The sequence below is a fragment of the Streptomyces sp. NPDC004031 genome, assembly GCF_053604375.1.
The window spans coordinates 87,991-188,223 of record NZ_JBSGHL010000008.1 but is presented as its reverse complement, the minus strand read 5'-3'; the positions used below and the strand labels follow the sequence as shown (position 1 = coordinate 188,223).

General features: G+C 72.1%; 84 protein-coding genes, 4 tRNA genes and 4 pseudogenes (1 of these 92 only partly in view). 52 read left to right on the top strand and 40 right to left on the bottom strand.

Features of this window, described 5'->3' with window-relative positions:
• The 3 genes from ACWERV_RS07610 to ACWERV_RS07600 all read right to left on the bottom strand — a co-directional run.
• Positions 1 to 2,775 (bottom strand): choice-of-anchor D domain-containing protein (locus tag ACWERV_RS07610; protein WP_452930018.1); only part of this gene is annotated, 2,775 nt, incomplete at its 3' end.
• 214 nt (positions 2,776 to 2,989) lie between these two features.
• Positions 2,990 to 3,736, bottom strand: coding sequence for a hypothetical protein (locus ACWERV_RS07605; RefSeq protein WP_452930015.1), 747 nt, complete (start codon positions 3,734 to 3,736; stop codon positions 2,990 to 2,992).
• A gap of 70 nt (positions 3,737 to 3,806) precedes the next feature.
• A complete protein-coding gene (locus tag ACWERV_RS07600; RefSeq protein ID WP_452930012.1) occupies positions 3,807 to 4,271 on the bottom strand; it encodes a MarR family winged helix-turn-helix transcriptional regulator in 465 nt (154 codons plus the stop codon).
• 107 nt (positions 4,272 to 4,378) lie between these two features.
• Here ACWERV_RS07600 and ACWERV_RS07595 point away from each other — a divergent pair, with 107 nt between their 5' ends.
• Together ACWERV_RS07595 and ACWERV_RS07590 are read left to right on the top strand one after the other, a co-directional pair.
• The gene (locus ACWERV_RS07595; RefSeq protein WP_452930009.1) at positions 4,379 to 5,245 is read left to right on the top strand and encodes a haloalkane dehalogenase; all 867 of its coding nucleotides are present in this window, start codon (positions 4,379 to 4,381) and stop codon (positions 5,243 to 5,245) included.
• Positions 5,246 to 5,381: 136 nt separating this feature from the next.
• Complete coding sequence (locus ACWERV_RS07590; RefSeq protein ID WP_452930006.1) at positions 5,382 to 5,732, top strand: hypothetical protein; 351 nt, start codon at positions 5,382 to 5,384, stop codon at positions 5,730 to 5,732.
• 40 nt (positions 5,733 to 5,772) lie between these two features.
• Here ACWERV_RS07590 and ACWERV_RS07585 read toward each other — a convergent pair whose 3' ends face one another.
• On the bottom strand, positions 5,773 to 6,243 hold the full coding sequence (locus ACWERV_RS07585) for a hemerythrin domain-containing protein (RefSeq protein WP_452930003.1): 471 nt from the start codon (positions 6,241 to 6,243) through the stop codon (positions 5,773 to 5,775).
• A gap of 199 nt (positions 6,244 to 6,442) precedes the next feature.
• On the opposite strand from ACWERV_RS07585, the gene ACWERV_RS07580 reads away from it, so the two are divergent.
• The 4 genes from ACWERV_RS07580 (at position 6,443) to ACWERV_RS07565 (ending at position 10,693) form a co-directional block, all read left to right on the top strand.
• Positions 6,443 to 8,578, top strand: coding sequence for a hypothetical protein (locus ACWERV_RS07580; RefSeq protein WP_452930000.1), 2,136 nt, complete (start codon positions 6,443 to 6,445; stop codon positions 8,576 to 8,578).
• Between the two features lie 40 nt (positions 8,579 to 8,618).
• The gene (locus tag ACWERV_RS07575; RefSeq protein WP_452929997.1) at positions 8,619 to 9,182 is read left to right on the top strand and encodes a TetR/AcrR family transcriptional regulator; all 564 of its coding nucleotides are present in this window, start codon (positions 8,619 to 8,621) and stop codon (positions 9,180 to 9,182) included.
• Between the two features lie 235 nt (positions 9,183 to 9,417).
• Positions 9,418 to 10,350 carry an alpha/beta hydrolase gene (locus tag ACWERV_RS07570; RefSeq protein WP_452929995.1) on the top strand — a complete coding sequence of 311 codons (933 nt, stop codon included), beginning with the start codon at positions 9,418 to 9,420 and terminating at the stop codon, positions 10,348 to 10,350.
• Between the two features lie 10 nt (positions 10,351 to 10,360).
• Positions 10,361 to 10,693, top strand: a complete 333-nt coding sequence (locus ACWERV_RS07565; RefSeq protein ID WP_452929992.1) for an MmcQ/YjbR family DNA-binding protein — start codon at positions 10,361 to 10,363, stop codon at positions 10,691 to 10,693.
• Between the two features lie 8 nt (positions 10,694 to 10,701).
• Here ACWERV_RS07565 and ACWERV_RS07560 read toward each other — a convergent pair whose 3' ends face one another.
• The gene (locus ACWERV_RS07560; protein ID WP_452929989.1) at positions 10,702 to 11,367 is read right to left on the bottom strand and encodes a response regulator; all 666 of its coding nucleotides are present in this window, start codon (positions 11,365 to 11,367) and stop codon (positions 10,702 to 10,704) included.
• Positions 11,340 to 12,620, bottom strand: a complete 1,281-nt coding sequence (locus tag ACWERV_RS07555) for a sensor histidine kinase (RefSeq protein WP_452929987.1) — start codon at positions 12,618 to 12,620, stop codon at positions 11,340 to 11,342. The genes ACWERV_RS07560 and ACWERV_RS07555 overlap by 28 nt, the downstream gene beginning before the upstream one ends.
• Before the next feature lie 134 nt (positions 12,621 to 12,754).
• Here ACWERV_RS07555 and ACWERV_RS07550 point away from each other — a divergent pair, with 134 nt between their 5' ends.
• Positions 12,755 to 13,441, top strand: a complete 687-nt coding sequence (locus ACWERV_RS07550; RefSeq protein ID WP_452929984.1) for an ABC transporter ATP-binding protein — start codon at positions 12,755 to 12,757, stop codon at positions 13,439 to 13,441.
• Positions 13,442 to 13,891: 450 nt separating this feature from the next.
• Complete coding sequence (locus ACWERV_RS07545) at positions 13,892 to 16,285, top strand: FtsX-like permease family protein (RefSeq protein WP_452929982.1); 2,394 nt, start codon at positions 13,892 to 13,894, stop codon at positions 16,283 to 16,285.
• A gap of 94 nt (positions 16,286 to 16,379) precedes the next feature.
• Here the strand turns inward: ACWERV_RS07545 and ACWERV_RS07540 are convergent, their stop codons facing one another.
• The 6 genes from ACWERV_RS07540 to ACWERV_RS07515 all read right to left on the bottom strand — a co-directional run bounded on the left by ACWERV_RS07540 (position 16,380) and on the right by ACWERV_RS07515 (position 22,128).
• Positions 16,380 to 17,498, bottom strand: a complete 1,119-nt coding sequence (locus ACWERV_RS07540; protein WP_452929979.1) for a hypothetical protein — start codon at positions 17,496 to 17,498, stop codon at positions 16,380 to 16,382.
• 30 nt (positions 17,499 to 17,528) lie between these two features.
• Positions 17,529 to 17,819, bottom strand: coding sequence for a helix-turn-helix domain-containing protein (locus ACWERV_RS07535; RefSeq protein ID WP_452929976.1), 291 nt, complete (start codon positions 17,817 to 17,819; stop codon positions 17,529 to 17,531).
• The gene (locus ACWERV_RS07530; RefSeq protein WP_452929974.1) at positions 17,816 to 18,571 is read right to left on the bottom strand and encodes a hypothetical protein; all 756 of its coding nucleotides are present in this window, start codon (positions 18,569 to 18,571) and stop codon (positions 17,816 to 17,818) included. Before ACWERV_RS07530 ends, ACWERV_RS07535 begins: the two co-directional genes overlap by 4 nt.
• Positions 18,562 to 20,205, bottom strand: a complete 1,644-nt coding sequence (locus tag ACWERV_RS07525; RefSeq protein ID WP_452929971.1) for a hypothetical protein — start codon at positions 20,203 to 20,205, stop codon at positions 18,562 to 18,564. The genes ACWERV_RS07530 and ACWERV_RS07525 overlap by 10 nt, the downstream gene beginning before the upstream one ends.
• Before the next feature lie 272 nt (positions 20,206 to 20,477).
• A complete protein-coding gene (locus ACWERV_RS07520; RefSeq protein WP_452929968.1) occupies positions 20,478 to 21,323 on the bottom strand; it encodes a hypothetical protein in 846 nt (281 codons plus the stop codon).
• Between the two features lie 109 nt (positions 21,324 to 21,432).
• Positions 21,433 to 22,128: a Crp/Fnr family transcriptional regulator gene (locus tag ACWERV_RS07515; protein ID WP_452929965.1), complete on the bottom strand. Its 696-nt coding sequence runs from the start codon at positions 22,126 to 22,128 to the stop codon at positions 21,433 to 21,435.
• A 180-nt stretch (positions 22,129 to 22,308) separates the two neighbouring features.
• Between ACWERV_RS07515 and ACWERV_RS07510 the strand changes: the two are divergent.
• Positions 22,309 to 23,170 (top strand): annotated as a pseudogene (locus ACWERV_RS07510) (IS5 family transposase).
• 31 nt (positions 23,171 to 23,201) lie between these two features.
• On the top strand, positions 23,202 to 23,801 hold the full coding sequence (locus tag ACWERV_RS07505; protein ID WP_452929962.1) for a hypothetical protein: 600 nt from the start codon (positions 23,202 to 23,204) through the stop codon (positions 23,799 to 23,801).
• A gap of 220 nt (positions 23,802 to 24,021) precedes the next feature.
• On the opposite strand, the gene ACWERV_RS07500 is transcribed toward ACWERV_RS07505, so the two are convergent.
• Complete coding sequence (locus ACWERV_RS07500) at positions 24,022 to 25,221, bottom strand: L,D-transpeptidase (protein WP_452930043.1); 1,200 nt, start codon at positions 25,219 to 25,221, stop codon at positions 24,022 to 24,024.
• Positions 25,222 to 25,842: 621 nt separating this feature from the next.
• Here ACWERV_RS07500 and ACWERV_RS07495 point away from each other — a divergent pair.
• The gene (locus ACWERV_RS07495; protein WP_452929959.1) at positions 25,843 to 27,684 is read left to right on the top strand and encodes a discoidin domain-containing protein; all 1,842 of its coding nucleotides are present in this window, start codon (positions 25,843 to 25,845) and stop codon (positions 27,682 to 27,684) included.
• 138 nt (positions 27,685 to 27,822) lie between these two features.
• Here the strand turns inward: ACWERV_RS07495 and ACWERV_RS07490 are convergent, their stop codons facing one another.
• Entirely contained in the window at positions 27,823 to 29,460 is a 1,638-nt protein-coding gene (locus ACWERV_RS07490; protein WP_452929956.1) for a TROVE domain-containing protein, read from the bottom strand.
• A gap of 273 nt (positions 29,461 to 29,733) precedes the next feature.
• Here ACWERV_RS07490 and ACWERV_RS07485 point away from each other — a divergent pair, with 273 nt between their 5' ends.
• From ACWERV_RS07485 to ACWERV_RS07445, 9 genes are all read left to right on the top strand, one after another.
• A complete protein-coding gene (locus ACWERV_RS07485) occupies positions 29,734 to 30,675 on the top strand; it encodes a DUF5996 family protein (protein ID WP_452929953.1) in 942 nt (313 codons plus the stop codon).
• Between the two features lie 182 nt (positions 30,676 to 30,857).
• Complete coding sequence (gene htpG / locus ACWERV_RS07480; RefSeq protein WP_398175688.1) at positions 30,858 to 32,795, top strand: molecular chaperone HtpG; 1,938 nt, start codon at positions 30,858 to 30,860, stop codon at positions 32,793 to 32,795.
• Between the two features lie 170 nt (positions 32,796 to 32,965).
• Positions 32,966 to 33,448 (top strand): hypothetical protein, encoded by a 483-nt coding sequence (locus tag ACWERV_RS07475; protein ID WP_452929950.1) that lies wholly within the window; start codon positions 32,966 to 32,968, stop codon positions 33,446 to 33,448.
• Between the two features lie 92 nt (positions 33,449 to 33,540).
• Positions 33,541 to 35,895, top strand: coding sequence for a tetratricopeptide repeat protein (locus tag ACWERV_RS07470; protein WP_452929947.1), 2,355 nt, complete (start codon positions 33,541 to 33,543; stop codon positions 35,893 to 35,895).
• Positions 35,896 to 36,075: 180 nt separating this feature from the next.
• On the top strand, positions 36,076 to 37,482 hold the full coding sequence (locus ACWERV_RS07465) for a M20/M25/M40 family metallo-hydrolase (protein WP_452929944.1): 1,407 nt from the start codon (positions 36,076 to 36,078) through the stop codon (positions 37,480 to 37,482).
• 30 nt (positions 37,483 to 37,512) lie between these two features.
• Entirely contained in the window at positions 37,513 to 38,898 is a 1,386-nt protein-coding gene (locus ACWERV_RS07460) for a threonine/serine exporter family protein (protein WP_452929942.1), read from the top strand.
• 86 nt (positions 38,899 to 38,984) lie between these two features.
• On the top strand, positions 38,985 to 40,211 hold the full coding sequence (locus ACWERV_RS07455) for a low temperature requirement protein A (RefSeq protein WP_452930041.1): 1,227 nt from the start codon (positions 38,985 to 38,987) through the stop codon (positions 40,209 to 40,211).
• A gap of 138 nt (positions 40,212 to 40,349) precedes the next feature.
• On the top strand, positions 40,350 to 40,790 hold the full coding sequence (locus ACWERV_RS07450) for a peptidase inhibitor family I36 protein (protein WP_452929940.1): 441 nt from the start codon (positions 40,350 to 40,352) through the stop codon (positions 40,788 to 40,790).
• An 8-nt stretch (positions 40,791 to 40,798) separates the two neighbouring features.
• Complete coding sequence (locus ACWERV_RS07445; protein WP_452929937.1) at positions 40,799 to 41,854, top strand: hypothetical protein; 1,056 nt, start codon at positions 40,799 to 40,801, stop codon at positions 41,852 to 41,854.
• 14 nt (positions 41,855 to 41,868) lie between these two features.
• On the opposite strand, the gene ACWERV_RS07440 is transcribed toward ACWERV_RS07445, so the two are convergent.
• Positions 41,869 to 42,870, bottom strand: a complete 1,002-nt coding sequence (locus ACWERV_RS07440) for a hypothetical protein (RefSeq protein ID WP_452929934.1) — start codon at positions 42,868 to 42,870, stop codon at positions 41,869 to 41,871.
• 176 nt (positions 42,871 to 43,046) lie between these two features.
• Complete coding sequence (locus ACWERV_RS07435) at positions 43,047 to 44,252, bottom strand: damage-control phosphatase ARMT1 family protein (protein ID WP_452929932.1); 1,206 nt, start codon at positions 44,250 to 44,252, stop codon at positions 43,047 to 43,049.
• A 247-nt stretch (positions 44,253 to 44,499) separates the two neighbouring features.
• Here ACWERV_RS07435 and ACWERV_RS07430 point away from each other — a divergent pair, with 247 nt between their 5' ends.
• Entirely contained in the window at positions 44,500 to 45,048 is a 549-nt protein-coding gene (locus ACWERV_RS07430) for an EF-hand domain-containing protein (RefSeq protein ID WP_452929929.1), read from the top strand.
• Positions 45,049 to 45,133: 85 nt separating this feature from the next.
• On the opposite strand, the gene ACWERV_RS07425 is transcribed toward ACWERV_RS07430, so the two are convergent.
• Positions 45,134 to 45,496, bottom strand: a complete 363-nt coding sequence (locus ACWERV_RS07425) for a VOC family protein (RefSeq protein WP_452929926.1) — start codon at positions 45,494 to 45,496, stop codon at positions 45,134 to 45,136.
• A gap of 216 nt (positions 45,497 to 45,712) precedes the next feature.
• Between ACWERV_RS07425 and ACWERV_RS07420 the strand changes: the two genes are divergently transcribed.
• Both ACWERV_RS07420 and ACWERV_RS07415 read left to right on the top strand, forming a co-directional pair.
• Positions 45,713 to 46,600: a helix-turn-helix domain-containing protein gene (locus ACWERV_RS07420; protein ID WP_452929923.1), complete on the top strand. Its 888-nt coding sequence runs from the start codon at positions 45,713 to 45,715 to the stop codon at positions 46,598 to 46,600.
• 170 nt (positions 46,601 to 46,770) lie between these two features.
• On the top strand, positions 46,771 to 48,165 hold the full coding sequence (locus ACWERV_RS07415) for a hypothetical protein (protein ID WP_452929920.1): 1,395 nt from the start codon (positions 46,771 to 46,773) through the stop codon (positions 48,163 to 48,165).
• Positions 48,166 to 48,242: 77 nt separating this feature from the next.
• On the opposite strand, the gene ACWERV_RS07410 is transcribed toward ACWERV_RS07415, so the two are convergent.
• A complete protein-coding gene (locus ACWERV_RS07410) occupies positions 48,243 to 49,094 on the bottom strand; it encodes a TrmH family RNA methyltransferase (protein WP_452929917.1) in 852 nt (283 codons plus the stop codon).
• 36 nt (positions 49,095 to 49,130) lie between these two features.
• Between ACWERV_RS07410 and ACWERV_RS07405 the strand changes: the two genes are divergently transcribed.
• Positions 49,131 to 49,706, top strand: a complete 576-nt coding sequence (locus ACWERV_RS07405) for an N-acetyltransferase family protein (protein WP_452929915.1) — start codon at positions 49,131 to 49,133, stop codon at positions 49,704 to 49,706.
• A gap of 40 nt (positions 49,707 to 49,746) precedes the next feature.
• Here the strand turns inward: ACWERV_RS07405 and ACWERV_RS07400 are convergent, their stop codons facing one another.
• The gene (locus ACWERV_RS07400) at positions 49,747 to 50,373 is read right to left on the bottom strand and encodes a TetR/AcrR family transcriptional regulator (RefSeq protein WP_452929912.1); all 627 of its coding nucleotides are present in this window, start codon (positions 50,371 to 50,373) and stop codon (positions 49,747 to 49,749) included.
• Positions 50,374 to 50,502: 129 nt separating this feature from the next.
• On the opposite strand from ACWERV_RS07400, the gene ACWERV_RS07395 reads away from it, so the two are divergent.
• A complete protein-coding gene (locus ACWERV_RS07395; RefSeq protein ID WP_452929909.1) occupies positions 50,503 to 51,249 on the top strand; it encodes an SDR family NAD(P)-dependent oxidoreductase in 747 nt (248 codons plus the stop codon).
• A gap of 115 nt (positions 51,250 to 51,364) precedes the next feature.
• A complete protein-coding gene (locus ACWERV_RS07390) occupies positions 51,365 to 51,745 on the top strand; it encodes a nuclear transport factor 2 family protein (protein WP_452929906.1) in 381 nt (126 codons plus the stop codon).
• 104 nt (positions 51,746 to 51,849) lie between these two features.
• Here ACWERV_RS07390 and ACWERV_RS07385 read toward each other — a convergent pair whose 3' ends face one another.
• On the bottom strand, positions 51,850 to 52,860 hold the full coding sequence (locus tag ACWERV_RS07385) for an ADP-ribosylglycohydrolase family protein (protein ID WP_452929904.1): 1,011 nt from the start codon (positions 52,858 to 52,860) through the stop codon (positions 51,850 to 51,852).
• Between the two features lie 256 nt (positions 52,861 to 53,116).
• On the opposite strand from ACWERV_RS07385, the gene ACWERV_RS07380 reads away from it, so the two are divergent.
• Positions 53,117 to 54,361: a hypothetical protein gene (locus tag ACWERV_RS07380; RefSeq protein WP_452929902.1), complete on the top strand. Its 1,245-nt coding sequence runs from the start codon at positions 53,117 to 53,119 to the stop codon at positions 54,359 to 54,361.
• A 114-nt stretch (positions 54,362 to 54,475) separates the two neighbouring features.
• Here ACWERV_RS07380 and ACWERV_RS07375 read toward each other — a convergent pair whose 3' ends face one another.
• From ACWERV_RS07375 to ACWERV_RS07360, 4 genes and pseudogenes are all read right to left on the bottom strand, one after another.
• On the bottom strand, positions 54,476 to 57,115 hold the full coding sequence (locus tag ACWERV_RS07375) for a valine--tRNA ligase (protein WP_452929899.1): 2,640 nt from the start codon (positions 57,113 to 57,115) through the stop codon (positions 54,476 to 54,478).
• Between the two features lie 246 nt (positions 57,116 to 57,361).
• Positions 57,362 to 57,919, bottom strand: a complete 558-nt coding sequence (locus ACWERV_RS07370; RefSeq protein WP_452929896.1) for a hypothetical protein — start codon at positions 57,917 to 57,919, stop codon at positions 57,362 to 57,364.
• A 285-nt stretch (positions 57,920 to 58,204) separates the two neighbouring features.
• Positions 58,205 to 58,731: pseudogene (locus tag ACWERV_RS07365) on the bottom strand (hypothetical protein).
• Positions 58,732 to 59,149: 418 nt separating this feature from the next.
• Positions 59,150 to 59,806 (bottom strand): hypothetical protein, encoded by a 657-nt coding sequence (locus tag ACWERV_RS07360; protein ID WP_452929894.1) that lies wholly within the window; start codon positions 59,804 to 59,806, stop codon positions 59,150 to 59,152.
• Between the two features lie 973 nt (positions 59,807 to 60,779).
• Between ACWERV_RS07360 and ACWERV_RS07355 the strand changes: the two genes are divergently transcribed.
• Complete coding sequence (locus ACWERV_RS07355; protein WP_452929891.1) at positions 60,780 to 61,970, top strand: DNA cytosine methyltransferase; 1,191 nt, start codon at positions 60,780 to 60,782, stop codon at positions 61,968 to 61,970.
• Here ACWERV_RS07355 and ACWERV_RS07350 read toward each other — a convergent pair.
• A complete protein-coding gene (locus ACWERV_RS07350) occupies positions 61,957 to 62,772 on the bottom strand; it encodes a hypothetical protein (RefSeq protein WP_452929888.1) in 816 nt (271 codons plus the stop codon). The genes ACWERV_RS07355 and ACWERV_RS07350 overlap by 14 nt on opposite strands.
• Before the next feature lie 164 nt (positions 62,773 to 62,936).
• Here ACWERV_RS07350 and ACWERV_RS07345 point away from each other — a divergent pair, with 164 nt between their 5' ends.
• From ACWERV_RS07345 to ACWERV_RS07330, 4 genes and pseudogenes are all read left to right on the top strand, one after another.
• Positions 62,937 to 63,251 carry a hypothetical protein gene (locus ACWERV_RS07345; RefSeq protein WP_452929885.1) on the top strand — a complete coding sequence of 105 codons (315 nt, stop codon included), beginning with the start codon at positions 62,937 to 62,939 and terminating at the stop codon, positions 63,249 to 63,251.
• 85 nt (positions 63,252 to 63,336) lie between these two features.
• Positions 63,337 to 63,918, top strand: a pseudogene (locus ACWERV_RS07340) (helix-turn-helix domain-containing protein); the annotation flags it as partial.
• Positions 63,907 to 64,056 carry an excisionase family DNA-binding protein gene (locus ACWERV_RS07335; protein ID WP_452930038.1) on the top strand — a complete coding sequence of 50 codons (150 nt, stop codon included), beginning with the start codon at positions 63,907 to 63,909 and terminating at the stop codon, positions 64,054 to 64,056. The pseudogene ACWERV_RS07340 and the gene ACWERV_RS07335, both read left to right, overlap by 12 nt.
• Positions 64,053 to 65,220, top strand: a pseudogene (locus ACWERV_RS07330) (tyrosine-type recombinase/integrase). Before ACWERV_RS07335 ends, ACWERV_RS07330 begins: the two are co-directional and overlap by 4 nt.
• 76 nt (positions 65,221 to 65,296) lie before the next feature.
• On the opposite strand, the gene ACWERV_RS07325 reads toward ACWERV_RS07330, so the two are convergent.
• Positions 65,297 to 65,370: transfer RNA gene (locus ACWERV_RS07325), tRNA-Pro, on the bottom strand.
• Between the two features lie 17 nt (positions 65,371 to 65,387).
• Positions 65,388 to 66,353 (bottom strand): metallophosphoesterase, encoded by a 966-nt coding sequence (locus tag ACWERV_RS07320; protein ID WP_398175836.1) that lies wholly within the window; start codon positions 66,351 to 66,353, stop codon positions 65,388 to 65,390.
• A 74-nt stretch (positions 66,354 to 66,427) separates the two neighbouring features.
• Here ACWERV_RS07320 and ACWERV_RS07315 point away from each other — a divergent pair, with 74 nt between their 5' ends.
• Positions 66,428 to 66,889: a GatB/YqeY domain-containing protein gene (locus tag ACWERV_RS07315; protein WP_452929882.1), complete on the top strand. Its 462-nt coding sequence runs from the start codon at positions 66,428 to 66,430 to the stop codon at positions 66,887 to 66,889.
• An 81-nt stretch (positions 66,890 to 66,970) separates the two neighbouring features.
• Here ACWERV_RS07315 and ACWERV_RS07310 read toward each other — a convergent pair whose 3' ends face one another.
• Complete coding sequence (locus tag ACWERV_RS07310) at positions 66,971 to 69,253, bottom strand: transglycosylase domain-containing protein (RefSeq protein WP_452929879.1); 2,283 nt, start codon at positions 69,251 to 69,253, stop codon at positions 66,971 to 66,973.
• A 375-nt stretch (positions 69,254 to 69,628) separates the two neighbouring features.
• Between ACWERV_RS07310 and ACWERV_RS07305 the strand changes: the two genes are divergently transcribed.
• Positions 69,629 to 69,961, top strand: a complete 333-nt coding sequence (locus ACWERV_RS07305) for a WhiB family transcriptional regulator (RefSeq protein WP_398175842.1) — start codon at positions 69,629 to 69,631, stop codon at positions 69,959 to 69,961.
• Positions 69,962 to 70,064: 103 nt separating this feature from the next.
• On the opposite strand, the gene ACWERV_RS07300 is transcribed toward ACWERV_RS07305, so the two are convergent.
• Entirely contained in the window at positions 70,065 to 71,402 is a 1,338-nt protein-coding gene (locus tag ACWERV_RS07300) for an ArsA family ATPase (protein WP_452929876.1), read from the bottom strand.
• 13 nt (positions 71,403 to 71,415) lie between these two features.
• On the bottom strand, positions 71,416 to 72,546 hold the full coding sequence (locus ACWERV_RS07295) for an ArsA-related P-loop ATPase (protein ID WP_452929873.1): 1,131 nt from the start codon (positions 72,544 to 72,546) through the stop codon (positions 71,416 to 71,418).
• 174 nt (positions 72,547 to 72,720) lie between these two features.
• On the opposite strand from ACWERV_RS07295, the gene ACWERV_RS07290 reads away from it, so the two are divergent.
• From ACWERV_RS07290 to ACWERV_RS07270, 5 genes are all read left to right on the top strand, one after another.
• On the top strand, positions 72,721 to 72,885 hold the full coding sequence (locus tag ACWERV_RS07290) for a DUF4177 domain-containing protein (RefSeq protein ID WP_086020382.1): 165 nt from the start codon (positions 72,721 to 72,723) through the stop codon (positions 72,883 to 72,885).
• Positions 72,882 to 73,349, top strand: a complete 468-nt coding sequence (locus ACWERV_RS07285) for a RidA family protein (protein WP_452929870.1) — start codon at positions 72,882 to 72,884, stop codon at positions 73,347 to 73,349. Before ACWERV_RS07290 ends, ACWERV_RS07285 begins: the two co-directional genes overlap by 4 nt.
• 72 nt (positions 73,350 to 73,421) lie before the next feature.
• A complete protein-coding gene (locus ACWERV_RS07280) occupies positions 73,422 to 74,366 on the top strand; it encodes an NUDIX hydrolase (protein ID WP_452929866.1) in 945 nt (314 codons plus the stop codon).
• On the top strand, positions 74,363 to 75,196 hold the full coding sequence (locus tag ACWERV_RS07275; protein WP_452929863.1) for an MBL fold metallo-hydrolase: 834 nt from the start codon (positions 74,363 to 74,365) through the stop codon (positions 75,194 to 75,196). Before ACWERV_RS07280 ends, ACWERV_RS07275 begins: the two co-directional genes overlap by 4 nt.
• Positions 75,193 to 76,434: a cytochrome P450 gene (locus tag ACWERV_RS07270; RefSeq protein WP_452929860.1), complete on the top strand. Its 1,242-nt coding sequence runs from the start codon at positions 75,193 to 75,195 to the stop codon at positions 76,432 to 76,434. Before ACWERV_RS07275 ends, ACWERV_RS07270 begins: the two co-directional genes overlap by 4 nt.
• A 56-nt stretch (positions 76,435 to 76,490) precedes the next feature.
• Here the strand turns inward: ACWERV_RS07270 and ACWERV_RS07265 are convergent, their stop codons facing one another.
• Positions 76,491 to 78,029: an ABC transporter permease gene (locus ACWERV_RS07265; protein WP_452930035.1), complete on the bottom strand. Its 1,539-nt coding sequence runs from the start codon at positions 78,027 to 78,029 to the stop codon at positions 76,491 to 76,493.
• A gap of 62 nt (positions 78,030 to 78,091) precedes the next feature.
• Positions 78,092 to 79,018 (bottom strand): ATP-binding cassette domain-containing protein, encoded by a 927-nt coding sequence (locus tag ACWERV_RS07260; RefSeq protein WP_452929857.1) that lies wholly within the window; start codon positions 79,016 to 79,018, stop codon positions 78,092 to 78,094.
• A gap of 154 nt (positions 79,019 to 79,172) precedes the next feature.
• Between ACWERV_RS07260 and ACWERV_RS07255 the strand changes: the two genes are divergently transcribed.
• Positions 79,173 to 79,679: a GbsR/MarR family transcriptional regulator gene (locus ACWERV_RS07255; protein ID WP_452930033.1), complete on the top strand. Its 507-nt coding sequence runs from the start codon at positions 79,173 to 79,175 to the stop codon at positions 79,677 to 79,679.
• A gap of 12 nt (positions 79,680 to 79,691) precedes the next feature.
• Here the strand turns inward: ACWERV_RS07255 and ACWERV_RS07250 are convergent, their stop codons facing one another.
• A complete protein-coding gene (locus tag ACWERV_RS07250; protein WP_398176094.1) occupies positions 79,692 to 80,483 on the bottom strand; it encodes a diacylglycerol kinase family protein in 792 nt (263 codons plus the stop codon).
• A 193-nt stretch (positions 80,484 to 80,676) separates the two neighbouring features.
• Between ACWERV_RS07250 and ACWERV_RS07245 the strand changes: the two genes are divergently transcribed.
• Positions 80,677 to 81,960, top strand: coding sequence for an adenylosuccinate synthase (locus ACWERV_RS07245; protein WP_398175858.1), 1,284 nt, complete (start codon positions 80,677 to 80,679; stop codon positions 81,958 to 81,960).
• A gap of 65 nt (positions 81,961 to 82,025) precedes the next feature.
• Here ACWERV_RS07245 and ACWERV_RS07240 read toward each other — a convergent pair whose 3' ends face one another.
• Positions 82,026 to 83,735 (bottom strand): serine/threonine-protein kinase, encoded by a 1,710-nt coding sequence (locus tag ACWERV_RS07240; RefSeq protein WP_452929854.1) that lies wholly within the window; start codon positions 83,733 to 83,735, stop codon positions 82,026 to 82,028.
• 262 nt (positions 83,736 to 83,997) lie between these two features.
• Between ACWERV_RS07240 and ACWERV_RS07235 the strand changes: the two genes are divergently transcribed.
• Together ACWERV_RS07235 and ACWERV_RS07230 are read left to right on the top strand one after the other, a co-directional pair.
• The gene (locus ACWERV_RS07235) at positions 83,998 to 84,696 is read left to right on the top strand and encodes a GntR family transcriptional regulator (RefSeq protein ID WP_398175862.1); all 699 of its coding nucleotides are present in this window, start codon (positions 83,998 to 84,000) and stop codon (positions 84,694 to 84,696) included.
• 55 nt (positions 84,697 to 84,751) lie between these two features.
• The gene (locus tag ACWERV_RS07230) at positions 84,752 to 85,405 is read left to right on the top strand and encodes a hypothetical protein (protein WP_398175864.1); all 654 of its coding nucleotides are present in this window, start codon (positions 84,752 to 84,754) and stop codon (positions 85,403 to 85,405) included.
• Between the two features lie 39 nt (positions 85,406 to 85,444).
• On the opposite strand, the gene ACWERV_RS07225 is transcribed toward ACWERV_RS07230, so the two are convergent.
• Entirely contained in the window at positions 85,445 to 86,326 is an 882-nt protein-coding gene (locus ACWERV_RS07225; protein ID WP_452929850.1) for an SLATT domain-containing protein, read from the bottom strand.
• A 192-nt stretch (positions 86,327 to 86,518) separates the two neighbouring features.
• Here ACWERV_RS07225 and purD point away from each other — a divergent pair, with 192 nt between their 5' ends.
• Together purD and ACWERV_RS07215 are read left to right on the top strand one after the other, a co-directional pair.
• Positions 86,519 to 87,778, top strand: coding sequence for a phosphoribosylamine--glycine ligase (gene purD, locus ACWERV_RS07220; RefSeq protein WP_452929847.1), 1,260 nt, complete (start codon positions 86,519 to 86,521; stop codon positions 87,776 to 87,778).
• Between the two features lie 633 nt (positions 87,779 to 88,411).
• Entirely contained in the window at positions 88,412 to 90,043 is a 1,632-nt protein-coding gene (locus ACWERV_RS07215) for a hypothetical protein (protein ID WP_452930030.1), read from the top strand.
• Here ACWERV_RS07215 and ACWERV_RS07210 read toward each other — a convergent pair.
• Positions 90,036 to 90,653, bottom strand: coding sequence for a TetR/AcrR family transcriptional regulator (locus tag ACWERV_RS07210; RefSeq protein ID WP_452929844.1), 618 nt, complete (start codon positions 90,651 to 90,653; stop codon positions 90,036 to 90,038). The two genes, ACWERV_RS07215 and ACWERV_RS07210, sit on opposite strands and share 8 nt — an antisense overlap.
• A 148-nt stretch (positions 90,654 to 90,801) precedes the next feature.
• On the opposite strand from ACWERV_RS07210, the gene ACWERV_RS07205 reads away from it, so the two are divergent.
• The 3 genes from ACWERV_RS07205 (at position 90,802) to ACWERV_RS07195 (ending at position 95,074) form a co-directional block, all read left to right on the top strand.
• Positions 90,802 to 92,337: an MDR family MFS transporter gene (locus ACWERV_RS07205; protein WP_452929841.1), complete on the top strand. Its 1,536-nt coding sequence runs from the start codon at positions 90,802 to 90,804 to the stop codon at positions 92,335 to 92,337.
• Between the two features lie 240 nt (positions 92,338 to 92,577).
• On the top strand, positions 92,578 to 94,077 hold the full coding sequence (locus ACWERV_RS07200; RefSeq protein WP_398175872.1) for a N,N-dimethylformamidase beta subunit family domain-containing protein: 1,500 nt from the start codon (positions 92,578 to 92,580) through the stop codon (positions 94,075 to 94,077).
• 85 nt (positions 94,078 to 94,162) lie between these two features.
• The gene (locus tag ACWERV_RS07195) at positions 94,163 to 95,074 is read left to right on the top strand and encodes a phosphoribosylaminoimidazolesuccinocarboxamide synthase (protein WP_398175874.1); all 912 of its coding nucleotides are present in this window, start codon (positions 94,163 to 94,165) and stop codon (positions 95,072 to 95,074) included.
• 57 nt (positions 95,075 to 95,131) lie between these two features.
• Here the strand turns inward: ACWERV_RS07195 and ACWERV_RS07190 are convergent.
• From ACWERV_RS07190 to ACWERV_RS07175, 4 genes are all read right to left on the bottom strand, one after another.
• Positions 95,132 to 95,207: transfer RNA gene (locus tag ACWERV_RS07190), tRNA-Gly, on the bottom strand.
• A gap of 154 nt (positions 95,208 to 95,361) precedes the next feature.
• A tRNA-Gly gene (locus tag ACWERV_RS07185) sits at positions 95,362 to 95,437 on the bottom strand.
• Positions 95,438 to 95,520: 83 nt separating this feature from the next.
• Positions 95,521 to 95,592: transfer RNA gene (locus tag ACWERV_RS07180), tRNA-Gly, on the bottom strand.
• 141 nt (positions 95,593 to 95,733) lie between these two features.
• On the bottom strand, positions 95,734 to 96,051 hold the full coding sequence (locus ACWERV_RS07175; RefSeq protein ID WP_398175876.1) for a histone-like nucleoid-structuring protein Lsr2: 318 nt from the start codon (positions 96,049 to 96,051) through the stop codon (positions 95,734 to 95,736).
• A gap of 424 nt (positions 96,052 to 96,475) precedes the next feature.
• On the opposite strand from ACWERV_RS07175, the gene purS reads away from it, so the two are divergent.
• The 4 genes from purS to ACWERV_RS07155 form a co-directional block, all read left to right on the top strand.
• Entirely contained in the window at positions 96,476 to 96,721 is a 246-nt protein-coding gene (gene purS / locus ACWERV_RS07170) for a phosphoribosylformylglycinamidine synthase subunit PurS (RefSeq protein WP_031516589.1), read from the top strand.
• Positions 96,718 to 97,422 (top strand): phosphoribosylformylglycinamidine synthase subunit PurQ, encoded by a 705-nt coding sequence (purQ, locus tag ACWERV_RS07165; protein WP_452929837.1) that lies wholly within the window; start codon positions 96,718 to 96,720, stop codon positions 97,420 to 97,422. Before purS ends, purQ begins: the two co-directional genes overlap by 4 nt.
• Positions 97,419 to 99,677: a phosphoribosylformylglycinamidine synthase subunit PurL gene (purL, locus tag ACWERV_RS07160; protein ID WP_452929834.1), complete on the top strand. Its 2,259-nt coding sequence runs from the start codon at positions 97,419 to 97,421 to the stop codon at positions 99,675 to 99,677. The genes purQ and purL overlap by 4 nt, the downstream gene beginning before the upstream one ends.
• 330 nt (positions 99,678 to 100,007) lie before the next feature.
• Positions 100,008 to 100,233: the 5' portion of a Uma2 family endonuclease gene (locus tag ACWERV_RS07155; protein ID WP_452929831.1), read on the top strand. 443 nt of this gene lie beyond the right edge of the window; the window shows 226 of its 669 coding nt (coding positions 1-226); its start codon is at positions 100,008 to 100,010; its stop codon lies off the right edge, out of view.

The window sequence follows — 100,233 nt, the reverse complement described above, 5'->3', positions numbered from 1 at the left end:
GGGGAAGGTGATGTCCACCGTGTTGTTGTTCGCGCTCGGGTCGAACGTGCGCGCCGCGGAGGCCGACAGCGTGCTGAAGCTCGAACCGTCGGTGGAGCCCTGCACGGACAGCGTCTCGCTGCGGGTCGCCCACGCGGTGGACGGCGGCAGCTTCAGCGTGACCTTGCCGATGCTCGTGGCCTGGCCGAGGTCGACCTGCACCCACTGCGGGAAGGCGCCGTTGGCGCTCTCCCAGTAGGTGGAGGCGTCCGCGTCGGTGACGTTGCCCGCCGCGAAGGTGCCGTTGACGGAGCTGGCGGTGGCCGGGCGGCCGGCCGCGATGTCGGTGCTGCTGTCGATGCCCGCGCCGCTCAGCGCCACCGTGGTGGGGCTGTTGTTGGCGTTGCCGGTGAGCGTGAGCGTGCCGTTGCGGGTGCCGCCCGTGGTGGGCTTGAAGGCGACCGTCACGGTGCAGGACGCGCCCACCGCGAGCGAGGAGCAGGTGTTGGTCTGGGTGAAGTCACCGGTGGCCGCGACCGAGGAGACGGTCGCCGCGGTGGTGCCGGAGTTGGTGACCGTCACCGTCTGGGAGGCCGCGGTGGAGCCGACGACCGTGGCCGGGAAGGACAGGCTCGCCGGGTTGGTGTTCAGCACCGGGCCGGGCGCGGTGCCGGTGCCCGACAGCGCCACCGTGCTGGTGTTGCCGCCCGCGGTCACCGTGAGGGTGCCGCTGCGCGTCCCCGTCGCCGTCGGCTTGAAGGTGACGCTGACGGTGCACGAGCCGTTCGCCGGGACGGAGCTGCCGCACGTGTTGGTCTGCGCGAAGTCGCCGGAGGCGGACAGCGCGCTGACGGAGGCCGCCGAGCCGGTCGGGTTGGAGACGGTCACGGTCTGCGCGGCCGAGGTCGAACCCGTCGCCACCGAGCCGAAGTTGAGGGCGCCCGGGGACGCCGTCACACCGGTCACCGGGTAGGGCGGGAAGTTCGGCGCGGGGAAGCCGCCGCAGAAGGGGGTGCCGGAGATGCCGGAGTTGCCGCCGCCGTCGGTGACGGCGAAGTTGCCGCCCTCGCACGAGTAGACGGGGCTGGACGCGCCCACGCCGGTCGCGGTGACGTTGGTGAACTTCGCGGCGCCGCCGGTCTGCTCCTGGAGCGCGAAGGTGCCGGTGCCGGCGATGGTGACGTTGCTGAGGTTCACCCCGGAGACGGTGCCCTCGACCCACTGCACGGCCTCGTACGGGCTCTGCTGGATCAGCGCGTTGCTGACGTTGATCGGCCCGGTGATGGCGCCCTGCGAGCCGTCGAACCACAGCGCGCCCACGCCGAACTGCCAGTTCGGGTCGAGGCTGCCGGCCCGCACGATCGTGTTGTTGGTGATGTTGGTGGTGCCGACCGGTGTGGAGGTGAAGCGCTGGCCGACGTGGATGCCGCCGCCCTGCGCCAGACCGGTGTCCTGCACCAGGTTGCCGCTCACCGTGTTGTCGTGGCCGCCGTAGATCGCGATGCCGTTGGCGAGGATCTGCGTCGAGACGGTGTTGTTGGAGATCGTGTCGTTGGCGTCGGCGCCGAGCGCGGAGTCCGCCCAGGTGGCGATGCCGTCGTCACCGGTGTTGCGGATGTCGCTGTTGGTGACCGTCGAATTGGTCACGCCACCGTGGAAGTTGATGCCGTCCGCGGTGGTGTCCCGGATCCGCATGGCGCTGAAGGTCAGCTTGTCCATCGGCCCGTCCATCCAGGCGCCGACCTTCATGTGGTCGATCCACACCCGGTCGACGGTGGAGTTGCTGAGCGCGCCGCCGATGCCGTTGACCTGGTCGCCGTCGTTGCGCTCCTGGACGTCGCCGAAGATCGCGAAGTCCTTGAGGTGGACGTTGGCGCTCGGGTTGGGCTGGTAGCCGCCGTAGAAGCCGGGCGCGGCGCCCGTCACCGTCGAGTACCACATGCCCGCGCCGGCCACCGTCACGTTGTTGACGATGATGTGCCCGGGGATCTTGAAGGTGCCCGGCGGGATCCACACCGTGCCGCCCGAACCGGCTGCCGCGATGGCCGCGTTGAAGGCCGCGGTGGAGTCCGCGGCGCCCGTCGCGTCCGCGCCCTTGCTCGTCACCGACACCGAGCCGGACGGCTGCGCGAGCGCGGCGCCGACCTGCTCGAAGTCCGCGAAGTCGATCGTCGTCGCGGTGCCGCCGGAGGGCACCTGGAGGGTGAAGGTCGTACCCGCCTGGTACGTCTGCGGCAGCAGCCGGTGGACCTCGTCGTAGAAGTGGTGAGGATTGCTGCCCGGCGAGTTGGTGAACGGGTAGCTGCCGTAGTACCAGCTGTAGGCGTTGGTGAGGGTGAAGTCCGGCTGCGCGGCACCGTTGATCGCGAAGGAGAGCGGCGCGGTGTAGACGGAGCCGCCCGAGGTGTCCGGGATGCTGTAGCGGAAGTCGATCGAGTTGGTCGCGACCGGCGTGGTGAAGGTGACGTACTTGCCGCTGCCCGAGAGCGTCACGGCCTTGCGGTACGAGGCCTCGTCCGCGAGCTGGCCCGCGGCCCAACTGGGGCCGATCACCGTGCCGTTGGTGGCGGAACTCTCCGCCTGGACCTCGACGTAGGGCAGGCTCGCACCGCTGCCGCCGGTCGCGCCGGCGGCGTAGGCGGGCGCGCTGCCGAGGGCGAGCAGCCCGCCGCTGGTCAGCAGTGCGGTGCTGCCGGCGACCGCGACCGCCCGGCGCAGCCGCGGGCCGCCCGCGCTGCCGCCGCCCGGCGGGCCCTGCCTTCTGCGACGTGGGGGGAGGGGGGACATGCGGAACATCAGGTGCTCCTTTCGGGCACAGATCCCGATCTGCACCGGTGGGGGATGGAGCGTCGACGCAAGGGGCACCGTAATGTCGCGGATACCGCACCGCAATATCCGTGCTCAGCATTGATAGAAAGTAACTTTCTTGCGCAAGATTCTGCGCTGACTCGGACGAGGGCAGGACGGTCCCACGGCGGGGCTCCGGAAGGGAGGATTCCGCCGCTACGGGTCAACGAGCGGACTTCTGCTGGCCTTTCATGACATTGCGCATCGCCCCGACGAGCGCGGGCTCGAACTGCCCGACGTCCGAGGCGGCCGTCCGCGGCCCGCCGTGCAGCGCGCCGCGCGTGTCCTCCGAGACCGCCCCGCCCGCGTACCCGGTGAGCGTCAGGGTGAACACCGCGCCGCCGTGCAGGACCTGTATCTCCTCGCTGGCGTCCAGCGCCTGCGCCACCGCCTCGTCGCCGAGTCCGGGCACCCGGTGCACGTCCCTTCCGGGCGCGAGCGTCCGCGGGTCGACGCCCGCCAGGTCCTCGAACTCCCCGCGCGGATCGGTGCGCTTGTGCAGATCGACGGTGACCGCGAGCTGGAAGAGATCCACACCCCCGGAGCCGTCCGGCGCGTACAGCTCCATCGTGCAGCGCGCGGTGTCCACCGCCTTGCCCAGATGCGCGTCCGTGGGCGTGACGACCGCGCTCTCCGTCGCCCCCAGCGCCGTGAGCAGCGGCTGCATCGTCCCGCCCGTGCAGGGGCTCTCCCCGAGCGCGTAACCGTGCAGATCCGGCCGCCCGTCGTGCCGCGCCTGCCACACCCGTATCCCCACCCCCCACAGCGCGGACGCCACCAGCGCCCCGCACACCCCCCACACCCACACCCGCCGCCCCGCCGCCCCCGACCGCGGCGCGTCCTCCCCACCCCCGATGACCTCGGCCGGCTCGCCCTCCACCCCGCCCGTCAGCTCCGGTTCCGATATCACGCCCGCTCCCTCCCCACCCCCTGCGGAGTCCTCGCCACGACCGTACGCCGCGATTCCGCTTCCGCCCAGGTCACATCGCGTCGTCGTGGTGGGCGACCAGCAGGGCGAGCAGGCGGGTCAGTTCGGTGCGTTCGGCGGGGGTCAGGGGGGCGAGGACGTCGTCCTGGAGGTCGGTCAGCAGGGTGTCGATGCGGGCGAGGCGGCGGCGGCCGCGCGGGGTGAGCGTGATGACGTTGCGGCGCCGGTCGGAGGGGTCGGGGGCGCGGGCCACGTACTCCTCGGCGGCGAGTTCGTTGATCGCGGCGACCATGTCGGAGCGGTGGATGCCCGAGCGGTCGCTGAGCTGCGCCTGGCTCGCGGGGCCGTACTCGTGGAGGGCGGCGAGCACCGCGTAGTGCCACTTGTGCGCGCCGATCGCCGCGAGCCCGTCGGCGACCCGGCGGTCGCTCCACATCCCGGCGAGGCCGAGCAGCCGGCTGGGCAGCGTCCGCAGCCGGGTGGGGGTGCGGCGGTCGTCAGGGGTGGCCTCGGTCATGGGAGGAAGTGTACGCCGTTGCGTTAGGCGGACTAACGATGTACGTTCGTTCGTGTCATAAACGTTCGCCGCACCAACGGTTCGCTCCGACCCCGGGAAGGCGCCACATGCCCACCGTCACCGTCCTCGACTCGACCCTGCACTACGCGGAGTCCGACCCCACCGCGCCCGGCATCCCCTACGTCCTGCTGCACGGCAACCCCGGCAACGCGCACTCCTGGCGCAAGGTCGTCCCCGGCCTCGCCGGGCACCGCGTCCTCACCCCCGACCTCATCGGCATGGGCGGCTCCGGCAAGCCCGACATCCCGTACTCCCTCGCCGACCACGCCCGCTACCTCGACGCCTGGTTCGACGCGCTCGGCCTGGAGAAGGTCGTGCTCGTCGGCCACGACTGGGGCGGCGTCCTCGCCTTCGACCGGGCCGCCCGGCACCCCGAACGCGTCGCGGGCATCGCCTTCTTCGAGACCTTCCCGCGCCCCCTCACGAGCGCGGACCTCACCCCGCAGGCCGTCGAGCGCACCCGCACGCTGCGCACCCCGGGCGTCGGCGAGGCCATGGTCGCGGGCGACAACCAGCTCGTCCGCACCGCGCTCACCCGCGGCGTCCTGACCCCCCTCACCGAGCCCGAGCTCGACCTCTTCCTCGCCCCCTACCCGGCCGAGGCCGACCGGCGCCCCCTGCTGGCCTGGGCCCGGCAGATGCCCATCGACGGCGAGCCCGCGGACACCGTCGCCCGCATCGCCGCCTACGGCCCCTGGCTCGCCTCCTCCCACGACGTCCCCAAGCTGCTGCTGACCTTCACCGGCTCCCCGACCCTCGCGGTCACCGAGCGGACGGCGGCCTGGTGCGCGGCCAACATCGCCGCCCTGACCACGGTCCCGTGCGGCGAGGCGGGCCACCACGCGGCGGAGGACCGCCCGGCGGAGATCGCGTCGGCGGTCACGGCGTGGGCGGCGAAGGAAGGGCTGGGCTGAGGGCCGCGCGTGCGGCGGACGGGCCGGATCCCGGTACGCGTCCGCGGCGCGGCGCCCGAAGGGAACGTTTCGCCAACCGGTGCGGCTTCTATGGTGTGTGCGCTGATATCCACCGTTTCACCACAGAAGGTGTCGCATGTCGATTCGTATGCGCCAGGCCGCCGCCGCCGCTGCCGCCTCCCTCGCCCTGGCCGTCGCGCTGCCGACGTCCGCGGCGCACGCCGCCCAGGGCGAATTCCGCTACACGTACGACGACTTCGGCAACCGTGCCGCGGGCGTGCTGCTCGACCCCGACAGCCGCGTCTGCCTCACACTGCCCGAGGTGGCCGACCCCGCCACCACCGAACCGGCCTTCGCCCCGCAGAACTTCACCGGCAGCACCGTCACGATGTTCACCGGCCCGGACTGCGACGGCGACTACTACAGCCTTCGCCCGGGAGGCCGCGCGAGCGACCGGCTCAAGCTCCGCTCGGTCGTCTTCAGCTGAAACCGGCGCTGCGCCGCGGGGCGTCGGCCCCGCGGCCCCGTCACAGGGGACCCAGCACCTCGGCGGGGTCGGCCGGCAGGTCGAGCGCCTCCAGCACCGTGAGCAACTGCCGCTCCTCGTAACGGAAGTGGCTCTCCATGATCGCGGCGACGCCGTCGAGGTGGCGGGACAGCTCAGCCGGTGGGGCGGAACGGTCGGCGGCGGCGCGGAGGCTGCCGAGCAGCTGGGCGATCACCGTGTGGTCCTGTTCCAACGCGCGCAGCACCGGGCGGAGTTCGGGGTGCGCCTCCGCCACGGCCGGGAAGAGCGTGCGGTCCTCGCCCCGGTGGTGGCCGTCGAGGGCGGCGCAGAATCCATGGCAGTACAGCAGCAGTTCGCGGGTGGCGGCCGCGCCGGGAGTGCCCTCGGCGAGCGACGCGCGGGTCACGGCCAGCGCCTCCCGCAACCGGCCGTGCACACCGCGCAGTTCGTGGCTCCAGGCGACGAGCCTGGTCGTCTCGCGCTCAGTCACGCGCAAGCGAAGGGTGCGACGAGAGCATCGCCGGGCTCCTTCGGTCCGGCGCCTCCATGCCTGGCACGGTCTGCCACCGGCACGCGACGCTCCCGCCACCGTACCGCGCCTGCCGCACCGGCGCGCAAGGGACGGCCGGTGCGCGGGGGCGCCGCGAAAACGGCAGGTGGCGGCGGCCGGGCCGCGGCACGATGGGGGCATGCCCACCACGCCGCCCTCCGCCGCCGAGACCTACGACGTCCGCGTGGCGTTCGACCACGCCGTCACGCGGGCCGCGCAGCGCGGGCCCGACGCGGGGACGCGGCTCGCGGACGCCGTACGGGGGCTGGAGGCGGCCGGGCTCGCCGAGCACGGGCTGCGGGCCTTCGCCGGCACACCACGGGCCGTGCTCTTCCTCGACCGCGCACTGCGCAGCGGTCCCGCCCCGGGCGGCGGCACGTACAGCAGGGAGCACAACCCCCTCGCGTACGACGCCGGTCCGCTCACGATCGCCCTCGCCTCCTGCGACCGGAACGGCCGCACGAGGGAAGCGGCCGTCCGCCGCATCGTGGCGCGGCTCGCCGAACCGCAGGTGCCGCCCGCCCTCGCGGTCTTCCTGGCCCTGCGCACCGCCGACTGGGCCGGCCCGGTGCGCGACCGGGCGCGCGGCGCGCTCGCCGTGCTGCTGCACGCCGATCCGCAGCGCTACGCGCCGCTCCTCGTGCCCCTCGCCGAACTGCTGGCCCGGCGCGAACGCGGGGACTTCGTCCGGCAGCAGGCCGTATCCGCGCTCACCGCCGCGCACGGGGCCGCGGCGCTGGACGGGCTGATGTCCGCACCGGATCCGCGGGTGCGCGCGTTCGCCGTGCGCACCGCCGTCGCCACGGGACGGCTGCCGCTCCAGCGGCTGACCGCGCTCGCGACGGAGGACCCCGAGCGGCGCTGCCGCGTGCCCGCCGCGCACGCCGCCGCCCGCGAGGCGGTCTGGTCCGAACGCCTCGACGTGCTGCGCCGGTTGACCGCCACCGTCGACCGGGACGTCCGTGCCTTCGCCCTCACCGGCATGGTCCGCGCGGGCCACCCGGAGGAGGCCGCGCGCCACCTCGCCGACCCCTCGTCGCTGGTCCGCGCCACGGCCCGCGACGCCGCCCGCCGCACGGGTACGGACGCCCCGGCGTGGTACCGCGCCGCGGTCGCCGAACTGGCGGCGGAGGTGCCCGCGCAGGGCCGCCCGCCGGGGGAGGACCCGCCGGGCTCGCGCGCGAGCGGTACCGCCGCCGCGGGCGCCATCGCCGGGCTCGCCGAGTGCGGGCGCAAGGAGGACGCCGACCGGCTCGCGGCACTGCTCGCGCACCCCCAGTACCGGGTGCGGGCCGCGGCCCTGCGCGGTGTGCGGACGATGGACGCCGTGCCCGTCGGCGACGTCGTGCCCCTGCTGCACGACCGCTACGCCTCGGTGGTCCGCGAGGCCGCTGCCGCGCTCGCCACCCGTACCGGCCAACTCCCACCCGGGCTCGGGGAGTCGCTGCTCGCCGACACCTCGCGGGTGGCCGTCCGCCGGGCCGGGCTGCGGCTGCTCGACGCACGCGACCCCGTACGGCGGTTGACCGCGCTGCTGCGGGCCGCCGCGGGCGCCGACCCCGGGGTCGCCCGCAGCGCCGCCGACGCCGCGGTGCGGGTCGTCCAGCAGGCCCGGCCCCTGACCTGGCACCGGCGCGGCGGGCCGCACGTCCCGCTGGAGCCCACACCCGAACAGGCCGCCGAACTGCTGGAACTGGCGGAGACCGCCACCCGGCTGCACCACGGGCAGCGCCAGATCCTGCACGAACTCCTCGCGCCCACCGCCCCCTTGACCGAACTCCTGCGCGTCCGGCACGGCCTGCCCGACGGCGCGCGCAGCCCGCTGCTCCTCGTCGAGGCCACCTTCCGCGCGCCGGACGCGGCGGACGTCGTCGCCCGCATCCGCGACGTCCTGCTGGCCGTCCTCCCGCACACCGCCGGGCCGCCCGCCCGGTGGCCCGCGGACGACGCCTGGCCGGACCTGCTCCCCGACTGGTTCACCGAGCGCTGCGCTCCCCCCGCGGACAAGGGCACGGCCGAGCAGCGGCGTGCGTGGTGGCGTGTGCTCGGCCGCGAACAGCGCGCGGCGGACGTCACCGCGCCCTGGCGGCTGCTGGACTGGCTCCACTTCTTCGACCCGCGCGGCGGCGCCGAAGCCCGCGGCTGGCGTTGGTGGGACGTCCCGCGGCACGGCGGCCGCGTGCGCTTCACCACCGACGGCCACCCGTACGGCGGAGGCGACGCGCTGCGGTGGCTGATCACGGCGGCGGGCGGCCACGACATCGACCTGCCCTGACGCCCGGGGCCCCGCCCGACCGGACGCCTACACTGCCGACGTGCCGAAACTGTGGAACGAGACGATCGAGGCGCACCGCAGTGCGGTCCGGGACGCGACGCTCGACACCACGGCCGCGCTGGTCGCCGAGCGCGGCGTCACCGGAGTGACGATGTCGCTGATCGCCGAGCGCACCGGGATCGGCCGGGCCACGCTCTACAAGTACTTCCCGGACGTCGAGGCGATCCTCGCCGCCTGGCACGAACGGCAGGCCGCCGCCCACCTCGCGCAGCTCACCGCGGCGGGCGGCGCCGCACCGGACGCCGCCGCCCGGCTCGCCGCCGTCCTGGAGGCCTACGCGCACATCCAGTACGAGCACCCGCCGCACGACCCCTCCGCCGCCCTGCACCGCGCCGGGCACACTGCCGGGGCCGAGCAACAGCTCGCCGACTTCCTCACGGGCCTCGTCGCCGAGGCGGCCCTCGCGGGCGAGGTGCGCGACGACATCCCGGCGGAGGAGCTGGCCCGCTACTGCCTGGCCGCCACCACCGCGGCCCGCGCCCTCCCGACGAAGGCCGCCGTCCACCGCCTGGTACGGGCCGTGCTGACGGGACTGCGCGCGTGAGGGCGCGCTACGGGGCGGAAGCGCACGCCGCCACCACGTCCGTACGGGGCCGGTACGACGCGAGGGCGCACGCCGACGTGCCCGGCCCCGGGCGCGCTGCCGCCCCCGGGCGCGAGGTACGCGATCCGGGTGGTCCGGCAGCGTTCAGGCGCGCTGCCCGCGGCCTGGCCCGTCCCGCCGTACCCGGGCGCGATGCCCGCGACCCGGGCCGTACGACCGAGGAGCGCTGAACGCGTTGCTGCCCCCCGACTTCCATGAGCAGCTCCGCCGCGGGGCCCGCGACCGCGCCGCGACCCGCCCGCGCGGGCCCGAACTGCCCGCCGTCCGCGACCTGGTGGGGCCGGACGGCCTGCGGCTGCGCCTCTACCGCTGCACGGCGGAGGCGCCGGACGCGGCAGGCGCGGCGGGCGCGGCCCCCGACACCGCCGCCCCCGGGACCGGTTCGGCGCCGGATGCCAACGCCCCCACCCGCGACGGCGTCCCGCTGCTCGTCTACCTCCACGGCGGCGGCTTCGTCTTCTGCGACCTCGACACCCACGACCGCACGTGCCGCCGTATCGCCCGCGCTTGCGCGGTGGACGTGCTCGCCGTCGACTACCGGCTCGCGCCCGAACACCCGCACCCCGCCGCGCTCGACGACGCGCTCGCCGTGCTGCGCTGGGCGCGGCCCGCCGCCGTGGCGGGGGACAGCGCGGGCGGTTTCCTCGCGGCCGCCGCGTGCCTGGCGCTGCGGGACGAGGGCGGGCCGCTGCCCGGCCTCCAGGCGCTGGTGTGCCCGAACACCGACCTGACCCTGGCCCTGCCCTCGGTCACCGAGAAGGGCACCGGCCACGGGCTGGACAGCGACGCGCTCGCGTACTTCGCGTCCGCGTACGTCCCCGACCCGGCGCTGCGGTCCGCCGCGAGCCCGCTGCACGCCGCCGACGTCTCCGGGCTGCCGCCCGCCCTGATCGTGACCGCCGAGCACGACGCGCTGCGCGACGAGGGCGACGCGTACGCCCGACGCCTCACCGCAGCGGGCGTGTCCGTACGCCACCGGTGCGAACCGGGCCTGGAGCACGGCTTCATCCAGGGCATGGACCTGGTCGACCCGGCCGCCGCCGCGGCCCACGACCGCTTCTTCGCCGACCTGCGCGCGCTCGTCCCGCGCCACCGGCCCGCCGGTTAGCATGCGGAGAATGCTCGGTCCCGAAGACGTCCGCCGTATCGCGCTCTCCTTCCCGCTCGCCTCCGAGAAGGAGCTGTGGAACATCCCGACCTTCCACGTCGCGGGGCGGATGTTCGTCACCGTGCCGGACGACGGGACGTCCTTCGCGGTGCGCTGCCCGCGCGCCGAACGCGCGGAGCTGATCGCCTCCGAGCCGCGCAAGTTCTGGGTGCCGGCGCACGAGGCGCACTCCTCGTGGGTACGGGCCCGGCTCGCCGCCCTCGACGACCGCGCCGAACTGCACGACATCCTGCTCGACTCCTGGCGTCAGGCGGCCCCACCGGACGCCGAGCCGCCGGACTAGGACATGCCCTAGGCCCGCAGGAAGGCGAGTACCGCGAGCACCCTGCGATGGGTGTCGTCCGTCACCGGCAGGTCCAGCTTCGTCAGGATGCTGCCGATGTGCTTGCCCACCGCCGCCTCGGAGACGACGAGTTCGCGTGCGACGGCCCGGTTGGAGTGGCCCTGCGCGATGAGGGCGAGGACTTCCCGCTCGCGCGGGGTGAGGCGTTCCAGCGGATCACGGCGGCGCCGCAGCAACTGCCGTACGACCTCGGGGTCGACGACCGTGCCGCCCGCCGCGACGTCCTCGACGGCCGCCACGAACTCCTCGACCTGGCCGATCCGGTCCTTGAGTAGGTAGCCGACGCCGCCGCCGTCGCCGGAGTCCAGCAGATCGACGGCGTAGGCGCGCTGGACGTACTGGCTGAGCACCAGCACGGGCAGGCCCGGGTGCTGGGCGCGCAGCGCGACCGCCGCGCGCAGGCCCTCGTCCTGCAAGCCGGGCGGCATCCGCACGTCCGTGAGCACGATGTCGGGGCGGTGCGCTGCGACCGCCCCGACGAGCGCGGGGGCGTCGCCGACGGCCGCCGCCACCCGGTGGCCGAACCGGGTGAGCAGGCCCGTCAGGCCGTCCCGCAGCAGAACGCTGTCCTCGGCGACGACGACGGTCAGTCCGCCGGTCGGGACGGTCGGCACGGGATCTCCACTCGCAGTCGGGTCGGACCGCCGGGCGGGCTGGTCAGAGCCAGTGTGCCGGACACCACCGCGACCCGGTCGGCGAGCCCCGCCAGCCCGCTGCCGCGCTCCGGGTCGGCCCCGCCGCGCCCGTCGTCGTCCACCCGGAGGGTGAGCAGGCCGCGCGCCCAGCCGCCGGTGAGTTCCGCGCGGCCCGCGCCACTGTGCCGGGCGACGTTCACGAGCGCCTCGCACACCGCGTAGTACGCCGCCGCCTCGACCGCGGGCGGCAGCCGTACGTCCAGATCGAGCGCCACGTCCACGGGCACGGGGGAGCGGTCGGCGGCGTCCGTGAGAGCCGCCGCCAGACCGTAGTCGGCGAGCACCCGCGGGTGGATGCCGTGGATCAGCTCCCGCAACTCCGCCAGCGCGGCGCCCGCCTGCTCGTGGGCCTGCGCCAACTGCTCGGCCAGCGGCCCCGGCGGCGCGTCCAGCCGCGCGAGGCCCAGCGTCATCGTCAGGGCGACCAGCCGCTGCTGGGCCCCGTCGTGCAGATCGCGCTCGATCCGCCGCCGTTCCGCCTCGAAGGCGTCCACCAACCGCACCCGGGAGCGGGTCAGTTCGGAGATACGGGCCCCCGCGTCCGCCGGTACGAGCAGCGCGCGGGCCGCCGCCGCCCGCACCCCCGCCGCCGCACCCAGCACGTAGCCGCCCGCCGCCAGGCCCAGCACACCGAGCAGCGCCACCCCCACGGCGGGCGGCCAGCCCTCCACCGTCCACGACTTGAGCACCTTCGTCGACGTGCCCCCGTTCACCGCCAGCATCACCGGCGCCGCCAGCAGCGCGCCCGGGACGAGCACCGCGCCGGTCAGCACGAGCGCGTCCAGCGGCCACAGCACCAGCGCGAACAGCGCGGCGTACCCGAGTTCGCGCCACGTCGCGCCCTCCCGCGCCCGCGCCAACGCCCAACTCCCCGGTCCCGACGCGGGAGGCGCCCGGTGCGGCGAAGGCGCCGGACGCGCGTCCACCAGCCGCAGCCGGCGCCGCTCCACCGCCCCCACCGGGATCCCCGCGAACGCCGCGAGCACCAGCACCGGCAGGCCCACCAGCACGAGCGACAACGCCCCGCCGACAGCCAGCAGCAGCGCCAGCACCACCAGCGTCAGCGCCCCCGCGGGCACCCCCGCCGCCAGGTACGCCGCCGCCCGCCACGGCCACGCCGACACCAGGAAACGCCCCCTGGCCAGGGCCTGCCACACAGTACGGTCACGCATGCCGCCCACCGTAGGAGCGCGCCCCCGCACCCCGCGACCGGGCAGGCCCCACCTCCCCGGTAGTGCCAGGCATACCCCCAAAACTCACCCCAGCCGTGATGTCCGCACGCCCCGCACCGAGTTGGCTTTGCGGCATGAACGACGACGTCCTCACCCTCCACGAGGTCACCCGCACCTACCCGGCCGCCGCCGGCGGTACGGTGACGGCCCTCGACAAGGTGTCCCTGCGCTTCGCCCGCGGCACCTTCACCGCCGTCACCGGCCCCTCCGGCTCCGGCAAGACCACCCTCCTGCACTGCGCGGCCGGCCTCGAACGCCCCACCACCGGACGCGTCGTGCTCGACGGCACCGACCTCACGCGGCTCCGCGACGCCCGCCTCACGCGGCTGCGCCGCGAACACATCGGCTTCGTCTTCCAGGCCTACAACCTGCTCCCCGGACTCACCGCCGCTCAGAACGTCGCCCTCCCCCTCCGCCTCGCGGGCCGCCGCCCCGCCCCCGGCGCCGTCCACGACGCCCTCACCGCCGTCGGCCTCGCCGACCGCGCCCACCACCACCCCGCCCACCTCTCCGGCGGCCAGCAACAACGCGTCGCCCTCGCCCGCGCGTTCGTCACCCGCCCCGCCGTCCTCTTCGCCGACGAACCCACGGCCGCGCTCGACGCGACCGCCGCGGAACACGTCCTCACCCTCCTCCGCGACATCGCCCTGGCGGGCCGCACGGTAGTGATGATCACCCACTCCCCGACGACCGCGGCCCCTTACGTGACCCACACGATCGCCTTGGCGGCGGGCCGAACAACCCAGGCCGCCCAGCCCTGACCTCCCGACGCCCCGGGGGGTGCTTGTTGCGGCAGGCGCCGCGATCTTCCCCCGGCGGTGGGTTGCTCGCGCAGTTCCCCGCGCCCCTGAGAAACGGGTGCTCTCCCACGCACCCGCGGCCCCGAAAAACGGGTTGCTCTCCCACGCACCCGAGCCCGCACGCATCTGCCCCCACCGGCAGGCAGCCGCTGAACCGGCCTGGAGGGGGACGGTGCGGGGTGCCCCCGCAGGAATGCGCTGTCGGTGGCTCACCGACACGGGTGAGGGCGAAGGCGCATTCCGAGGAGGTGCCCCGTGGCGGCCCCTGACCCAGCCCCCGGCAGGGGGCGCGATGCCCCGCCGGGTGACAACCAGGGGCGCGAGGAACTGCGCGAGCACCCCCCACCGAACCGGCAGACGAAGAACTCAGCCCCCGCGCGGCAAGCGCGAGACCCAGAACGGCACCCCCTCATGACCTCATCCCGAACCCGCTGGGCCACCCTCGTGGCCCTCCTCACCGCCGCCACCCTCATCTGCGCCCTCCTCCAAGCCCTCGCCACCGCCCTCACCGGCCCCCCGACCACCACCCCCCACCGATTCGCCCACGCGAAAACCGTGGTCACGGGTGACGCGACCCTCCACGTCCCCACCCCCCACGGCACCCGCACCGCCCCCCTCCCCGAACCCCGCCCCCTGCCCCCGGCCCTTCTCCGCGCGCTCGCGGACATCGGCCGCGTGACCGAGGACCGTTCCTTCGCCGTACGAACAGCGACAGGCGCCACCACCGGCCACCCGTGGTCGGTCGCCCCGCTCGGCGGCTACCGCCTCACCCGGGGCCGGGCCCCGCGCGCCCCGGACGAGGTGGCGTCGAGCGGGAGGTGGGCCGAGCCCGGCGCCACCCTCCGCACCGCCCTCGGCACGTTGCACGTCGTCGGCACCGTCGAGGCCGCCCACCCCTTCGAGCGCGCCCTGTTCTTCACGGACGCCCGCGCCGCCCAACTCGCCCCACCCGTAAGCCAGGTGGCCGTGGACGCCGACCCGGCGGCGGTCCGCCGCGTGGTCGAGGCGAGCGCGCCCGGCGCGACCGTGCTCACCGGCGGAGCCAAAAGCGCCGCCGACCCGGACGCGGCAGCGGACCGTACCGCCCTGACCGGCGTGGAGGTCGTCCTCGGCACAGCCACCGGCGTCACGGGCTTCGTCGTGGTCTTCGCCGTGTCGTCCGTGTCGGCCCTCGCGGTGGCGGCGCGCCGCCGGGAGTTCGGCCTGCTGCGGCTCGCGGGCGCGACCGCGGGCCGGTTGCGCCGCCGCGTCCTCACCGAGCAGCTGCTGCTCGCGATCCCGGCCGCCGCGACGGGCTGCGCGCTCGGCGGGGCGTACGGCGCGGGCGTGCTGGCCCGCTGGATGGCCGGCAGCGGCCTCGCCCCGGCGTGGTTCACGGCGGACGGCGGCCACCTGTGGCCGTACCCCGTCGCGGCGGCCACCACGGTCGCCGCCGCTCTCGTCGGCAGCGCGGCCGCGTCCTGGCGTGCGGGCCGCACCGACCCGGCGGAGGCGCTGCGGGAGGCGGACGCGCAGGTCCGTGCCCTGACCCGGGGCCGCGCCCTCGTGGGGGGCGCGCTGCTGCTGACGGCTCTCGGCCTGGCCGCGTACTCCCTGGCCACCGACCCCGGCGACCTGCTGCACCGCAAGTCGTACGTGGCGCGTCCGATGCTGCTGGTGGCCGCGGCGGCGGCCTTGTCGCCCGCGCTGGTACGGCCGTTGCTGCGGCTGCTGGGCGCGCGCGGCCGGCTCGTACGGGCGCAGGCGGCCGCGGCGGCCCGCCGTACGGCCGCGGTGGCGGCGCCCGTCGTGGCGGTGGTCGCCCTCGCGGGCGCGCTGCCCGGCGCGGTGGCGACGGTGAACGCTGCGAAGTCCGCGGAGATCGCCCGCGCCACGACCGCCGATCTCGTCCTCACGGCGGCGGGCGGCCTGGCCCCCGCCGAACTGTCCCGCGTCCGCACGACCCCCGGCGTGCGGACGGCCTCCGCCGTGACCGGCACGCGGATCACCACCCTCGAAGACGGCGTCGCGCTGATCCGCTCGCAGGGCTGGGCGGTGGACCCGGCGACGCTGCCGGGCACCGTACGGCTGCCGGTCGTCGCGGGCAGCCTCGCCGGTCTGGACGACGGCTCGATCGTCGTCACCACCGAGTGGCAGCGGCACACGGTCGGCGAGACCGTGACCGTATGGCTCGCCGACGGCACCAGGCGGCGGCTGCGGATCGCCGCGGTCCTGGCGCAGGGCACGGGCGACAACGGCGTCTACGTCACCGCGCACAACGCCCCGCCGGGCGCGGCCCCCGCCCTGGTCCGTATCCGCCTGGCCCCGGGCGCGTCCCCGGCGGCGGTCTCGGCGCAGCTGCGCCACGCGGTGCCCGGCGCGGACGTCCGTACCGGCCCGGCGTGGGTCCGTGCGACGGCCCCGCACACCACCGCGACCACCCGCCTCGGCCTCGCGCTGACCCTGGGCATCGCCCTGCTCTACGCCGTCCTCGCCCTCGCGACCGCCCAGGCGGTGTCCACCGCGGCCTGCGCCCGCGAGCTGACCCTGCTGCGCCGCTCGGGCGCGACCCGCCTCCAGCTCCTGCGTCTGACCGCGGCCGAGTCCCTCCTCCCCGTCGCGGTCGGCGCCGCCCTGGGCCTCCTCGCCGCAGGCCTCCACCTCGCGACCCTCCACGCGGCCCTGACCCGCCTCGCCACCCCCGCCCCCCTGACCCTCCCCTGGCAGGAGCTGACCCTCGCGACCACAGCCTGCGCGACAGCCGCGATCACAGCGACCACGGCCCCGGTCCTCCACCACCTGTCCCGCACCCGTAGGTCGCTTTAGTGGTAAATCTCGCACGAGTCCAGGACGTGCATCCGTGGCAGGACGGCGGCCCGAACCGGAGTCCGGGCCGCCGCTGCTGTGCCGTGCTCAGGACTCAGCGCAATGCGCGGGCCTTCTGCGCCCACATTTCGGTCAGACCGACCGCGGACTCGAGGTGCTTTACCGCAGACGAGATCTTCTTGGCTGGACCGCGCAGGATGCGAGTCATCGAGAAGACGTTCTCTGCGATGGTCCCCATGGTGGTGAAACTCGCCATGCTGTCCCTACCGACGACAGCGAGTTCGATGAGCTGGTCCAGGAACAGCAGGGACTCGTCGTCGCGGTCCTCGGGAGCAGTCGCCTCGATCTGAGCCAGAGCGACCTGCATACCGGCGTCCAGGGTGACCATGCGCTTGTCGAAGTTCCCCGTCGCTTCTTCCAGGCGGTCCATTGTGGGACCGATTGCCTGGGAGTAGCGAGCGAAGACAGCCATGCGGTCGCGCACGGGGGCGGCGGATTGGGCTGCGCGCTCGATCTTGGGCGCGTAGGCATTCGAAACGTCGGTGATGGCTTGAAGAAGGTCGGAGATCTCCTCCATGTCCTCCCGCATGGCGTCCAACTGCTCTTCGGCCAGAGCGACCTTGTCGAGGGGACCGAGGCTGTCTTCACCTGTCTCCGGCGTCGGCTGCTGTGGCACGAGCAACTCGATCGGTTGCGAGTGCGGTCCGGGCACCGCCGAAGAGCCGAATCCATCTTTCAACCCCGCCAGCAGGATTCCTTCCAACTCCTGCCGCGCCTTGATCAGGGCCATGGGAGCACGGGTGAAGCGAACCGTCCGGATGCCTGCGACGTTGAAAGGCAACTGTCCCGTCTCTGCGATCTGGACGGTGAACTTGCGGGTGGCGTGGCGATACCCCAGCTCGTGCATGACGTTCGGATTGAACCCGCTGATGTCCGCGATGACGATCTCGTCCGTGACGAGGTGGCGCAGGATCTGTCCCGCGATCTCGCCCGCGCTCGGGATCTCGTCGGCACGCACGGCGGTGATGCCGACGTTGTGGCACGCGGCGCTGATCACATGGGCGTAAACCTCAAGTGATTCTTCGTAAGCCCGACGCTCGGGGCTTCCCATTGCTGCATGCGGGTCGCCGAGCGGGCCGATGACGAAGCAGCGCTGGTCGCCGGTCGGCTGTTCGGGCAGGGGGGCGTCGGCGACCTCGGTCAGAACAGTCATGTCTCTCCTTGGGCATTGAGGTGTGCAGAGTCACGCGCATGAGGTTGAGTACGTGGCCTCGAAGTCGGCACCCGATTCCAGGTCGACTGCATATACCGGTCGTTCCTCGATTCCGAGCGCACGCAGAAGGGATGCGGTCGGGATCCGGTACTGGCGCCCCACCTGCAAGACCTGGCACGGAAAGGCGTCGAGGTGGATCAGCTTGTACGCGGTTGTGGGGCAGATTCCGAACGCCCTGGCGGCGGTGACTAGATCGATCGCCAACGGGAGGTCGAAGGCTTCCGAGAATGTGAGGGCGGCGTTCCTGGCACGGGGCGTCATCGCACCTCACCCGCAGAGAGCAGAGCCAACGTTCCGATCCGAGGGCCCACGACGGGGCGTCGAGCCCTATACACGATGTCCCGGAGACTGAGTCGTTCGGCGAGTGCACCGAGCCGTTCACCTTCGACTTGCGCGGGGTCGACCACGAACCGCAGCTCCGCAGCAAGACCATCCGGCCGTTCCGGAGGAGTGATGCTCAGAAGCCAGTCGGCTTCGACGAGCGGCTGATCGATGGCATCGTCGGCCGCCGCGCGCCTGGCTGATACGACACGATCCACGTCTGCGTGTGGCACCTCTCGAATGCCTTGCCGCGCGGCCCTCCACATCCTGCCGATGGCGTACTTGATCAGCAGGTTGCCACCATCGGAGTGGTCCGGATCAGCCGACTCGAGTGCTTCGAGCAGCCCTACCAGGAGCTCCGCCTCCATCTCTCGGCAGTCCGCGCGGAGCCGTCGGCTGGCTTGGAAGGCAGCGCGCCGGACCTTGGGGAGGGCAAGCCAGACGACGAGCAATCGCCAGATCCTCTCAGGTGTGGAGTCGGTCCGTGCAGCGCGGATGGCCTCGCGCCAGACGACGTCCCGCAGGGGCGCCGCGCCCGCTGCGGCTGCGACAACCTCGCGGAGTTCATGAGGCGACATGGGAACGGGGCCGCTGTCCGCGGGCACCATGAGACGCACGTACCCGATGAGAGCGGGGTCGGCCATGCGGAGTTCGATCACGTCGAAGACGCTGTTCCACGGGATCAGAGCCATGAGCCTTCTCCTTGGCGACGATGAGCACGGTCTACGGTCGGGCCACCCGCCTCGGAGGGGCCGGTCGGCGCGGGGCTGCGGCCGCCATGCCGGGTGACGACGGATACGAAGCGCTGAACCCTGGGGTGGGGATCTCGTGCGAGGGCACGTAGCAGGACATTGAGAGGACGACCGGGTTTTGGGTCCCATCGGGCGCACCAGCTCCACGCCAGCAGCGGTGTCAGCAGCCCGTCACTTGGTGCTCGGTTTCGCAGGGCCCCACCGACGAGCCGGGCGCACAGGTCGAGCGTGGTCTGATCGAGCAGGTGGGTCTCGAACCAGGGGAGGTTGTCGCTGATCAGACGTCCGAGCAACTGCGCGGGGACCAACCGTTCGGCCCGGCCTTCTCCAGACCAATCTGCAAGTGCACCGAGGACGGTGCGTGAGTCGCCTGCGCAGAAGAGTCGGGACACCGCGAAGTACAGAACTCGTTTCACGTGGGGGTCTGGATCTGTGCCTAAGCTTCTGGCGACACGTTGCAGCACCGGCATCGCCGTTTCAGCCGGGACCGCGTAGTCGTCCGGCGTACAGGCAAGTGCCACAGAGCATCGGAGCCAGCGGGATTCAGTGGCTGCCCAGTTGCTCATAGCGTTCACCCACGGCGGGCCCGACACCGGGTCTGCAGCCAGATGTCTGAGGGCTGTCGCTGCGACTCTCCTGCTTGTGGCGTGATTTGACGCTGCGTACCGTTCGAGGTGGTGAAGCCCGCGACCGCGGTATTGCGGCTGCACGATCAGCGCGAGTGCACGGCCCGCTCGGGATATCAGCTCAGGCTTTCGTCCAGCGGTCACCAGCCACCCGGTCAGGGCCTCGGTGAACGTGTCCGGTTCAGCCGCGAGCTGAGACAGAACAGCTTCGGAGCGCAGGAAACTTGTGGGCTGGACGATGCTTCCAGTGCTATCGGTGTTGACCCCGACCGCCGACAGCTGGTCGAGGAACGAGGCTGGCGCCCTCTCCGTAGGAGATGCATCGGGCTTCATACGCGCTACCAGCCGATCGGCCTGCGTTTCGACGGTGGTCAGATCGAGCCCCTGGTAGACACAGGCCGAAACCAGCGCTCCCCACGCACGTGGGCAACTGCGCACGTCTGCCAACAGAGAGGCGGCGTCGGCATGGGAACGCCGTGTCGCCAGCTCCCGGGCCTGCTTGGCGCGATCGAGTCCGGTGCTCTGCTCGACTGCCTCCACAAGGTCGACCGCGTCCTGGGGACTCGCGTGGCGAGGAAGCAGATCGGACAACTCAAGGAGCAATTGATGCTGTTGGCCCTCGTCCGGAATTACCGACCCCAGCCGCGTCAGGAAGATCCGCTCCGCTGCAGGCGGCTCGTGCCGCACGAGACGGATTTCCGGTCTCCCCTGCATCGCGGATCCTCCGCGATCATGTCGCATGACGACCACCAGGGCAGAATTTGCGCTACGCAGCCGGGCGGCTATGGCGGCCATGGACCCGGCCTTGGACACGCATCCGTTGAGGTCGCCCCAGACCAGATATGCGTGTGGCTGGGTGGCTTCCGGTTGCCATCGTGCGAAGTCGCTGTCCTCATCGAGCACATGGATCCCGGAAGCCGCGGCCTGACTGGTGACAAGCAAGTTCACCGCGGCGGTGCGCCGACCGGTTCCCGGCCGGCCCCTGAGTAGAACCACGGCGTCGGCCGCCAGGTGGCGTACTTCGTCCGCGAACCAGTCGGGAGGTACGAACCCTCGTCGGGCACTGGCGATAACCGCAGGAGAAAGCGGACCGCCGATGACTGTGCCGGCTCCACCGTGGCTGACGGTCCCAGCGCTCCCCCCGTGGAAGTGGTTGCAGACGTTTCCCGCGACTGGCCCGAGAACCGCCGAGCCTTGGCCCACACGCTGATCAGCATGGATCACCTGACCCCCCTCGGAAGAGATCGGACGTTGGGATCTGCTGTGAATCGGATACCACCGTGGACAGTTCCTTGGTGAGCGATCCCGTTGCCCACGTACTGTCGGATCGTCCGGCTTTCGCCCGGAGATGGCGGAGCCGACTGCGGCGCGGTGGGCGGTACGTCAGGCCCGGCCAGGGAGCTGCCATCGCGAAGAAGGCCGCCGGAAGGAGACGGGACGAACAGCCACGCCTGCTGGGCGAACCGCTTGCCAGGAACGGTTGCGGTCACTTCCATGAACCGCTCGGGCCTCAGTCCGCTGTAGCCGCCGAGGACAGCATCTTCGTACACGCGTTGCGAGAGAATGACCGCAAGATGAGTCGCCCGTTCGTGGGCTGCGGCGAGCAGATCTTTAACCGGGCGGGAGTCGAGCAGTCGGTGCGTGTCGTTGCGTGCGGTTCCATTTCCGTCCCCGGTGTCGCCTCGATCTGGCAAAGGACCGACGTTCAGGCTGGCTCGGAGCCGGATGGCGGGGCGCCCTGACCCGGCGTTGTGCCGGTTCAGTACGGAGTCCAACACTGTCAGAAAGGGCCAGATGACGGGCGGGAGCAACTCGGGCGGGAAGCCGAACACCAAGCCGTCCCCGGTGTTGGCCAGGAACGATTTGGCGATCTTGAGGGCGCTGAGCCCAGCTTCGTCAAGAGCCTGGTCCACCAGGCGGAGCAATAGTTGACTCACAGGCTTGTGCAGAATCGCCGGCAGTTCGGTGAAGCCCTTGGCGTCGATGGCGAAGACGGCCCGGTAGCTGGGCATCCGGCTACTGCCGTTCCACGGGATGGGCAGGGGAGGAGACAGCGGTTCGGACATGAGACCTCCTGGGGCCACATGGTCGGGTCGGCCGGCCTCCGAGGACGGGGCCGGCCCTGACGACGAGCATGCGGACCGAGCAGGAAGATCTCTGTCGTGTGTGAGACAGTCAGCGTGATTTCCGCGGGACCTGCTCTGCGACGCGCGGCAAGCAAGGTGAAAGCGGATACGCGTAACCCCGCAGGACGCTTATTTCGGGGATGATGATGGTTCTGTACCCGGTGCTGATGACCCCACGGTCACGCCATTTCGCAAGGACTCTGCTGACTGATTGCCTGCAAACCCCGACCGGCTCAGCCAGCACTTCCTGGGAGAGTTGTGGTAGCTTGCAAAGGCCGCCAGGCAGAGCGATTCCGTTGAGCGACGAGATCTTGAGCAGACGGAGTATCGTGCGAGCCAGTCGTACCTCGGTCGGTAGGGTTGATTCCGTGCGATGCTCGTCCGATTCGCGTTGGCGCATCGCGGTCAGGCGCCACAGGTAGCTTTCCAAGCCAGCTCTAGTCACGAAGCGATTGAACGAATCGGCATCCAGGAGCGTGGCCGTGCAGGGCAGTACCGCCTCGACGTCTGCACTGCGGGGAACATTGAAGGAAACTGCCTGCTCGCCCAGGAGTTCTTTCGGGCCTCGAAAGGCCAGCCAGGTTATTGATCCGTCTTCGTGACGGCGGAAGACTTTTGCCAGTCCGGCCTTGACGACAAGAACGTGGTGTCTCTTGTCGCTCTCGGACAGCATTTGCTCTCCGCGTGAGTATGTTCTTTCTTGGCCTTGTGCAGCCAGATCTGCCCACACCTCGTTGGACAACACGCGAGCGATCCTTTCCCTTATGGGATTCCCTGATCTAAGCGTGCCGGAGGCTAGGCAACTGGGGCTTTATTTTCCATATTTCAAAGATCTTTCTGATGCGACCGGGTAAAATGTCCCTTCGTCTCGGACCGCGTTTGAGATCTTCCGTACCCCGGGCGCTCGCTGATCGTTGGGCTTGGCGTGACTGGTGGGGGCTATCCGTCGGACCTGCCGGATGAACAGTGGGCGCTGGTCGAGCCGTTGCTGCCGCCCGCGCGGGTGGGGCCGAAGGGTGGGCAGCGCGAGAAGCACCCGCTGCGTCGGATCGTGGACGCGATCTTCTATGTAGTCCGGACCGGGTGCTCCTGGCGGCAGTTGCCGAAGGACTTCGCGCCGTGGCCCACGGTGTATTGGTACCTCTCGTGGTGGCATGACGACGGCGCCGTCGGGCGAATCCACGATGCCCTGCGGGACCAGCTCCGTGAAGCCGACGGCCGCGACATCGAACCGAGCGCTGGGCTCATCGACTCGCAGTCGGTTCGCACGGCCGACACCGCCCCGGCTTCCACCAGGGGCTTCGACGCGGGCAAGAAGGTGAAGGGCTGCAAGCGATTCATTGTCACTGACACTCTCGGGCTGTTGCTGGCCGTTCACGTTGACGCGGCGAACGTCCAGGACCGCGACGGCGCCAGGCATCCGCTGCTGTGGACCCGCCTCGACCGCCCCAAAGTCCAGAAGGTCTGGGCCGACCAGGGCTTCGCCGGCCGCCTGGTGGACTGGGCCGCCGAGACGCTCGGACGCGAACTGGAGATCGTCCGCAAAGATCCTGGCCAGCGCGGCTTTCAGCTCCAGCCGAAGCGTTGGGCGGTGGAGCGCACCTTTTCGTGGCTCACCGCCCATCGGGCGCCTGGCCAGGGACTACGAGACCAGCCCGGCCCGATCGGAGACCATGATCCGCTGGGCGGTGATCGGCATCATGGTCCGCCGACCCACGCGAGGCCGCCCCGTGACCCGCACGGACCGAAGTCCGCTTACTCGCCACAGCCCAGGAAATTCCAGCTGAACCTGGGCGGAGGGGAAGCTACTGTCGTGCCGTGATCGACATAAGTGCGGCCCGTCTCGGGGCCGAAGCGGCCCGCCGCCTTCGCCAGGCCGACTGCTGCACCATAGAACCCGGGCTCACCGACGACGAGTTCGACCGCATCGAGGAGGCCTACAGCTTCCAGTTCTCCGACGACCACCGCGCTTTCCTCGCGGCGGGCCTGCCGGTCAGCTCGCCGCCCGAAGAAGGAGCCACCTGGGACAACCCCTGGCCCAACTGGCGCAGCGGCAGCCTCGACGACCTGCGCTCGCATCTCGAGTGGCCAACGCGCGGAGTGATCACTTCGGTCCAGCACGGCTATTGGCACACCTCGTGGGGCGTCCGCCCTACAGACATCGAGGTCGCCCGCTCGGTCGCCGAAGAGCAATTGGCTGTGGTGCCCCAACTGGTACCTCTCTATGCACACCGGTTCCTTCCTGCAGGCCGCGGAACCCACGGTCACCCGGTCCTGTCCGTCTGGGGAACGGACATCATCTACTACGGCGAAGACCTCGCCGAGTACATCAGCCACGAGTTCGAAGACGGGTACGAGCACGGGGAGAACTGGAACCCGCAGGGCACCGTCGCCTTCTGGCGGGACTTCGTCCAGTAGGACTGCCGAAGATCTCAAACGCGGTCTCACCGCGGGGGTTCCCGGTGCGTCGCCGCGAAGGGCGAGGAGGCGTGGGAGCCGATAGCGACGCCCCCCCACGTACGAAACCCCGCAGGCCCCGCTCCCGCGCGGTGGGCGCGGGGGCGGGGCCTGCGGGGCTGCGGCAGGGGAGGCCGGGAAGGGCCTCAGGGGTGGGTCAGGGGTGGGGCCAGGGGATGGCTCAGTGCTCGACCCAGTCCGTCCAGGACATGTTCCAGCCGTTGATGCCGTTGCTCGGCTGGATCGTCTTGTCGGGGGAGTTGACGACCGTCACGACGTCGCCGATCAGCGAGTTGTTGTAGAACCACGCAGCCGGGGTGTTCGGGTCGTTGCCGCCCTTGACGTCGTGCAGGCCGACGCAGCCGTGGCTGGTGTTCTCGTGGCCGAAGGTCGAGACCGGGCGCCAGTAGTTGCCGTGCGCGAAGGTGCCGGAGTCGGAGAGCCGCATGCCGTGCGGGACGTCCTTGATGTGGTAGGCGTTGCCCAGACCCACGGTCTGCGAGTCCATGTCCACCACCTTGGACTTCTCCTCGATCACCATCTTGCCGTTGTAGGTGGTGTGCTGCGCGTCGCCGAGGCTCGCGGGCAGGATGCGCAGCACCTTGCCGTTGCGGTAGACGGTCAGCGTCTTCGCCTTGTTGTCGGCGACGGAGGTCTGCGAGCGGCCGATGGTGAAGCTGACGTCCTTGTACTGCTTGCCGTAGGTCGTCTTGGACATCTTCACGCCGTCCAGCTTCAGGTGCAGCGTGACCTTGGTGCCGGGCGCCCAGTAGGCGTCCGGGCGGAAGTCGAGGCGCTGCGAGCTGAACCAGTGGCCCTCGACCGGCACGTTCGGCTCGGCGGTGACGGTGATCGCGTGCCGCACGTCGGCCTGGTTGGTGACCGCCTTGCTGAAGCGGATCGACACCTCCATGCCGACGCCGTACGTGGCGTTCGAGGCGACGTTGAAGATGCCGTAGTTGGCGGCCGAGTCACCGGGGCTCAGGGTGGTGAAGGCCGACTGCGTGGTGGCCTGCTTGCCCTTGGCGTCGGTCGCGGTCGCGGCGACGGAGTACTGCGTGCCGGTGCGCAGGTTGCCCTTCGGCGTCCAGGTGGCGCCGTCGGCGGAGATCGTGCCGTCGACCGCGGTGCCGTCCTTCGACGTCACCGTGACCTTGGTGAGCTTGCCCTGCGCCGCCGCGACCTTGAGCGCGCCGGCCGTGTCGACGCCGGTCGCGCCGTTCGCGGGCGTCACGGTGAGCTTGGCCTGCGAGGCGTTGTCCGAGGACTGGCCCTGGGCGGAGGAGCCGCTCTTGCCGTCCGAGCCGTCGGAGTGCGCGTCCGCGTTGCCGCCGCAGGCCGCCGCGCCGAGCAGCACCGCGCCGACCGCGAGCGCCGTCATGCCGCGCCGGACGCGCTGTCCGCGGGTGCCGAATATCCGTGAAGTGCCCGATATCGCCCGGGTTGTCCAGCCGTCAGGCGCGGCTGCCTCCGCCCCGGTGGCGGTGTCTGCCGCCGTCTTCTCCGTCATCACTGTCGTGTCTCCCCATTTCCGCAAAGGTCGCACTCTAGGAGACCGCATTCCCGGCCCGTGGTTGCGGCTGTTGCATGACTGATACGTCACGTTCCTGTGTGCGACCTGACCTGGGCGGTTCCTGCCCCGCCCGGACTGCCTTCCCGACTCTCCCCATCGCCGCCGGGTCCGAAGCGCCGACTGCCGGGTGAGCCGGCGCACGTACGGCTGACGGCGCCCGCTCCTGACGTACTGAACCGGCCACCCTGCCCGTCCGGTTGCCCCGTTCCGCCGGGGCCAATCGACGGGGTCGATCGTCGGGTCCCATCGTAAGGACGTTCGGGGCGGCGGGTTCGTTCCGTAAACGTTGCCGGTTGTCTTGACACGCCGGATGCGGGACGGGACTCTCCTGAGAGCGCTCTCAGCACTCCCAACCCGGCGGCGCGGCCCCCACGTTGCGCTGCCGCCCCCCACAGGAGAAGGAGTACGTTCCGCATGTCGACGACAGGCATGAGAGACATCTCAGGCATTCGGGGCAGAACAACCGAACCCCCGCAGCGGCTCTTCCGCCGCCTCGGCGTGGGGCTGCTCGCGGCGGCCGCGATGGCGGCGGTCACCTTCGCGGGATCCGGCCCGGCCTCGGCGGCGCCGACCGCCGCGAAGCCCGCCGCCGCGAAGCCCGCGGCCCAGCAGGCCGCGGCCGCCGCCCCCGCGGCGGTGCCCGCCGCTCCGGCCGGTTTCACGACCACCTGGAGCGACGACTTCAACGGCGCCGCCAACACCGGACTGAACACCGACACCTGGCGTTACGACGCGGGCGCGGGCTGGACGTTCGGCACCGGTGAGATCGAGACGATGACCAACAGCACGTCCAACGTCTACACCGACGGCAACGGCCACCTGGTGCTGCGCGCCCTGCACGACGGCAGCGACCCGGCCACCGGCTGGACGTCCGGCCGCGTCGAGACGCAGGCGGACGGCTTCGGGGCGCCCCCCGGCGGTGTCGTCCGGATGCAGGCGTCCATCCAGCAGCCGAACGTCTCGACCGCGAACGGCGCGGGCTACTGGCCCGCGTTCTGGATGCTCGGCGCGCCGCTGCGCGTCGGAGTGACCTGGCCGGGCTCCGGCGAGGTCGACATCATGGAGGACATCAACGGCCGCAGCTCCGTCTTCGGCACCCTGCACTGCGGTGTCGGCTCGGGCGGCCCCTGCAACGAGACCACCGGCCTCGGCAGCGGCGAGCGCGCCTGCTCCGGCTGCCAGACCGGCTACCACACCTACGCCGTCGAGATCGACCGCTCGACCTCCCCCGAGCAGATCCGCTACTACCTCGACGGCGCGAACTACTTCACGGTCAACTCCAGCCAGGTGGACGCCGCGACCTGGGCCAACGCCGTCGACCACAGCTTCTACATCATCTTCGACCTGGCGATCGGCGGCGGCTTCCCCGCGGCCTTCGGCGGCGGCCCCAACGCCGCGACGGTCTCCGGCGGCCAGATGAACGTCGACTACGTGGCCGTCTACAACAAGACGCCCGACCACGGCACGAACATCGCCAAGGGCAAGCCGACCACGTCGTCGTCGAACGAGAGCGCGCAGTTCCCGGCGTCCAACGCCACCGACGGCGACATCACCACCCGCTGGTCGAGCGGCTTCTCCGACCCGCAGTGGCTCCAGGTCGACCTCGGCCAGAACTACAACCTCAACCACGCGACCCTGACCTGGGAGGCGGCGGCGTCGTCCGCCTACCAGTTGCAGACGTCCACCAACGGCAGCACCTGGACCACGGTCTACAGCAACAACAACTCCCCGGCCGACATCCAGGACACCAGCCTGAACGCGACCGCCAGATACGTCCGGGTCTACTCCACCGCCAGAGCCTCGCAGTACGGCAACTCGCTGTACGAACTGGCCCTGTTCGGCACCCCGACGTCCGGCGGCGGCGACCCGGGCGGCCCCGGCCAGGCCACCCTGCTCTCGCAGGGGAAGACCGCGACCGCGTCGTCCAGCGAGAACGCCAGCTTCACCGCCCCGATGGCCGTGGACGGCAACACCGGCACCCGCTGGTCGAGCGGCTTCACCGACCCGCAGTGGCTCCAGGTCGACCTCGGCGCGAGCCACACCATCAGTCAGGTCGTGCTCAACTGGGAGACGGCGGCGGCCAAGTCGTTCCAGATCCAGACGTCCAACGACGGCACCAACTGGACGAGCGTCTACAGCACCACGGCCGGCACCGGCGGCACCCAGACGCTGAACGTCAGCGGCACCGGCCGCTACGTCCGGATGTACGGGACCGCCCGCACCACCCAATACGGCTACTCGCTCTGGGAGTTCCAGGTCTACGGCACCTGAGCCCCCGCCCCCACCGCACGACGGACGCCATTCCGGCCGCTCCGGTACGCCTCCCCGCGTACCGGAGCGGCCGCCGTACTTCCCCGTCCGCGCAGGGCCGTTCGCCGTACTCCCCGTCCCCGCAAGGCCGTTCAGGTCTCAGGACCAGGGCCAGCGGGCGTCCCGGCCGGACTCCAGCAGCGTGATCATCCCGTACGCGTGGTCGGTCAGGCCGCCGAAGGAGTGCCGGCGGCCGCGGCCGGACTCGGTGGCGCCGGGGGCGTAACCGGCCATGTTCCACATGTAGACGGGGACGTCGGCGGGGACGAGCGCGTCGATCTCGGTGGTCGGCATGCCGCCGCGCAGATCCCCGTTGGAAGGGAACCAGCCCATCCGGGTCTGCTCGTCGGTCACCACCACGATCCGGTCGTGGCCGTCGAAGTGCTCGCGCACCGCCGACGGGATGTCCGTCCCGTCGTGCCGGCCGAAGGACTCCACCAGCCGCAGCACGCTGCCGCCCTTCGGCACCGGCAGCTCCCGGTTGGCGATCCCGAACTCCACGAGCGTCGGCGCCTGCGACCGCACCGCGAGGGCCGCGCCGAACACCGCGGCCTGCTCGGCGAGCGGGATGTCCGACCGGTTCGGCGTCGAGAACGGGTAGCCGGGGAACATCGACGGCGAGCGGTCCACCAGGATCAGCGAACGCCCCCGCAGCGCGGGCACGTTGGCGAGCGACAGCGTCAACGCCCGCTCCAGCGCCGCCGCCCAGCGCAGCGACGCGGTGTGCTTGTACGCGGCCCAGAAGCGGTAGGGCAGCATGCGTGAGCGCGCCACCTCCGCCGGGTCCGACAGCCGCCGGACGACCTCCCCGGCCGCCGCGTCACCGACCCCGGCCTCGTCGAAGTTGCGCAGGTTGCGCACCAGGGCGAACAGCCCCATGCCGGGGATCACCGCCTCCCAGGCCGCCGCGTCCATCGGCCCCTGCAACCAGCCCGCGAGCGCCTCCCACGACATGCCCGCCGCCGCGAGCCGCTCGCTGCCCGCCGGGCCCGAGCGCACCAACGCGCGCCGCCGAGCCACAGGTTCGGCCAGCAGCTCCCGCCGCGCGCGTATCGTCGTCAGGCTCTCGGGCACCTCGGTGCCGCGCCCGTGCCGCCGGTCCAGGGCGTGCCGGAAGAGGTCGCCCTGCCAGGGGGCGGAGGGGCGCGGGTGCGTCAGCTCCAGGACGTCGCTGAAGCGGTAGGCGGCGCCGTCCGCGTCGTAGCGCAGCAGCGCCCGCTCGGTGTAGAGCCGCCGTACCGCGTCGGCGATCCCGCGCTTGACCGGCTGCGGCACCCGCCGCCCGTACCGCGAGATCCAGTACGCCAGCAACTCGCCCGGCTCGTCCGCGCGTTGCAGCACGCTCGCGACGACGGCCCGGTTGCCCGCGGCGCCCTCCGCCGGGACGGCGTCCGCCCCCGCCGTCAGCCGCGCGTGCGCGAACTCGGCCGCGCCCACGAGCGCGGCGGTGCGCATATGGGCCTCCTGTCGCAGCCAGGCCAGCAGCCCCGCCGTCCACACCGGGTCGGTGACGGCCGACTCCCGCACCAGCCGGGCGTACCGCTCGTCCCGCGCGTCGGCCTGCTCGTAGTACGTCTCCAGCCCGACGTAGTTGCCCACCGCGAGCAGGAACAGCTCCGACCGCGCGTCCCGCACATAGCCGGACGCGCCCTCGTACGTCGCGACCCGCTCCCCGGTCGTGCGGACCGGCGAGGTCACTGCGGCCGCGGCGGTGCGGCGGGTGTTGAAGCGCCCCATGGAGAAGGCCTCCCGAGATCGAGTCGGCGACGGTTTCTGGATCACAGGGACCCATTCGCCCCATGGGGGCAAATTCGACAAGGAAGTAACCGCAACCTGCGCACCGGGAGGCCGCTCCCGACGCTACCGCGCCGCCCGGGGGCGCGGCACCCGATTTCGCCGCCCCATGCGAGGCGTGTGCGCTCACCCGTGCGGACCCGCCCGGTGGCGGGCGCGCGGGACGCGGGCGAGGCTGGGCGGGACGGCCTGCGGGCCCGGACGGAGGAGGGTGACGTGGAGTTGTTCCCGGCGCTCGCGCTGGACGAGTGGCGTGACACCAAGGAGACGCTGCACCGTTTCGTGCAGATCGTGGGCAAGATCCGCCTCGCCGGCAGCCCGCGCCGCAACCACTGGTGGAACGTGCCCTTCCACGTCACCGGGCGCGGCATCACGACCCGCCCGATGGGCCCGGTCCACGGCGGCAACACCTTCTGCATCGACTTCGACTTCGTCGCGCACCGCCTGCTCGTGCGCACCCTCGCGGGCCGCGAGCAGTCCTTCCCGCTCGCCGGTCGGTCGGTCGCCGACTTCTACCGGGACACCCTCCAGGCCCTCGTCGCGCTGGACATCGACGCCTCGCCCGAGCACGCGTACCCCTACGACCTGCCGGACGCCCGGCGGCCCTTCGCCGAGGACCACGAGCACCGCGCCTACGACGCCGAGGCGGTCGGGCGCTACTGGCGCATCCTGAGTCAGGTCAACCTCGTGCTGGAGACCTTCTCCGCGGGCTACTCGGGGAAGACCAGCCCCGTCCACCACTTCTGGCACACCTTCGACATCGCGGTGACGCGCTTCTCCGAGCGCGAGATCGGGCAGCCCGCGTCGGCGGACCCGGTCACGCGGGAGGCGTACTCGCGGGAGGTGATCAGCGCCGGGTTCTGGTTCGGCGACGACACCGTGCCCGCCCCGGCCTTCTACTCCTACACCGCGCCCGAGCCGCCGGGACTGGCCGCGCGCCCGCTGGAACCGGCCGAGGCGACCTGGTCGGAGGCACGCGGCAGCCATATCGCGCTGCTGATGTACGACGACGCGCGCGCGACGCCCGACCCGTGGGCGACGGTGCTGGCCTTCTACGACAGCGCGTACCACGCGGGCGCCGAGCTGGCGGGCTGGGAGCGGCGCCCGGAGTGCCGCGAGTGCCCCGGCGGGGTGACGGACCCGCGCCTGGCGGGGTGACGGATCCGGGCCCGGCGGGCTGACGGATCCGGGCCCGGCGGGCTGACCTGCGGGTCCGGCGCGATGGCCGGAAGTTGTCCACAGGCTGGGGACGGAGCGGCCCGCGTACTGCTCTGGTTGATCTATGGTTCTGGGAGTCAGCAACCCACCACCCATAGGTGACCGGAGAAGGGCCAGCCGCCATGTCTGCCGAGACGTTCGAGTTCCAGGTGGAAGCGCGCCAGCTTCTGCAGATGATGATCCACTCGATCTACTCCAACAAGGACGTCTTCTTGCGGGAGCTGCTCTCCAACGCGTCCGACGCGCTGGACAAACTGCGGCTTGAGGCGCTGCGCGACGACACGCTCGGGGCCGACGTGTCCGATCTGCACATCACCATCGAGACGGATCCGCAGGCGCGCACCCTCACCGTCCGCGACAACGGCATCGGCATGTCCCGCGAGGAGGTCGTGCAGCTCATCGGCACGATCGCCAAGTCCGGTACGGCGGCCTTCCTCAAGGAGATGCAGCAGTCCGGGGACGCCGCCTCGGGCGAGCGGCTCATCGGCCAGTTCGGCGTCGGCTTCTACTCCGCCTTCATGGTCGCCGACGACGTCACGCTGCTCACCCGCCGGGCGGGCGAGACGGACGGCACCCGCTGGTCGTCCGGCGGCGAGGGCACGTACACCGTGGAGGACGTCCCCGACGCTCCGCAGGGCACCTCGATCGTGCTGAAGCTCAAGCCCGAGGACACCGAGGACCAGCTGCACGACTACACCTCGCCGTGGAAGATCCGGGAGATCGTCAAGCGGTACTCGGACTTCATCACCTGGCCGATCCGGATGGCCGCGGAGCAGCCCGCCGCGGCCGGCGACGAGGACGGCGAGGGCGCGGAGGCGGAGAGCGCCGCCCCCGAGCCGCAGACGCTCAACTCGATGAAGGCGCTGTGGGCCCGCTCCCGCGACGAGGTCACCGACGCCGAGTACCACGAGCTGTACAAGCACATCAGCCACGACTGGATCGACCCGCTGGAGACCGTCCGCCTCCAGGCCGAGGGCACCTTCGAGTACCAGGCCCTGCTCTTCATCCCCTCGCACGCGCCGCAGGATCTGTTCATGCAGGGCTACCGGCGCGGGGTCCAGCTCTACGTCAAGCGCGTGTTCATCATGGACGACTGCGAGGCGCTGCTCCCGTCCTACCTGCGCTTCGTCAAGGGTGTCGTCGACGCGCAGGACCTGTCGCTCAACGTCTCCCGCGAGATCCTCCAGCAGGACCGGCAGATCCAGCTCATGCACCGCCGCCTGGCCAAGAAGGTGCTCTCGACGGTCAAGGAGATGATGACCGCCGAGCCGGAGCGCTACGCCACCTTCTGGCGGGAGTTCGGCCGCGTCCTCAAGGAGGGCCTGCTCGGCGACAACGGCGAACGGGACGCGATCCTCGCCGCGTCCGTCTTCGCCACCACCCACGACAAGGACACGCCCACCACGCTGGCCGACTACGTGAGCCGCATGAAGGAGGGCCAGGAGCACATCTACTACCTGACGGGCGAGTCCCGCCAGGCGGTGGAGAACTCACCGCACATGGAGGCCTTCCGCGCCAAGGGCGTCGAGGTGCTGCTGCTGACCGACCCGGTCGACGAGGTGTGGGTCGACGTCGTGCCCGGCTTCGACGGCAAGCAGCTGCGCTCGGTCGCCAAGGGCGAGGTCGATCTCGGCGGCACCGAGGACGCCGAGAAGGCCGAGGGCGAACGGGAGAAGCAGCAGCAGGAGTACGCCGACCTGCTGGCGTGGATGACCGAGTCGCTGAGCGAGACGGTCAAGGAGGTCCGGCTGTCCTCCCGGCTGACGGTCTCGGCCGCCTGCATCGTCTCGGACGCGGACGCGATCACGCCCGCCCTGGAGAACATCTACCGGGCCATGGGCCAGGAGGTCCCGACGGTCAAGCGCATCCTGGAGGTCAACCCCGGCCACCCGCTCATCGCCGGCCTCAACAAGGCCCGCGCCGACCGCCCCGACGACCCCGCCCTCGGCGAGACGGCCGAACTCGTCCACTCCCTCGCCCTGCTGGCCGAGGGCGGCGAACTCACCGACCCGGCCCGCTTCGTCTCCCTCGTGACCGGCCGCCTGGAGGCGGGCCTCTAGGCCGTGTCCGCCCCGCCCAGTGTCCGCCCTGAGGGCGGGGCGGATGGTCACAAGATCCGCCGACTTCCCGTCCGGCTTCCCGGGACGTATCCGGCGGATCCGCCGCCTGCGGGGCGGAGGTGGCGGTACGGTCTGATACGGGGTCAGTGCTCATTGTGTGGGGGTGTGCGGTGACGGGTGTCGAGATCGCGGTCGGGTACGTGTTCGCCTATCTGGTCCGTAAGGCCAGGCGTGTGGCGGGCCGGGCGGACGCCGAGATCGACCGGGGGCTGGACGCCGGGATGGACCGTCTGCACGGCCTGGTCAGCGCCAAGCTCGGACAGGATCCCGCGCTGGAGCGCGCCGCCGAGGAGGCCGGGGCGGGGCAGGACGAGCCCTCCGAGCGCACCCGGCGCCGGCTGGCGGACTCCCTGGACGACGCGGCTGAGCACGACCCGGATTTCGCCCGGGTGCTGAAGGATCTGGTGGAGCGGCTGCAGGCCGCCGAGAAGGCCGCGCCCGGCGGGGTGTCGGCGTCCGGCGGCGGTCAGGCCATCGGCGGCAGCGTGACCATCACGGCGGAGGACGGCTCGGCCGCCGCCCTGACGATGGGCGACGTGACGATCGGCGCCCGTCCCGCGGACCCTCACCGGCCGGGCCCGGACCAGAGCTGACCGCGCCCGGTACCACCCCTCCCGCGCAGGCCGGGGCCGGGACGACGGTCACCGCGCGGCAGGGCTCGATCGCAGCTGATCGCATCGACCACGTGACGTATTACGCCGCCGCACCGCAGCCGGAGACATCGTGGCAGCGGGTGCGCGTGGGCGCGGTCCCCGCGCTGGCCTCCGCCTTCCAGCCCCGCCCCGGGCTGCGGGAGCGGATCGACGAGGCCCGCGCCGGGCACTCCACCGTGGTGCTCACCCAGGTGCTGTCCGGCGGTGGGGGAGTGGGCAAGTCGCAGCTGGCTGCCGCCTACGCCCTCCAGGCCCACGCGGCCGGTGTGGACGTGCTGGTGTGGGTGAACGCCGCCGAGACCTCGCAGATCGTGGCCGCCTACGCGACTGCCGCCGAGCAGGTCGGGGCGCCGGGCGGAGACGAGCAGGATCTGGAGGGCGACGCGCGCGCGTTCCTGGCCTGGCTGACCGTCACCGAGCGGTCGTGGCTGGTCGTGCTGGACGACCTCACCGATCTGGAAGGCGCCCGCACGTGGTGGCCGCAGCCGGCCGGCGGGGACAACGGCCGCGTACTTGCCACCACACGCCGCCGCGACGCGCTGGTCTCCGGCACCGGCCGGGCGGTCATCGACATCGGCACCTACACCCGTGGTGAATCCCTGGCCTACCTGCGCGACCGGTTCACCGGCGCGCACACCCCCCACCTGCTCGACGACCAGGCCCACGACCTGGTGGGGGAGCTGGGGAAGCTGCCGCTGGCCCTGGGCCACGCCGCCGCCTACATGATCAACGAAGACGTGTCCTGCGGTGAGTACCTGGCCTTGTTCACCGACCGCGCTTCCCACCTGGAGGCGTTGCTGCCGCCCGGCGCGGACACGGAAGGCTACGGGCGGCAGGTCACCACCTCGCTCCTGCTGGCCCTGGACGCCGCCGGACAACGCGAACCCGTCGGCCTGGCCCTGCCCGCGATCCGCCTCGCCGCCCGCCTCGACCCCGCGGGACACCCACGCGACGTCTGGGCCACCGCCGCCGCCACCGGCTACCTCACCGCCCACCGCTTACCGCTCACCGCCCCCACCGACGAGCCGCCGGCCGACGTCACCCCGGAACAAGCCCGCGCGGCCCTGCGCATCCTCCACCACTACGCCCTGCTCACCGTCGACAACCAGGCGGGGCACCGCGCGGTGCGCCTGCACGCCATCACCGCCCGCGCCGCCCGGGAGACCACCCCCCGCACGCAGGTCCTGGCCACCGTGACAGCCGCCGCCAATGCCCTCGCCACGATCTGGCCCGAGCACGACCACACCGCCCCGGACCTGGCCGCCGTCCTGCGGGCCAACACCGACATCCTCGCCGCCGTCGCCGGCGACCTGCTCTGGCAACCCGACGGCCACCCCGTCCTGTTCCAGGCTGGGGACAGCCTCCTCGACGCCGGACTGCACTCCGCAGCCCTCACCCACTGGCAGCATCTCGCCACCACCGCCGAGCGGCTGCTCGGCGTCGAACACCTCGACACCCTCACCGCCCGCGCCAACCTCGCCGCCGCCTACCGGCAGGTGGGCCGTACCGCCGAGGCGATCACCTTGCTGGAGCGGGTCCTGGCCGACCGCGAGCGGCTGGGCAGCGAGCACCCCGACACCCTGCGCGCCCGCGGCAACCTCGCTCTCTCCTACTGGCAGGCGGGCCGTACCGCCGAGGCGATCACCTTGCAGGAGCGGGTCCTGGCCGACAGCGAGCGGCTGCTCGGCAGCGAGCACCCCGACACCCTCACCTCCCGCGGCAACCTCGCCGCCTCCTACTGGCAGGCGGGCCGCAGCGCCGAGGCGATCACCTTGCTGGAGCGGGTCCTGGTCGACCGTGAGCGTTTGCTGGGCGGCGAGCATCCCGACACTCTCACCTCCCGTGCCAACCTCGCCTCCTCCTACGCACAGATCGGCCGCCCGGCCGAGGCGATCGTGATCGAGGAGCGGGTATTGGCCGACCGTGAGCGTTTGCTGGGGGGCGAGCATCCCGACACTCTCACCTCCCGTGCCAACCTCGCCGCCTCCTATTGGCAGGCGGGCCGTATCGCCGAGGCGATCACCTTGCAGGAGCGGGTCCTGGTCGACCGTGAGCGTTTGCTGGGCGGCGAGCACCCCGACACCCTGCGCGCCCGTACCAACCTTGCCGCCTCCTACCGGCGGGGCGGGCGCGCCGCCGAGGCGATCACCCTGCTGGAGCAGGTGTCGGCCGACAGCGAGCGTTTGCTGGGCGGAGAGCATCCCGACACCCTCACCGCCCGCGCCAACCTCGCCGCCTGCTACTGGCAGGGCGGGCGTACCGTCGAGGGGATCACCCTGCTGGAGCAGGTGTCGGCAGACCGTGAGCGTTTGCTGGGCAGCGAGCACCCCGACACCCTCGCGGTGGCAAATGCGCTGCGCGCGTGGGCAGACGTGGGCGGGGAGTAGGGCGAGGAGCAGGGCGCGGTGAGAAGCGTGCCGTCGATCACCCGCCGCCGAGACCGACGCGTCCCCCGCCCGTCGTCCGTTCGGGTCAGCCCCGCATGCGGCGGGGGCGGGGCGGGCGAATGCTGACCGGAGGGGCCGCCGAGGTGGCCGCTCCGGTCCGGGGAGGTGCCCGTGTGCGCGATGGATGGTCCGGCCGACGTGCCGGAGCGTCGACCGGCGGAGCCGGCGGGGGCCGTCCCCGAGGGCCTCGCCGCCCGGATCGCCGCGCTCATGCCGCGCGCCAAGGCGGATCTCGCCGAGCTGGTCGCGATCCCCTCCGTCGCCGACCCCCGGCAGTATCCGCCCGAGGAGTGCCGTCGCGCCGCACAGTGGGTCGCCGACGCCCTCACCGAGGCGGGTCTGCACGATGTGCACCTCGCCGAGACCCCCGACGGCAGCTCGGCCGTCCTCGGTCACCGTCCGGGTCCGCCCGGCGCGCCCACCGTCCTGCTCTACTGCCACTACGACGTGCAGCCGCCGCTCGACGAGAAGGCCTGGCGCACCCCGCCCTTCGAGCTGACCGAGCGCGACGGCCGCTGGTACGGGCGCGGCGCGGCCGACTGCAAGGGCAACATCGTCATGCACCTCACCGCGCTGCGTGCCCTCGGCGACGACCTGCCGGTGAACGTGAAGTTCGTCGCCGAGGGCTCGGAGGAGCAGGGCACCGGCGGCCTGGAGCGGTACGTCGCCGCGAACCGCGAGCTGTTCACCGCCGACGCCCTGCTGGTGTGCGACACCGGCAACGCCGAAGTGGGCACGGGCACGGCCACCGTGTCGCTGCGCGGCCTGGTCAACGTGGTGGTGACCGTCGAGACGCTGGCCGGCGAGGTGCACTCGGGCATGTTCGGCGGACCGGCGCCCGACGCGCTGGCCGCGCTCGTCCACGTGCTCGCCACGCTGCGCGACCCGGAGACCGGCGGCACCCGGGTGCAGGGCCTGCCCGGCGACGGCCGCTGGAAGGGCGAGCCCTACGACGAGGTGCGGTTCCGCGAGGACGCCGGTGTGCTCGAAGGGGTTCCGCTCACCGGCTCGGGCAGCGTCGCCGACCGGCTGTGGGCCCGCCCCGCCGTCACCGTCCTGGGCATCGACTGCCCGCCCGTCGTCGGCTCGGCCGCCGCCGTGCCCGCCACCGCGCGGGCCCGTGTCTCGCTGCGCATTCCGCCGGGGCTCCAGGCGCATCTGGCCGAGCGCTCACTCATGGACCACCTGGCGAACGCCGCGCCCTGGGGCGTCCGCGTCACCGTCGAACCGGAGGGGACCGGCGAGCCCTTCGCCGCGGTCACGGACGGGCCCGCGTACCGGGCGCTCGGCGAGGCGATGCGCAAGGTCTACGGCAAGCCGATGGCCTTCGTCGGGCAGGGCGGCTCCATCCCGCTGTGCAACGTGCTGGCCGACAGCTACCCGCGGTCGGAGATCGTCCTCATGGGCGTCGAGGAGCCGCTGTGCCTCATCCACGCGCCCAACGAGAGCGTCGACCCGTCCGAGATCCAGCACATGGCCGAGGTCGAGGCCCGTTTCCTGACCCTCTTCGGCGCCTCCCGCCGGTGAGGCGGTGAGGCGGTGAGGCGCGGTGAGCCCGTGAACCCTTCCGACCCGCAGCCGTCCCCGTCCCCGGCCCCGTCCCCGTCCCCGTCCCCGCAGGGCCGTACGCCCGAGGTCCCGGCGGACGCCCCCGGCACCTGGGCCGTCCCCACCGCCGGGCCGTCGGGCGCCCCGCCCGACCCGGCCGACCGGGCCGCGCACCGCGAGACGGTCGCTTTCCTCGCCGACCTCTCCCGCCTCCTGCTCGACACCAGCGGCGAGGGCGCCGAGCAGGTCCACCGCTCCGTCGGCGCCGCGGCCCGCGGGCTCGGCGCGTACGCGGACCTGGTCGTGGTGCCGGACGGCGCCACCGTCACCGTCACCTCGCACGGCGAGCTGAGCACCGTGACCGTCCGCGGCTTCCCCGAGGCCTTCCGGATGGACCAGGTCATCGCCCTCAAACCGCTGCTCACGGACGTGTCCGCGGGCCGTCTGGACACCGCCGCGGCCGCCCGCGCGCTCGCCGCGATCCGTGACGCGCCGCAGCCGTACCCGTGGTGGCTGCGGCTGCTGGGCATCACGCTCTTCGCGGTCGGCTTCGCGCCGCTCATGCAGCCCACCTGGTACGAGATCTGGACGTCGGCGGTGCTCGGCGCGATCACCGCGACGCTCGCCGTCAGCGCCGGGCGGGCGCGGCGGCTCGCGGCGATCCTGCCGCTGGTCGCGGCCGCCACCGTCTCGCTTCTCACGCTGGAGGTCTTCGCGCGCACCCCCGCGCACGGCGGCCCGGTGCTGCTGATGCTGCCCGCGCTCTTCTACTTCGTCCCCGGCGACTACCTGTCCGCCGCCACCGCCGAACTCGCCGCCGGATTCCTCACCACGGGCGCGATCCGGCTGGTCTACGCGGTGTTCCTGCTCGTCCAGCTCTTCCTCGGGGTGCTGCTCGGACTGGCCGTCACCGGCCGCTCCCGGCACGACCTGTTCGATGTCGCCGCCACCTCCGATCTGCCGCGCTGGGCGCTCTTCCTGGCCTGGATCGTCTTCACCGCCGGCACCGTGCTGGCCTTCGCCGTGCCCGTACGGCACCTGGGCATGCTGCTCCTGCTGGTGTACGCGACGGTGGGCGTCCAAACCGGTGCGACCAAGCTCGTCGGCGAGGTCGGCGGCACCTTCGCGGCCGCCGTGGTGCTGGGCGCGGCGGCCACCTGGCTCGGTGCCCGGCCGGGCCTGCCGCCCCGTCTGGTGCTGCTGCTGCCCGGCTTCTTCACCCTCACGGTCGGCTCGCTGGGCCTGCGCGGCCTGACCGCGCTCGCGGGCGGCTACCCCGTCGAGGGCTTCCGCGACCTGACGAAGCTGGTCACGATCGTCACGGCCATCGCCGTCGGCCTGCTGGTCGGCGCGGTCGCCGCGGAACGCCGGCCGGGAGCCGCCGCCACGGCATGATGCTGCGTATGAGCGAGTCGGAACACGGCACGGGCGGGGTCGGCGGCAGCGGGGGAGACGGCGGGCTGGCGCACGGTCTCGTCCCGATGAGCGGGCGCGACCCCGAGGAGCACGGCCGCGTCTCCACGCCCCTGGAGCTGCTCTTCGACCTCACCTTCGTCGTCGCCGTCGGCACCGCGGCCGGGCAGTTCGCGGACATGGTCGCCGAGGGCGTCTACGGCAAGGGTGCCGTGGCCTTCGTCCTCGCGATGTTCGCGATCTCCGTGGCCTGGATCAGCTTCAGCTGGTTCTCCTCGGCCTTCGGCACCGACGACTGGCTCTACCGCGTCCTGACGATGCTCCAGATGATCGGGGTCGTCGTCTTCGCCCTCGGCCTGCCCGCGATGTTCCACTCCGTCAAGGAGGGCGGCCATCTGGAGCTGCGGGCGATGGTGATCGGCTACGTCGTGATGCGGGTGGCGATGGTCGCCCAGTGGTGGCGGGCCGCGCGCGCGGCGCCGGACTTCCACGACGTGGGCATGGCCAGCATCCGCTGGACGGTGGTCGTGCAGGCCGGCTGGGTGGTCGTCGGCTTCGTGACGATGCCGCAGGCGGCCGCCTTCACGCTCTTCGCCGTCCTGGCGATCATGGAGCTGCTGCTGCCGGTGTTCGGCCAGGGCGGCGCGGGCGGCACGCCGTGGCATCCGCACCATGTCGCCGAGCGCTACAGCCTCTTCGCGATCATCACCCTGGGCGAGGGCGTCGTCGGCACCGTCGCCTCTTCGGGTGAACTTCTGGGCGGCCGGGACGGCACGATGTGGACGTGGAACGCCGTCGCGATCGTCATCGCGGGCGTCGGCCTGACCTTCGGCATGTGGTGGGTGTACTTCGCCGTGCCGTGGGGCGACATCCTCGTCCACCGCAGGTCGCGCGGCTACCTGTTCGGCTACGGCCACATGGCGGTCTTCCTCGGCATCGCGGGTGCGGGCGCGGGGCTGCACGTCGCGGGCCTGAGCCTGGAGGAGCACGCGCACATCGGCGACCTCGCCGTCGTGCTCGCCCTCGTGCTGCCCGTCGGCCTCTACCTGCTGACGGTCTATCTGCTGCACACCCTGCTGCTGTCCGCGCCCGACCCCTTCCACCTGCTGCTCATCGGCCTGACGCTGCTGGTCCTGCTGGCCGCGGCGCTGCTGGCCGCGGCCGGTGTCGCCGTCCCGACGTGCCTGCTCGTCCTGACGCTCGCGCCGTTCGTGACGGTGGTCGGCTACGAGACGGTGGGGCACCGGCACCAGCGGCGGATGCTCGCGGACATCGGGGCGGCACGGAATTCCTGACACGTGAATGTCAGATGAATGTCAAACTTTATATCTCATCATCCCGGGCGGGTCGTGGTGAATACCCCGTGATATCGGGAGTACCTTTCTCGGCAGCGGAAGTCATCAGTCGATTTCCGTTATCCGAGAGGACGTTCGATGAGCAAGGCAAGGAAGGTTCTGGGCGGGGCCGCGGCGGTGCTGTCGGCGACCGCCCTGGCCACGGTCATGGGCATGGCCACGGCCACGGCGGCGGACCGCGACGGCGTCTGCAACGCCGGCGTCTCCGGGCAGGCGAGGACCGGCGAGTTCTGCCTGTACTACAACTCCAACCAGGCGGGGTCGCTTTTCGACAGCCGCTACGAAGACGGGAATATCAAGAACCTCGCCGGTTACACGTTCCTGACCAAGGGGCTCGCCGGATACGGCCAGTACGTCAAGAACAATGCGGCCTCGGCGTGGAACCGCAACGTCACCAAGTCCGTGTACGTGTACTTCAACAGCAATTTCATGGGCGCCTCCGACTACGTCGGCACGCTCCAGAAGAAGCAGCTGGTGAACACGTACAACCAGAACGCGTCCTACCTCTGGACGCAGTAAGGCCCGCTGTGCCGATCCATCCCGCCCGGCCGCGCGCCGGGCTCACGGCGGCCGCGGCGTGTGCCGCGGCCGCCGTCGCCGTCACCCTCGCCGCGACCGCGGGCTGCACGTCCTCCGCCGGTGACCGCGACCCCGGCCGCCCCTCGGCGACCGGCAGCGCGGCGCACGCCCCGGCCGCGGAACCGGGCTCGGACCCGGCCGCGGATCCGGGCTCGGACCCGGACGCCGCCGCGCCGGACATTCCGCTCGCCGCCTACCTGCCCTCCGGGCGCCAGCTGCGCGACTACGCCACCGCCCGGCAGATCCTGGCCAACCGCTGCCTCGCCGGTCTCGGCTTCAGCCCCGACCCGCTGCCGCCCGCCTTCACCGCGGACGACGCCGACGTCACCTCGCTCACCGCCAGGCGCTACATGCTCACCGACCCCGCGACCGCCCGCGTCTACGGCTACCACACGTCGCTCACCCCGTCGTACGTCCGCGTCGACCGCCGCGACCACGCCGCCCAGCAGGCCGAGCAGGCCCCGCGGCCCGACCACCGCAGCGCCGCCGACCGCGCGCTCGTCAGCCTCGGCCTCGACCCCGCGGGCAACCCGGTGCCACACCCCCGCATCGACGGCCGCCCGGTGCCCGAGGGCGGCTGCACCGCCCAGGCCAACCGCGCCCTGACCGGCACCGACGACGCGCTGACCCGCGCCGACCTGCCCAACAAGCTGCAGATCGACACCTGGCAGCAGTCCCTCGCCAACCCGGCCGTGCGTCGCGCCTTCGCCGACTGGTCGGCCTGCATGGCCGCCCGCGGCCAGCACTACCCCGACCCGGTCGCCGTCGACAACGCCGCCGACTGGCAGTCCGCGACCCCCTCCGCCCGGGAGCTGGCCACCGCGACCGCGGACGTGGCGTGCAAGCGGCAGGCGCACGTCGTCGGCATCTGGAACACCGCGGACGCCGCCCTCCAGAAGGCAGCCGTCACGCGCGACGCCGCCGCCCTCGACGCCGTCCGCGCCGCCCTCACCACGACGATGGCGAAGGTGCGCGCGGTGCTCGACGCCCCCGGGGCGTCCTGAGACGGCGGATCCCGCTACTGAGAACCGCCGCCGTCGGTCGGGGTCGGGGTCGGCGTCGGGGACGTCGGGGGCTGTGTCGTCGGCGCCGGGGAGGTCGGCGTCGCCGGGTCCGGGGTCGTGGGGGCGGTCGGGTTCGGCTGCGGGGTGGTGGCCGAGGGGTCGGGCCGGGGGGTGACATGGCCTTCGCCGGGGGCGGTGCCGGTGGGGTGCGGGGTGTCCGGCTGCTCCCGGTCGGTGGGGGCGGACGGGGTGTCGGTGCCGGACCCACCGCCGCCGCCGGAGTGGCCGGAGCCGTGGCCGCCGCCCGTGAAGGCGTTGCCGATGGTGGTGCCGCCGTGGCCGCTCAGGTTCTCGCCCGCGATGGCCTCGTAGCCGGTGATCCCGGCCATCGTGAGCCCGAACGCGAGCGCGACGGCGACCACGGGCCGCCGCCATCCCCGCCGCCGCCCGGCCCGGTAGGAGGTGGCGGCGCCGTAGCCGTCATGGGCGTCGGTGGCCTCGGGCGTACGGTCCGGGTCCCGGTTGTGGTCGGAGACGGGGGAGGCGGGGGAGACGGCCGTACGGTCCAGGTCCTCCCGGGGGAGCGTCGTGGTCGCCCGGTGCGATACATCGGTCCAGGTCAGCGCTCGGCGGGCGGCGGGGCCCGCCTGGACGGCGGCCTCCTGGACGCGGCGGCCGGTGTGCCGGAAGACGTACTGCAGGACGGAGCCGCCGCACGTGCCCAGCGCGCTGACCACGCCCGCGCCCACGATCGTGCCGTAGACGCCGAGGTTCGAGGCGAGCTTGGCGGCGACGACCGCGGCCACCGCGCTGCCCGCCACCTGCGGCACGCTGAGGTCGAGCCCGCGCTTGCGGTCGGCGGGAACGGGCGCGGGCGCGTCCAAGGCGGCCGCGTCGCCCGCACCCCGCGTACCGTCGCCGTGCGCGTCCGTGTCCGTGTCCGCGCGCACCGGCTGTGCGTCCCCGGGCCACTCCGGGGCCGCCGGGTGCCGGTCCGCGCTCCTCGCCTCGCCCATGCCGGACTCCGCCCGTCCTTCCCCTCGCCCTTCGCGGGATTCGCCGTTCGTGGGGAGGGACGAGCAGGCGGAAGCAGCAGTTCCGTTTGTCGGATTTTCGTGAGCTACGCCACCGTGGCCCGGTTCGTCCGATACGCGCCCGGTACGTCTCCGGTACGTCTCCGGTACGCGCCCGGTTACGCCCTGACCTGGATCAGCGCGTGCGTCCCGCTCGTCCGCCAGGCGCCGCCCGCCGCGTCGAGCGCGTCCGCCGTCCGTGCGGTCAGCCCGGTGACGACGTCGGACTTGAGCGTGCGCAGCGCCGCCACCGGCCCCGGGAAGCCCGCCGTGACCTCGGCGAAGGGTGTCGTCACGGGCCACAGCCGGTCCTCGACCAGGCGCCGGTAGTTCAGGTCGCCCTTCATGATCGTGAGCGTCGCGGCCGCGAAGTCCGCGCGCAGGTCGGCGGGCATGTCCGCGTACGGGAGCGGCGCGCAGGAGAACGGGTGCGTGCGCAGGCCGAGCCGCCCGTCCGCGATCGCGTCGCGCAGCCGCCGTCCCAGCTCCGCGCCGGGACCGGCGGCCGTCCGGTCCAGGCAGTCGAGCACGTCCCGCACGGTGGCGTCGGAGACGAAGTACGGATACGCCTTCAGGTGCAGCACGACGTCCGCGGCCCGCCCGGTGCCCAGCAGGTGGTCGGCCAGCACCAGGTCCGGCAGCAGCTCGGGCCCGGCGTTGTCGGCGACGAGGCAGACCGTGCCGGGCGGCCCGCCGTCCAGCACCTCCCACAGCGCGGCGCTGTCGTCGGCGACCAGCCCCGGCACCGCCTCGCCCTCCCCGCCTTTCCCGCCCTTTCCGCCCTTTCCGCCCTTCCCCGAGGACATCCGGAAGCCCAGGTCGGCCCGGTTGCCCCACAGCGAGGACAGCAGGACGGCGGTGTCCCGTTCCGTCGCGGGCAGGTGCGGCAGCCGCTCCAGCGCCGCCAGCTCCTCGTCGACCTTCCCGGCGGCCAGCTCCTCCCGCTTGAACGGCGCGAAGGGGTCGACGCCCTGCCACGGACCCGCGGCGAAGTAGCCCAGTGCGCCGAGGAGTCTGCGGTAGAAGTAGCTCTCGGCCCACAGGAACGGCACCTCGGCCCAGCGCCGTCCCACATGTCCTTCCCCCCACTCCCGCCAGATCGCCGCCCCCGGCCCCCCGTCCTCCAGCGGTCCGACGACCCCGCCCTCCGCGATCTCCGCCAGCAGCGCGTCGAGCGCCCGCTGCTGCTCCGGCGGGTAGGGCGTGGCCCGGCGGACCCGCTCGACCAGCGCGGGATGCCGTTCGTGCAGCACCCCCCAGGCGAAGGAGCCGGGAATCTCCCCGGTGACGACGGGAGCCCCGCCCTCCGGCGGCACGGACGTCATGTCTGCCTTCTCCCTCCACGGCGGCCCGTTCTCGTACGGGGCATCCGCCCCCGCCGAGTTGATCAGCTCGCACCGGGATCGTCCACGTCCCACGCGGTGCCGGGCGTCCCGGGGCCGGGCGCGCCGCGCGTTCGCGCATATGTGCCCGTGGATGTACGGGTACGCCCGCCCCTACCGTTTTGCGTGGGGCCCCGCGGGGCGCGGGGCCGGGTGCGGCGTCGGGTGCGGCGCCGGGAGGGAGGCGCTTGTGGCCAGCGTGTTTCAGGAACACAAGTTCAGGGGGATGTTCGCGGCGTTCGACGCGGACGGCGACGGCTATCTGCGGGAGGACGACTTCCGGGCGCTCGCGGACCGCTGGGGCGAACTGCCCGCGGTGGGACGGGACGCTGACCTGCGCGCCCGCGTCGAGAGCCTGCTCCTGGGCTGGTGGGGGCTGATCGCCGGGATCGCCGACGCGGACGGGGACGGCGCGGTCGACCTGCCCGAGATGCTCCAGGTCGTCGACCGGCTCCCCACGATGCTCGCCGAGGTCACGGCGACCGCCGACACCATCTTCGACGCGGTGGACGCCGACGGCGACGGCCGCATCACGCGCGAGGAGCACCACCGGCTCGTCGAGACGTGGAACGGCCGCCCCGAGAACCTGACGGGCGTCTTCGACCTCCTCGACCTCAACGGCGACGGCCACCTCAGCCGGTCCGAGTTCGCCGAGCTGTGGCGCCAGTTCTGGACCAGCGACACCCCCGCCGACCCCGGCACCCACCTCTGCGGCCTCATCCCGCCCCCACGCTCCTGACCCCCGGACCGGTACGGCGACGGGGGTGGCGGGCCCGTCACCCCCGTCGCCGTCACGTCCCCGGCCCGTCACCCCCGGGTTGCCGTCACTCGCCGGGCGCCAGGCAGAACGGGTGCCCCTCGGGGTCGGTGAGCACCACCCAGTTGTCCTCGCCCGGCTGGAAACCGGGCTTGCCCGCCCCCGCGGCGAGCAGTTCCTCGACGGTGCCGCCGACGTCGTGGACGGTGAGGTCGAGATGCGCGTGCGCCGGAGCGGACGGCCAGTCCGGCGCCCGGTGGCCCTCGACGCGCTGGAAGGCGATCTGCACCGGGCCGCCGTCGCCGAGCGTCGCGTACTCCGCGTCGCTGGAGGTGACGTCCCAGCCGGTGGCCGTCCGGTAGAAGGCGGCGAGGGCCGCCGGGTCGGCGCAGTCGACGACGATCGTGGTGGACAGTGTGCGGACGGACATGAGGTGACCTTTCGTCACGACGACAGGTGGGCGCGCCCCCCGCCACCGCCGCCGACCGGCGGGGCAGGAGCACGCGGACCAGCCTGCGGGCCCCCGCCGTCCACCGTCTTGGACATCCTTGCGGGGCGGCCCCGGGGACGCCGGGCCCCGGGACGTACGTCCCCGCGCGGCATCGCGGCCGCTCCCGTTGTCAGACCCCCGGGCTAGCGTTCAGGTGTGCGCTCGGCCACCACCCTCGCGAGCCGGCCCGACTTCAGCGTCACCGCTGTGTCCTGCCGGGACGACCACACGCGCTGGTCGGAGCCCGAGGTGCACGACGACTACCGGGTGGTGCTCGTACGCCGTGGCCGTTTCCGCCGCCGCGCGTCCGGCGCCGCCGCCGACCTGGACACGACGTTGGCGTACGTCGGCGTCCCCGGACAGGAGGAGCACTTCGCCCACCCCGCGGGCGGTGACGACTGCACGTCCGTGAGCGTCACCCCGGCGCTGTGGCGCGCGATGGCCGGTGACGCGGCGCGCCCGCCCGCCGCGGGCGTGTACGTCGACGCGCGTCTCGACCTGGCCCACCGCCGTCTGCTGGCGAGCGCGCGGGCCGGTGACGTCGACTTCGCGCTGACGGAGGAGCTGCTCGGCCTGCTCGCCGCGACCGTCACCCGGGCGGTCACCGCCCCCGTACCCCCGCCCGGCGGCGATGCCGCGCTCGTCGCCTCGGCCCGCGAGGCGATCACCGCGGCCCACCCCGCCGCCGACGGTCTGCTCCCGCTCGCGCAGCTGCTCGACGTCTCCCCGTACCGGCTGAGCCGCGCCTTCACCCGCGAGCTGGGCGTGTCCCTCACCCGCTACCGCAACCGGGTCCGGGTCGCCCGCGCCCTCGACCGCCTGGAGCAGGGCGAACCCAGCCTCGCCGTCCTCGCCGCCGACCTCGCTTTCGCCGACCAGTCCCACCTGACCCGCACCCTGCGCCACCACCTCGGCCGTACGCCCAGGTCGCTGCGCCGCCTGCTGTCCCCGGCGGAGGGCGGTGTCCCGGCGGCGGGCGGAACCCCGGCGGAGGGCGGGGGAACAGCGGCTCACGGGCTCGTCAAAAGTGCGCAAAGGCGGTGATCGTTCGTGCCGGATCAGCCGGATTTGGCCGCGCCCGGCGCCCAGAACGCCGTGGCCCGGACGCCTTTCCTGTGCCTAGCCTGTCCCTCGCCCGCGCTCGGCGCGGTACGCCTGACAGGCCCTCAAGGGGCCGGGGCGATGGGGACGTTCCAGTCCGTGGGGGGAAAACCATGTCGTACACACGAAATCGCCGTGCCGTGGCCCTGGTGGCCACCGCCGGCGCCGCGGTGGGCCTCGCGCTCACCGGGGTCGCCCCGGCGCACGCCGACGACCAGCCGGTTCTCACACTCCGGCAGACCGCACCGGTCGCCGTCTCCCCGGCCACACTCGCCGGGGTCTCGACGACCACCTCGCCCTACCTCTCGTTCACCACGACCGCGAGCAGCCTGAGCGCCAACGTCACGCTGACGGTCGACGTGACGCAGCTCTCCGCGATCGCGGACGTGACCTTCTCCGACAACTGCACGGTCGTCGAGCACGTCGCGAGCTGCTGGGAGATGTTCTTCTACGACAACCTCGACGGCGTCGGCTCGATCGGCGCCCTCACCCAGATGACGATCAAGGCGAAGGCCGGCGCCCCGGCCGGGGCGTCCGCCGACTACACCGTCAGCGGCACCGCGGACAACGCGGTCGTCGTGGGCGGCACGGGCACGGTGGACATCGGCGGACCCGCCTACGACCAGACCCAGCCGACGAACCTCACCGGTGTCGCGGTCGGCTCCGCCGTCACCGAGCCGGTGCGCTTCACCAACCGGGGCGACCGCCCCGCGGACGGCACCCAGGCCCTGCTGTGGGCCTCGCCCGGCATCGGCTTCGCCCGGCACTTCGCCAACTGCCGCTACAGCGGCGAGGGCGACCCCCGGGAAGCGGCCCTGGCGCTGTGCGACATCCCCGGCGAGGTGCTGCCGGGCGAGAAGGCCGCGCTCGCACCCGCGGTGCGGCTCAACGTCGAGTCGACCGCCTACGCCACCTACCTGGACTCGATGATCGCGCCGGCCGGCGACCCCGGCATCGCGCAGTCCGCCGCCGGCCGCGAGTGGACGCAGGGCACCGGCGGGCAGCTGACGCTCAAGACCCTCACGCCCGGAACGCCCACCGACGCACCGGCCGGCACCGTGTCGCTGAGCCAGCGCGGTGCGCACGGCGACTACCGCATCACCAGCATCCAGGCCGCCAACACCGCGGACTTCTCGGTGACCGGCGCCACCGCCACGGCCGCCGCGGGCGACGACGTGACGCTCGACCTCGCCATGACCAACAACGGCCCCGCGACCATCTTCGACCGCAGCGGCGACACGAGGATCGCGACCGTCCACCTCCCGCCCGGCACCACCCCGGTCAGCGCCTCGGCCAACTGCCACCCGCAGGGCGCCACGTCCTACTCCTGCTCGAACGGCGACATCGTCTCCCCGGCGGGCGAGGTCTCGCACTTCTCCCTCACCGTCCACGTCGACGAGGTGATCCCGGCCGCGCAGGGCTCGATCTCCATGAACTGGGGCCCGTCCGGCCGCCCCGCCTACGACCCCGACCCGGCGGACGACACCGCCCCGATCACCCTGAACTGACCCCGGCCCGCCCCCGGGAGCCCGCCTCCCGGGGGCGGCGCCGTCCCGTCCGCGCCCCCGGCGCCACGGTGACGGGGTCACCGTCCGGGCGCTGCCGCGACACCCCGCCCGGTCTCCGCGCCGCGCTGGCGGCGGGCCTCGTACAGGACGACGGAGGCGGCGTTCGCGGCGTTCAGCGAACTGGCCGAACCCGTCATGGGAATGCGGGCCACGTGGTCGCACAGGCCGCGCCACGCCGCGCTGAGCCCGGCCGTCTCGTTGCCGATGAGCAGCAGGACCGGCCCGGTCAGGTCGGTGTCCGCGATGTCGGCGTCCCCGTCCTCGTCCGTCCCGACGACGGCCACCGGCCGCCCCCGCGCGCGCTCGGCCTCAAGCCACCGCGTCACCTCGTGGTGCGACGGGCTGCGCACGACGGGCACGGCGAAGAAGGAACCGGTCGACGCCCGCACCGACTTGGGGTCGTACGGGTCGGCCGCGTGCCCGGTCACGATGAGCCCGTCGGCGCCGAAGGCGTCCGCCGAGCGGACGATGCTGCCGATGTTGCCCGGCTGCGTCGGACGGTCGAAGAGCAGCCCGAGGAAGCGGTCGTGGACCCTGATCCGGTCCAGGCTGTCCGGGGCCATCTCGACGACGGCCAGGATCTCCGCCGACCCGTCCGCCTTCTCGCTCAGCTCCGCGAGCAACTCCGATGCCACGGCGACCCGTTCGGTCCCGGTCCGGCGCAACAGCTCCTCGGCCCACCGGGACGGTGGCCGCCCGGCGTCGTAGAGCAGCGCCCGCACCGTCCAGCCGTGCTCGACGGCCAGCGATATCGGCCGCACGCCCTGCACGAGGAACTCCCCGGCCCGCCCGCGCTTGGTGCGGTTGCCCAGCAGCGTCTGCAACTGCTGGAAGCGGGCGTTGCGCGTCATGATGCGCTGCACTGCCACCCCGTGTTCCCCCTCCACCGCGCCTAGGGTCACGGTATGACGATCACCGTACGCAGGTCCCGCCCGGAAGACCACGCCGCGATCCTCGCCCTGATGGACCAGGCCCGCGGCGACGACCTCTCCCCCGAGGAGCGGGCCCGCCGCGGTTTCGTCCAGGGCACCATGACCCCCGACCTCCTCGCCCGCCTCCAGGACGGCCCTGGCATCTTCGTCGCCGAAGCCGACTCCACGGGCGACCTCGCGGGCTTCGCGATCACCAGCGAGCCCGGCGGGCTCCCCCCGCACCACCCCGCCGCGGCGGCCGTCACCGCGGTCACCGAAGCCGCCGACCACGACCTGGGCCGCCTCTTCCTCTACGGCCCCGTCGCCGTCGCCCCCGCCCACCAGGGCCGCGGCATCCTGACCCGCCTCCTCACCACCCTCAGCCACACCCTGAAGGACAGCTACGACCTGGCCGTCGCCTTCGTCGAATCCACCAACACCCGTTCCCTCGCGGTCCACCGCCACTACGCGATGACCGAGGCCGCCACCTTCACCCTCACCGACCGCACATACGTGGCCTTCACCTTCGCCCCGGCGACCTTCGCGAAGAGCGGGCCCGGCGACGGGTGAGGGCGGCAGGCCGATGCCCGGCCGAGGGCCGCCGGGCGGGCTACACGGGAGCCCCGGCCCGGTCAGGGAGCGCGGCGCCGCCCGGCACCGCGCGCAGGGCGACGTCGACGGTGGCGTGCAGTGCCTCGCGCCCCGCGCCGGCGGCCGCGTGGACGGCGTTGCCCTCGCTGACGACCATGACGTACCGGGCCAGGGCGACCGGGTCGGTGCCCGCGGGCAGGTCGCCCTCGGCGGCCGCGCGGGCGAGGCGGTCGGCCAGCGCCTGCTCACCCGCCAGCCGCCTGCCGGCGAGGAAGGCGGCGATGTGGCCGCCGTCGCCGCCCTGGGCGAGGGCGCCCTGCACGGACAGGCACCCGGGGGGCCGGTCGGGGCGGGTGAGCGCGTCGGCGTTGGCCCGGAGGAACGCCTCGACGACCGCGTAGGCGGTGGGCTCGGCGAGCGCCTCGCGGGCGTAGGCCATCTCCGCCTCCGCGTAGCGGTCGACGGCCCGGTGGAACAGCGACTCCTTGTTGCCGAACGCCGCGTACATGCTCGTCCGGTTGATGCCCATGGCCGCGGTGAGGTCGCTCAGGGACGCGCCCTCGTACCCCCGGCGCCAGAAGACCTCCATCGCCCGGTCCAGTGCCGCGTCCGCGTCGAAGCCCCGTGGCCTGCCGCGTTCCGCCATGGTGACCTCCGCGCCTCGTCCTCGGCCCGCTCAAATATTAACCGACCGGTACGGAAATAGTGCGGGCGGTGCCCCGGTTATTCGGTACCGAACGGTGCGGAAATCGCGCCACGACCGAGGAGTACGACCATGGGACAGCTCGACGGCAAGACCGCCCTCGTGACCGGTGCGACCTCCGGCATCGGACTGGCCGCCGCCCGGCGGCTCGCCGAGGAGGGCGCGCACGTCTTCCTCACCGGCCGTAGGCAGCAGGCGCTGGACGAGGCGGTGGCCTCGATCGGCGACCGCGCCACCGGAGTGCGCGCGGACGTCTCGAACCTCGACGACCTCGACCACCTGTTCGCGGCGATCGGGCAGGACGCGGGCCTGGACGTCGTGTTCGCCAACGCCGGCGGCGGCGAGTTCGCGGCGCTGCCCGACATCACCTGGCAGCACTACGCCGAAACGTTCCACACCAACGTCGGGGGCACCCTCTTCACCGTGCAGAAGGCGCTGCCCCTGCTGCGGCCGGGGGCCTCGATCATCCTGACCAGCTCCAACATCGACACCAAGGGCGCCGCGTCGTTCAGCGTCTACGCCGCCACCAAGGCCGCGATCCGCTCGTTCACCCGCAGCTGGGCCGCCGAGCTGGTGGACCGCCGGATCCGGGTCAACAGCATCGCCCCCGGCCCGATCGAGACACCGGGACTGAGCGGCCTGGCCGGTGACCCCGCCGCGGCCGAGCAGCTGCTGAAGGGCCTGGCCGCCGGAGTGCCGATGCACCGCCTCGGCAGCCCGGAGGAGATCGCCGGGACGGTGCTCTTCCTCGCCTCCGACGCCAGCAGCTACATGACCGGCGCCGAGATCTACGTCGACGGCGGCGCGAGCCAGATCTGACCCGGCCGCGCCGGCGGGCCACCCCCTGACCTGCCCCGTAGCGTGGAAGACGCCGAGCGCCGACCGGGCCCCGACCCGGTCGGCGCCCCCGGCGACAACTCCGAAGGAGAGCACCATGTCCGCACCGCCACCGCCGTCCGTACCGCCCACCGTGACCGACCTGCTGGCCGCCAACCTCCACGAGGTCTTCGGCAACCGCGACGCCGCCTCACGCCGGGCCGCGATCGAGCGGATCTACACCGACGACGTCACGTTCACCGACCCCGAGGGCGTCACCACCGGCTGGGACGCGCTAGAGGACAAGGCGCGCGCACTGCTCGACAAGGCCCCGCCCACCGCGGCCTTCACCGAGGACGGCCCGCCCTACACCGGCCCGGACCGCGGAGCCCTCGCCTGGGCGTTCGGCCCCGAAGGCCACCCCCTGGCGCGCGGCGTCGACATCATCACCGTCCGCGGCGGAAGGATCGCCACGGTGCTGACACTGCTCACCGCCTGAGCCATGGGCCGCCCTCGCGGCCGCCGGCAGCGAGGGCGGCCCGCGGCACCCGGGCCGACCCCACGGAGACGACGGCGGTGGCCCGTTCCGCGACGGCCCCGCCGTCAGTCGTCCCAGGCGGCGCCGAGCGCGAGCAGCCGGTCGCGGTACTCGATGTCCCGCACCCACTCCGCCGGCCACGCGTCGGCGCCGTGGTGGGCACCGGCGAAGGCCCCGGCGAGGGCGGCGACGGAGTCGGAGTCGCCGGAGGAGTACGCGGCCCGCCGGACCACCGACGGCGGGTCGTCGGGCAGCAGCAGGAAGCAGTACAGGCCGGTGGCGAAGGCCTCCTCGGCGATCCAGCCCGCCCCCGTGGCCGAGCACGGGTCGGCCTCCACGTCCGGTGCGCGCAACGCGCTCTCCACCCGGTCCAGCACCGCGAGGCACTCGTCCCAGCCGCGGGCGGCGAAGGACGTACGGTCCGGGTCCTGCGCGCGGTCGGCGAGATCGCCCAGCCAGTCGGCTCGGTAGTCACCGCGGCTCGCGATCGCGTACGCGCGGAGCGCGGGCAGCAGTTCGCCGGGAGCGGCGCCCTGGGCCAGCAGCCGCACGGTGTACGCGGTCAGGTCGCTGGCGGCCAGCGCGGTGGGATGCCCGTGCGTGAGGGCCGACTGCAACTGGGCCGCCCCGGAACGCTGCCGCCCGTCCAGCCCGGGGACCAGCCCCAGCGGCGCGACGCGCATGTTCGCCCCGCACCCTTTGGAGCCGACGTCGCTGGCCGCCTGCCACGCACCGCCACGGCTCAGCCGCTCGCACGAGCGCAGACACGTCCCGCCGGGCGCACGGTTGTTCTCCGGCGAGAAGTACCACTCGACGAAACGCGCGCGGACCGGCGGCTCCATCCGGCCGGCCGTCAGCAGACCCCCGCCCAGCGCCTCGACCAGCCCCTCGCCCAGGGCCAGCGTCATCTGCGTGTCGTCCGTGACGTACGCCCGCCCCGAGGAGAGCGGCAACGGCATGGTCCGCCACGGCCCGTACTTCGCAGCGATCTGCGCCATGCCGTTGAACTCCGTCGGAAACCCCATGGCGTCCCCGACAGCCAACCCCACCAGAGCCCCCGTAGCAGCCCGCTTCACCCCGCCCCCTCCCGCCTGCCTGCCCCACCTCTCCTGACCAACCTATCCGCCACCACTGACAGAAGCCCCCGGCTGCTCGACGGGCCCCGGCCCGGCTCAGCCCTCAGGCACCCTTTCCGCGGGAGGGGGCATGCGGCTGTGGTGCGGCCCGCCGGCGGGGCCGGGTCCCGATCGGGATCCGCATGGCGAACTGTCGCCCGGTGGCGGTGGACTTCTGCTAATTCATGGACAGGACGGGCCACTTGAGGAGTTGAGCGTGGAGTACGAGATACAGCTGATCAGCGACGGCGACGGACTGGCGGTTATCGGCGAGCTGACGGCGGTCGAGCGCTTCCTCGTCTCCGAAGGGCTGACGTCGTCCAAGGATCTCGGGCTGCGGCGGCTGCGTTCGGCGCTCGGCAGTGCGGCCGAAGCGGCGAAGCTGGCTTCTGACCTCTCCGCCGAATCCGGGCGCTGGGTGAAGCTGACGAAGGACTCCGCCAAGCTCATCGACAAGTACGGGCTGCGGAAGAACGCCGCAACCGATGTCCTGACCGGTGTGCTGAAGGGGAAGAAAGGGCAGATCAAGGGCTTCGTCGAGTTCGTGAAGGGGCCCGGGGCAGGTCTGGCCAACCCGGGGCTCCTCTCCGGCGCCGCGGGGATCATGGCACAGCTCGCGCTGGAGCAGGCCATGGACGGGATCACCGACTACCTCGCCACCATCAGCGCGAAGGTCGACGACGTTCTCCGCGCTCAGAAGGACGCCGCTCTGGCGGAGATGATCGGCGTGGATCTGATGATCGAGGAGGCGATGGCTGTCCGGGAGACGGTGGACCATGTCTCGGCGGTCACTTGGTCGAAGGTGCAGTCCGCGCCGACGGCGATCGCCTCGACCCAGGCGTACGCGCTACGCCGGCTCGAGGCTCTCGCGGAGACGATGGAACGCAGCGCCAAAATCGGCGATCTCGCAAAGGTGGCCAAGGACGTCGAGACCGGTGCCCAGGAGTGGCTGGCCGTGCTCGCCCGCTGTTTTCAACTGCAGGACGCGCTCGCCGTACTGGAACTCGACCGTGTGCTGAATTCCACTCCTGAGGAACTCGATCGGCATCGCCTCGGCCTGCGAGCGGCCCGGCAGAATCGGCTGGAGCTCATATCCCGGGGCACCGAGCGCCTGGTGGCCCGTATGAAGGCGGCCGCCGAAACGGCCAATGCGAAAGTGCTGCTGCACCCCGCCGCCTCTCCGGGTGTCGTGCACTCGAGCAACCGCGTCGAGACCAGGGTCGTGGACTTCCACCAGCGGCTCGGTATCGAGCGCGGCGGGCGGGAACTGGAGGCACGACGCTGGGGGGAGGCGCTCGCGGAGGTCCGGGACAAGGCGATCGAGAAGGGCGCGGAGGGGGCCGACTCCGCGCGTGCCCTCCGCAACGAGACTCTGAACCGGGCCGGTTCGGTGGCGGGCCGCCTTACCAGTGGAATCGGCGAACGAGTGCGCCGCCTCCGCGGGGAAAGCGAGGAGGACTGATCCCTGACGGTCGCGGTACACCCTCGTCCGATGGCGAAGACCGGGCGGCGGAGATGCGATCCCCGCCGAGGCCCCGGACGCACTGTCCGGGGCCTCCTCCGCTTGTTCGGGTGCTTATGCCTGGGGCAGGCTGCTGATCTGGTTCTCCAGGCGGACGATGTCCGTTTCCGCCTTCGCCAGGCGGGTGCGGATCTTTTCGACGACGTTCTCCGGGGCCTTCGCCATGAACGCCTCGTTGCCGAGCTTGGCCTGCGTCTGGGCCTTCTCCTTCTCGGCCGCGGCGAGGTCCTTGGTCAGTCGTTTGCGCTCGGCGGCGACGTCGATCGTGCCGGACAGGTCGAGGGCGACCGTGGCGCCGGCGATCGGGAGGGTCGCCGTGGGGTGGAAGCCGTCGCCCTCCGGCTGGAGGCGCAGCAGTTGGCGGATGGCGGCCTCGTGCGCGGCAAGAGATGTGCCGGACAGGTCCAGGCGGGCCGGGACCTTCTGGCCGGGCTGGAGGCCCTGGTCGGCGCGGAAGCGGCGCACCTCGGTGATGACCCGCTGGAGGTTGCCGATCTCCGCTTCGGCGGCGGCGTCGCGGAAGCCGCTGTCCGCCGGCCAGTCGGCGATCACGACGGATTCGCCGCCGGTGAGGGTGGTCCACAGGGTCTCGGTCACGAACGGAACGATGGGGTGGAGCAGCCGCAGCGTCACGTCGAGGACTTCGCCGAGGACGCGAGCGGAGACCTTGGCCGCCTCGCCGCCCGCCATGAACGTCGTCTTCGACAGCTCGACGTACCAGTCGAAGACCTCGTCCCACGCGAAGTGGTAGAGGGCGTCGGCGAGTTTCGCGAACTGGTAGTCGTCGTAGTAGGCGTCCGCTTCGGTCACGACCGTGTTGAGCCGGGAGAGGATCCACCGGTCGGTGGCGGAAAGGCGCTCGGCGGAGGGGAGTTCGCCCTCGACCGTTGCGCCGTTCATGAGGGCGAAGCGCGTCGCGTTCCAGATCTTGTTGGCGAAGTTCCGCGACGCCTGGACCCAGTCCTCGCCGATCGGCACGTCGGTGCCGGGGTTGGCGCCCCTTGCGAGGGTGAAGCGCAGCGCGTCGGAGCCGTACGTGTCCATCCAGTCGATCGGATCGACGGTGTTGCCGAACGACTTCGACATCTTCTTGCCGTGCTCGTCGCGGACCATGCCGTGGAAGGCGATGGTGCGGAAGGGGACTTCGCCGTCCATCGCGTACAGGCCGAACATCATCATGCGGGCGACCCAGAAGAACATCAGGTCGTACCCGGTGACCAGGACGGAGTTCGGGTAGAACTTGGCCAGGTCCTCGGTCTGCTCGGGCCAGCCCATCGTGGAGAAGGGCCACAGGCCGGACGAGAACCAGGTGTCGAGGACGTCGGTGTCCTGCTCCCAGCCCTTGCCCGCCGGGGGCTCCTCGTCGGGGCCGACGCACACGGTCTCACCGTTCGGGCCGTGCCAGACGGGGATGCGGTGGCCCCACCACAACTGCCGTGAGATGCACCAGTCGTTGAGGTTGTCGACCCAGTCGAAGTAGCGCTGGGAGAGGTCGGCGGGGTGGATGTCGACCCGGCCGTCGCGGACCGCGTCCCCAGCGGCCTTGGCGAGCGTCTCGACCTTCACCCACCACTGCAGCGACAGCCGCGGCTCCAGCGTCGTCCTGCACCGCGAGCAGTGCCCGACGGAGTGGACGTACGGCCGCTTCTCGGCGACGATCCGGCCCTCGGCCCGCAGCGCGGCCACGATCGCGGAACGCGCCTCGAAGCGGTCGAGTCCCTCGAAGGGGCCGTGCGCGGTGATGACGCCGCGCTCGTCCAGGACCGCGATCGAGTCGAGGTTGTGGCGTCGGCCGATGGCGAAGTCGTTCGGGTCGTGGGCGGGCGTGACCTTGACGGCGCCGGTGCCGAACTCCGGGTCGACGTGGGTGTCGGCGACGACGGGGATCGAGCGTCCGGTGAGCGGGAGTTCGATCAGCTTGCCGACGAGGTGGCGGTAGCGCTCGTCGTCGGGGTGGACGGCGACGGCGGTGTCGCCGAGCATCGTCTCGGCGCGGGTCGTCGCCACGACGAGGCTGTCCTCGCCGTCGCCGTAACGGATCGACACCAGCTCGCCGTCGTCGTCCTGGTAGTCGACCTCGATGTCGGAGATGGCCGTCAGGCAGCGCGGGCACCAGTTGATGATGCGCTCGGCGCGGTAGATCAGGCCGTCGTCGTACATCCTCTTGAAGACGGCCCGGACGGCGCGGGACAGGCCCTCGTCCATGGTGAAGCGGTCCCGGCTCCACGCGACGCCGTCACCGAGGCGCCGCATCTGCCCGGCGATCTGACCGCCGGACTCCGCCTTCCACTGCCAGACCCGCTCGACGAACGCCTCGCGGCCCAGGTCGTGACGGGACTTGCCCTCCTTGGCCAGCTCCCGCTCGACGACGTTCTGCGTCGCGATCCCGGCGTGGTCCATTCCCGGCTGCCACAGCGTCTCGTAGCCCTGCATCCGCTTGCGGCGCGTGAGGGCGTCGATGAGCGTGTGCTCGAAGGCGTGGCCCAGGTGGAGGGAACCGGTGACGTTCGGCGGCGGGATGACGACGGTGTACGCGGGCTTGTCGCTCTTGGCGTCCGCCTCGAAGTAACCGCGCTCTACCCAGCGCTCGTACAGCGGCCCCTCTACTACGGCCGGCGCATATTGGGTCGGCAGTTCGGGGGCGCTGTTCAGCCCGTTTTCGGGGCGCTGGGTGGTGTCAGTCACAACGGCCATTCTAGGGCCGCGCCGCCCCCGCCTCTTCGGAGTGCACGCGAGGCGTGGCACGGTCGGGAGAGCAGGAGTGGCCGCACGAAGGCACTTTACGTGTGACCGAAAACACTCTCGTGCGGCCGGTTCGAGCATACCGCTCCGGCCTGGTGGGGCCGAAATTCCGCGGACGGCCGGGGAATTGTGGTCTTACCTCGCCATTCGGACGGGCACAGGTCGTATTTCGATTCCGGCGCGGAAGTACGTGGGTTTCTACGGGGTGTTCGCCACGTCGGTGGCCGATCGGCTGCGTACGACGTCCGCCAACTCGTCGGCGGACTCGGGGGTGAGGCGGTAGAAGCCCTGGAGGCCGGTCGATCGTTCGAGGCGGCCGTCCACCACGTGCTTCAGGCCGCGGGTCTGCCCTCGGAGGTTGCGCCAGGTGAGCCGGGTGAGGAACTCGCCGGGGAGGGGTACGTCGAAGCGTACGGGTGTGGCGTCCACGTGCACGGCCTGGGCGCCGCAGCCGCCTGCGCCGAGCATCGACCAGTCGGCGTGCCCGGGGTACGCCGGGTCCTGCCAGGTGGCGGGGGCCGCGCCGCAGCAGTCGCGGCGCTCCAGGTCGAGCACGCGCATCCGGCTCACCACGAACACCTCGCAGCGGTTGACGTGCAGGGCGTACACCTCGTCCCCGGCGCGAGTGCGTGACCACTTGGGCAGGGAGGAGTGGATGCCGCTGAAGGCGACCGGCGGTCGTTCGCCCACGCGCCCCGCCTTACGCAGGGCACGGCAGGTGTCATGGGTCCACAGGACGGTGAAGGCGTCGGCCATGCGGTGATCCTACGAACGGGCACTGACAGCGGCCCGGGGAGAAGGGTGAAGGGACGCTGCCCGGCCCTGGCCCGGCTTCCGCCCGGAGTTCGAGCGCCGTTGGTTTTTGCGGTGGTCTCACCGTCTCGGGAGGTGGTGCTCGCCCGATTTCCGCGGTGAAGTGCAGGTGATCGAGGCAATGAGGGAGTCCGAGGCCCACCCCGGCCGCAGTGAATTCCTGAAAGCGTTCCCGGACGGCTTCGGACTCGGGGAGTAGGCACCAGCGGAAGGTAGCCCGCCGGGCGGTCAGCGGACGTGGCGGCCGTCCACGTTCCAGTGGCCGGGGAGGGGCGACTCGCAGAAGACGCAGACGAAGTCGTCCTCACGCACGATGTTGATCTCCTCACAGCCAGGGCAGCGGCGGAACACCACCTCGTGGGTGAAGCCCTCGGGGTGCGCGATACCGGCTCGGTCGAGGGCCGCGGCGACGGTCGGCCATGAGGTGAGGTCGGGGCAGTAGCCGGTCGACTGGTTGCTGACGTCGGTGACCGACCACTGCCCGGCGGGCTGGTGGAAGTCCATCTCGCCCGCGCTGAGGACCGGTGCTCCACCGGCGCAGGACACGTGCTCACTCCGGCGTGGTGCGAGACGCAGCAGGCCATCGGTGCGACCACGAAGGTGAAGGGTTCTGCCCGTTCCGCCGGCCCTTGTGCGGAGACCCAGCGGTCCAGGTCGTCAGGAGTGCGGATGCTCTGGCCCTCGTCGCCGGGCCGGACGCGGGCCTTCAGCTCGGCCGGGCCTACGTACTGATAGCTCCGCGGCTCGGGGGTCACCTCGGCACGCTACCCGCCCGAAGGGCTGGAGCCGAACAAATTACCTCCTCAGGCCCGGGGCTTGTGCAGGCGGCGGAAGGGACGGCTGCGCTGCGGGGAGGTTGGCGTCCCGGCGCAGGCGCCAGAGGAGGACGTCGTTGCAGGGAGCCGGCCGTCGTGAGTTCGCGGTTGTCCACAGCCCTGTGGAGGAGGGCGAGGGGGTCGTTGCGGCAAGACCGGCGGGCCGCCAGGTCTTGGACGCGACGTTCTTCCTCCTCTTCGGAGATGCGGTGGAGCAGCACCGCGTCGAGGGGGATGCTGTGTCCGCGCAGCAGACCGTCGAGAGCGCGGGCCCAGGTGATGTTGCGCGGGTGCCCGTCGAGGAGGACGACGCGCATGGGTCCTTTTCTCCCGGACGCGGCTCGTGCGGTCTTCGGCGTTACTGCGCCACGGGTCCCGGCGACTCCTGTTCGGTGAACACGGCAAGGTAGCGGAACTCGCCCCGCGGCCCGGCTTGCTGGGAGTACGGCTGCCAGCTGAGGGGGTAGGTGCTGCGGAGGGTTCGAGTGTTTCGCGGGTAGCTGCCACCGCCCCAGAGGAGTGTGCCGGTGAGACGGCAGCCCTCGTGGAGGCGGAACTCGCGGTCGCGGGTGTTGTCCTGCTTGGGCGGCATCCACAGGCCGGCCTCGTTGGTGATAAGGAGAGCCAGCCCGTTCTGGTCGGGGCGGTCGCCGAAGCGCTCCAGGCGGGTGATGTCGGTGACGAAGCCGAGGCGGGCCAGGTCGGTGGCCGAATGGGACCTCAGCGCGTAGTCCTCCGGAGGCGACCCGGCTGTGCCGGTCCACTTCGCCGTGCGGTACTTGAACTCGATCGCCGTGCGGGCCGTGGGGCCGATGCAGAGCAGGTCGAGGTACTCGGCTCCGACCGCGTCCGGAGCCTTCTGGCGTACCCCCAGCCGGGAGTGGACGGCGGGCGCCAGTTCCCACAGGGCGCGCGCGAAGCTGTGCTGGAGGTCGCGCTCGGAGTGGAAGACGGGTCGGTCCTGGCGGAACTTGGCCATGACCTTGGACAGTGGCACCTCGGCGGCTACGAACACCTGGGGGCGACCGTAGCGCCGTCAGGAGGCCCGCTTCAGGCGTTCCGTCCAGCCCGACGGCTCCCGCCCCGGGAGCCGATTGTCGTGGTTGGCTCCCACATGGCTCCCAAGCCACCCCGGGAACGGCTCAGGGCCTTGATCCCTGTGAGGATCAAGGCCCTGACCTGCTGCTTACCGAAGTCGGGGTGGCGGGATTTGAACCCACGGCCTCTTCGTCCCGAATCAGTTCAGGCAACCCTCTGGCCGGTGGTAATCCTGGTGCTGACCTGTGAGGGCAGTCCAGCAGAGTCCGTAGAAGTCCGGTGAAGGTCAGGGCCGTTGTAGCGCAGTTAGACACTCACCGCCGTGGGCGCCAGTAGCGGTACGTGCTTCGGGCGCCCACTCCTCCCGGGGAAGGACTCACCAATGGAGCGGCCCACTTGGGGCGCTGTAATCGTCCCCGTCTGTTGGTTCGCGCGTCATGTGCCAGCGTCCGCCGGTGTTGCTCGCTACGCCGTGTTTCCGGAGGTAGGAGAGGCTCGCGCTCACAGTGTCCGGTGAAGTGGCGATCCCGTCTTCGGCGAGTTTGTAAACGATCTCGGTGCGGGTGAGTGGGCTAGGCGTCTCGGCGAGGAGGGCACGTACGGCAGGCGTGATGCGAATCCTCCCGCCCGCCGGCGCTGTCTGGTTGGACCCGGCCTCTGCCGCCCTTGGAACTGGGCTGCCCGTCATCCGAGCCAACGAGAGGGACAAACCATACTCTTCATCCCGTAGACGTTGAAGCCGCTCGGAGGTGCCCACGATTTCGCGCCTGACCTCGGCCAGCCGTGACTGCAGCGCTTCCACCCCTTTCACCCGTCTCAAGCTAGCAGGTGGCGGACCTTGGAGCGCCCTTGACTTGACTTCGGCTGGCGTAATCTCATGAGGGTTCTGCGGAAGTGTCGAGGGATTAAGCGCGAGGAGAGCACCGGCGGATCTTCAAAAAAGCCGCGTCGTGGATCTATTCTCCGGTGGTGGCGGTATGAGTTTCGGCTATCACGCGCACTCTGCGTTCAATCTCATCGGCGCAGCAGACGTTGAAGTGGGGAAGCCCAGTACGGGCCATGGCGCAATCGGATGCAACGACACCTACGCAGCTAATATCAAGATTGATCCACTGGCCGTTGACCTGTCGATTATCTCGGCCGACGAGTTGGCGGAAAAGATGACGGCTGATGTAGATGACATTGAAGTTCTATTGGCCTGCCCGCCGTGCACCGGGTTCTCTCGGGCTATCTCGAAGAATTTGGCAGAAGACGATCCTCGGAACTCTCTTGTAGCCCGCGTCGCGGATCATGTGGCGCGAATGAGGCCGCGAGTTTTCATGAGGGAGAATGTTCCTCAATTGCTCAACGGGAATTTCCGTCATCACTTCAATGCTCTCCGGGAAAACCTTCAGGGCATGGGATACAAAGTTCGTGCTTCATCTCATTCCCTGTCGCGATTTGGGCTACCGCAGCAGCGGGATCGAGTCCTCGTTGTCGCGGTGGCTTCTGATCTCCCGCTCTACACTTTGGAAGACCTCTGGCGAGGATACGAAGTAAGCTCTGAGGCCGTTACCGTACGACGGGCAATTGCCGATCTGCCCGAGATTTCCTCTGGCGCCACTCATCCAGGGGATCCCAACCATACAAGTACCCTTCTCGGAGGTGAGTCGCTTGAGAGAATCATGGCGATGCCTCACGACGGCGGCAGTTGGCCCGACCTTCTGGGAAACCCGGATACGGAGAAGTACCTCATCCCGTCCGTGTGGAAAGCCGTTGTGCGAGGCCGCCTGAATTCGTATTGCGATGTCTACGGCCGTATGGCTTGGGATAAGCCTGCTCCCACGATCAAGCGTGAATGCTCGCATGTTGGCAATGGGCGTTACTCGCATCCGGAGCAGGACCGACAGTGTACGGTGCGTGAGCTTGGTCTCTTGCAAGGGTTCCCGGCTGACTACCGCTTTGTCGGTAGCAGTCGAAAGAACCTGTATCGTCAGATCGGCGACGCGGTCCCCCCTTTGGTTTCTTACCAGCTTGCATGGGTTGCCAACTGGATTCTGACCGGCGAGAAGCCAGATCTTGAGCAGGTGGTTTTGCCAAATACCTCTTTGCGCATGGATGACTTCGTTGCCACGGAAGATGCTCAACTCACACTGGTGTGAAGAGCGTCATTTCGTCGACATTCGGTTTGGAAACAATCCATGTCCCATGGTGAATGCAATATCTTTTCTGGTACCAGAGCCGGACTTTTTCCACGCTGGAATCCAGGAGCATTCTGAAAACCTTATCTCCGGCGGTCGGGTGCAGGAAATTGGCGCCGAAGCTAATTCCTGGTTTCCCTCCTCGGCTCGTTTTGGCGAACATCTCCGGAACGGCTGAAGCGAAGCAATCGAGCAAGATTTTTTTCGGCACCTCTTCCAAGGTATAAAAAAAGCTGTCCGGACGTGTTTCGGCGCGCAGTACGAGAATTCGGTCGTATCCTTCCATGTGTCTAGGGAGGCGCTCGCGAACCTCGGCGGCGCAAACGTCTGCTGTGGTCGCCTCTCTAACCCAGCGGGCCTCGGAGAATTTTTCGATCTTCACTTGGGTGCGGCTGAGGCTTTTGGCGGCTTCCGTCTTGAGGGAAAGCCGCTCGCCATTGCCGAGCACGTCATAAGCGGACTCGCCAGGAGCTGGGTTCAAGTCGGCCTCGTCGTGTCCTTGGGTGATTAGGCATCGCTTAATCACGTATTCAAATGGCTTCTTGCTGAGCGGCTCTTCATGGTTCGAGTGATGCAGACTGAGTAGGTTGCGCATTTCTTCGGCGAATGGTATATCTACGATGCTGGATTCAGTTCCCGCGATGAACTGGACTGGAATGTGAAAGCTCTTCACTACTGATGCCACGGTGTTAAGTTGCCGCAGCGAGAGGGCATCAAGCCCGTTGGTGATGTCGTTGGTGACGCGCTCACGGTCGCTTCGCATGGGCTGAGGCTACGATCACCGGTGCCAGCTCGTCGAAACAGGGCCCCCGGGGAGGCTCCTCCGCTGGCCTCTCAAGGTGGGTTACCAGTGCTGTGACCGCATGGGTTCGCCGGGTGGCGCGAACCCCACCGGGATGCCTGGGCGCGCCTGGGATGATCGCCGACATGTTCGAAGAGAAGTTGGATGCGCTCTCACGGATGATGGCCGAGCACATGGCCCGGCCGTTCCCGCCTGGCTTCCGTGGCTTGGACGTCGAAGATCAGGACATGGTGATGCTCGATGCGGACGCCTGCGGCTACGCCACGAGCGTCCTCAAAGGACCTCTCACCGATCGGCACCGCGCAGGCCTCACGCGTCTGACGGCGGTGTTCGGCAAGGTCCTCCCGGCGATCGAGGACGAGTACGCAATTCAGTACTACGCGCACGTGCGTGGCATGGCCGTGCTGGCCGCTGAGGTCGAGAACCTGCGTGAGAAGTAGTGCCCCTGAGCGGGGCAGTCGGCGCGACAGTCCCCGTGGCGGTTGGGTGCTGCGGTGACCGTCCGATCCGACCACTGGGGGTGTGATGGCTGAGCCTGTCCGTGTGCGCAGACTGACCGACCAGGAGGGTCAGAAGCTCCAACAGATCGTGCGTCGGGCAGAACCAGTTCGGTGCGGTTCCGGCGCGCGATGATGCTGCTGGCCTCGGCCGGCGGGAATCGGGTGCCGGTGATCGCCCAACCGGTGCAGGCCGACGAGGACACCGTCCGCGAGGTGATTCACCGCTTCAACGAGATCGGCCTGGCCTGCCCGGATCGGCCGCGAGGCGTTACGGTGCCTGCTCGCCCGCCGCGGCATCACCTTCCAGCGCACCAAGACCTGGAAGGAGTCACCGGACCCCGAGCGCAACGCCAAGCTCGACCGCATCAAAGAGGTCCTGGAACACTTCCCCGACCGCGTGTTTGCATTCGACGAGTTCGGGCCGCTCGGCATCCGCCCCACCGTCGGCTCCGGCAGGGCCCGTGCCGGTCACCCCGAACGGCACCCCGCGACCTACCACCGCACCCACGGCGTCCGCTACTTCCACGGCTGCTGCTCGATCGGCGACGACACCCTGTGGGGCGTCAACCGACGCAAGAAGGGCACCGCTTCGCGTGTGCTCAGCCTGAGCCGCAGTGTCGTTTACGAGTTGATCCGCGCTGGACGTCTTCGGACGGTCAAGCAGGGGCGGACCCGACTCGTTCCGCAGCCCGCCATCACCGAATACGTCGCGCTCTTGGAGCGCGAAGCCCGAGGAGGGAAATGAGCAAGCGTCGCGCCCATGGCGACGGCGGGCTGTACTGGAGTGAGAAGCGGCAGCATTGGATTGCTGCCGCCTCACTCGGCTACGACACCAGCGGGAAGCGCATAGTGCGGCGGGGGAGCGGCCGGACGAAGACCGAGGCGAAGAACAAGCTCAAGGAAGTTCTGCGGGACTACGAAGACGGTCTAGCCATCGCCCCCACGAGCTACACGGTGGAGAACGCGGTGAACGACTGGCTGATGTTCGGGCTCGCCGGCCGACACGAGAAGACCGTGGAGACAGCCGCCGGGCTCAGCCGGACTCACGTGATCCCCTCGCTGGGCGCACGGAAGCTTCGGGATCTGAGTGCGGAAGACGTGGATTGATGGCTTGCTGAGAAGGCCAGGACGCTCAGTACGAGCACCCTGCAAGGCATCCGTTCCTGCCTGAACCGCTCGGTTAAGCGGGCCATGGCGCGAGACAAGGTCAAACGGAACGTCGTTGAGCTGTGCCAGGTTCCCAAGGGTCAGCCCGGTCGGCCGTCGAAGGCGCTGACCTTCGCTCAGGCGGAAGCTGTGCTCACGGCGGCTGCGCGCACTCACATGCACGCGTACATCGTCGTCTCGCTTCTCACCGGCGCCCGCACCGAGGAGCTGCGGGCTCTTACGTGGGACCACGTCTTCCTCAAGGGGGACCCGGAAGCGGACCTGCCCATCCCGCCGTACATGGCTGTGTGGCGCTCTGTGCGGTCCGGGGGAGACACGAAGACCCGGAAGTCCCGCCGCACGATCGCTCTGCCCGCGCGCTGCGTGGAGGCGCTGTGGCAGCACTGGGAAGACCAGGGCTGGGACCGGCTTGCCGCCGGCGACGGCTGGGAGGAACACGGCCTGGTCCTCGCCTCTGCGGTCGGGAAGGAGCAGGACGCCTCCCACGTACGCCGGGCCTTCCGGGGCGGCGCTCAGCAAGGCTGAGGGGATCGACGCCGCCGAGTGGACGCCTCCGGAGCTCCGGCACAGCTTCGTGTCGCTGCTCTCGGACAACGGGGTGCCGCTGGAGGAGATCTCCCGGCTGGTCGGGCACCCCAGCACGGCCGTCACGGAGGAGGTCTACCGGGAGCAGATCCGGCCCGTCATCCAGACCGGCGCGGTAGCCATGGACCGCATCTTCGCCCGTGATCCGAAACCGTAGACACTCACTTTGACACTCAGCACGAATCAGGGCCCCAGACTCGATGAGTCTAGGGCCCTGACCTGCTGCTTTGGAGTCGGGGTGGCGGGATTTGAACCCACGGCCTCTTCGTCCCGAACGAAGCGCGCTACCAAGCTGCGCCACACCCCGGTGCAACGGGGTTAACTTTAGCGGACGCGGGGCTGAGGGCGAAATCCGGTTTCCGGGGTGGGGGTCAGGGTCAGGAGGGTGGCCTCGGGGGGGCAGGCGAAGCGGAGGGGGGTGTAGCGGTTGGTGCCGCAGCCTGCGGAGACGTGGAGGTAGGAGGTGGAGCCGGTCGCGGTGTGGGTGGAGAGGCCCTTGACGCGGTCGGTGTCGAGGTCGCAGTTGGTGACCAGGGCGCCGTAGAAGGGGATGCAGAGCTGGCCGCCGTGGGTGTGGCCGGCCAGGATGAGGGGGTAGCGGTCGGCCGTGAAGGCGTCCAGGACGCGCAGGTAGGGGGCGTGGACCAGGGCGAGGGTGAAGTCGTCGGACGGGTCGGGGCCGCCGGCCACCGCGGAGTAGCGGTCGCGCTTGATGTGCGGGTCGTCCAGGCCGGTCAGGCCCAGGACGGGGCCGTTGTCGAGCTTGACCTGGCCGCGGCTGTTGCTCAGGCCCACCCAGCCCGCGGCGTCGAAGGCGTCGCGCAGGTCGCCCCAGGGGTTGCGGATCACGCCGTGCGCGCTGTGGCTCTTGCCGTTGAGGCCGTGCTGGCCGCGGGCCTTCTCGACGAGGTAGCGCCCGGGGTTGCGGAACTTCGGGCCGTAGTAGTCGTTCGAGCCGAAGACGTACGTGCCCGGGAAGCGCATCAGCGGGCCCAGCGCGTCCAGCACCTCGGGGACGGCGGTCGGGTCCGAGAGGTTGTCGCCGGTGTTCACGACCAGGTCGGGGCGCAGGCCCGCGAGGGACTGGAGCCAGCGGGCCTTCTTGCGCTGGCCGGACACCATGTGGATGTCGGACACCTGGAGGATGCGGATCGGCCGCATCCCCCGCGGGAGCACCGGGACCTCCACCCGGCGCAGCCGGTAGGACCTCGCTTCGAATCCCGCCGCATAGGCCAGACAGGCCGCGCCTGCCGCCGTCACACCCAGGGGTACTCCGTATCGCGCGCGCATGCCTCCATCGTGTCAGAGTCGCGGTGACTCTTAATACGGGGCGGTGCCCGTCCCGGGGTGCGAAAATCGACGGCATGACCACGACCCTCAAGCAGCGGCTCAAGGACGACCTCACCTCGGCGATCAAGGGCCGGGACGAGCTGCGTTCCGCGACTCTCCGGCTCACCCTCACCGCCATCACCAAGGAGGAGGTCGCCGGCACCACCGCCCGGGAGCTGTCCGACGACGAGGTCCTGACGGTGATCGGCCGCGAGGCGAAGAAGCGGCGGGAGGCCGCGGAGGCGTTCGAGCAGGGCGGCCGCGCGGAGTCCGCGCAGCGTGAGCGGGAGGAGGGCGAGGTGCTCGCCGCGTATCTGCCGCAGCAGCTCACGGACGAGGAGATCGCCGCCATCGTGCGGGACGCCATCGCCGAGACCGGCGCGCAGGGGCCGAAGGGCATGGGGGCCGTGATGAAGGTCGTCAACCCGAAGGTCGCCAAGCGCGCGGAGGGCGGCCGTGTCGCCGCCGAGGTCAAGCGCCAGCTGGCCGCCGGCTGAGCCCCTCCCCGTACGCAAAGCACAGGTAAGGGGCGCCCCCCATAGGAGGGCGCCCCTTACCTGTGGCTCACCGACCCGCCGTTACGGGCCGTTCCCGCCGCGGCCGTTTCCGCCGCCGCCCTTGTTGTCGCCGCCCCCGCCGTTGAACGGCGGGAAGCTGAAGTCCGGAGGAGTCGGCACGCCGCCGCCGTTGGTCGGGGGCTGCTGGTTCTGGCCCTGGCCGGGGTCGTTGTTGCGGGGGACCGAGCCGGGCAGCTGCACCGTGATGAAGTGCTCGTTGTCCGTGCCGTCCAGGGCGCCGGACATCGCGTCCTTCCAGATCGGCGCGGGGCCGGTCGCGCCCTCGACCTTCTGGAAGGTCTCCGGGCCGATCTTGACCTTTATGCCGCCGTGGCCGTGGCCGTCGCCGCCGTTCTCCTTGGCGCCGTACTGCATCGACAGGCGCTTGCCGCCGGGGCCCGCGCCGAACGGGTCGCCCAGCCAGACCGCGGAGGCGAGCTGCGGGGTGTAGCCGGCGAACCAGGCGTCCCTGCGGTCATCGGTCGTACCGGTCTTGCCGGCCGTGTCGCGGCCCGGCAGGTCGGCCTTTGAACCCGTACCGTCGTCGACGACGCCCTTGAGCATGCTGTTGATCGTGTCCGCGGTGTTCTGCGACATCGCGCGGCTGCACAGGCTCTTCGGCACCTGCATCGCCTTGCCGTCCGGGCCCTTGACCGCCTTGATCACGATCGGGGTGCAGTAGACGCCCCGGTTGGCGAAGGCGGCGTAGGCGGCGGCGACGGACAGCGGCGAGACCTCGTTGGTGCCCAGGGTCAGCGAGGCGCCCTGGATCATGGCCCTGCCGTCGGCCCGGACGATGCCGAGCTTGCCCGCCATGGTGACGACCGGGCACAGGCCGACGTCTGCTTCCAGCGCCACGAAGTAGGTGTTGATCGAGTGCTTGAGCGCGTCGGGCATCGAGTACGGCCCGACCTCGCTCGGGCTCTCGTTCTGCGTGCCCTCGTCGGGCCCGGCGTGGATGGTCTCGCCCGAGCAGTTGGTGACGTCCGGGTAGCGGTCCATGTGGTAGGGCGACTCGTACGCCTGGTCGGGCTTGAACCCGGCCTCCAGGGCCGCGGCGGCGGTTATCGGCTTGAAGGTCGAGCCCTGCTGGAAGCCGACGCTGCTGCCCATGGCCTTGTCGACCGACAGGTTGATCTGCGTCTGGTTCTTGCCGAAGCCGTACGGCTTGCTCTGGCCCATGGCGACGACCTCGCCCGTGCCGGGGCGCACCATCGTGTCCGCGGCGACGAACTTGTCGCTCTGGTAGACGTGCTCGCTCAGGCCCTTGAGCAGCGACTTCTGCGCCTTGGGGTCGAGCGTCGTGGTGATCGTCAGACCGCCGGTGTCCCACGCCTTCTGCCGGTCGGCCTTGGTCTTGCCGAAGGCGGCGTTCGTCAGGAACGTGTTGCGCACGTAGTCGCAGAAGAAGCCGGCACCGTTGACGGCGGTGATGCAGCCGTTCTTCGAGCCCTTGTAGTTCAGACCCAGCGGCTGTTTCTGCGCGGCGGCCGCCTGCGCCGGGGTGATGTCACCGAGCTGGCCCATCCGCATGAGCACCGTGTTGCGCCGGGCGAGGGCGGCGTCCGGGCTGGTGACCGGGTCGTAGCGGCTGGGCGACTGCACCATGCCGGCCAGCATCGCGGCCTGGGGCAGGGTGAGCTTGCTCGCGGAGGTGCTGAAGTAGCGCTGCGAGGCGGCCTCGATGCCGTAGGCCTGCTCGCCGAAGAAGGTGATGTTGAGGTAGTTCTCCAGGATCTTCTTCTTGCCGAGCTCCTTCTCGACCTGGATCGCGTACTTCATCTCCTTGATCTTGCGCCCGATCGTCTGCTGGGTGGCCTGGGCGACCTTGTCGGGGTCGTCGCCGGCCTCCTCCACGAAGACGTTCTTGACGTACTGCTGCGTCAAGGTGGACGCGCCCTGGGTGCCGCCGTCGGAGGCGTTGTTGCTGAGGGCGCGCAGGATGCCCTTCAGGTCGAGGGCGCCGTGCTCGTAGTAGCGCGCGTCCTCGATGTCGACGATGGCGTTCAGGATGTTCGGGCTCATCTTCTCGATCGGGACGACCGTGCGGTCACGCGAGTAGACCGTGGCGATGAGGCCGCCGTTGCGGTCGAGAATCTTCGAGGCCTGGCTCAGCGGCGGGGCCTTCAGCTCACCCGGCAGGTCGTCGAAGCCCGAGGCGGTGCCCTTGGCGGACAGGCCTATCGCGCCGACCGCGGGCAGTGCGATGCCCGCCAGGACGGCGCCGGCCAGAACACTGACGCCGAGGAACTTGGCGGCCTGCTGGGCCGAGGACAGCCCCCCGCCAGAACGCTTGTGAGCCATGAAGGCAGCCTACGTGGCGAATCCCCGGACGTACGCCCAGGTGTTCGCCTAGTCTGTAACAGACAGGGTGCGAACGTCGGCGCGCCCGTGTCCACAGTCCGCCTTCGTCATCACTCGTGTGGGTGATGGCTGTTGGCGTGCGCGCGCATATGGCGCCCACATATGGCGTAGGGCGCCCCATATGCCCGACGCGCACCTGCGGTCACTCCGTTGGGTGATCTGCCGCGCACGCATAGTCCATTCGGGCCATGCAAGATTGGGCCTGAAAGGGCTGTTGCGCCGCGCCTACCTTCCGTAACGTCCTCATCTGGCAGCGGTGAATATGCCGCGTGCCGCCGTGGGGGAGCCTCGAATTCGGGAGAGGACGGCGCCAGCATGAGCAGCTGGGTTACCGACTGGAGCACGCAGGCGGCTTGCAGGACGACGGACCCGGACGAACTCTTCGTCCAGGGCGCGGCACAGAACCGGGCGAAGGCGGTGTGCACCGGATGCCCGGTACGCACCGAGTGCCTGGCGGACGCGCTCGACAACCGGGTCGAGTTCGGGGTGTGGGGGGGTATGACCGAGCGCGAGCGCCGGGCGCTGCTGCGCCGCCGCCCAACGGTCACATCCTGGCGCAGACTGCTGGAGACCGCGCGGACCGAGTACGAGCGCAGCACCGGCCTGCTGCCGCTCGGCGACGAGGACGACTACGCCGCGGCGGGCTGACCTCCCGCCTCCGGCTTCAGCTCGGCTCCGCGCCTCCGGCTCAGCCCGGCCCCGCGTCCTCCTCGCGTCCTCGCCCTCGCCCGCGCTCCCGCTCGAACGAGGATCAGGCCGCGGTCGGCCCCTCCGCGAGTTCGTCCCCGATGGCCCGCAGGCCCTCCAGGTCGTGCACATCGCCCGGCAGGGCGGTGACCTCTACCATCGGCACCTCCGGGTGGACGGACACGAAGCGGTCGCGGGTGCGTCGTTCACGCGCGACCACCTGCATGCGTTCGGCATGGAGGCGCAGCAGACCCGCAGCGAGCCGCTCGGTGCCGGCCGTGGCGGTGTCGCCCGCGCCCTCGGTTGTGTCGGCCGTACCGGCGTCGTCCGGTCGGTCCTGCCGGGAATCAGCATGCCCGGCCCCGTGATCCACAATGCGGCGGTCCGGATTTTTTTCGGTGAGAGCCACGTCACGCTCACCGGTCCGCGCCGTGTGCGCGCTCTCCTCCGCAGCTTCCGCCGCCGCGTCCTCCAGCGCCTCCGCGGCCGCGAGCGCCCGTTCCGCCGTCAGCTGGGCCGCGCCGCTGCCGTGCACCCGGTTGAGGACGAGCCCGGCGAGCGGCATGTCCTCGTCGGCGAGCCGCTCCACGAAGTACGCCGCCTCGCGCAGCGCGTCCCGCTCCGGGGCCGCGACGACCAGGAAGGCCGTACCGGGCGCCTGGAGCAGCCGGTACGTGGCGTCGGCGCGGGTGCGGAAGCCGCCGAACATGGTGTCCATCGCGGCCACGAAGGTCTGGATGTCGCGCAGCAGACCGGCGCCCATGACCTTGTTGAGGGTGCCGGTCATCATCGACATCCCGATGTTCAGGAACTTCACCCCGGCCCGGCCGCCGACCTTCGCGGGCGCCATCAGCAGTTTGATGAAGCGGCCGTCGAGGAAGGAGCCGAGCCGCTTGGGGGCGTCCAGGAAGTCCAGCGCGCTGCGGCTCGGCGGGGTGTCGACGATGATCAGGTCCCACGCGTCCTGTGCGCGCAGCTGGCCCAGTTTCTCCATCGCCATGTACTCCTGCGTACCGGCGAATCCGGCCGACAGCGACTGGTAGAACGGGTTCTCCAGGATGGCCCTGGCGCGCTCCGGGTCGGAGTGCTGGACCACGACCTCGTCGAACGTCCGTTTCATGTCCAGCATCATCGCGTGCAGTGAGCCGCCGGCCGACCGATCGATTCCAGCCACCTCACGCGGTGTGTTGTCCAGCTCGGTCAGTCCCATCGACTGTGCGAGCCGCCGCGCCGGGTCGATGGTCAGCACCACCGCGGTACGGCCGCGCTCGGCCGCGCGCACGCCCAGCGCCGCGGCGGTCGTGGTCTTGCCGACGCCGCCGGAGCCGCAGCACACGACGATCCGGGTCTTCGGGTCGTCGAGCAGCGGGTCGATCTCCAGCTCGGGGCTCTCCAGGCTCATGTCACCACTCGCTTCACGCGTCGTCGTCCTCGGCCGTGGCGTCGTCGTCCGGTTCGCCGTCCGGTTCGTCCCCGAATACGTCGCCGGGTACGTCCGCCGGTACGCCGCCGGCCGCGGGGACGCCGGGTACGGCCTGCTTGCGCAGGCTGTCGGCCAGCCGGTAGAGGCCGCCGAGATCGACGCCGTCGCCCAGCAGCTCCAGCTCGCGCACCGGCAGGCCGAGCGCGGCGATCTCGGCGCGCTGCTCGCGCTCCAGCACCACCCGCTGGGCGTGCTCGTGGGCCTGCTCCAGCAGCGGGTCCACCAGCCGCTCGGCCACCCCGCCGCGCCGCGCGCCGCCCAGGCCCGCCTGCGACAGGGCCTTCGCCACCGCGGTACGCCGCTTGCCCGCGGCCACCGCGCCGCTGTCGGCGGCGGCCTTGGCGATGTCACCGTCGGCCAGCAGTACCGGCCGCACCATGTTGACGATCACCGCGCCGACCGGCAGCCCGGCGGACCGCAGCTCGGCGACACCGTCCATGGTCTCCTGGACCGGCATCTCCTCCAGCAGCGTCACCAGGTGGATCGCGGTCTGCGGGGACTTCAGCACCCGCATCACCGACTGCGCCTGGTTGTATATCGGGCCCATCCGGGCGAGCCCGGCGACCTCGTCGTTGACGTTCAGGAAGCGGGTGATGCGGCCGGTCGGCGGGGCGTCCAGCACCACCGCGTCGTAGACCGGCCAGCCCGCCTTGTCCTTGCGCCGCACCGCCTCGCACACCTTGCCGGTGAGCAGCACGTCCCGGATGCCGGGGGCGACGGTGGTGGCGAAGTCGATCGCGCCGAGCTTGCGCAGGGCCCGGCCCGCGCGGCCCAGTTTGTAGAACATGTCCAGGTAGTCGAGCATCGCCAGCTCGGCGTCGATGGCGAGCGCGTGCACCTCGCCGCCGCCGGACGCCGAGGCGATCCTGCGCTCCTCGTACGGCAGCGCCTCCGTCTCGAAGAGCTGTGCGATGCCCTGCCGCTCCTCGACCTCCACCAGCAGCACCCGGCGGCCCTCCGCCGCGAGGGCGAGCGCCAGCGAGGCGGCGACCGTGGTCTTACCCGTGCCGCCCTTGCCCGTCACGATGTGGAGCCTGACGGCGGATGACTGTTGAGCGCTCACCTGGCGAGCCTAATTCCTTCCCCGCGGCAGGGTGGTGCTGGGAGAGATGCTCGTGGCGGTTTCGCGTGCGACGGTCGTCACGTTTCCGGCCCCGGCTGCGGCCCGCGCCGCGCGGCCCCGGCCCGCCCCGCCGGGCGCCCGGTCCGGCGGCGGGCGAGGCGATAAGGTCGCGCCATGGCGAAGAAGTGGGAATACGCGACCGTGCCGCTGCTCGTGCACGCGACGAAGCAGATCCTCGACACCTGGGGCGAGGACGGCTGGGAGCTGGTCCAGGTCGTGCCCGGCCCCAACAACCCCGAGCAGCTGGTGGCCTACCTCAAGCGGGAGAAGGACGCGTGAGCGGCGCCGTCGCCACCCGGCTCGCGGAGCTGGGCCTGACACTGCCCGAGGTCGTCCCGCCGCTGGCCTCGTACCAGCCGGCCGTACGGTCCGGGGCGTACGTGTACACGTCGGGCCAGCTGCCCATGGTGGACGGCAAGCTGCCGGCCACCGGCAAGGTCGGGGCCGAGGTCACGCCGGAGGAGGCGAAGGAGCTGGCGCGGGTCTGCGCGCTCAACGCGCTCGCGGCGGTCAAGTCCGTCGCCGGCGACCTCGACCGCATCGCGCGTGTCGTCAAGGTCGTGGGCTTTGTCGCGTCCGCTGCCGACTTCACGGGGCAGCCGGCCGTCGTCAACGGGGCGAGCGAGCTTCTCGGGGAGGTCCTTGGGGAGAAGGGCGTGCATGCGCGCAGCGCGGTAGGGGTCGCGGTCCTTCCGCTGGACGCGCCGGTCGAGGTCGAGATCCAGGTCGAGCTCCTCCCCTGAGAACGCGCACCCCGCGCGGCAGCGCACAGCGCACCCTCGTACAAAACGGTCCCGCCACGTAGAGTCCGGCTCATGACGGTGACGAACGGCGCGGCGGGCCAGCCGCCGGGGTGGCCCGAGCGGGTGCGGGCCCTGGCCCGGGGGGAGCTGACCCCCGCGACACCACGCCGCGCGGCCACCGTGCTGCTGCTCAGGGACGACGTGTCCGGCGGGCGCCCCGCCGTGCACCTGCTGCGGCGACGGACGTCGATGGCCTTCGCCGGCGGGATGTACGCCTTCCCCGGCGGCGGGGTGGATCCGCGGGACGAGCGCCCGGTGCGCTGGGCCGGGCCCGGCCTCACGGAGTGGTCCGCGCTGCTCGGGGTGGAGCCGGCCGCGGCCCAGGCGATCGTGTGCGCGGCGGTGCGCGAGACGTTCGAGGAGTCCGGCGTGCTGCTGGCCGGTCCGGCGGACGGCGCGGGTCTGGTCGCGGACACGACCGGGGCCGACTGGGAGGCCGACCGCACCGCCCTGGTCCGTCACGACGTGTCCTTCGCGGAGGTCCTGGACCGCCGCGGCCTGGCCCTGCGCAGCGATCTGCTGCGGCCGTGCGCCCGCTGGGTGACCCCGGAGTTCGAGGAGCGGCGGTACGACACCTGGTTCTTCCTCGCCGCCCTGCCCGCGGGCCAGCGCACCCGGGACGTGTCCGGCGAGGCCGACCGTACGGTGTGGCTCACGGCCCCCGACGCGGTCGCCGCCTTCGACCGGGGTGAGCTGACGATGCTCCCGCCGACGATCACGATGCTGCGCGACCTGCTGCCGTACGGCCACGCGGCGGACGCGCTCGCCGCGACGGAAAAGCGGGACCTCGCCCCGGTCATGGCGACGGCCACCGTGGACGAGGCGGGCACGGTGCTGCTGAGCTGGCCCGACCCCGCGCAGCCCCGTCACGTGCGGCCCGACCCCGTACAGCCCGACCCCGTACGCCCCGACCCCGTACAGCCCGGCCTCATACGCGGACAGGCGGCGGACCGGTGAGCGCGGGGACGGCGCCGGGGGCGCCGCACGCGGCGGTCGGCGGGTGGGCGACGGCCCGCGCGCTGTGCGTGCTCGCCCCGAACCCCTCGCCGATGACGCTGGACGGCACCAACACCTGGATCCTCGCCGAGCCGGATTCCGACCTGGCCGTCGTCGTCGATCCGGGGCCGCTGCACGAGGGGCACCTGGCCGCGGTCGTCGCGGCCGCCGAGCACGCGGGCAAGCGCGTCGCGCTGACGCTGCTCACGCACGGGCATCCGGACCACGCCGAGGGCGCGGCCCGTTTCGCCGAGCTGACCGGTACCGCGGTGCGGGCGCTGGACCCGGCGCTGCGGCTGGGCGGCGAGGGGCTGGCCGAGGGCGACACGGTGACGACCGGCGGCCTGGAGCTGCGGGTCGTCGCGACGCCCGGCCACACCTCGGACTCGCTGTCCTTTCTGCTGCCCGCCGACGCGGCCGTGCTCACCGGCGACACGGTGCTGGGCCGCGGCACGACGATGGTGGCCCACCCCGACGGGCGGCTCGGCGACTACCTGGACTCGCTGCGCCGCCTCCAGGCCCTCACCGTCGCGGGCGAGGCGGACACCGTGCTGCCGGGCCACGGGCCGGTGCTGGGGGACGCGCGCGGCGCGGTCGAGTTCTACCTCGCGCACCGCGCCCACCGGCTCGCCCAGGTCGAGACCGCCGTCGAGGCGGGCCTGCGCACGCCCGCGGACGTCGTCGCCCACGTCTACGCCGACGTCGACCCCGTGCTGTGGCCGGCGGCCGAGCTGTCGGTGCGCGCCCAACTGGACTACCTGCGAGAGCACGGACTGATCGAACAGCCATGAGCACTTTCACCCTGAACGATGTCTTCACCCCGCGCGACCCCGCCTTCGTCGCCGACCCCTACCCCGCCTACCAGGAGCTGCGCGCGGCCGGCCGCGCGCTGTGGTCCGAGCCGACCCGGCAGTGGCTGATCCCGCACCACGACGACGTCAGCGCCCTGCTGCGGGACCGCCGCCTGGGCCGTACGTATCTGCACCGCTACAGCCACGAGGACTTCGGCCGCACCCCGCCGCCGGCCGAGCTGGAGCCCTTCACCGTCCTCAACGACAACGGGCTGCTGGACCTGGAGGCGCCCGCGCACACCCGGATCCGGCGGCTCGTCGCCAAGGCCTTCACCCCGCGCCGGGTGGAGGAGCTGGCACCGGTCGTGCAGCGGCTCGCGGACGAGCTGGTCGGGGCGCTGTACGCGGAGGGCGGCGGCGATCTGCACGCCGCTGTGGCCGAGCCGCTGCCGGTGGCCGTCATCGCGGAGATGCTGGGCATACCGGCCGCCGACCGCCCGCTGCTGCGGCCCTGGTCGGCGGGTATGACGGCGATGTACGAGCTGAACCCTGGCCCGGACGCGGCGCGGGCGGCGGTGACGGCGAGCGAGGAGTTCTCCGCCTATCTGCGCGAGCTGATCGCGGCCCGCCGCACCGACCCCGGCGACGACCTGATCAGCGCGCTCATCGCGGTGCACGACGACGGCGACGTGCTGAGCGAGCAGGAGATGGTCTCCACCTGCGCGCTGCTGCTCAACGCCGGGCACGAGGCCACCGTCAACACCACCGCGCTGGGCTGGCTGCACCTCTTCCGGCACCCGGACCAGCTGCGGCTCATGGCGCAGGCCGCGGCCGCGCCCTCGCCGGACGCGCTCGCGGACGGCGTCGAGGAGGTCCTGCGCTACGACACGCCGCTCCAGCTCTTCGAGCGGTGGGTGCTGGAGGACATCGAGGTCGGCGGCACGGTGATCCCGCGCGGCTCCGAGGTGGCCCTCCTGTTCGGCTCGGCCAACCGCGACCCGGCCCGCTTCGACGACCCCGAGCGCTTCGACGTCACCCGCCCGGCGGCCGGCAACAAGCACGTCAGCTTCGGCGCCGGCATCCACTACTGCCTGGGCGCCCCGCTGGCCCGCCTGGAACTGGCCGCCTCCTTCGGCGCGTTCCTGCGCGACGCCCCCGGGATGAAGCCGGCCGCCGAGCCGGCCTGGCGTCCCAACTACGTCATCCGCGGAATCCGCGAGCTGCTCGTCACCTGGTGAGCCGGTCGGCCCGGCCCCGCGCCGCCGCCCGCCCGCCCGCTCGTTTCCCGGCCGCCTCAGCCCGTGAGGTCGCGGCGCCGCAGCCCCGTCAGGCCCGCCGCGACCGCCGCCGCGGCGGCGAGGAGCAGCCAGGCGTACGGGGCCGCGTCCGGGTGGGCGCCGGGCAGGTCGGGCAGGTGAGTGAACGGCGACAGGTCGCTCACCGCCCGCGGCAGCCGCAGCACCTGCCCGAACTGCCCGAGCAGCACGCACGCGCCCAGCAGCCCCCAGGCGGCGGCCGCCGCGCGCGGCAGCAGCCCGAAGAGCGCCAGGCCCAGGCCCGCGAGGACCCACACCGCGGGGGCCTGGGCGACGGCCGCGCCCGTCAGCCGCGGCAGCTGCCCGCCGACGTCGTGCACGCTCAGCCCGTACGCCAGGCCCGTCGCCGCGCCCGCGGCGGCCAGCAGCGCGACCGGGCCGAGCAGCGCGTGCAGCAGATGGCCCGCCGCCCAGCGGAGCCTGCCCACCGGGTGGGCGAGCAGCGCCTCGGCGCCGCCGCCGGTCTCCTCGGCGCGCAGCCGCAGCAGGCTCTGCACCGCGTAGGCGCCCGCCGCGACGCCGTACACGCCGACGACCGTGGACAGGAAGGCGTCGGTCAGGCCGCTGTGGCCGCCCATGCGGTGCAGGATGTCGTCGACCTGGTGGTTGTCGCCCACGATCTCGCCGACGGAGTCGGTGACCGAGCCGTAGACCGCCCCGGCGACGACCAGGCCCGCGCCCCAGCCGAGCAGGCTGCCGCGCTGGAGCCGCCAGGCGAGGGCGAGCGGCCCGCGCAGCGTCCCGGTGGCGCGGCCGGGCCTGCCGGGCAGCAGGCCCGTCCCGATGTCGCGCCGCTCCACCACGGCGTAGGCGAGGGCGCAGCATCCGGCGGCGAAGGCGGCGGGCAGTGCGAGCACCCACCAGGATTCGCCCGCGTACGGGTGCAGGTGCTCCAGCCAGCCCAGCGGGGAGACCCACACCAGCGGCGAGGAGGCGTCCGGGCGGGCCGCGTCGCCCGCGGCCCGCAGCAGGAAGGCGCCGCCCAGCAGCGCGCCGGACAGGCCGCGGGCGGCCCGCGCGGTCCCGGTGAGCTGGGCGACGACGGCGGCGACGCCCGCGAAGGCGAGGCCCGCGGCGGCCAGTTGCAGGCCCAGCGCGACCGAGCCCGCGAGGCCCTGGCCGAGCACCGTCAGCCCGGCGGCGACGGCCACGGCGACGCCGGTGTTCGCGGCCAGCGCCGCGGACAGGGCGGCGGTCAGCGGCGCGCGCCGGTCGACCATGGTGGAGCCGAGCATCTCCTGGCGCCCGGTCTGCTCCTCCTCGCGGGTGTGCCGGACGACCAGCAGGATGCTCATCAGCGCGGTCAGCGCGGCGCCGATGACACCGAGCCGCCACGCGGTCAGGGCGCCGACGCTGTGGGCGTCGTGGACGGGGCCGTAGAAGGCGCGCAGCGGGCCGCTGGCGTTGGTGCTGCGGGCGAAGTCGGTGCGTTGGGCCTGGTCGGCGTAGAGCGAGCGGTAGGAGGCGCAGCTGCCGGCGACGGTCGCGGCCATGGCGTAGACCCAGCCGGGGATCATGATCCGGTCGCGGCGCAGTGCCAGCCGGGTCAGGGTCGCGGTGCCCGCGGGGGCGAGGGTGCTCACCGGGCGCCGCCGGGGGCGGCGAGCGGGGCGGGTGCGGGCGTCGCGGTGGTGTAGTGCCGCAGGAACAGCTCCTCCAGCGTCGGCGGGCGGCTGGTGAGGGCGCGCACGCCGCAGTCGGCGAGGGTGCGCAGCAGGTCGGCGAGCCGGTCGTTGTCGGTGGTGAGGGTGACGCGGCAGCCGTCGACCGTCGTGTCGTGCACGCCGGGCAGGTCGGCGAGGCCGTCGGGGACGCGGTCCAGTTCGGCCGTCACCGTCGTGCGCGTGAGGTGGCGCAGCTCGCCGAGGGCGCCGCACTCCACGGTGCGGCCCGCGCGGATGATGCTCACCCGGTCGCACAGCGCCTCGACCTCGCCCAGGATGTGGCTGGACAGCAGCACGGTGGCGCCGCGGTCGCGCGCCTCGCGCACGCAGTCGCGGAAGACCTCCTCCATGAGCGGATCCAGGCCCGACGTCGGCTCGTCGAGGACGATCAGCTCGGCGTCGGAGGCGAAGGCGGCGACCAGGGCGACCTTCTGCCGGTTGCCCTTGGAGTAGGCGCCGCCCTTCTTCGTCGGGTCCAGCTCGAAGCGCTCCAGCAGTTCGTTCCTGCGGGCGGCGGTGGCGCCGCCGCCGAGCCTGCCGAAGAGGTCGATGATCTCGCCGCCGCTGAGGTTGCGCCACAGCGTGACGTCCCCCGGCACGTAGGCCAGGCGCCGGTGCAGCGGGACCGCCTCGTGCCACGGGTCGCCGCCCAGCAGGCGGGCGGTGCCGCCGTCGGCCCGGATGAGGCCCAGCAGGACGCGGATGGTGGTGGACTTCCCGGCCCCGTTGGGCCCGAGGAAGCCGTGCACCTCGCCGGTGGCGACGGTGAGGTCGAGCCCGTCGAGTGCGCGGGTGCGGCCGAACGTCTTGACCAGTCCGGCCACGTGAATTGCCCGGTTCATGCTTCGGAATCTACGCTATCTTCAGAAATTTGTGAAGTTCACGAAAGGGTTAAACTTTCGGAGCAGAGCCCGGAGCGGGAGGCGGACGGTGCAGCAGGAACCAGTACGGACTTTTGACGGCCCGCAGGGCGCCGCGGGCGACGCGGCCGCGCCCGTGGTCCCGCAAGAGGAGGCGGCGGCGGACGGCGAGGGGCTGGACCCGGAGGCGGCGGCCTTCGTGGAGCGGTTCGCCGGGCAGCTCGCCGACGCCGGGATGCCGCGCATGCCCGCCCGGATCTTCGCCGCCCTGCTGGCCTCGCCGGACGGCGCGCTCAGCTCGGCCGAGCTGTCCGACCGGCTGCTGGTCAGCCCGGCGGCCGTGTCCGGCGCGGTGCGCTACCTCGCGCAGACCGGGCTGATCGGCCGCGAGCGGCACCCCGGCTCACGGCGCGAGCTGTACCGGCTGCACAGCGACCAGTGGTTCGAGACCTTCACCAGCCGCGAGCAGATGCTCGGCCGCTGGGAGGCCACGCTGCGCTCGGGCGTGCACAGCCTCGGCGAGGACAGCCCGGCCGGGCGGCGGCTCGCCGAGACCGCCGACTTCTTCGTCTTCCTCCAGCGTGAGCTGGTCGCCCTGCTCGACCGCTGGCACGAGCAGCAGGGGCGGCGCGAGGAGGCCTGACGCCCCCGCGGCTCAGTGCCGCGGCACCGTCAGCCGCCAGGCCGCGGGCTCGACCGTCCAGGTGCGGGTGCGGACGGGGCCGGTCACGGCGGAGTCGGCCCGGTAGCGGAAGTCGCGGCCCGAGACGGTGACGGTGCGGGCCCGCGCCCGTACCGGCCCCGCGCCCTCCGGGCGGCGTACGCACACCTCGGCGAGACCGGCCGGCGCCGGGCGGACGGACACCTCCTGCACCGGCTGGTCCAGATCGGCCAGCAGCACCCCGTCGGCCTCCACGCGCAGCCGCTGCCGCGGCGGGTGGTGGCCGCCCGCGGGTATCGGCGCGGTCAGGGTGCGCACGAGCTGGCGGGCGGTCTTCTCGACGGGCGTCCACCAGTGCGCGGTGGTCTGCGGGAGCGGCGCCCCGCACGGGATGCTGAGGGCGCCCAGGACGATGCCGCCGCTCTCGTCGACCAGCAGGTCGAGCTCGCGGTGGGAGCCGTCCAGCACCGCGCGGGCCGCGGCCGGGACGTCGCCGGGCACGCCGAGGCCGCGGGCGAGCGCCGAGCGCTGGCCGATCGGCACCAGGGCGAGCGGCGCCTCGTGCAGGGTGCGGTCGCGGTGCAGGGCCCGTACGGTACGCAGCAGGGCCAGGTCGTCACCGAGCAGGACGGGGCGGCGCCGCCCGCGGTGGGCGAGGGCGCGTTCGGCCTCCTCGTCGGACTCCGGGAAGACGATCTTCACCGACGCGGCTCCCGCGAAAAGAACATCTCTCGCAATTCGGACGGACTCGCCATCGGCCGCCCGCGCTGCCGGATCGACGACCAGCAGCAGGTCCGACCTCCGGACGGAGTCCGGCGGGGGATGCCCAGGAGGGTGAGCCGACACCTTGGTCCTTCCTCAGGTAAAATCTCGGTGCAAGAGCCCCTTGCGCCTTTGCGTCAGGGGCTTCGTCTATTCCGGGGCAGGTTTCGACGGCTCTGCACGTTGGACATGCCCCGCCCGGAAGGGGTGTACGCCTGTGCCCGCACTTGTGCTGCTCGGTGCTCAGTGGGGTGACGAGGGCAAGGGGAAGGCCACCGACCTGCTCGGCGGCTCCGTCGACTACGTAGTCCGCTACCAGGGCGGCAACAACGCCGGACACACCGTCGTTGTCGGCGACCAGAAATACGCACTCCACCTCCTCCCCTCCGGGATCCTCTCGCCCAGTTGCACTCCGGTGATCGGCAACGGGGTGGTCGTCGACCCGGCCGTGCTGCTCTCCGAGCTGAGCGGGCTGGGCGAGCGCGGTGTCGACACCTCCAAACTGCTGATCAGCGGTAACGCCCATCTGATCACGCCCTATCACCAGACCATCGACAAGGTGACGGAGCGCTTCCTGGGCAAGCGCAAGATCGGCACCACCGGGCGCGGCATCGGCCCGGCGTACGCGGACAAGATCAACCGCGTCGGCATCCGCGTGCAGGACCTGTTCGACGAATCGATCCTCCAGCAGAAGGTCGACGCGGCGCTCCAGGACAAGAACCAGATCCTGGTGAAGATCTTCAACCGGCGCGCGATCAGCACCGAGCAGGTCGTCGAGGAGTACCTCGGCTACGCCGAACTGCTCAAGGACTACGTCGCGGACACCGCGCTGATCCTCAACCAGGCGCTGGACGAGGGCAAGGTCGTGCTCATGGAGGGCGGCCAGGGCACACTCCTGGACGTCGACCACGGCACCTACCCCTTCGTCACCTCGTCCAACCCGACGTCCGGCGGCGCCTGCACCGGCAGCGGTGTGGGCCCGACGAAGATCACCCGGGTCATCGGCATCCTCAAGGCCTACACAACGCGCGTGGGCTCGGGGCCGTTCCCCACCGAGCTGTTCGACGAGGACGGCGAGCGGCTGCGCACGGTGGGCCACGAGTTCGGCGTCACCACCGGACGCAACCGGCGCTGCGGCTGGTTCGACGCGGTGATCGCCCGCTACGCCACCCGCGTCAACGGCCTGACCGACTTCTTCCTGACCAAGCTCGACATCCTCACCGGCTGGGAGCAGATCCCGGTCTGCGTCGCCTACGAGATCGACGGCCGCCGCGTCGAGGAACTGCCCTACAGCCAGACCGACTTCCACCACGCCAAGCCGGTCTACGAGTACCTGCCGGGCTGGTCGGAGGACATCACCAAGGCGAAGACCTTCGCCGACCTGCCGAAGAACGCGCAGAGCTACGTCAAGGCGCTGGAGGAGATGTCCGGGGCGCCGATCTCCGCGATCGGCGTCGGCCCCGGCCGGACCGAGACGATCGAGATCAACTCGTTCCTGTGAGCCGCGTCTGACGGCCCTTCCGGTAAGCCCCGCGCACCAGGTGCGCGGGGCTTACCGCTGCCCGGCTACGCGTCCGGCTGCTTCTTGTAGACCGGCGGGTGCTTCTCGCCCGCCACACCGAGCCGCTTGAGGTGCGTGGCGTCCTCCAGCACGAGGGTCGTCGCGCTGCCCGGGGAGCAGGAGGCGGCGGGCTTGCCGGAGACCACCGACGACGGGCTCAGCCGGACCGGCGAGCCCGCGTCCGTCACCGTCATCAGCCACTGGCACTGGTAGAGGGTGTGGACGCCGTCCGTGCGGTCGCCGTTGAGGGTCACCGTGCCGTCCGGGCCGATGACCAGCGTGCGCGAGTCCGTCACGCCCGCCGCCGTGCCGTAGGACGTCTGCCAGGTGCCGACGAGGTCCGCGGGCGGCTCGACACGGACGGTGCCGTCCCCGCCGTCCGTCGCGGCGGGCGACGGGTCCTGCGACGCGCTCGGCGTGCCACCGGACACCGACGTCACGACGGGCGCCGCCGACGAGGTCCCGGCGGTCGGCGCGCCGGTCGCGGGCGGCGCACCCTGCGCGCCGTGCCCCTTCCCCTGGACCAGGACGTACGCGGTGGCGCCGCCCGCCGCGACCGCGAGCAGCGCCAGGGCGGCCACCAGCGCGCCGCGCCGCCCACGCCGCGGCTGCGGCGGGGGAGCAGGGGCCTGCACGGCGGTCGGGGCCACGGGAGCGGGCGGTGCGACTGTCTCCGGCGCGGGCGGCGGGGTGCGCTCCGGGGGCGGGGCCTGCGCACCCGTCCGGCCCGCCGCCGTGGCCGCCGCCCCGGGCTCCGCCCCCGACTCGGCCTCGGCCTCCAGCTCCAGCTCCAGCAGTTGGACGGCGTGCCGCCCGAGCTGCGCCACGATCGCGCCCGGCAGCCACGGCTCGGCCCTCCCCGCGTCGGGCTCCTGCGCCGCCGCCCCGCCCCGCGCGCCGTCGATCAGCTCCAGGACCCGGGTGAGGGAGGGGCGGTCCGCCGGGTCCTTGGTCAGGCACGCGGCGACCAGGGCGCGCAGGCCCTCCGGCACCGCGGTCAGGTCCGGCGGCTCCTGCACGATGCGGAACATCTGGGCGTGCACCCCGCTGCTCGCCGCCCCGAAGGGCTGCAGCCCGGTCGCCGCGTAGGCCAGCACGGAGCCGAGGCAGAAGACGTCGCAGGCCGGGGTGACACGGTCGCCGCGCACCTGCTCGGGCGACATGAAGGCGGGGGAGCCGACCATGGCGCCGGTGTGGGTGATCGAGCCGCTGCCGTCGGCGACCGTCTCCAGGGCGCGGGCGATGCCGAAGTCGATGACCCGGGGGCCGTCGATCGTGATCATCACATTGGACGGCTTGAGGTCGCGGTGCACCAGACCCGCGGTGTGGATGTCGGTCAGCGCGTGCGCGAGCCCCGCGGCGAGCACCGCGACCGAGCGCTCCGGCAGCGGCCCGTAGTCCTTGATCACCTGGTGCAGCGAGGGCCCCGGCACATAACCGGTGGCCACCCAGGGGATCTCCGCCTCGGTGTCCGCGTCCAGCACCGGCGCGGTCCATGTCCCGCCGACCCGCAGCGCCGCGCGCACCTCGCGGCGGAAACGGCCGCGGAATTCCTCCTGCGCCGCCAGTTCGGGGCGCACCAGCTTCACCGCGACCGTGCGGCCGCGCTCCGAACGCGCGAGGAAGACCCGGCCCATGCCGCCGGTGCCCAGCCTGCCGAGCAGCCGGTAGGCCCCGATCCGCTGCGGATCGTCCGCTCTGAGCTGGTCGACCATGCGTGTTCCCCCGTCTCCGCCCCGACGTGACGTGCGCGCGCCACCCCCCTGCCAGAGCGAAGAATATGCGTACGAAACTTCGTACGGAGGTGCGGAGGCCGCGCGCGGCACCGCCGGGCCTCGCCTAAGGTGTCCCCCTGCGGGACCGCGCGCCGCAGCGACCGCGGCCCGCGGGCAGGACGCGTCCGGCGAGCGCGAACAGGCACGGCGAGCGCGGACAAGCACGGCGAGTACGGCGAGCACGGCGAGTGAGGAGGCGGGGATGCCGGAGACCGGCGGCCCGGCCGCGGCGGTACGGCGCAGCAGCCTGCGCCAGCAGATCGCCGACGCCCTGCGCGACGAGGTGCTCACCGGCCGCCTCCAGGCAGGCCGGCACTTCACCGTCAAGGAGATCGCCGAGCTGTACGGGGTGTCCGCGACCCCGGTGCGCGAGGCGCTCGTCGACCTGGCCGCGCAGGGCCTGCTCGACGTCGAGCAGCACCGCGGCTTCCAGGTACGGCAGTTCAGCGCCGCCGACTTCCGCTCCCTCACCGAGGCCCGCGCCTTCGTCGTCGAGGCCTTCTTTCGCGAGCTGGCCGGCCGGGAACGCGGCATGGGCGAGGTCCCCGCCGACGTCCTGGCCTCCGTCCGCCGCCGCGCCGAGGCCGCCGCGCACGCCGCCCAGGCCGGCAGCCTCGACGTCCTCGCGGGCTGCGACCTGCGTTTCTGGCGCGAGCTGTCCGCGATCCGCGGAAACCCGCACATCTGCGACTTCCTCGACCGCATCCGCACCCAGACGTGGATCTACGCCGTCCCCCACCTGCGCGCCCTCGCCGACCCCGCGGGCGTCTGCTGGGCCGGGCACGTCGCCCTCGTCGACGCCGTCGCCCAGGGCGACACCGCCGCCGTCCACGCCCTCACCGCGGAGTCCAACGCGCACACCCGCGCCCTGCTCGAAAAGCTGGCGCCCGCACGCTCCTGACGCGACCGGCACGGGCGACTTACGCTGTACGCCCCCGACCGGATGGAGTTCGTACGTGGCCTGCGACCTGTGGCTGGTGCCGCTGGTGGACGTCCTCTGCCACAGCCCGGAAAACCCCTTCTCCGAGGAACTCGCCCGCTACGACAAGGCACTCGGCGACGCCGGACAGCCGCCCGTGCCCGTCTACGCGTACATGCCCGGACTGTCCGGAGACGTCGCCCCCATCGCCTGCTTCGACTACGACGCGCTGCACTTCCTGCGCCGCGCCTACCTGCTGAGCCTGCAAGGGCTCGAAGTGTCGCCCGTCGACGAACTCGGCGGGGACTACGAGCAGTTGCTGGAGATGTTCGAGAGCACCGCGCAGGCCTCCCACCTGGTGTGGCACTACGACCACGCGGGCGCCTACGTGCCGCTGGACTTCCCGCACCCGGTCGTCAACGACGAACTGCTGGAGAGCGGCGGCCCGCTGGGCTCCAGCCACGGGCTGCTGCGCGAGCTGGAGTTCGTCGCGCCCGCGATCGGCATCGACCCCGCCAACCCGCCGCAGGCCCCCGCGCCGCCCGAGCGCCACACCACGCTGGAGGAACCCGCCCTCACCGGCGCGGAACCGCCCGCCGGGCCCTTCGCACGCGAGCACCACGTCTGGCTCGGCCTGCACGCGGCGGCGACCCGCTCGCTCGGCCAGGGCTCCATGATCGTCTTCAGCTGAGCGCACCCCCGTGACCGGCCCGGCGGACCGCCGGGCCGGTCACGGCCGCGGATTCTCCGGCGGACGCTGACGCGGCATGGTCGGCCGGGCACTGGGATGCGGCACGCGCGGCGGCGGCGGAGGCTCGGTACGGGCCGGGGTCCACGCGGGCGACTGCGTCCGCAGCGGCGTCCCCGCCGACCCCGGGCCGAAGTCCACCATCCAGTCCGCCGTCTCCATACGGACCAGGTCCGCCACGTCGTCGCAGAAGCGCCGCAGGATCGCCAGACAGCGCTCAGCCGCCTCCCCCGCGGTGCCCTCCGCCGGGCCCAGCACCTCCCGCACGCTCTCCGACGCCCAGTCGAAGCGCAACTGCTCCAGCCGCCGTTCCACGCCCTGCGCGGTGCCCACGTCCCGCATCCAGCCCGCCGTCAGCCCCAGCACACGGTCCGCGGCCACGCACACCGTCGCCAGCAGCAGCGCCAGATACCCCCACGCCACCGGCGACCCGCCCGCCCCCGCCAGCTCCGCGAGCGGCAGCGCCGCACCCACCGCGGCGAACGCCGCCGCCCCGCAGCGCAGCAGACGCGCCCCGCGGCGCTTCCACACCCGGTCCCGCAGATACCAGTCCGCGGTGCGCAGCGCCCCGCACTCCGCCCACCGGTACAGCTCGTCCAGGCGCTGCGCGGGCTCCCCCCAGTCCCCGCGCGGGAAGGGCAGCGCCCGCAGGTCCTCGCGGCGCACCCGGCCACCGCCCGGCGGCCCGTACGCCGGGCCCTCCACCGCGTCGCGCGGCTCCTCCGGCCGCTCGTCGTACGGCTCGCGCCGCTCGTCGTACGGCCCCTCGTACCGCTCGTCGTACGGGTCGTGCCGGGGGTGCAGCGCCCGCCGTTCAGGCTCCTCCCGAGGGGACTCCTCGGGATGCATGTCCTGCTGCCCCACCGCACGCTCCCTCGCACCGCTCCGTGACCTGAAGTGACGAAGCTCTCTTCTTAGCGCCGAACGCCGGGGCCCGGCGGGGACGATCCCGGGTTTCCGCCCCCGCGGGCTGCGTGAGCAGGTGTGGGACCCGGACGGCGGTCGCCCGAAAGAGTGAGGTCGGCGGTGCCGGTGCGGGCCACTACCCTGGTGCGCGTGAAGGTCCTTGTCATCGGCGGCGGAGCCCGCGAACACGCCCTGTGCCGTTCCCTGTCCCTCGACCCCGACGTCACGTCCCTGCACTGCGCCCCGGGCAACGCGGGCATCGCGGACGTGGCCGAGCTGCACCCGGTCGACATCCTCGACGGCGCCGCCGTCGCCGCGCTCGCCGCCGACCTCGGCGCCGACTTCGTCATCGTCGGCCCGGAGGCCCCGCTCGTCGCCGGAGTCGCCGACGCGGTCCGCGCCCGCGGCATCGACTGCTTCGGCCCCTCCGGGGAAGCCGCCCGGCTCGAAGGGTCCAAGGCCTTCGCCAAGGACGTCATGGCCGCGGCCGGTGTGCCCACCGCGCGCTCCTACGTCTGCGCCACCGCCGACGAGATCGACCGCGCGCTCGACGCCTTCGGCGCGCCCTACGTCGTCAAGGACGACGGGCTCGCCGCGGGCAAGGGCGTCGTCGTCACCGACGACGCCGCCGCGGCCCGCGAGCATGCGCTCGCCTGCGTCGCCGCGCCCTCCGGCCGGGTCGTCATCGAGGAATACCTCGACGGACCCGAGGTCTCGCTCTTCGCCGTCACCGACGGCCACACCGTCGTCCCCCTCCAGCCCGCCCAGGACTTCAAACGCGCCCTCGACGGCGACGAAGGCCCCAACACCGGCGGCATGGGCGCGTACTCGCCGCTCCCGTGGGCCGACCCCAAACTCGTCGACGAGGTCGAGCGGACCGTCCTGCAGCCCACCGTCGACGAGATGCGCCGCCGCGGCACGCCCTTCGCGGGCCTCCTCTACGCCGGGCTCGCCATCACCTCCCGCGGCGTCCGCGTCATCGAGTTCAACGCGCGCTTCGGCGACCCCGAGACCCAGGTCGTCCTCGCGCGGCTGCGCAGCCCCCTCGCCGGGCTGCTGCGCGCCGCCGCGACCGGGCAGCTCGCCGCGTACCCCGCGCTGCGGTGGAGCGACGACGCGGCCGTCACCGTCGTGATCGCCTCCCACAACTACCCCGGCACGCCCCGCGTCGGCGACCCCATCACCGGGCTCGCCGAGGCGGAGTCCGACGCCGCGTACGTCCTGCACGCGGGGACGCGGTTCGACGCGGAGGGGGGTGTGGTCAGTGCGGGCGGTCGCGTTCTGTCGGTGACCGCGACCGGGACGGATCTGGGCGCCGCGCGCGCCTCGGCTTATGCGGCGGTCGCCGCGGTGCGGCTCGACGGGGCGCACCACCGCTCCGACATCGCGGAGTCCGCGGCTGCGGGGTGAGGTGGGGGGCGCTCCGGGGTGCCTCTCGCGGTTCGCCGCGCGACCTTCTGCCGGTGGTGGGTTGCTCGCGCAGTTCCTCGCGCCCCTGTCGCGGCGGCGCCGTTGCTGGGGCGGGGGCCGCCACGGGGCACCTCCTCGGAATGCGCCTTCACCCCCCTACGTAGAGGCTGAGCCCCTCCCAGCGCATTCCTGCGGGGGCACCCCGCACCGTCCCCCTCCACGCCGGTTCAGCGGCTGCCCGCCGGTGGGGGTGGATGTTTCGGGGACTGCGGTTCGCCGCCGACGGTGAATGTGCCCCGCAGGGGGGCGGAAAGCCGACGTCCATGCCGCACGGGTGGTGCGGGTGGGAAACACCCCGCGCCGTCAGGCGCGGGTACCACCGTGGCGGGAAAGCCGCCGACGTATCCCCAGGGCGCCCCAGGCGGTGGGGCAGCCCGGGGGAAGCCACTCCAAGGAGTGATGGGTCGGCCGTATGGCTGACCCGCTCGGGAGGGGCGAACTAGGGTGCCGGAGGCGCACCGCAGGACATTGCGGCAAACAGCCGTACGGCCATTGCGATGTCGGTGGGCGGTGCGACAGTGGGGGGAGGCCGTCACCGGGGCGGTCGCCGACGCGCAGGGGGTGAGCCGCCCGATGGCCGGAGAAGCAGGCGAGGCATTCGCGCGGGCCCGCGCCCTCGCGGTCCTGCGGGTGCGCGGCGCCGCGCTCACCGCGGCCCTGCTGCCCGCGGCCGCCGCCGTGCTGCTGCACGCCGCCGCCGCGACCGGCCGTCTTTCCGGTGCCGGGTGGGAGGGGGTCCGCTGGGGCGTGACGGGCGTGGCGCTCGTCGTGCTGGCGGTGTCCGCGGCTGTGGCCGCGGTGATCGTGCGGGCCCGGCCCGCGGTGAGCCCGGCGGTGCCCGTGTCGGAGACCGCCGCCCCTGACCTGCACCGGATGGTCGCCGACCTGGCGGAGACGCTTCAGGTGCCGGCCCCGTCGGGCATAGAGCTGACGCCGGACTGCGACAGCTGGCTGGAGGATCGCAGGCCGGTTTCGGGCGCGGTGGAGCGGCGGCCCGCTCCTGTGCTGGTGATCGGTTCGCCGTTCTTGTGGTGGATGCGGGTCGCGGAGTTGCGCGCGCTGCTCGCGCCGGTGGTCGCGGGTACGGGTGCGGCGGCCGATCCGGAGATATTCGCCGCCCGCCGCTTCGTCCGCGGGCTGGACGCCGCCGTGGCGGTCGCCGGGCAGGGCCGGCGCGAGCGGTCGGTGCTGCTGCGGCCCGCGTACGGGGTGCTGGGCTGGTCGGCGCTGCTGCTGCTGCGCGGGTGCCGTGCGCATGTCGCGGAGATGGAGCGCGGGGTGGCCGCGGGGGCGTCCGAGCGGGCGCAGGCGGTGGACTACGGGCTGCGGATCGTCGCGCAGGAGCAGGTCGGGCTCGCGTACGCGGGCTGGGACCGGTTGCTGACCCGGGTCGCGCTGCCCGCGTGGCGGATGGGCCGCTGGCCCTCCCGGCTGGACGCCGGGGTGGTCGCCGCCCTCACCGAGCTGTCCCGCCGGGACCGGCTGGCCGACGGTTTCGAGAGCAGGCTCGGCGAGCGGCCCGCGTGCGATCTGCTGGAGGAGCCCGGTGTGGTGGACGAGGCGGTGTCGCTGCTCGCGGCCCGGCTCTTCCACGGCGGCGCCCGGTGTGCCGGGCCCGACTGGGCGCCGGTGAGCTGGGCCCGCTATCCCGACGAGGTCGTCGACCGCATCTGGCGCATGGAGGCCGCGCGGCTGATACGCGTGCTGGACGAGGTGCGGCCGGGGCGGCGGACGGCCCCGGCGGGCGCCGCCTCCGAGTACGGGCCCTCGGCCCGCGGCCGCGGGGTGCTGCTTGACTCCGAGCCCGGCAGCGCGACGCTGGCCCGCGTCATCGACCGGCTCGCCGCCGGGGGCAGCGAGGAGCTGGCCGCGCGCATCGGGGCACTCGTCGCCGCGGACGAGACGGCGGGGTCCGTCCCGGCGTCCGGGGACACGCCCGTGTACGAGCTGCTGCCGCCGCGGACGGGGCGCGAGCTGCTGACCGAGCATGTCACGGCGATCGTGTGCTGTGCCGCGGTGGACACGGCGGGTGCGGGTGCGGGGCTCGACTGGCTCGACGGCCCGGCCCTGGTGGTCGACGGTGCCCGTCGCGGCGACCTCGGATGGCCCGTCCTCCGCCTCGTCGAGAACGGCGACGCCGCCCCCCTTCGGGCCTGGCTCTCCGCGCTCGGCGTCCGCCCGGAGGAATCCCTCCGCCTCACCTAGGCTCTCGTCCGCCGACGCCGAGCCAGCCGCGTTCGAGCAGGTCGAAGGCGCGGACGACGGCCGCGCGCGGGTCGTCGTGGCCGCGGGCGGCGCGCGGGGCCTCCAGGGCGAAGTGGGCCAGCGCGGTGCAGGCGGGATCGTCCGCGGGCAGGCCGCAGTCCTCGGCGACAGCCGCGGCCAGGGCCGCCGTGTGGCGCAGCCACATGGCCTGGACGTAGTCGCGCAGGGCCGGGGTGTTGTCGACCAGGTCGAAGAAGGCGGTGAAGCGGGCGTCGCTGCCGGCTGCCGCCATGCGGTAGTGCAGCGCGTGCTCGCACAGGGCCGCGGGGACCGACTGTCCGGCGGGGCGGTCGCGTACGGCGGCGAGCAGGCGGGCCTCCTGCTCCTCGTCCTCGTCGAAGACCAGGGCTTCCTTGACCGGGAAGTGCTTGAACAGCGTGGTGGTGGACACGTCGGCGGCGTCCGCGATCTCGCGGATACCCACGTCGTCGTAGCCGCGCTCCAGGAACAGGCGCAGTGCCGCGTCCGCGATGGCCTGGCGGGTGGCGGCCTTCTTGCGCTCGCGGCGGCCCGGGGGCGTCGTCGCTGTGCCGGTCTCGGGGCTGCTCATGGGGTCGATCATACCGTTCGGTTGCCCGACTGCAAAAGTGCAACAGTTGCACTTGTTGTGTCGGTGTGCTTTTCTGGTGAGGCGGGTCGAGGCACCGCCCGACCGCCCCCACCTCCCGAATCCCGACCCCCGAAAGGGGTGATCCGCCATGTCCGCGACCGCGTCCCCCGCCCCCGCGCAGCCCGGCACCGTGCCGAGGAACGTGCGCTGGGTACTGCTCGGCGTCATGCTCGCGATGTTGCTCTCGATGCTCGACAACATGGTCGTCAGCACCGCGATGCCGACGATCGTCGGCGATCTGGGCGGCCTGGAGCACATCTCCTGGGTCGTCACCGGCTACACGCTCGTCACCGCCGTCACCACCCCGATCTGGGGCAAGCTCGGTGACCTGTTCGGGCGCAAGCCCCTGTACCTGGCGTCCATCGCCGTGTTCGTCGTCGGATCGGCGCTGTGCGGCGCGGCCGGATCCATGACCGAGCTGATCGCCTTCCGGGTCGTGCAGGGCATCGGCGCCGGGGGCATCGGCGCGGGCGCCTTCGCGCTGATCGGCGCCCTCGTGCCGCCGCGCGAGCGCGGCAGGTACCAGGGCATGACCGCCTCCGTCATGGCGATCGGCACGGTCGGCGGCCCGCTGCTCGGCGGCTTCGTCACCGGCCACTTCGACTGGCGCTGGGCCTTCTACCTCAACCTGCCGCTCGGCCTGGTGGCCCTGGGATGGCTGTGGCGGACCCTGCACGTTCCCGCCCGGCGCATCGAGGCGCGGATGGACTGGGCGGGCATCGCCCTGCTGACCGGTGCCATCACCGCGATCGTGCTGGCCGCCACCTGGGCGGGCACGACCTACGCGTGGGGGTCCTGGCAGGTCGTCGGCCTCGGTGTGGCCGCCGTGCTCGGACTCGTCGCGTTCGTCGCCGTGGAGAAGCGGGCCGGTGAGCCGCTGCTGCCGCTGAGCGTGTTCACCAACCACCGCAACTACCCGCTGGCGATGGTGATGATCCTCGTCGCCGGTGTCGTCATGTTCGGTGCGGGCCTGTACCTGCCGCTGTTCCAGCAGACCGTGCAGGGCGCGTCCGCCACCGACTCCGGGCTGCTGATGCTGCCCATGATGATCCCCGTGGTGATCGTCTCCACCGTCGCGGGCAAGATCATGTCCGCGACCGGCAGGTACAAGGTCTTCCCCGTCCTCGGGGCCGTGTTCCTCACCGCGGGCCTGGGGCTGCTGGCCACCATGGACACCGGTACGTCCTCGTGGCTGACCTGCGCCTACATGGTCCTCGTCGGGATCGGCCTCGGCTTCACCCTGCAGATGGCGGGCACCATCGCGCAGAACAGCGTGCCGCTGCGCGACATGGGCGCCGCCATGAGTTCGGTCAACCTCTTCCGCACGCTCGGCGGATCCCTCGGTGTCGCCGTCTTCGGCTCGCTGTTCACCCGCGCCGTCCGGCCCGCGGTGCCCGCGGGTGCCGGGGCCGACCCCGCCGCCCTGCGGCACCTGCCGGCCGGAGCGCACGACGCCTACCTGGACGCGGTCACCACCGGCACCGGCCACATCTTCGCGACCGCCGCGATCCTGTGCGCGCTCGCTTTCGTCGCGGCCCTCCTCGTCGTCGAGGTCCCGCTGAAGAAGGCCGGTCCGCGGCCCGCCGCCGACCAGGGCAAGACCCCGGCCGTCACGGCCGGTTGACCCCCGCCGCACCCCGCGCCCCGGAGCGCACCCGCCCGCCCGGCGCAGCGGAAAGCCCACCCCCCAGGGCGAAATTCAGCACGAAACGTAACCACAACACCGCATCCTGTGATGTGCTGGTCAGAGCACACCGCACCATTGCCCCGGTCTCCGCCCGGGACGGGGACCGCGGGGAGTACGCGAGGGACGGGGCGTCCGGCGGAGGAGGAGAGGGCGACCGGCGGGGACGGAGGCTGGGCTGTGGGGGCGGATCGGATCAGACGGTGGGAGTCCGGGGCGCTGGCGCACGGGGTGTCGGACCCGTTCGGGCAGGGGCCGTTGCCGTGGCTGCGCGGGGAGTCGGAGTACGCGGACCGCGAGGAGGGCGGCGAGCCGGCCGTGCCGTGGTACGTCGATCTCGCCGCGAGCAGCGGTGAGGCGCCGAGGCGGCCGCATCTGCCGGGGCCGCGGATGGCGGACGACGTACGGCGGCAGATCAAGGGGTTCGCGTCGGCGGGGGGTGTCGCGCCGGGCGGTGCGCTCGACTTCCGGATCACGGTGGATCCGCCGCAGGAGTTCACCGTGGACGTGTACCGGATCGGGCACTACGGCGGTGACGGCGCGGCGCTGGTGAGCGCGAGCCCGCGGTTGTCGGGGATCGTGCAGCCGGCGCCGCTCGCGGCGGGCCGTACGGTGTCGTGCCACCACTGGTGGCAGTCGTGGCGGCTCCAGGTGCCGCCGAACTGGCGGACGGGCGCGTATGTCGCGGTGCTGACGACGGCCGACGGCTACCGCAGCCATGTGCCGTTCACGGTGCGCGATCCCGCGGCCTCCGCGGATCTGCTGCTGCTGCTCCCGGACGTGACGTGGCAGGCGTACAACCTGTATCCGGAGGACGGCCGGACGGGCGCGAGCCTGTATCACGCGTGGGACGGCGAGGGCCGGCTGCTGGGCGAGGCGGACGCGGCCGGGACGGTGTCGTTCGACCGCCCGTACGCGGGCGCGGGCCTGCCGCTGCACATCGGGCACGCCTACGACTTCGTGCGGTTCGCGGAGCGGCACGGCTACGACCTGGCGTACGCGGACGCCCGCGACCTGCACGCGGGGCGGGTGGATCCGGCGCTCTACCGGGGGCTGGTCTTCCCCGGGCACGACGAGTACTGGTCGGCGCCGATGCGGCGGGCGGTGGAGCGGGCCCGGGACCTGGGCACCTCGCTGGTCTTCCTGTCGGCGAACACCATGTACTGGCAGGTGGAGCTGTCCGCGTCGGCGTCGGGGGAGCCGGACCGGCTGCTGAGCTGCCGCAAGCACCGCGGGGAGGGGCGCGGCGGCAAGGTGAGCCTGTGGCGGGAGCTGGGGGAGCCGGAGCAGCTGGTGATGGGCGTGCAGTACGCGGGCCGGGTGCCGCAGCCGTCGCCGCTGGTGGTGCGGAACGCCTCGCACTGGCTGTGGGAGGCGACGGGCGCGGGGGAGGGCGACGAGATCGAGGACCTGGTGGCGGGTGAGGCGGACCGCTACTTCCCGCGGGTCCCGCTGCCGGAGTCGACCGAGCGCATCCTGCTCGCGCACTCCCCGTACGAGGCGGCGGACGGGCGGCGGCGGCACCAGGAGACGTCGCTGTACCGGGCGCCGAGCGGGGCGTACGTCTTCGCGTCGGGCACCTTCGCGTGGTCGCCGGCGCTGGACCGGCCGGGGCACGTGGACGCGCGGGTCCAGCGGGCGACGGCCAATCTGCTGGACCGTATCTGCAAACGGGACTGACCCCGGGCGGTGAGCCCCCGCGCGCCGCATCCCCTCCTGTACGCGAGAATCGGGGGCTGAACCACCTATTTGGGGAGGACGACCCATGCCCGGATTCGTCGACAAGCCGGAGCCCGCGCAGGTACCCGGACTGGTCCATCTGCACACCGGCAAGGTGCGTGAGCTGTACCGGGACGCCGACGGGAATCTGGTGATGGTCGCCAGCGACCGTATCTCGGCCTACGACTGGGTGCTGCCCACCGACATCCCGGACAAGGGGCGGGTGCTGACCCAGCTGTCCCTGTGGTGGTTCGAGCAGCTCGCGGACCTGGTGCCCAACCATGTCCTGTCCACCGACCTGCCCGCGGGCGCGCCCGCGGAGTGGGAGGGGCGCACGATGGTGTGCCGCGCGCTGGACATGGTGCCGGTCGAGGCGGTGGCCCGCGGGTATCTGACAGGCTCGGGCCTGCTGGAGTACGCCGAGCACCGCACGGTGTGCGGACTGGCCCTGCCCGAGGGCCTGGTGGACGGTTCGGAGCTGCCCGCGCCGATCTTCACCCCCGCGACGAAGGCCGCGGTCGGCGAGCACGACGAGAACGTGTCGTACGAGGAGGTCGCCCGTCAGGTCGGCGCGGAGACGGCGGCCCGGCTGCGGCAGACCACCCTCGCCGTCTACGGCCGTGCGCGCGACATCGCCAGGGAGCGCGGGCTGATCCTGGCCGACACGAAGTTCGAGTTCGGCTACGTGCCGGGCGCGGACCCGCACGACCTGGTCATCGGCGACGAGGTGCTGACCCCGGACTCCTCCCGCTACTGGCCGGCCGACCAGTGGGAGCCGGGCCACGCGCAGCCGTCCTTCGACAAGCAGTTCATCCGCGACTGGCTGACCTCGCCCGCGTCCGGCTGGGACCGCACCGGCCACACCCCGCCCCCGCAGCTGCCGGCCGAGATCGTCGAGCAGTCCCGGGCCCGTTACATCGAGGCCTACGAGTGGCTCACCGGGACCCCCTGGACGTGACCCCGCGCCACGGCGTGCGAAAGGCCCCGGTCGTGACGACCGGGGCCTTCGCTTCACTGGAGCGGACGACGAGATTCGAACTCGCGACCCTCACCTTGGCAAGGTGATGCTCTACCAACTGAGCCACGTCCGCAGGTGGTGCCGTTACTCTACCCGATCGGCTCAGCGGACCGGAAACGCCTTTCCGGCCGCGGCGCGGGACGCCGGGCGACGGACGCCGGACCCCGGGCGACGGGCCCCGGGTGCGCCGAAGGCCCCGGTCGTGATGACCGGGGCCTTCGCCTGACTGGAGCGGACGACGAGATTCGAACTCGCGACCCTCACCTTGGCAAGGTGATGCTCTACCAACTGAGCCACGTCCGCAGGTCGTGCAGAACACTCTACCCGATGGCCCGGTCGCTCCGGCCGGGAGGCCGGTGACCAGGACGCCTCGGGGAGGCGATCCGAGCGGGCGACAGGAATTGCACACTGCCCCTCCCCCCTGGAAGGGGGGCGCTCTGCTACTGAGCTACACCCGCATGATGTCCGCTGACCTGGGCTTTTCGGCCCCCGCCCTCGGCGTGATCCCCACACTAGCGGAAGGGTGGGGGTGGATGTCCAATCAGCGTTGCCCGGCCGCGTCGTTGCCGCAGACCGGGCTCCGCCTGCCCGGTGGGCCCTCAGCCCGCCTTGCTGAAGGCCTCGTAGACCTTCTTCGGGATGCGCCCGCGCGCCGGCACCTCGAAACCGTTCGACTGCGCCCAGGCCCGGACGGTGGCCGGGGTGGGCGCGATCGGCGTGCGCTTGTAGGCGCGGCCGGAGAGCGTACGGCGGCGGCCGGCCTCCACGTAGGGGGCGAGGTCGCTGCGCAGTTTGTCGGCGTTCGCCGCCGAAAGGTCGATCTCGTACCACTGCCCGTCGACGCCGAATGCGATCGTTTCCGCGGCCTCGCCTCCGTCGAGATCGTCGGCGAGGGTGACCAGTACGCGTTGCGCCATAGGAATCGGTCCTTTCGTGCGTCGTCGGCGTACGGCAACGAGGCCGCGCCGCTGGGGCCTTGGGCGGTCCGCCCGGCGGCGGGCCGCCGACCGGCCCTGCCGGTGCGGGCACACCGACGCGCAGGGTGTCGACAAATGTGCATTCAGGGCGGTGCTGTGCGGTGTCACAGAATGTGCGGTGCTGGGACGGCAGATGTTACTGATAATTCCCGGCCCTGTGTCATCCCAAGCCTGTTCGTCATCGGGGACCCTATGATTTTCCGCCGCGTTTCCCCAGGCATTTCGGCAGCCGATACATAAACGTGATGCATGATCAGCGGCTCATCCGAAGGCGGCGGAGTCCGGACTCTCATATCTACTCGCGTAGAATTTCTCACCGGGTACGCTGGGGGACACCTCACGTACCACACCACCGGGAGTGCCAGTGGCACGCGTCGTAGTCGACGTCATGCTCAAGCCGGAGATCCTCGACCCGCAGGGCCAGGCTGTGCAGCGCGCGCTGCCCAGGCTGGGCTTCGCCGGGATCTCCGACGTCCGCCAGGGAAAGCGCTTTGAACTCGAGGTGGAGGGCCCGGTCGACGACGCCGCGCTCGCCCGCATTCGGGAGATGGCGGAAACCTTTCTCGCCAACACCGTGATCGAGGACTTCGACGTAAAGGTCGAGTCGTGACTGCCCGCATTGGCGTCGTCACATTCCCCGGCACGCTCGACGACCGCGACACCCAGCGCGCGGTCACCCTCGCGGGCGCCGAAGCCGTACCGCTGTGGCACCGCGACAAGGATGTCAAGCAGGTCGACGCGGTCGTTCTGCCGGGCGGCTTCTCGTACGGCGACTATCTGCGGGCCGGGGCGATCTCCCGCTTCTCGCCGGTGATGGCGACCGTTATCGAACAAGCGCACGCGGGAATGCCGGTGCTGGGCATCTGCAACGGTTTCCAGGTGCTGTGCGAGGCCCACCTGCTGCCGGGCGCGATGCTGCGCAACACCGGGCTGCACTTCGTGTGCCGCGACCAGAAGCTGCGCGTCGAGACCTCCGCGACCGCCTGGACGGCCGACTACGCCGCCGGCGAGGAGATCTCGATCCCGCTCAAGAACATCGACGGCCGCTACACCGCCGACGAGCGCACCCTCGACGAGCTGGAGGCCGAGGGCCGGGTGGTCTTCCGCTACCTCGCCCGTGGCGAAGCCGCTGAGGGATACGGCAATCCGAACGGCTCGCTGCGCGACATCGCCGGCATCAGCAACGCCGCCGGGAACGTCGTCGGCCTCATGCCGCACCCCGAGCACGCCGTCGAACCGCTCATCGGCACCGGGCGCACCGACGGTCTGGCGTTCTTCACCTCGGTCATCAAGAAGTTGGTCAGCGCATGAGCGTCAAGAACCTCGACACCGTCCAGCACGCGGCCGAGACGCCGGACGCGGCGCAGCCCTGGAAGGAACTCGGCCTCAAGGAGGACGAGTACGAGCGCATCCGGGAGATCCTGGACCGCCGCCCGACCGGCGCCGAACTGGCCATGTACTCGGTCATGTGGTCCGAGCACTGCTCGTACAAGTCGAGCAAGGTGCATCTGAAGCAGTTCGGCGAGAAGGCCCCGCAGACGGACGCGCTGCTCGTCGGCATCGGTGAGAACGCCGGTGTGGTGGACGTCGGGCAGGGCTACGCCGTGACGTTCAAGATCGAGTCGCACAACCACCCGTCGTACATCGAGCCCTACCAGGGCGCGGCCACCGGCGTGGGCGGCATCGTCCGCGACATCCTCGCGATGGGCGCGCGGCCGGTCGCCGTCATGGACCCGCTGCGGTTCGGCGCCGCCGACCACCCCGACACCAAGCGCGTGCTCCCGGGCGTCGTCGCGGGCGTCGGCGGCTACGGCAACTGCCTGGGCCTGCCCAACATCGGCGGCGAGGTCGTCTTCGACCCCTGCTACCAGGGCAACCCGCTGGTCAACGCGCTGTGCGTGGGCGTCATGAAGCACGAGGACATCCACCTCGCCAAGGCGTCCGGCGCCGGCAACAAGGTCATCCTGTACGGCGCCAGGACCGGCGGCGACGGCATCGGCGGCGTGTCCGTGCTGGCCAGCGAGACCTTCGACTCCACCGGCCCGTCCCGGCGCCCCGCCGTCCAGGTCGGCGACCCCTTCCAGGAGAAGCTGCTCATCGAGTGCACCCTGGAGCTGTTCGCGGAGAAGCTGGTCGCGGGCATCCAGGACCTCGGCGGCGCGGGCCTGTCCTGCGCGACCTCCGAGCTGGCCTCGGCCGGTTCCGGCGGTATGCGCGTCGAGCTGGACACCGTGCCGCTGCGCGACGCGACGCTCTCGCCGGAGGAGATCCTCATGAGCGAGTCGCAGGAGCGCATGTGCGCGATCGTCGAGCCGGACAAGGTCGGGCGCTTCCTGGAGATCTGCGAGAAGTGGGACGTCATCGCCACCGTCATCGGTGAGGTGACGGAGGGCTCGCGGCTGGAGATCTTCTGGCACGGCGAGCAGATCGTGGACGTCCCGCCGCGGTCGGTCGCGCACGAGGGCCCCACGTACCACCGCCCGTACGCCCGCCCCGACTGGCAGGACGCGCTCCAGGCCGACACCGCCGACACGCTGGCGCGCCCGGCGAACGGCGACGAGCTGCGCGCGCAGGTGCTGCGGGTCGTCTCCTCGCCCAACCAGGCGTCCAAGGCGTGGGTCACCGACCAGTACGACCGCTTCGTGCAGGGCAACACGGTGCTGGCGCAGCCGGAGGACTCCGGCGTCGTCCGCATCGACCCCGACACCAACCTCGGCGTCGCCCTCGCCACGGACGGCAACGGCCGCTTCGCGAAGCTCGACCCGTACGCGGGCGCGCAGCTCGCGCTCGCGGAGGCGTACCGCAACGTCGCCGCGACCGGCGCGAAGCCGCTCGCCGTCTCCGACTGCCTCAACTTCGGCTCGCCCGAGGACCCCGCGGTCATGTGGCAGTTCGCCGAGGCCACCCGCGGTCTCGCGGACGGCTGCCTGGCGCTCGGCACCCCGGTGACCGGCGGCAACGTCTCCCTCTACAACCAGACCGGGGACGCGGCGATCCACCCGACGCCCGTCGTCGCCGTGCTCGGCGTCATCGACGACGTCACGCGCCGCACGCCCATGGCGTTCGCGGAGCAGGGCCAGCTCCTGCTGCTGCTCGGCGACACCCGCCCCGAGTTCGGCGGTTCGGCCTGGTCGCAGGTCGTCCACGACCACCTCGGCGGGCTGCCGCCCGTGGTGGACCTGGAGCGGGAGAAGCTGCTCGCCGAGATCCTCGTCTCCGGCTCGCGGGACGGCATGATCGACGCCGCCCACGACCTGTCGGACGGCGGCCTGGTCCAGGCCGTCACCGAGTCCTGCCTGCGCGGCGGCCACGGCGCCCGCCTCGTCGTCCCCGACGGCCTGGACGCCTTCACCTTCCTGTTCTCCGAATCCGCGGGCCGCGCGATCGTCGCCGTCCCCCGCTCGGAGGAACTGCGCTTCACCGACATGTGCGCGGCCCGCGGTCTGCCCGTGGCACGCGTCGGTGTCGTCGACGGCGACGCGGTCGAGGTGCAGGGCGAGTTCACGATCCCCCTCACCGAACTGCGGACCGGCTACGAGGCCACGATCCCGTCCCTGCTGGCCTGACCGCCCCTTCGCACCGCCCGACGGCGCGCCCCCCACGACGGGGGGCGCGCCGCCGTGCTGCGCGCCTCAGGCGGCGCCTTCGGCCTTCGCGAGCTTGGTGGCCTGCGCGGTGACGAGCTTCGCCGGGACCTCGGGGGTGCCGGCGGCGGGCATGACCTCCCCGCCCCCGTCCCCGCAGCCCGCCGTCGTGACCAGCGCGGCCGTGAATGAGGGGTGCGGTGAACGGAGTTGCGGGTCCGACCACCGGGGATGGAGGGGTGCTCACTCGTATGAGTGAATGAATATGCTTCTGGCATATTCATTCATGCTGGGCCCTGAAGGATGCGGCTCATGAGTGAACAAGCTGTCACCACGGGTTACGGGCTTCCCGGACGCCTGCCGGATAACGTGGACGACATGGAGCCTGAGACGTACGCCGCCCTCCGCCGAGTGGCCGAGGATCTGGCCGAGCTTCCCCAGGTGGGGAAGGTGGAGATCGCGGACGGCCACGTCATCGTCATGATGGCGCCGGTCAGGCGGCACGAACTCGCTGTCCTACGGCTCCGCCGCCAGCTGG

What these genes read in the sequence shown, in the direction of transcription:
- ACWERV_RS07390 (WP_452929906.1), top strand. Translation starts at nt 51,365, where the DNA reads ATGTCCGCACCGCCACCGCCGTCCGTACCGCCCACCGTGACCGACCTG.
- ACWERV_RS07195 (WP_398175874.1), top strand. Translation starts at nt 94,163, where the DNA reads ATGCCCGGATTCGTCGACAAGCCGGAGCCCGCGCAGGTACCCGGACTG.
- ACWERV_RS07210 (WP_452929844.1), bottom strand. Translation starts at nt 90,653, where the DNA reads ATGAGCAGCCCCGAGACCGGCACAGCGACGACGCCCCCGGGCCGCCGC.
- ACWERV_RS07305 (WP_398175842.1), top strand. Translation starts at nt 69,629, where the DNA reads ATGAGCAGCTGGGTTACCGACTGGAGCACGCAGGCGGCTTGCAGGACG.
- ACWERV_RS07400 (WP_452929912.1), bottom strand. Translation starts at nt 50,373, where the DNA reads ATGGCGGAACGCGGCAGGCCACGGGGCTTCGACGCGGACGCGGCACTG.
- ACWERV_RS07265 (WP_452930035.1), bottom strand. Translation starts at nt 78,029, where the DNA reads ATGATCCCCGGCTGGGTCTACGCCATGGCCGCGACCGTCGCCGGCAGC.
- ACWERV_RS07490 (WP_452929956.1), bottom strand. Translation starts at nt 29,460, where the DNA reads ATGGGGCGCTTCAACACCCGCCGCACCGCCGCGGCCGCAGTGACCTCG.
- ACWERV_RS07370 (WP_452929896.1), bottom strand. Translation starts at nt 57,919, where the DNA reads ATGGCCGACGCCTTCACCGTCCTGTGGACCCATGACACCTGCCGTGCC.
- ACWERV_RS07535 (WP_452929976.1), bottom strand. Translation starts at nt 17,819, where the DNA reads ATGACGCCCCGTGCCAGGAACGCCGCCCTCACATTCTCGGAAGCCTTC.
- ACWERV_RS07345 (WP_452929885.1), top strand. Translation starts at nt 62,937, where the DNA reads ATGTTCGAAGAGAAGTTGGATGCGCTCTCACGGATGATGGCCGAGCAC.
- ACWERV_RS07530 (WP_452929974.1), bottom strand. Translation starts at nt 18,571, where the DNA reads ATGGCTCTGATCCCGTGGAACAGCGTCTTCGACGTGATCGAACTCCGC.
- ACWERV_RS07550 (WP_452929984.1), top strand. Translation starts at nt 12,755, where the DNA reads ATGAACGACGACGTCCTCACCCTCCACGAGGTCACCCGCACCTACCCG.
- ACWERV_RS07405 (WP_452929915.1), top strand. Translation starts at nt 49,131, where the DNA reads ATGACGATCACCGTACGCAGGTCCCGCCCGGAAGACCACGCCGCGATC.
- ACWERV_RS07270 (WP_452929860.1), top strand. Translation starts at nt 75,193, where the DNA reads ATGAGCACTTTCACCCTGAACGATGTCTTCACCCCGCGCGACCCCGCC.
- ACWERV_RS07600 (WP_452930012.1), bottom strand. Translation starts at nt 4,271, where the DNA reads ATGACCGAGGCCACCCCTGACGACCGCCGCACCCCCACCCGGCTGCGG.
- ACWERV_RS07455 (WP_452930041.1), top strand. Translation starts at nt 38,985, where the DNA reads ATGAGCGGGCGCGACCCCGAGGAGCACGGCCGCGTCTCCACGCCCCTG.
- ACWERV_RS07580 (WP_452930000.1), top strand. Translation starts at nt 6,443, where the DNA reads ATGCCCACCACGCCGCCCTCCGCCGCCGAGACCTACGACGTCCGCGTG.
- ACWERV_RS07240 (WP_452929854.1), bottom strand. Translation starts at nt 83,735, where the DNA reads ATGGTCGACCAGCTCAGAGCGGACGATCCGCAGCGGATCGGGGCCTAC.
- ACWERV_RS07540 (WP_452929979.1), bottom strand. Translation starts at nt 17,498, where the DNA reads ATGACTGTTCTGACCGAGGTCGCCGACGCCCCCCTGCCCGAACAGCCG.
- ACWERV_RS07415 (WP_452929920.1), top strand. Translation starts at nt 46,771, where the DNA reads ATGTCGTACACACGAAATCGCCGTGCCGTGGCCCTGGTGGCCACCGCC.
- ACWERV_RS07465 (WP_452929944.1), top strand. Translation starts at nt 36,076, where the DNA reads ATGGATGGTCCGGCCGACGTGCCGGAGCGTCGACCGGCGGAGCCGGCG.
- ACWERV_RS07425 (WP_452929926.1), bottom strand. Translation starts at nt 45,496, where the DNA reads ATGTCCGTCCGCACACTGTCCACCACGATCGTCGTCGACTGCGCCGAC.
- ACWERV_RS07555 (WP_452929987.1), bottom strand. Translation starts at nt 12,620, where the DNA reads ATGCGTGACCGTACTGTGTGGCAGGCCCTGGCCAGGGGGCGTTTCCTG.
- ACWERV_RS07375 (WP_452929899.1), bottom strand. Translation starts at nt 57,115, where the DNA reads ATGGCCGTTGTGACTGACACCACCCAGCGCCCCGAAAACGGGCTGAAC.
- ACWERV_RS07175 (WP_398175876.1), bottom strand. Translation starts at nt 96,051, where the DNA reads ATGGCGCAACGCGTACTGGTCACCCTCGCCGACGATCTCGACGGAGGC.
- ACWERV_RS07500 (WP_452930043.1), bottom strand. Translation starts at nt 25,221, where the DNA reads ATGACGGCGCTCGCGGTCGGCGCGGTGCTGCTCGGCGCGGCGGCCTGC.
- ACWERV_RS07350 (WP_452929888.1), bottom strand. Translation starts at nt 62,772, where the DNA reads ATGCGAAGCGACCGTGAGCGCGTCACCAACGACATCACCAACGGGCTT.
- ACWERV_RS07205 (WP_452929841.1), top strand. Translation starts at nt 90,802, where the DNA reads ATGTCCGCGACCGCGTCCCCCGCCCCCGCGCAGCCCGGCACCGTGCCG.
- htpG (WP_398175688.1), top strand. Translation starts at nt 30,858, where the DNA reads ATGTCTGCCGAGACGTTCGAGTTCCAGGTGGAAGCGCGCCAGCTTCTG.
- ACWERV_RS07215 (WP_452930030.1), top strand. Translation starts at nt 88,412, where the DNA reads ATGGCCGGAGAAGCAGGCGAGGCATTCGCGCGGGCCCGCGCCCTCGCG.
- ACWERV_RS07310 (WP_452929879.1), bottom strand. Translation starts at nt 69,253, where the DNA reads ATGGCTCACAAGCGTTCTGGCGGGGGGCTGTCCTCGGCCCAGCAGGCC.
- ACWERV_RS07545 (WP_452929982.1), top strand. Translation starts at nt 13,892, where the DNA reads ATGACCTCATCCCGAACCCGCTGGGCCACCCTCGTGGCCCTCCTCACC.
- purL (WP_452929834.1), top strand. Translation starts at nt 97,419, where the DNA reads ATGAGCGTCAAGAACCTCGACACCGTCCAGCACGCGGCCGAGACGCCG.
- ACWERV_RS07395 (WP_452929909.1), top strand. Translation starts at nt 50,503, where the DNA reads ATGGGACAGCTCGACGGCAAGACCGCCCTCGTGACCGGTGCGACCTCC.
- ACWERV_RS07565 (WP_452929992.1), top strand. Translation starts at nt 10,361, where the DNA reads ATGCTCGGTCCCGAAGACGTCCGCCGTATCGCGCTCTCCTTCCCGCTC.
- ACWERV_RS07440 (WP_452929934.1), bottom strand. Translation starts at nt 42,870, where the DNA reads ATGGGCGAGGCGAGGAGCGCGGACCGGCACCCGGCGGCCCCGGAGTGG.
- ACWERV_RS07590 (WP_452930006.1), top strand. Translation starts at nt 5,382, where the DNA reads ATGTCGATTCGTATGCGCCAGGCCGCCGCCGCCGCTGCCGCCTCCCTC.
- ACWERV_RS07595 (WP_452930009.1), top strand. Translation starts at nt 4,379, where the DNA reads ATGCCCACCGTCACCGTCCTCGACTCGACCCTGCACTACGCGGAGTCC.
- ACWERV_RS07520 (WP_452929968.1), bottom strand. Translation starts at nt 21,323, where the DNA reads ATGTCCGAACCGCTGTCTCCTCCCCTGCCCATCCCGTGGAACGGCAGT.
- ACWERV_RS07260 (WP_452929857.1), bottom strand. Translation starts at nt 79,018, where the DNA reads ATGAACCGGGCAATTCACGTGGCCGGACTGGTCAAGACGTTCGGCCGC.
- ACWERV_RS07320 (WP_398175836.1), bottom strand. Translation starts at nt 66,353, where the DNA reads ATGCGCGCGCGATACGGAGTACCCCTGGGTGTGACGGCGGCAGGCGCG.
- ACWERV_RS07300 (WP_452929876.1), bottom strand. Translation starts at nt 71,402, where the DNA reads ATGAGCCTGGAGAGCCCCGAGCTGGAGATCGACCCGCTGCTCGACGAC.
- ACWERV_RS07450 (WP_452929940.1), top strand. Translation starts at nt 40,350, where the DNA reads ATGAGCAAGGCAAGGAAGGTTCTGGGCGGGGCCGCGGCGGTGCTGTCG.
- ACWERV_RS07315 (WP_452929882.1), top strand. Translation starts at nt 66,428, where the DNA reads ATGACCACGACCCTCAAGCAGCGGCTCAAGGACGACCTCACCTCGGCG.
- ACWERV_RS07435 (WP_452929932.1), bottom strand. Translation starts at nt 44,252, where the DNA reads ATGACGTCCGTGCCGCCGGAGGGCGGGGCTCCCGTCGTCACCGGGGAG.
- ACWERV_RS07495 (WP_452929959.1), top strand. Translation starts at nt 25,843, where the DNA reads ATGAGAGACATCTCAGGCATTCGGGGCAGAACAACCGAACCCCCGCAG.
- ACWERV_RS07290 (WP_086020382.1), top strand. Translation starts at nt 72,721, where the DNA reads ATGGCGAAGAAGTGGGAATACGCGACCGTGCCGCTGCTCGTGCACGCG.
- ACWERV_RS07235 (WP_398175862.1), top strand. Translation starts at nt 83,998, where the DNA reads ATGCCGGAGACCGGCGGCCCGGCCGCGGCGGTACGGCGCAGCAGCCTG.
- ACWERV_RS07280 (WP_452929866.1), top strand. Translation starts at nt 73,422, where the DNA reads ATGACGGTGACGAACGGCGCGGCGGGCCAGCCGCCGGGGTGGCCCGAG.